Here is a 111044-nt window from a genome sequence, read left to right on the forward strand (position 1 = left end):
GGTCGGCCTCGATGCGCGTCCGGGCGGCGGCGAGCGCAGCCTCCACGCCCCCGTCTGCGGCCTGGGCGCCGGCGGCCAGGGCCCGCGACAGCGTCACGGCGGCGACACGGTCGTCGGCGGAGAGGTACTGGTTGCGGCTGGAGAGGGCCAAGCCGTCGTCCTCGCGCACCGTGTCGACGACGGCGAGGCTCAGCGGCAGATTCAGGTCGTCGATCATCCGGCCGACGAGGTGCACCTGCTGCGCATCCTTCTGGCCGAAGACCGCGACGTCGGGCTGGACGATGCCGAACAGCTTGGCGACGACGGTGAGCATCCCGTCGAAGTGGCCGGGGCGCGAGGCACCCTCGAAGAGCGAGCCGACCTCCCCCGCGGTGACGCGCGTCGAGGACTCCCCCTGCGGGTACATCTCTGCGGCGCTCGGGGCGAACACGATGTCGGCGAGGCCCTCCAGCGCGGCGACGTCGGCGTCGAGGGTGCGCGGGTACCGGTCGAGGTCCTCCCCCGGTCCGAACTGCAGCGGGTTCACGAAGATCGACACGACGACGACGCCGGCGAGCTCGCGGGCCTGGCTCACGAGGCGCAGGTGGCCGTCGTGGAGGGCGCCCATCGTCGGCACGAGCGCGACGAGCCCCGCGGGGTCGCCGGCCGGGTCGGCGAGCAGGGCCTCGCGGCGGGCGCTCGCGATGAGCGCACGCAGTTCGGCGATGGTGGTCACGACGTGCGGCATTCTCTCCCCTTCGGCCGCGGCGCCCGTACGGGTGGCGACGAGCGCCGGCCGCAGACCAGGCTACTCGCCGCGGAGGTACCAGCCGCGCCCGTCGTCTCCGGGATCGCCGTCACCGGGGCCGGGGAGGTCGTCGTCGCGGAGCGCCTGGAGCACGTCCTCCACGTCGATCGCGGGGCCGGCACCCGCCTGGGTCAGCGCGTTGTCGACGGCCGAGCGCACGAGCGAGCTGAGGAACGAACCCGGGTTCTCGACGCCGATGCCGCGCAGGATGCCGGTGGACTGCTCCACGATCGAGCGCGAGAACGCCGTGGCCGTGGCGATGGCCTCCGCGTAGGCGGGGCGGTCCTGCTCGGCGACGACGACGGGCTCGCCGCCCATCTCGACGACGAGCGCCTGCGCGATCGGAAGCACGGGGGCGGCCGCGGTGACCGCGAACCACGACTCCGCCAGCCGGGCGAGGTCGAGGCTGGTGCCGGTGAAGTCGAGCGCGGGATGCACGGCGAGCGGGATGGCGCCGGCCGCGGCTGCCGGGCGCAGCACGTCGACCCCGTAGCCCGGCGCGGTGTGGAGCACGATCTGTCCCGGCTGCCAGGTGCCGGTCGCGGCGAGCCCGGCGACCAGTCCGGGCAGCTCGCTGTCGGGGACGGCCAGGATGACGAGTTCGCTCCGCTCGACCAGCACGGGGACCTCCAGCACCGGCGCCTGGGGCAGCATCGCCTCGGCACGTTCGCGGCTCGCCGCCGACACCGCGGAGATGCCGACGACGGCGTGACCGGCGCCGGCGAGAGCGGCACCGAACACCGGGCCGACGCGTCCTGCGCCCACGATGCCGAGACCGAGCCGGCCCGAGCGTTCCACGGGACTCATGCGGACTCCCCCCAGCGGTGGCTGCGGTCGGAGCGGCCGGCGACGATCGCGTCCGCCGACGCCCGCTCGAAGAGCCGGATGCCCTCGGCCGCGTCCATCGCCGCGAGCCGCGGGCTGACCGGCCCGCTCACGGTGTGGAAGTCCACCTCGGCGAGGCCGAGCATCCTGTCGATCGGCCCCTGCTCGAGCTTGATGCTCTGGAGGCGGGCGAGCGGGACGATCACCAGCTGCCGCCAGACGAACCCGTGCCGGAGGAGCACGGCGCCGTCGACGCTCGTGTACCCGGTGCGCTGCCACGAGAACGGCCGCAGCCAGGCGGCGCGCCGCGGGCTTCCGGTCCAGTCGTCGCGGCCGCGGGAGGTCATCCCGGCGCGGATGAGGTCGCGGTGCTCCTCGGTCGCGAGGCCCGGCAGGATGAGCGCGAGCACCCGCTCGACATCGGTCGCGTCGCCCACCGGGAGCGTCGTGGTGTTCGCCTGCCCGGCGGCCCCCTTCTCGCGCGAGTGGCCCGCCGTGTTGATGCGGATCTGCCACCAGCCGAACGGCCGCCACAGCAGCGGCTGGAGCACCTGCACCGCGTGGATGCGCCCGGGTGGCAGCGTCTCGTTGCTCGTGCTGAGCAGACCGAACCCGACGCGCACGCCGTCCGGCGTGCCGGCGATGGAGTAGCGCAGCGACTTGGTGAAGCGGTTGATGTAGAAGCTGGCCGAGCCGATCAGGCCGGGCAGCACGATCAGGGCGAGCCAGAGCCATCCCGTCGCCGCGCCGACCGCCGTCAGGATGACGACGACGATCACGAACACGGTGAAGCCGCTCATCAGCAGCGAGCCGAGCAGCCGCATCGGCGGGATCTTCACGACCGACTCCGGCGGGGCGGCGTTCGGGTCGAGCTCGGGGGCGAGGAACTCGTTCACGCGGCGGTTCACGAGGTCGCCGACCGCGGCGGTGCGGGAGGCGGGAACGCCCGCAGCGCCATCGGGCGCACCGTCCGTTGCGGTGGCGGCGGCCTCCTCCGCCCGCGCCTGCGCCTCCGCGGCGCGCACGCCCGAGGCGAGCCGCAGCACGTCGGAGCGCAGTCCGTCGGCGAGCGACGAGCCGAGGTAGGCGAGCTGGAGGTTGGCGTCGTGCCCCGCGGCGGTGATGTCGAGCTTCGCCGCGCCGAAGAGGCGGGCGATCAGGGGCCGCACCACGTTGATGCCCTGGATGCGGTCGAGGCGCGCTTTGCGCTGCGTGCGGAACAGGATCCCGCTGCGCACCTCCACGGTGTCGCCCGTAATGCGGAACGTGTGCATCCGCCACGACAGGTAGAACGCACCGAGGCAGACCAGGATCACGACGGCGACGCCGAGGAGTGCCCAGCCCTCCCAGCCGCGGTTGTAGATCTCGTCGAGCGGGTCGCCGCCGTAGTCGGGGGCGCCGACGAAGAGGCCGACCAGTCGCTCCCGCAGGTTCGACAGCACGAACCCGAGCACGGCGATGAACACGATCCCGCCGCGCAGCAGGGGCGTCGCCGGGTGCAGACGGTGCCACTCCCCGTCCGTGAACCGCTCGGCCGCGCGCTCCACGGTGGAGAGCGGTCCTCCGGGCAGCGGCTCGGTCACAGTCCGGCCCGTCTGCTCTCGGCCAGATCGACCAGGCGGTCGCGCAGCGCGGCGGCGTCCGCGTCAGGCAGGCCCGGGATCACGACGCCGGTCGAGGCGGCCGCGGTCACGAACTTCAGGTCGGCGAGGCCGAGCATCCGTCCGACCGGCCCGCGGTTGATGTCGATGAGCTGCATGCGCCCGTACGGCACCGAGACGAAGCGCTGGTACATGATCCCGCGACGGAAGAGCAGGTCGTCCTGCCGCTCCAGGTAGCCGATCGACCGGGCGCGGCGCGGCGCGATGATCAGCGCGACGAGCGTGATGACGACGATCGCGATCAGCGCGATCCACGCGAGCGTCCAGCCGGCGACGAGCCAGAGGAAGGTCGCGACGGCGGACGCGACCACGCCGCTGATCAGGGTGCCGACGATCACGACGACCACGTACTTCGGCGAGACGCGGCGCCAGTCGCCGACGTTCAGGTCGATGCGGGCGCGCGCCGGCTCAGCGGGGGTCGACATGGGCGGTCTCCGGGTCGTCGTCATCGTCGTGGTCGGGCGGGAGGCTGCAGAAGCTCTCGGCGACCAGTCCGGCGACCATGAGCACGACGGCCCCGACGGTCGCGAGCACGGTGAGCAGGATCGCGCTGCCGCCCGGGAGCACGTCCCGGCTCAGCAGGTACGCGAGGAGGCCGATGCCCGCTCCGGTCAGGAGCGCGCCGCTCAGCCCGCAGGCCTTCGCGAGGACCACGATGCGGGTGGCCTGGAACGGGTCGATCCGGCGCGCGCTCCGACCGCGGACGGCACGGCGGATCGGCACGGCGAACGCCACGATGATCACGGCGACCGCCACGAGCGTGATGGGCAGCGTCAACGGAGGGATGAACACGGCCATGCCCGTCGCGGACGCGCCGAGCTCGCCGAGGAACCCGACGACCAGTCCGACGACGCCGAGACCGAGCAGAGAGGTGGGGCGGGTGCGGTTCACCGGTCGCCTCCGTCCGCGTCGAGCGACTCGGCGGAGTACGGCGTCACCGGGTCCGTCGCCTGCGCGGCGAGCTCGGCGACGCGGCCGTACCCGGTCAGGACCGCCTCCGGGTCGACGTCGAGCCACGGCACCAGCACGAACGCGCGCTCGTGCGCCCGGGGATGCGGGAGGGTGACCCGCTCGTCGTCCGAGACGATGCCGTCGTAGTCGACGATGTCGATGTCGATGGTGCGGTCGCCCCAGCGCTCCGTGCGCAGCCGCCCGAGGGCGTCCTCCACGCGGTTCACCAGGGCGAGCAGCGCGAGCGGGTCGAGCACCGTGTCGATGCGGGCGACGGCGTTGAGGTAGGCGGGCGCCTCCTCGTCGATGCCGTCGAGCTTTAGGGCCGGTGTCTCGTAAAGGCGCGACACGGCCTCCACCCGCAGGCCGGGCTCGGCACGGAGGGAGTCGAGAGCCGTGCGGATGGTCGCGGCGCGGTCGCCGAGGTTGCTGCCGAACGCCAGCACCGCCGGTGCGCCGACGCGCATCCGCTGCGGCCGGGCCATACCGGGGGTCACGAGCGCCTCCGCACGACGCGCACGGCGACGTCGCCGAACGGCACGGTGATCGGGGCGTCGGGCTTGTGCACGGTGACCTCGACCGTCTCGACCGGTTGATGCGCGAGCACGACGCCCGCCACCCGCTCGGCGACGGTCTCGATCAGGTCGACGGGATCGCGCTCCACGGCGGCGACGATCTCCTCCGCGAGCACGCCGTAGTGGACCGTCTGCTCCAGATCGTCCGACGCGGCCGAGCGCGCCAGGTCGATACGCGCGGTCACGTCGACCACGAAGTCCTGGCCGTTCTCGCGCTCGAAGTCGAACACCCCGTGGTGGGCGCGCACGCGCAGCCCCGTCAGGATGATCGCGTCGGCCGCCTCGGTGCTAGTCATCGCGTCCAGCTTGCCATGCCCGCACGACATCGAGGGCGACTCGCGTGGAAACGACGTCGTGCACCCGCACGGCCCAGGCTCCGGCCTGCGCGGCGAGGGCCGAGATCACGGCCGTCGGTGCATCCCGATCCGCCACCGGCGCGCCCTCGGGCAGCAGGGCGCCCAGGAAGCGCTTGCGGGAGGCGCCGATGAGAACGGGGTAGCCGAGGGTCTCGATCTCGTGCAGCCCGGCGAGCACCTGCCAGTTGTGCTCCCCGGTCTTCGAGAAGCCGAGGCCGGGGTCGAGGATGAGCTTCGCGGGGTCGATGCCGCGGTCGAGCAGCGAGGTGATGCGGGCCGAGAGTTCGCTGCGCACCTCCTGCACCGTGTGCGTGTAGACGGCGAGCGAGTCGGCGGAGTCGAGGCGGCCGCGCCAGTGCATGAGCACGTACTGCAGCCCGGTGTCGAGCACGGCGTCCGGCATCCCCGGATCGGCGAGGCCGCCGGAGACGTCGTTGATGATCGCCGCACCCGCGTCGGCGGCGGCACGGGCGGTGGACGCGTTGAGGGTGTCGACGCTCACGGTCACGCCGCGGGACGCGAGCGCGCTGATCACCGGTACGACGCGGGCGCGCTCCTCCTCCGGCTCGACCCGCAGGGCTCCCGGACGGGTGGACTCGCCGCCGACATCGATGATGTCGGCACCCTGCTCGACCAGCTCGAGCGCGTGCTCGACGGCCGCGGCGGGCTCGAGCCAGAGGCCGCCGTCGCTGAACGAGTCCGGAGTCACGTTGAGGACGCCCATGATGAGCGTCACGCCGCACCGCTTCCGATGAGGGCCATCAGCTCGGCGCGCGCCACCGGGTCGGTGTACGCGCCGCGGGTGGCGACGGTGACCGTGGTGGCGGCGGTCTGCCGCGGGCCGCGAGTGGTGACGCAGGCGTGGGAGGCGTCGAGCACGACGAGCACGCCGCGCGCACCGGCCCCGCTCTCGACCGCATCGGCGATCTGCTCGGTCAGCCGCTCCTGGAGCTGCGGGCGGGCCGCCAGCGCGTCGATCACGCGCGGGATGCGGCCCAGGCCGACCACCGACTCCCCCGGCAGGTACGCCACGTGGGCGACGCCGACGAAGGGCAGCAGGTGATGCTCGCAGACGGAGCGGAACGCGATGTCGCGCAGGATGACGGTGTCGGCGTGGTCCGACTCCAGGGGCACGGGCTCGCCCAGCAGCGCCGACGCGTCGACGCCCACGCCCGAGAAGAACTCGGCGTAGGCGTCGGCGACGCGGGACGGCGTGGAGGCGAGGCCCGGACGCGACGGATCCTCGCCGATGGCGGCGAGGATCTCGGCGACGGCCGCCTCGATGCGTGCGCGATCGAAACCGGTCATGCGGTGACGCGACCTATGCGGTCGCGGGCCGCGGCTTGATCGCGGGTGCGCGCTTCGGCTTCGACGACGGCGGCTCGGAGTCCACTCCGCCATCCACGGCCCCGGCGTCGATCGGCGCCTTGGCCTTCGGGAAGTCGATCGGCGGCACGTCCGAGATCGGGCGCTTGTCGCTCGACAGCCACTGCGGACGCTCCGGGAGCTTCACCACATCGGTGAAGATCTCGGCGATCTCGTTGTGGTCGAGGGTCTCCTGCTCGAGCAGCGACGCGGCCAGGCGGTCGAGGATGGCCCGGTTGTTGTTGAGCACCTCCCACGCCTCGTCGTGCGCCTTCTCGATGAGCTCGCGCACCTCGGCGTCCACCCGCTCGGCGATGCGCTCGGAGTAGTCGCGCTGGTGGCCCATGTCGCGGCCGAGGAACATCTCGCCGTTCGCCTGGCCCAGCTTGACCGAGCCGATGTCGGCGCTCATGCCGTACTCCGTGACCATCTTGCGAGCGATGGAGGTCGCCTTCTCGATGTCGTTCGAGGCGCCGGTGGTCGGGTCGTGGAAGACGATCTCCTCCGCGACGCGGCCGCCCATGGCGTACGTGAGCTGGTCGAGCAGCTCGTTGCGGGTGACGGAGTACTTGTCCTCCAGCGGCATCACCATCGTGTAACCGAGGGCGCGACCGCGCGGGAGGATCGTGATCTTCGTCACGGGGTCGGTGTGACGCATCGCCGCGGCGGCGAGAGCGTGGCCGCCCTCGTGGTACGCGGTGATGAGCTTCTCCTGGTCCTTCATGACGCGGGTGCGCTTCTGCGGTCCGGCGATCACGCGGTCCACGGCCTCGTCGAGGGCGCGGTTGTCGATCAGCTGCGCGTTCGACCGGGCGGTGAGCAGGGCGGCCTCGTTGAGGACGTTCGCCAGGTCGGCGCCGGTGAAGCCCGGCGTCTTGCGGGCGAGCACTTCGAGGTCGACCGATGCCGCGAGCGGCTTGCCGCGGCCGTGGACCTCGAGGATCTTCTTGCGGCCGAGCATGTCGGGCGCGTCCACGCCGATCTGACGGTCGAAGCGGCCCGGGCGCAGCAGGGCGGGGTCGAGGATGTCGGGACGGTTGGTCGCCGCGATCAGGATGACGTTGGTCTTCGGGTCGAAGCCGTCCATCTCGACGAGCAGCTGGTTGAGGGTCTGCTCGCGCTCGTCGTGCCCGCCGCCGAGTCCGGCGCCGCGGTGACGGCCGACCGCGTCGATCTCGTCGATGAAGATGATGGCCGGCGAGTTCTCCTTCGCCTGCTGGAACAGGTCGCGCACGCGGCTCGCGCCGACGCCCACGAACATCTCGACGAAGTCCGAACCCGAGATCGAGTAGAACGGCACGCCCGCCTCACCCGCGACGGCGCGGGCCAGCAGGGTCTTGCCGGTTCCGGGAGGGCCATACAGGAGCACGCCCTTCGGAATGCGGGCGCCGACGGCCTGGAACTTGGCCGGCTCCTTGAGGAAGTCCTTGATCTCCTCGAGCTCCTCGATTGCTTCGTCCGACCCGGCGACGTCGTCGAAGGTGACCTTCGGCGTCTCCTTGGTGACCATCTTCGCCCGGGACTTGCCGAACTGCATGACCTTGTTGCCGCCGCCCTGCATGCCCGAGATCATGATCCAGAAGAACACGCCGATCAGCAGCGCCGGGATCAGGAAGCCGAGGATGTTGACCAGCCAGTTCGGCTGGGGCACCTCGTCGTCGTAGCCCTTGGGCAGGTTCGCGTCGTCGACCGCCTTCACCACATCGGCGCCGCGGGGCGTGACGTAGTAGAACTGCACCTGCGTGCCGAGCGACCCGTCGGCCTCCTTGAGCGTCAGGTCGACACGGTTCTCACCGTCCACGATCTTCGCGCTGGACACCTTGTCGTCCGAGAGCAGCTTCAGACCCTCCTGGGTCGAGACGCCCTTGAAACCCGACATCGTGATCAGGCTCGAGCCGATCCACACTGCGATGATCGCAAGCACGACGTAGAGAATCGGGCCGCGGAAGATCTTCTTGACGTTCATGGTGCGACCACAGTACCGCTTCGGCTCTGTGGGTCGGCTGCGTGTTCGCTCTGGGCGCGCAGTACGCGGCCCGCTGCGACACGCCCGGGACTGCAGGTACTCCACGCAGCGGAACGCCGAGTGGGCGAATAGTCCGCCCACTCGGCGTTCTCACGTGCACATCCCGCCCACTCGGCGGCCGCCGGGCGAGCCGGGGTCGCTCAGCTGTAGACGGAGGGGGCGAGGATGCCCACGCCGCGCAGCGTGCGGTAGCGCTCGGCGTAGTCGAGGCCGTAGCCCACGACGAACTTGTTCGGGATGTCGAAGCCGACGTACTTCACGTCGATGTCGACGCGCGCCGCCTCCGGCTTGCGGAGGAGCGTGAAGATCTCGATCGACTCCGGGCCGCGGCTGCGCAGGTTCGCGATCAGCCAGGAGAGCGTGAGGCCGGAGTCGATGATGTCCTCGACGATGAGCACGGTCTTGCCGCTCAGGTCGGTGTCGAGGTCTTTCAGGATGCGGACGACGCCGCTCGACTGGGTGCCGCTGCCGTACGAGCTCACGGCCATCCAGTCCATGGTGACCGAGAGCTTCAGCTCGCGCGAGAGGTCGGCCATGACCATGACCGCGCCCTTGAGGACGCCGACCAGCAGGACGTCCTTGCCCGCGTAATCGCGTTCGACCTCCCGTGCCAGCTCGGCGAGGCGGGAGCGGATCTGCTCCTCGGTGATCAGAATCTCGGTCAGGTCGTTCGCGACGTCCGTGAGTTCCATGGGGGAGGTGCTGTCCTTAGCTGTTGGGGTGAAACGTGAGCAGCCCGTTCTGCCTCTCAACTCTAATGCCTGGCAGGCTGAGCGGACCCTGGCCGTGCCAGTCGGTGATGAGCTCGGCGACGGCGAGCGTGTGGGTGCGCGTGAGCGAGACGCCGAACTCGGCCGAGACGACGAGCCGGATGATGCGCTGGCGCAGCGCAGGCGGGTCGGCGGCCAGCCCGCGCACGTCGAGCGCGACGGCGCCGTCGTCGGTCTGGCTGACGAGCTCCAGCGCCCATTCGAGCGCGAGACCGTCGAGCGCCTCGTCGTCCTCGCGCAACTGCTCGGCGGTTCGGGCGAGCGCCTCGGCGACGCCCGGTCCGAGTTCACGCTCGAGCACCGGGAGCACCTCGTGACGCACGCGCACGCGGGTGAAGGACGGGTCGTCGTTGTGCGGGTCGTCCCATGGCTCCAGCCCGGAGTCGGCGCAGAAGGCCCGCGTCGCCTCCCGCCGCAGGGCGAGGAACGGGCGCAGCAGGGTCCCCGTGTCCGTCAGCATCCCCTGCAGGCTTCCGGGGCCGGAGCCGCGGGCGAGGCCGAGCAGCACCGTCTCGGCCTGGTCGTCGAGGGTGTGGGCGACCAGGATGCGCTCCGCCCCCGTCGCGGCGCGTGCCCGGTCGAAGGCGGCGTGGCGGGCGGCGCGCGCGGCGCCCTCCGGGCCGCCGGCTCTGTCGACGGTCACGCGCTCGATCAGCACCGGGTCGAGGCCGAGCTCGCGCGCCTGCGCAGCGGCCCGCTCGGCGACGGCCGCGCTGCCCTCCTGGAGGCCGTGGTCGACGATGAGGGCGCCCGCCCGGTAGCCGGCACGCGGCGCCTCGAAGGCCGTCGCCGCCGCAAGGGCCAGGGAGTCCGCTCCCCCGCTCAGTCCGACGAGCACGAGCGCGCCCGGAGCGAGGGGATGCGGACGGCGCGGGCCGTGGTCGTCGTGCGGGTCCGGTGCGGGCAGGGCGGCGGCCGCGGAGAGCGCGTCACGGACCGCGCGGCGGGCGTCCGCGATCGGGGGCGTGAGGCGGGGGCGACGCTCAGGGGAACCGTTGACGTGCATCCAGTAACGTTATTGCAGTCTTTCCGAGAGCTAAGGAGAACGGCACATGGCCGCATACGACGTCGTCATCGAGATCCCCAAGGGGAGCCGCAACAAGTACGAGGTGGACCACGAGACGGGACGCGTCTACCTGGACCGCGTGCTCTTCACGAGCTTCGTCTACCCGACCGACTACGGCTACTTCGAGAACACCCTGGGTCTGGACGGCGACCCCGTGGACGCCCTCGTGCTCCTCGAGTACCCGGCGTTCCCCGGCGTGGGCGTCAAGGTCCGCCCGGTCGGCGTGCTCAACATGAGCGACGAGGCGGGCAGCGACGCGAAGGTCGTCGTCGTGCCGGCGAAGGACCCGCGCTGGACGCACATCCAGGACATCACCGACGTCCCGGAGCAGACCCGCAAGGAGATCGAGCACTTCTTCGCCCGCTACAAGGACCTCGAGCCGAACAAGTTCGTCAACATCGAGGGCTGGGGCGACGCCGCCGAGGCCGAGAAGATCGTCGAGGCCGGCTTCGAGAAGCTGAAGGCCGAAGGCCACTGAGCCCGGCGGGCCCGTCGCCCGCGAGCACAGCGAAAACGCTCCCGATCGAGTCGATCGGGAGCGTTATTCCTGTGCTCGGTCAGGCCGACGGGCGCGCCACCTGGGACCAGGGGGAGCCCCACACGGACTGGACCTTGACGACGTCGCCCTCGGTGGGAGCGGCGATCATCTGGCCGTTCCCGATGTAGATGCCGACGTGGTAGAAATCGCCCGGGCCGCTGCCCCAGAAGATCAGGTCGCCGGCCTGCTTCGCCCCGTAGGAGACGAGCTGGCCCTTGTTGCGGGCGGTGTAGTACTGGTCGTTGACCGAGTGGGCGCCGATGTAGACGCCCGCGTAGGCGTAGGCCTTCATGGTGAGGCCGGAGCAGTCCCAGGTGTTCGGGCCCGCGCCGCCGAGCACGTATGGCTTGCCGAGCTGCGAGCGCGCGAAGGCGATCGCGGTCTGCACGACGTTGCCGTTCGGCGGGGCGACCACTCCGCCACCGCCACCGGAGGACGAACCGCCGCCGGAGGACGAACCGCCACCGCCGCCTCCCGAGCTCGCCGGGGGGTTGGCGGCCGCAGCAGCAGCCGCCTCCGCCGCCTTGCGCTGCGCCTCCTGCGCCGCCTTGACCTGCTCGCCCTGGAGGTACGCGGCCTCCACCTGGGCCGATGTGTTCTTCAGGGTCGCCAGCTGGGCGACCAGCTCCGTCGACTTGCTCTGCTGCTGCGAGAGGGCCGATTCGGCGGCGCTCTGAGCAGACTGTGCCGCCGCCAGCGCGGTGTCGGCCTGGGTCGCGAGGTCCTGTCGCGCGGTCTTCGCCGACGTGGCCTGCGCCTTCAGCGACTCGGCGGCGTTCTTGTCCTTCGTGGCCTGGTCGTAGACAGCCTTGGACTGCTCGGTGAGCTTGCTCATCGTGCCGAGCTGGAACAGGAGCTTGTCGGCCTCGGAGCCGGAGCCTCCGCCGTTCAGCATGAGCTGACTCGTCACGTCGCCGCCACCTCCGGACTTCGCCAGGTGGGATGCGAGGAGCCCGGCGCGCATCTGAGAGGTCTTCGCCTTGTCGGCCGCGGCGGTCGCCTGCTTCTGCAGGTCGGCCTCCTTCTCGGTGGCGCGGTCCAGGGCGAGCTTGGCCTGCAGGTAGGTCTCGGCCGCCTTGGCGGAGGCGATGTTCGCGGCGTCGACGCTCGACTGCAGCGTGCCGATCAGTGCCGTGATGTTCGCCACCATCGCCTGCTGGTTCGCGACGCTCGACTTGGCCTGCTGCACGTCGTTCCACGACGGGTAGTCGACCGCCTGCGCGGGTGTGACGATGCCGATCGACGCGGTGACGGCGCCCATGACTCCGGCGCCGATCGCCAGTCCGGTGCGGGTGCGCGACGACCGGTCGGGGGTCGCGGTCTTGTCGTTCTCAGCCAAGAGGTGCCTGCCTGTCTCTCATGAACGGGATGCCGTCGATCTTGTTGCCGTTGACCCGCACCTCGTAGTGCAGGTGGCATCCGGTGGATGCGCCGGTGGTCCCGACGCGGGCGATCGGCTGGCCGGCGCTGACGGACTGGCCGATGCCGACCAGGATGCCGCCGTCGCGGATGTGGGCGTACCCGGTGTTGATACCGCCGCCGTTGTCGATCAGGACGAAGTTGCCGTAGGAGCCGTTGGGTCCCGCGTAGATCACGGTGCCGCCGTACGCCGCGTAGATGGGCGAGTTGCAGGAGGCGCCGATGTCGATGCCCATGTGGTACGTGCTGCCGACGCCGCCGGGCGACGGGCGGGAGCCGAAGCCGTCCGTGATGGGGCCGGCGGCGGGGACCGCCCAGCCCTGCGGGCCGACGTAGCCGCCCGGGAGGCCGCCCGAGCCGCGGGCCGCTGCCGCCGCCGCTGCCGCCGCGACGCCGGCCTCGTAGCCGGCGACGGTCTTGGCGGTGGCGTCGGTCAGCGCAGCGAGCTGCGCCTGCATCACGACGATCTGCTTCTGCTGCTCCGCGAGCTTGTCCTGCGCGGCCTTGGCCGCCTCGATCGCCGCCTGCATCGCGGCCTGGGCGGCGACCTGCAGTTTGGAGCGCTCGGCCTTGGCCACGTCGGCCTGGTCGGAGAGGGCGTTGGCCGTGTTCTGCGCGGCCTTCGCGTCGGTGTAGACGCGGTTGGACTGCTCGGCCAGCTTCGACATGCTGCCGAGGTCGGAGAGGAGCTTGTCGGGGTTCGTGCCGGAGGCGCCGTTGCCGCTCAGGAAGAGGTTGGCGGTGAGGTTGCGCCCGCCGGTGCGGTAGAGCTGCGCGGCGACCTTTCCGGCCTGCGTGCTGGCGTCGTCCGCCTTCTTCTGGCTGGCGGCGGCCTGCTTCTCGAGCTCCTGGGCCTTCATGTTCGCTTCGTCGAACTTGGCCTCGGCGACCTGGAGCTCGGCGCCGCGCTTCACGGCCTCGGCCTGCGTGGAGGCGACCTCGCTCTTCAGCTGCGAGATGAGGCCGTTGATCTTGTCGACCTGGGCGGACGCGGTGGCCTGGTTGGCCTTCGCGTTCTGCACGTCCTGCCAGCTGGGGTAGTTGTCCGCGTAGGCGGGGGCGACGGATCCGACCGCGGCCAGCACCGCGATGGCGACGGCGGCGATCCCGGCGCGCACAGACATCCGGCGCTTCCTGGGGACCTTCTCCCCGAATCCACTCGTCTCGCGTCTCATCGCCACCTCGAACCCGCTTCGCTCACGTATCGTTTTCATCTCGTTTGTCACACCAGTCGCACGGGTATCGCTAGTCAACTCGTGCAACTTTACCAACATGCGCGCGCGAAGCCCAGGGTCGGTGGGTGGCGGCAGGGGTCGGCGGCGCGTGACTCACGCGGACGGCGGGGGGAGCCGTCGGTCGCAATCTACCCACGGAGACCCGCCGAACCGGGGCATTTCCGTGGGGCGTCGCCCGATCGGCCCGCCCTCCCGGAGCGCGCGTATAGGCCTGACCCGCCCGGGATGCAACCCCGATTGGCGTTCGGCCACCATCTTCCGTATGCTTATGCGTCGGTGGTCGTCGAGAAACGAAAGTGGATCGAGACAACCCGGCCCCATCGTTTAGCGGCCTAGGACACCGCCCTTTCACGGCGGCAGCACGGGTTCGAATCCCGTTGGGGTCACCCGTCCTCGCGAGCGGTGGACGTCACGTAGTATGGAACACGAAAAATCGAATAACAGTTTGGCCCTGTAGCGCAGTTGGTTAGCGTGCCGCCCTGTCACGGCGGAGGTCGCGGGTTCAAGTCCCGTCAGGGTCGCCATGGCGACAAGCCCTTCCCTCGGAAGGGCTTTCGTCTATCACCGCCTCGGCGGTGAGGCTCTGTAGCTCAGTTGGTAGAGCGTTCGACTGAAAATCGAAAGGTCACCGGATCGATGCCGGTCGGAGCCACAGCAGAATAGAGAACCCCCGGATCCTTTGCGGATGCCGGGGGTCTTTCGTTGGCCCGTCAAAGCAGTCGGATCGCCGTTTGACTCCATCTTGACTACACCTGACTTCGCCGCTTGGGCATCGAGAGCGTTCGCAACCTCGTCAAGGTCATCGTCGAAGAGATCGGCGTCGAGAGTTCCCCCACCCGCGATCGGACGTCGCCGTGCCGAACGTCCACTAGCCGGATGTTGCCCCAACGAGGAAGCACGTATTTGTCGAGGTGAAGCGGTAACCCGAGCGAGTCGTCGACTTCACATGCACCTGCGCTCGAAACCACTCCTTAGCCACGTGAGAGACCGGGTTCTCGCCTTCGTTGGGTCGACCCGCTCGTCCTTGGCTTGCGAGACGTTGACCGACGAGAGGAAGAGTTCCGCCGCGTGCTTCGTGGTGAACCCGCGCTTCATCGTGTTGCGATGGTCGGGCGTCCGGTACTGGACCCGATATCGCTTGCCCGCTGCGGTCTCGTAGGACGCCCTTCACACCGCTGCCGAAATCGCGCATGATCAACACAACGACCGTGTCCGGGAAAGCGGGTCAGGCTCCTTCAGCCCGTTCCACAGCAGCTAATCACCACGCTCAAGCAACACCGCCGATGCGAGCTCGCGCAGTTTGGTCCACTCGTCAGAACGCGCAATCGCCTCGGCAGTCCACAGCGACGGATCACTCCTATTACGCAGGGACGCCAACCAGTCATCCAGATCGGCAAGCCTGAGCATGTAAGCCCTGTCACGAGGTGAACTGGAGAGAAGTGCAACCGCAGGCCGAAATAGCCGGTCGAACTCGATTGTGAGTTCGTCTCCGCCCGCACCAGGTCCCATCGATGCCAGACTTTCAAGCTGAACTGTCGGGTTCGCAGCGAGTGCCCGGACAGATGCCATGAGCCTGACCAAGAGCTCGTCTGCGGGTTCAACATCCTCCGGCCTCACCGAAAGAAGCGCCCGAGTCACCCCACTCGCGGGGTCGGAAACCTCAACTTCAAGCCCACCATCCAGATACACCTCAAGCACATAACCAATCGTGTCTATTGGCGCACCGCTCGACCGATATCGATCGGTAATCAAACGCACTCGGTCGTAGGGGTTGACCGGCGTCATTTGGCGAACCCGCTGAACGGAGTGTTCAAGGTGATCGAACCGTCTCCCCGAATCATCCATCCCGAAACGAGTTCAGTAGATCGCCCAGCGGCAGCCCCTTGACCTCTGAGCGTGATGTTGATGTTGATCCGCTGACCATACTGATCCGACCTTCCGAGTGTGTAATCCCCAGCGGCGAACTTGGTCACGGCTAGCTGCACGGCTCCCCCATTTTCTCGCTTCGCGAGTGGTGCCCCCGAATAGTGTCCCAGCTGCGCAGCAATCGAAACTCAAGCGGTAACCAAACCGGGCAACAAGCATGTGCCGCTGAGAGGCTTTACAGAATGCGACTATTTGACTACCCCAAAATGGGCCTCAACACGACACTCCGACCTCAGGGCCAGCCGCCGCATCCGCTGGCCTGAGCGCCAGACATGAGCAACCCGTCGCCGAACATCACCAGAACAGTGATCGCCGGCTGCGGTGATGCTCTTCCAGCCCATCCACGCGCCCGCAGTACCACGGCGGCGGCACCGTCCATGCCCTCGTCGGTGTTCGTCATCTGTCTAGGGATCGTGACACATTTGGGACCGGCCGGCGACGACACTCGCATTCGCGCCGGTGGCATAGCTGCTCCGAGGGACAACGGTCCCCATCGGGGCAATTGCGAGGACCTTGCGCAAACCCCTCGTGACTACATTTGACTACAAACGCCTGAGATCTATCGCAATCTCAGATGATCTCAAAGCATCTACTTCCGCGGGAAATTGACGATCTGTCACCATACGAGAGCCTATGTCACGTCCTAACTTCGACTGAAAATCGAAAGGTCACCGGATCGATGCCGGTCGGAGCCACAGCGGAATAGAGAACCCCCGGATCCCTTGCGGATGCCGGGGGTTTTTCGTTCGCTTTCGGGGCTCGATGGAAGCCTGCTTCAGGCGTCGAACCCGTGTTCCCGGTAGAGGTCGATGCTCTCCTTCAGGGCCTTGAGCACGTACGGGGGAAACTGCATGCCGCTCTGCTCCGCCCAGAGCAGCTGCGCTTCGATCCGGCCGACCTCGCGTGCGTACTTCTCGAGATCGTCGGCGAAGCCGAGCACGCTCGCCACACCGCCCATCTGGGCGCGATAGCGGTCCTGGCCGTTCGTGCCGACGAGGTTGTACGTCTTCTCTCGCAGGATGCGCGCCAGGTAGAGCTGCCACGGTTTGAGCTCGCCGCTCTGCACGAGCTGGGTCGCGCTCATCCGGTAGAACGCGAAGTGACCCGGCTCCTGCCTGCGGATCGGGCTGATGATCGTCTCGGCGATCGCGGCCTCGCCGAGGTCCAGCATCCCGTCGTAGAGGACGTTGTACGCCAGCACCGCCTGCCGTTCGGTGCTCGCGCCGGTCAGGTAGTAGAGCAGCCGCGCGATGTCCTGGATCGACGAGAAGTGCGCGAGGGCGCCCATGATCTTGATCTTGAACGAGACGGCGAGCTCGGGTTGAGCGGCCGGCCGGCCGAGATCCTGCTGCAGACGGTCGAGGATCAGTCCGTGCTGGATCTCCTGCGGCTGCCACACGTCGGCGTAGAACAGGCGGTCGACTTCGTGCACGTCCGGCAGAAGCACGAGCAGTTCGAGCACGTTCCGGTCGACTTCGAGCTCCACCCGCGCGAGGTAGTCGATGACGTGACCGTAACGATCGGCGACAGCCCCCGGTGCGCGGACGTCACGGTCGACCGCGTCGAGAGCGATCGGCGGATGCTGCTCGCCGAGCCGCTGGACGTGCTCGAGGATCCTCTGTGGAGAGACGCGATCTGCCATCACGTCCATCATGGACCGTGTCTGCCGCGAGGTGAACCCGTCACCGCTCTGGCGCCGTCCGGCCCGTATGCCTCACCATGGCTGTCATGGCAGAGGTGATGCTCGCGGTCATGCCGTTCGCCGGCCACGTCGCGCCCATGCGCGCAGTCGTGCGCGCCTTCGTTGCGGCAGGGCATCGGGTGCGCGTGTACACGGGCTCGGCCCACGCCGACGTCTTCCGCACAGACGGGGCGGAACCGGTGCTGTGGGAGAGGGCGCCGGACTTCGATGAGAACGATCTGCCGGCGACATTCCCGCGGCTGCGTGGCCGGAAGGGCCCGCTGCAGATGATCGTCAACGTCGAGGACTTGTTCGTCCGAACGGGAGCAGCGCAGTGCGCCGACCTGACGGCGTCGTTCGACGCGCGGCCCTGGGATGTCCTCGTCGCCGACGGCCTCTCCCTCGGCGCGCACCTGGCCGCCGAAAAGACCGGCACACCGCGGGTCACGGTCGCGCTCGTCCCTCTCGCGACGCCGTCCCCGGGTGCGCCGCCGCCCGGCTTGGGCCTGCAACCGGCGACCTCGGCACTCGGCCGCCTGCGGGACCGCCCGCCCGATTCAGAGCGCGTTCCACGAGCAGCGCGCCCTCGCCGGCCTTCCGCCCACCGCACTCACCTTCCAGGAGGCGCTGTACTCGCGCGAGCTGGTGTGCGCCAGCGGCGTCGAGCAGCTGGAGTACCCCCGCCCGCAGTGGCCCGGTCGGATCGTCTGGGTCGGCGAACTCGCGGACCATACCGGCAGCGGAATCCCGGAGCCCGCGTGGTGGCCGGAATCGCTCGCGGACCCGCGTCCTGTGGTGCACGTGACCCAAGGCACGCAGAATGTTGATCCCGCCGACCTCATCCGGCCGACATTCGCAGCCCTCGGACGTCAGCGGGTGCAGCTCGCCGTCGCGACGGGAGTGCGCGGGAACAGCGCGTTGCCGTTCCCTGCGCCGCCGAACGCCCGCGTCGCCGACCTGCTTCCGTACGATCGACTGCTGCCCCGCGTCGACGTGATGGTGACCAACGGCGGGTGGGGCGGCGTGCTGGCGGCGCTGCACAACGGCGTGCCCCTGGTGGTCGCCGGCGGAGACCTGGACAAGCCGGAAGTCGCAGCCCGCGTCGCCTGGGCCGGCGCCGGGGTGAATCTGCACACGGGAACACCGTCTCCCCGCGCGATCCTGCGCGCATGGCGGCGGGTCTCCGGCGCCTCCGCGTACCGGACGGCCGCCGAACGCATCGGCGAGGCGCTCCGCCGGCATGACGGCCCCCGAGAGGTCGTCGAGCACACGGAAGCCCTCCTCGCGTCACTCCCCTAGGAGACCCCGCTCACCCCTCCGCACTCCTCTCCTCGATGTAGACGAGCCCGTTGCCGAACGGGTCGTCGAAGAAGAACATCGGGGTGCCGTCGCCGATGGTGATGGGCTCGTGGTTGTGGAGGGCGACGCCTGTCTCCTGGACGCGCGCGAACGCGGCGTGGGCGTCGGGCGTCTCGAGCCGCAGCGCCACGGGGATCTCGCTGTCGGCCGGGAGGAGCACGATGCCGACCGAGGATCCGGGCGGGACGACCTCGATCATCCGGGCGCCCGGCCAGGGCTCGCCGTCGTACCGCACCTCGCAGCCCAGCACGTCGCGGTAGAACGCCAGTGCCGCATCCTGATCCGGGACGGGGACCGTCACGCTCAGCACCCGCGTCGTGAGCGTCATCGCGCACCCTCGCTGAGGAACGCGTCGAGGGCCTCGAGCTGCAGCGCGATGCCCTGCCTGCGATACTCGGGCTGGTCCAGGCCGTCGAGGTAGACGCCGTGCTCGGTGAGGACCAGTCGCGTCCCGGCGGGGTCGGGCAGGAACTCGACCGAGGTCAGGGAGACGGAGATGCGGTCGGCGTTCCGCAGCATGTGGTTCGTGTAGACGAGACGCCGGCCGGGGACGATGTCCTGGTAGACGGCGTCGTAGGTGTAGACGTCTCCTCCGCCCTCCAGGGCGGCGCGGGAGAGCTCGCGACCGCCTACGCGGAAGTCGAGGGAGTACTCGCCGCCGCCATCCCCTCCCGAGAACCAGACGCGCTTGGCGTCGGGATGGGACCACGCGGCGAAGACGCGCGTGACGTCCGCGGCGTAGACGCGCTCGAGGACCATCGTGTCGTGCACGGTGCTGCTGCTGTTCACTGCTGATCTCCTATTCGTCGTCGGAGGAGTCGAGGAACTCCCCCAGCCGGTCCAGTCGCGCCTCCCAGTGCCGACGCTGCGCGCCGAACCAGGAAGCGGCGTCGTCGAACACGTCGCGGTCGAGGCGGCACGTCCGCACGCGTCCGGTCTTGCTGCTGCGGACGAGGCCGCTGTCCTGCAGGATCCGGAGGTGCCGGACGACCGCCGGCAGCGACATCGGCAGCGGGCGCGCGAGTTCACTGACGGTCGCCGGCCCCTCGGCCAGGCGCTCTACCATCAGCCGCCTGGTCGGATCGGCGAGCGCGTGGAAGACGGCGTCCGCATACTTAACCATGTGCTTAAGTATCCGCTATGGAAGTGTCGTGTCAAGACTGTTTGCACCGTGGACGGGGTTGCTAATGTCGAGCCATGATGAGGTGGGGGGCCGGCCGCGTCGCCGCGGCCGTTGTCGTAGCGTGCGTTGCGGGACTGATGACCGGATGCGCGCTGATCGATCCTCCCGTCCACTCGACGCCGACCCCGACGCGGGAAGCGAAGGAGTCGGACACCGAGCCGGTCGCGGCGCAGCTCCCCAACCTCCTGGTCGCCGGTCAGACGATCGGCACGGGCGAGCTCCGCGTCGTCGACCACGAGCCGATCTCTGCTCCCGTCGCCGAGCATCCGGTGACGGGCAGCCTGCGTGTCGTGGTCCGTCCCGACCGCGGCATCGAGGTTCGCATCCGCCCGGACGACCCCGCCAGCGCCGACCTGACCGGGATCGACCTCCTGTTGACCGGACAGCGATACGACGGCAAGCCGGAGAACATCCAATATGAAGCCTTCTTCGGCCTGATCGCAGAGCCGAAGCCCACCGACGCCGACGGTGAGCTGGTGCTGAGGCTGGCCTTGGACTCACCGGCCGCCGGCGATCCGACCTTCTTGCACTCGCTGGTGGAACGCCCCGCGGGCGACGGACGCGTGATGGCCGCGGCAACGATCACCTGGAACCTCCCGTCCTCGTTCCCGAGCCTGCGCGCCGTCGACGGCGGCTCAGAGACGTATGCGCGCGGTCGTACTGTCGTCGACGGTGGCACCCTCGCCTACTACGTCCCGAGCTCGAATGACACGGTGTACCAGGTCTCGCGCCGCTTCGGCCTGACCGAGGCCGAACTGGTCTGGCTGAACCCGGAACTGCTGATGGACTCCTTCGAACCGCAGCTGACGACCGGCATCGGCGTCAACCTCGACCCGGCTCGTCGCTGACCAACGAGCAGTTTTGGAGAAGCGCGCTCCGTTGCCCCGGTCGTAGATTGATCGTCAGATCGACCGACGAAGGAGACACCATGGCGACGACGTTCACTGCAGAGGAGAAGGCCGCGATGAAGGCGGCCGTCGCGGAGAAGAAGGCTGCGCAAGCGGGCGCGGATGCTGCTGCCGCGTGCGAGGCCGCGATCGCGGCGCTCACCGGGAACGACAAGGAACTCGCCGAGACCTTCCACCAGCTCGTCGCCGAGAACACGTCCCTGGCGCCGAAGACCTGGTACGGGATGCCGGCGTACGCCGACGCCGACGGCAAGACCGTCGTCGCCTTCAAGCCGGGCTCGAAGTTCAAGATGCGCTACGCCACGATCGAGTTCCAGCCCGCCGCGCAGCTCGATGACGGCGACCTGTGGCCGGTCGGCTATGCGGTCGCGAAGCTGGGCGACGCCGACAAGAAGCGGATCGCCGCCGTGCTGCGGAGCGCGGTCGGCCGCTGAGACGCCGCGCGCCGCTCATCCCTTCTTCTGCAGCACCTGCCGGAAGCCGTAGTGCGCGTTCGCGAACACGGCGTAGAGGAGGAGGCCGGGGGCGAGCATCCCGAGCACGGGCTGCGCGAGCAGCGCCGCGACGCTCAGGCCGACCAGCACCAGGGCGAGCGCGCTGAAGTACCAGCGGCGCACCGCGACGTAGAGGGCGGCCTTCGCGATCGCCCGCACGGACGCCCGCTCGAAGACGGTGAGGCCGGCGATGGCCGTCAGCGTCGTGGCCACCGCCACGAGGGCGACAACGAGCAGCGTCGGCCCGAGGAGGACGGCCCAGACGGTGCCCGCGATGATGGCGCCGTCGTAGAGCACGAACCCGACGACGGCGGCCGCGGCCAGACCGAGCACCGCGGCGGCCGCACCGCGCCGCCGATACCCGCGCCAGAACGCCGCGAACGGACGCGGACTCCCGTCGCCGAGGGACCGGTAGACCTCGAACGCCCCCGCGAGCGACGGCGAGACGGTCAGCGACAGCACGAGGACGACCGGCCACGCCTGCAGCGCGTCGCGGGCGACGAGCAGCATCCCCACGAGGGGGAGGTTCGCGACGACGAGCAGCAGGTCCACCATGAGGATGGCGTAGACGTACCCGAAGATCGTGTCCAGGGTCTCGTGGCGCAAGCGGGCGAGGCCGCGCGGTGCGCGCGCCGTCGTGCCGCTCATCCCTTCATCCCGCTCGTCGCGATGCCGGCGATGAAGTAGCGCTGGCCGGCCAGGAAGATCGCCAGGATGGGGACGATCGAGATCACCGAGCCGGTCATGATCATCGCGTACTGCGCCGAGTACTGGCCGATGAACGACCGCAACCCGATCTGCACGGTCCAGAGCTCGTTGCTCGACAGATAGATGAACGGCCCCATGTAGTCGTTCCACGTGTTCACGAACGTGAGCAGCGCGAGGGAAGCGAGCGCCGGCTTCGACAGGGGCAGGATGATCCGCGCCCAGATGCCGTAGTCGCTCAGGCCGTCGATGCGCGCGGCCTCGTTGAGCTCGTCCGGAATGGTCATGTAGTACTGGCGCATCAGGAAGACGCCGAACGCGCTGAAGGCCTGGAGCAGGATCAGAGCGGTGAACGTGTTCGTGAGCCCCGCCTTCTGCATCATGATGTACTGCGGGATCATGTACGCCTGCCAGGGCACCGCGATCGTCGCGATGTAGGCCAGGAAGAGCGCGTCGCGCCCCGGGAAGCGGACCTTCGAGAAGCCGTACGCGGCGAAGCTGCCGGTGAGCACCTGCAGCACCGTGATGACGACCGCGAGCAGCGCCGAGTTCGCGAGGTACCCGGCCATCGGGATGGCCGACCAGATATCCGCGTAGTTGCTCCACACGAACTCCTTCGGGATCCACTGGATGGGCACCGTGAGCACGTCGGCGTCGTTCTTGAGCGACGACGAGAGCATCCAGATGAAGGGCAGCAGCACGACGCCGAGGAGCACGACCAGCACGACGTACATGGCGGCCTGCCCCAGCCGGGTCTTGACCCGGCGCCGGCGCGGCTTCGGGAGCGGGGCGTCCGGCTGGAACCGGCCCGTCTCGAGCTCCTGGGCGAGGTCGGAGGTGAGGGTGGACATCAGCGCTCCCGTCTCTGCTGGATGCGGAACTGGAAGACCGTCACGACGAGGACGATCACGAAGAGGACGAGCGAGATGGCCGAGGAGTAGCCGAACTCGCCATTCAGGATGCCGTCCTGGTAGATGAGCTGCGAGAGCACGAGGGTCGCCCGGCCCGGGCCTCCCTGGGTCATCACGAAGACGAGGTCGAACACCTTGAAGCTCGAGACGCTGAGCAGCACGAGCACGAGGAAGGTCGTGGGCCGCAGCGAGGGCAGCGTGACGTTCCAGAACGAGCGCCAGCGGCCCGCCCCGTCCATCTGCGCCGCCTCGTAGTACTCGCGCGGGATCGCCTGGAGCCCGGCGAGGAACAGGACCATGTAGTAGCCCATGTCGCGCCAGACGCTGGTGATGATCACCGCGGGAAGCGCCCACGCCGTACTCGCCGTCCAGCCCGGGGCGTTCGCGATGCCGATGGCGTGGAGGAACTGGTTGATCGGCCCGCTGGTGGGGTCGAAGAGCATGTTCCAGACGATCGCGATCGCCACGAGCGAGGTGATGTAGGGGAAGAAGATCGCGACGCGGAAGAACGCGATCCCGCGCAGCTTCTGGTTCAGCAGGAGGGCGAGGCCGAGCGAGAGCGCCAGGGTGAGCGGCACGTGGCCGAGCGCGTAGAGCACCGTGTTCGTCAGCGCGACACGGAAGTCGTCGTCGCGGAACAGCCGCACGAAGTTGTCGATCCCGGCCCAGGTCGGCGGGTTGTACGAGTCCCAGTTCATGAACGCGAGCACGAAGGCCGCGATCACGGGCACGAGGGTGAACAGCGCGAAGCCGAGGAAGTTCGGGAGGATGAAGCTCCAGCCGATGAGGGTGCTGCGGCGCAGACCCCGCCGGTCCCGCCGGTCCCGCCGGGGAGTCTCCTCCCCGGCGGGTGCGCGTCGTTGCGTGATGGTGGTCATGGCGTCACTGGTGGAGCACGTCGGACTTCACGCGCGAGGCCATCTCGGCCGTCGCGTCGGCGACGGAGGAGCTGCCGGTCATGATGAGCTGGTGCTCCTGGTTCAGGATGGTCCCGATCGCCGCGGCGTTCGTGCCCGTGGGGCCGTCGGGGCGGATCACGTCGGGGTCGAACGCCGTCTTCGAGAGCGCGTCCGACGGCATCCCGTCGAGCCCGAAGTACTGCTTGGTGATCTCGTCGCTGTGGTACGCGGGCACGATGCCGACGGCGGCGACCGCCTTGGCGCCCTCCGGCCCCGCCGCGAATGCCAGGAACTTCTCGGCGGCGGCGGTGTTCTTCGAGTTCTTGTTGATGCCGAAGCCGGTCGGGCCGCCCATGGTGGTGATCTTCGTGCCGGACTTCAGCTGCGGGATCGGCGCGATGCCCCAGTCCACATCCGTCGTGCCGGCCTTGGTGTCGGCCAGCAGCGGGGCGATGAGCCAGGTGCCCATCGGGACCATCGCGGCCTTGCCCTTCTCGAACATGTCCTTGTACTGCACCTGCTGGCTGTTGGCGGTCGCCCAGTCCATGATGGTGCCGGCCTTCTGCATGCCGAGCGTCAGCTTGTACTGGTCGGCCATCCAGGAGTAGTCGGGCTTGTCGTAGCTCTCGTCCTGCTGCGCCGCGGCGTAGCCCTGCACCATCGAGTTCCAGGTGTGGATGTAGGCGCCGTACACCTTGTCGGCGCCGTCGCCCGTGGTGAGCTTCGCGGCATCGGCGGCGAACTCGTCCCAGGTGAGGTTCTCGGGATCCGCGACGCCGGCGTCGGCGAACATCTTCTTGTTGTAGTAGAGCACCGAGAAGTCCTGGCGGTAGGGCACCGCGTAGTAGGCGCTGCCCGTCTTGTAGCTCTCGGTCGCCGGGATGTCCGCCGTCGGGAGGCCCTTGACGACGTCCGCCACGTCGACCAGCTGCTTCTTCTGCGCGTAGCCGGCGTAGTCGGTCAGGTTCTTGACCGTGATGATGTCGGTGGTGTCGCCGCCGGCCAGCATCGTCGTGATCTTGTCCTCGTAGTTGGCGGCGAGGATGTCGACGGGCTGGATGGTGATCGACGGGTTGGCCTTCTCGAAGGCGCTGAACAGCGCGCCGAACTCCGGCGTCTGCTGCAGGTTCCAGACGGCGACGCGTAGGGTCGTCGACCCGGCCGTGCCCGAACCCGAGCTCGACGAGCCGGTGCCCGCGCAGCCGGCGAGGCCGAGCGCGAGCGCGGCGGCCGCGGCGCCGGCCGCGATCAGTGATCTCTTCATACGGAATAACTCCTTTGTCATCGGTGGAAGGGGAGGGTCGAGTCAGGCACTCAGCCGGAGCGCCTCGCTCGTGACCTCGTCGAGCAGGGGCTCGCCGGCGGCGTAGCGCTCCAGTTCGTCGAGGGCGGCATCGGTCATCCGATGCAGCTCCGAACCGAGCGACCCGGCCAGATGCGGGGTCACCATCACGTTCGGGAGGCGATAGAGCACCGAGTCCACGGGCAGGGGCTCGGGATCGGTGACGTCGAGGATGGCGTTGAGCCGCCCCGACGCGCACTCGCGCTCGAGGGCGGCGGTGTCGACCAGGCTGCCGCGCGCGGTGTTGACCAGGGTGGCGTGGTCCGGCAAGGCCGCCAACTGCGGCGCTGCGATCATGTGCCGGGTGGAGGGGAGCGCCGGCGCGTGCAGCGAGAGCACGTCCACCCGGGGCAGGAGGTCGTCGAGCGCGGTCGGGATGCCGCCCGCCCGCACGATCTCGGCCGGGTCCGCGTACGGGTCCGCCACCAGGCAGACGACGCCCTCGAGCTGCTGGACGAGGTCGACCACACGGCGCCCGACCCGGCTGAAGCCGACGACGCCGATGGTGCGTCCCAGGTTGGAGAGCTCGCCGAATCGGCTGATCTGGAGGCCGTGATCGCGCCGCACCTGAGGGTCGGCCGCGATGAACGGGGCCTTCTTGCCCGCGAAGATGATGGCGGCCAGCGTGTACTCGGCGACCGGGACGGCATTGGCCTCCGCGACGGACGACGCCCGGATGCCGCGCTCCCAGAAGTCGGGCGTCACCTGCGGCCGGACGGTGCCCGCGCAGTGGAGCATCGCCCGCAGCCGCGGCATGCGGTCGAGGCGTCCGGCGTCGAGCTGAGGCGCGCCCCATCCGGTGAGGAGCACCTCGACGGTCGCCAGCCGTGCGTCCAGCGCCGGGTCGTCCAGGTCGTCGGTGAAAAGCGGCTCGGGCAGTCGGACGAGCCGCCGCAGCCGCGCCAGCCGCGGCGCGTCGAACTGGCGCTCGAACACGTCGCGGTCCATCACCACGAGCGCTTCGGGGGAGTTGATGTCGGTCATCGCCGCGAGGTCCAGCCTTTCCGTCGGGCGACGATCGCTGGTCATTGCGTCGTCGCGAGACTCAGTACATACTCAGACCCGTCACAAACAAACCAATCATTCACGATCGAACACAAACAGACACAATCGCAGCTCAGGAGGCAACGGTGCCGCACCTCTCGCAACCGCAGACGTCGGAGGACGATCACGCCGAAGACGCCGCGTTCTCGCGGGTGAGCGCCCACACCGCACCCCCCGCCGGCACGCAGGCGAGCGCCCGGCCGTTCGAGGGGCCGCTGTTCTCGCACTGGGGCGAACGGATGCGCTCCCGGTCGCTCGAGGAGCTGTTCGCGACCGCCGGCACGGCCGAGCTGCGTCGCCGGAGCGGCATCCCGAGCGCCGAGGACCGCGACGTGTGGGACCGCATCGACGCACCGACGCTCGCCGGGTTGCGCGCCGACGCCGAGGCGGAGCTCGCACTCCCCTGGCCCGGTGTCCCCGCGTCGCTGTTCGCGCGGTACTCCCGCGACGGCGACCGGCGCGGCTACGAGGCGGCCGTCGACGCCCGGCAGCTCCGGCTGAGCCGCGCGGTCGTGCTGGCGGCCGCGACGCGCTCGCCCGAGTGGGTCGACGAGGCCGCTGACGGCGCCATCGTGCTCTGCGAGCAGAGCACGTGGTCGCTCTCCGCCCACGACGACGCCGGCACCCGACGCGGCTTCGTCGTGCCGGACGCCGCCTCGCCCTACCTCGACCTGGTCGCCGGGGAGATCGTCGCACAGCTGGCCGTCGCCGACCGGGTGCTCGGCACCGAGTGGGATGCCACCTGGCCCGGTGTGCGCGAGCGCATCCGGCACGAGGCGGAGACGCGGGTGTTCACGCCGTTCGAGACGCGCGACGACCTGTGGTGGCTCGGCTACTGGCGCGACGTCAACAACTGGAACCCGTGGATCCTGGGCAACGTGCTCCTCGCGGGCGTGCTGCTGCTGGACGACCCCGCGCGCGTCGCCGCGATGACCGCCCGCGCGCTGGACAGCCTGGACCGCTACGTCGCCACCCTCCCGGCGGACGGCGCGATCGACGAGGGCGTCGCCTACTGGTGGAACGGCGCCGGCCGGATGCTGGAGCTGCTGGAGCTCGTCTCACAGCTGACCGAGGGAGCCCTCGACGCGGGCTCGATGCCGCTCATCGCGGAGGTCCTGCGCTTCCCGATGCGCATGCAACTCGGCGCGGACTGGTACGTCAACGTCGCGGACGGCTGGGCTCGGAGCCACCACGACGAGCCGTGGCACGTGCCGTTCCGGTGGGGCCTGCGCCTTGGCGACGACCGGGTCGTGGACTGGGCGCGCGGCGCACGGCAGCCGGGTCGGCCGGTCGCGCCGGTCTCGGGCGGACTGCCGCGATTCGTCCGGGCGGCGACGGATGCGCGCTGGCGGGACGCCGCTCCCGCGCCCGCACCTCTCCCCGGGTCCGTCTGGCTGCCCTCGGTCCAGGTGCTCGTGTGCCGGGGCCGCGCGGGCGATCCGACGGGCCTCGCGCTCGCCGCGAAGGGCGGCACGAACGACGAGAACCACAACCACAAGGACCTCGGATCGTTCATCGTCACCGCGGGCGGGCGCCCCCTGCTGATCGACATCGGCAAGCCGACCTACACGCGGGCGACCTTCAGCGCCGAGCGGTACCGCATCCGCGCGATGCAGAGCGGCTGGCACAACGCGCCCGCGCCACGGGGGCTCGAGCAGGGCGAAGGGCCGGCCTTCGTCGCCCAGGTGCTCGATGCCCCGCACGGGGAACCGGGCGACGCGTCGACGCCGCCCGGTGCGCCGGACCTCCCGAACAGCCTGGAGCTCGACCTCAGCCGCGCATACCCGTTGGACGCGGACGAGCACTGGCGGCGGCGCGTGAGCCTGGTCTCCCCCACCCGGGACGAGGTCCACGACGACTGGCACGTGGCCGGAGGCGCGGTCGTCCACCTGATCGCCGCGGGCGACGTGCGGCGCGACGGAGCTCGCGTGATCGTCGCCGCCGACGGCCACGCGATCGCCATCGACGCCGGCGGCATCGCACCGGAGGTCGAGGAGTGGCCGCTCGACGATCCCGAGCTCACACGCGTGTGGGGAGCGAGCCTCACCCGGCTGAGCTACCCGCTCGGCAGCGCCGCCGGGACGTTGACCACGACCATCGAGGAGATCCGATGACCAACCGCGAGCCCCTCTACTCGGTGCAGCGCCGAGAGCGCATCATGGACCAGCTCCGCGAGCGCGGCGCGGTCAGCGTGAGCGTGCTCGCGAGTGAGCTGGGCGTCAGCGAGCTGACGGTCCGCCGCGACATCAACACCCTCGCGCAGCAGGGGCTGGTGACCCGCGTCCACGGCGGGGCCACGCTCCGCAGCTCGCTCGATACCGGCACCCGGTCGTCCGCCGCCCCGATGGCGACGAAGTACACGATCGGCATGGTCGTGCCGTCGCTGGAGTACTACTGGCCGCCGATCGTGCACGGCGCGCGGGCGCAGGCCGCCCAGCTCCGCGCGTCGCTGCTGCTGCGCGCCTCCACCTACGACTCGCGGGACAACCGGCGGCAGGTGGAGGCACTGCTCAAGGTGCCGGGCCTGCACGGACTCATCGTGGCGCCGGACACTCTCGGCGACGATGCGATCGAGACGCTGCGCTGGCTGGACTCCCTTCCCGTCCCGGTCGTGCTGGCCGAACGGCGCGTGCGCACCGCGGCGGCCGCCCGCCGCCTGGATTCGGTCGTCTCCGACCACACGGCGGGAGCCTCCCTCGCCGTCCACCACCTGCACGAGGTGGGCCACACGCGCATCGGCCTCTTCATCGAGAGCGAGAGCCCGACGGGCCGGTACGTGCGGCGCGGCTGGCAGTCCGCTCTCGCCTCCCTCGACCTGCCGACGGACGTGGCCATGCTGCAGGGCATCCGCTTCGACTCCCCCGGCCGCGAGGAGGCGATGGACGAGGCCCTCGACCTCTGCCGCCGCACCGGCACCACGGCGGTCATCGTCCTCCCTGACCCGCACGCCATCGCGCTCGAGCAGCACGCGCTGGACCGCGGGGTCCGGGTGCCGCACGACCTCGCCATCGTCGCGTACGACGACGACGTCGCCCGGTTCGGGGATCCCGCCATCACCGCCGTCCGGCCGCCGAAGGAGTTCGTGGGCCGGGAGGCCGTCAACCTGCTGATCGCGCGGCTGGAGGGCGGCAGCGGGCGTCCCGCGTACCGCGTGAAGCTCAGCCCCGAACTGCACGTCCGCCAGTCGACGCTGCCCGTGTCCATCGCCGACGCCACCGTCCTCGACACCACCCTCGACACCGCCCTCGACGAAGGAGACGAGACCGCATGACCGCGTTCGACCCCGCCCGCATCGACCTGCCGCCCGAGGACCGCACGCTCTCACCGATCACCGGCTGGACGAGGAACCACTGGGCCGCCGTCGCGGATCACCTGCTGCTCTCGCTGCGCCCGTACTTCTCGTCCAGCCGCAGCCGCGTGCAGCTGCCCGGGATCGTCAGCTCGCACGGCACGGCGAGCGACGGTCTCGAGGGGTTCGCACGCTCCTTCATGCTTTATGCCTTCCGCCTGCACGGAGATGGAGGCGACGACCCGTACGACTTCACCGAGTGGTACCGGAGCGGTCTCGCCGCGGGATGCGACCCGGCGAACCCCGAGCGCTGGCCGCGGCCGAGCGATGTCGGCCAGGCCAAGGTGGAGGCGGCCTCCATCGCGCTCGGCCTGCAGCTCACCCGGCCCTGGCTGTGGGACCGCCTGGGCGAGTCGGAGCAGCGGAACGTGATCGCGTGGCTGGCCGATGCGCCCGACGGCTGGTACCCCGACAACAACTGGCTGTGGTTCCGCATCACCGTCGAGACGTTCCTCGCCTCGGTCGGCGGCCCGCACGACCCCGAGCGGATCCGGCAGGACCTCGCGACCATCGAGTCGTACTACCGCACCGACGGCTGGTACGCGGACGGACCCCTCCGCGCCTTCGACTACTACTGCGGCTGGGCGATGCACCTGTATCCCCTGCTCTGGACGGACTCCGCCGGTGCCGACGCCTTCGGGGCCCGGGCCCTGGAGCCGGTCTTCCGCTCCCGCCTCACCGACTTCCTCGACGACCATGCCGCACTGATCGGCGCCGACGGCATGCCCGTGCTGCAGGGGCGGAGCCTCATCTACCGGTTCGCGGCGGCGGCCCCACTGTGGATGGGTGCCGTCACCGGCGCGACGCGGCTCCCGGCCGGCACGCTGCGGCGGGGCGCGTCGGGCATGCTGCGGGCCTTCCTGGAGCGCGGCGCCGTCGATGAGCACGGCCTCCTGTCGGTCGGGCTCTTCGGCGAATGGCCCGCGATGGCCCAGTCCTATTCGGGCGCCGGGTCGCCCTACTGGGCGGCGAAGGGATTCCTGGGGCTCGCCCTGCCGGCCGACCACGAGGTCTGGACCGCGGTGGAGGAGCCGCTTCCCGTCGAGCGCGCGGACGTGCGCCGCGTGATCCGGGCCGCCGGGTGGATCGTCAGCGGGACGGTCGCCGACGGCGTGGTCCGCGTCGTCAACCACGGTACCGACCACGGGCTGTCGGGCGACCGCACCGCGGACTCCCCGCTGTACGCACGCCTCGGGTACTCGTCGGCCACCCTCCCGCCGCTGGTCGGCCCGACCGTGGAGGCGCCCGTCGACAACACGGTCGGCGCCGTGGACGATGCGGGGCGTTCGACGAACCGGTCGGGATTCGCGCGCGGAGTCATCGGCGACGACGGCACGGCGGCCTTCGCGACGTCGTCCGGCCGCACGCAGTGGGTCGAGCAGGATGAAGACGCTGGTCCCGACCACGGGTCGGGACGGCAGGGTCGGATCACGGACGGGCCCCGACTCCTGGTCGGCTCGCTCGTCCGCGGCCCGTGGGAGGTGCGGGTCGTCCGGCGACTCGCGGACGAGGGCGCCGCTGCTCCGGTCCGCCTCCGGGTGAGCGGCTGGCCGGTCGCCGCGGGGCAGGAGGCGGTCGCCGCGCTCGTGCCGCTGCTCGGGGACGCGACGGTCTCGACGCACTCGGAGGACGGGACGTCGCCGCTCGGCACCACGGCCGTGGAGTGGGCGGAGTTCGACGGCGTCGCCGTCGACGACGTGATCGGCGTCGCGCTCTCGCTGAGCCGCGCGGCTGACACCCTGCCGGCGCCGGGCCTGCAGCTGCTCCGACCGCCGGCCGGTCCCGTGACGGCCGAGGTGACCTGGCCGGACGGGGCCGTCAGCGTCCTCCCCCTCGCCGACTGAGCGGTCGGCGGCCGCCGATCAGCCGGCGCGCAGCGAGGTGACGATGCTCTGCAGGAGGTGGAAGGCGCCGGCCTGCTCGTCGGGCGTCAGGCCGCCGAGCATCCTGACCTCGACCGAGCGGACGGCGACGGTCGCCTTCTCGAGGCTGCGTCGGCCGCGCGGCGTGAGCCGTGCAGGAAGCGCCTTGCCGACCGGAGCCTCGGCCGGCCGGGTGACGTAGCCGTCCCGTTCGAGCGCCTGCAGCAGCACGTTCATCGACTGCCGCGTGACGAACGCCCCTCGCGCGAGCTCGGAGTTCGACAGGCCGGGACGCTGCGCGAGCAGTTCGAGGCAGGAGTAGTGGGTCACCGTCATGCCGAGCGGGCGGAGCACATCCTCCATGGCGGCCCGGAGCGCGCTCGACGCCTCCTTCAGCAGGTAACCGAGGGACGTGTCCAGATCAATGCCGTCTTGACTCATGTCAGTATTCTGACATAGAGTGGCGCGTGTCAGAAAACTGACACACGACGAAGGAGCACATCATGCCCGCCACCGGCCCCGACTTCCTCTCCCTGCAGGTCCGCGATCTGGACGCGTCGCAGGCGTTCTACGAGCAGTACCTCGGCCTCGTCCGCTCGCAGGCCGGCCCGCCGCACGCCGTCGTCTTCGAGACGACCCCGATCGCGTTCGCACTGCGCGACCTCATCCCGGGCACCGACCTGGATGCCGTCACCCAGCCGGGCATCGGCGCAGCGATCTGGCTGCACGCCACCGATGTCCAGGAGATCCACGACCGCCTGGTGGCCGACGGCCGAACGATCGTCGCGGCCCCGATCGACGGCCCCTTCGGCCGCACCTTCACCTTCGCCGACCCGGACGGCTACCAGATCACACTGCACGACCGCGCCTGAGGAGGCCGCCTCGTCAGCGTGGCGACCCTTCGCCACCCGCTCCGCCTACAGTGAGGGGGAGCAGAAGGAGGGCGCGATGTCTCAGGGTCGCAACGAACGGTCGTTCACGCGCCGAGCGGATTTCCTGCGCCGGAGGTCCGCGACCGTGACCGTGCCCGTTGCGGATGAGGCGCAGCGCCTGACCCGGTACGTGACCGATGGCGATCCCGTCGCGGCGCCGGCCGATGCCTCGGTGGCCGACGGCCTCCGATTCGCCGAGGACGGCCCCGGCCGGATGGCGATGTTCCTCTACCCCGCGCCGACCGCCAACCAGATCGACGAACTCGCGGACGCGTGGGACCTGCATCCCCTGCTGGTCGAGGATCTGCTCCACGCGCACCAGCGTCCCAAGCTGGACCGCTACGGGGACGTCCTCTTCCTGGTCGTGCGGTCCGCGCGCTACATCGACGAGAGCGAAGAGGTCGACTTCTCAGAGTTCCACATGCTGGTGCGCCCCGGCGCAGTCGCGGTGCTGTGCCAGGACAAGCGATGGATCGACGGGACGGACGGCACGGAGTTCGACGAGGAGGAGCTCCTGCGGTCCGACCGCCGCGAGCGCACCCTCCTCGCCGACGAGCACCTCCTGGCCCTCGGCCCGGAGGCCGTCGTCTACCGGCTGCTGGACGCGATCGTCGACGGGTACACCCCGGTGCTGCAGGGGGTGGCGATCGACAAGGAGCAGATCGAGCGCCAGGTCTTCAGCGGCGACGCCGCGGCGGCGGAACGGATCTACCGCTTGAGCCAGGAGATCATCGACCTGCAGCACGCGACCGCCCCGCTGGGCGAGGTGCTCGGCGCGTTGATCGCCGGCTTCGGCAAGTACGACATCCCGGACGAGCTCCAGGCGTACCTCAACGACGTCTCGGACCACCTCACCCGGGTGAACACCCGCGTGACCGAGTATCGGGACGCGCTCTCGCAGATCCTCGAGGTCAACTCGACCCTCGTCGGCCAGCGGCAGAACGAGCAGATGAAGAAGATCTCGGGCTGGGCGGCCATCCTCTTCGCCCCGACCCTGATCGCCGCCGTCTATGGCATGAACTTCGACCACATGCCGGAACTGCACTGGGCGCTCGGCTACCCCATGTCCATCCTGCTGATGGTCGCGTTCGCGGCGATCCTCTACTGGATCTTTAAGCGCAGCAAGTGGATGTAGTCCGAGCTCGGTAGTCCGGGCTCGCGGCTAGCGCTCGGCCGCTGCTCGGCGGATCCAGGTGCGGAACTCGACGGCGAAGTGCTCGAGGTGCTGGTCGACGACCTCGGGTGCGCACGTGGCCGGCAACGTGACGGAGAGCCGCGCGGTGAAGCCGTCCGGCTCCTCGTCGAACGCGTTGGCGATCGAGCCGACCACCGTCCCGTCGGCGAGCAGCATGTGCGACCGGCGGACGGCCGTACCCCGCGATGCGACCGGGAGCTCCTGGGCGACGATGACACTGTCGTCCCACGGGCGCATGAAGAAGGAGCAGACGTACTCGTCCAGGGTCTCGACGATGTTGACGTTCTGCCCCGGCTCGGCGTGGATCGAGTAGTGCTCCGGGTGCCCGGCGAGCATCACGTCGTCGCGGGCGAACGCCGCGCCGAGCCACGCCCCGAACTCGGCGGCGGGGATGCCACGCGCGCGCAGCCTCGTCGTCCCGGTCGCCTCCTCACCGTCCGAGCGGTCCAGGTGGTCGCGGAGGAACGCATCGCCGGCGGCGATCTCCTCCTCGAGCAGCTCCAGGAGCCGCTCACGGCCGAGCTTTCGCTTCAGCAGTTCGAGGGCCCGGCGTGCGGAGAACAGTTCGAAGCCGTCGATCGTCGAGTCGCTGTCGTCACCGCTCAGCCGCACGGTGGCGGTGGTCTCGGGTGTCGTCGTCATGTCACGCCTCACTTCGCCTGGACGGGGAGCTGCAGGTAGGAGGCGTGCTCGCCTCCCGTGTGGACGACGTGGGTTCCGCTGTTCGCGCCGATGTACTCGCGGATGCCCGGCATCAGGGTCCCGAGCAGGTTGCGGGAGCTCACGATGAACCGCAGCTGCTCGCCGGGGTGGAACGCGAGACCGATCGGGAACAGGTCGATCTCGATCTCGGCGACTTGTCCGGGCGAGAGCTTCTCGACGCGATCGAAGCTGTGCGCCGGGACGTCGTCGGTCGTGAGCGTCTCGTCGAGGTGGCGGAGGGACACCCGAAGACGTCCGTCGGACCCCTTGTAGCGGAGGATCGTCGCTCCGTGATCGGTGAGGTCGTGCGCCATCGCGGACTGGTTGGGGACCGTGAACGCCTGCAGCGGAGTGCCGAAGCGGTCGAGCTTCTGCACGAGGACGAACAGGTCGAGGTCGTCGGCATCCCGGGCCTCGACGAACAGGTGCGCCTTCGGGTAGCCGACGAGGACCGTCTCCTCCTCGAACCGGGTGAGGAACGACACGGCGTTCGGATTCGCCTCGACCGCGTACGATGCCTCCGCCGCGGCCTCCGGTGCAGCTGCCGAGAGCGTGCGGGTGCGCGCGTCGAGGTAGAACCTCGTCGACGTCACGTCCTCCGGCGGGAACGACTCCGCCGGGACGTTCACCTCGTCACCGCCCTCGAGATCCAGGATCGAGTAGCGCACCCGCGGGGTGGTCTCCCATCCGTTCTCGACGCCGAGCAGGTAGTGGTCGAAGAAGCGGCGCAGGTCCTCGACGTTGGCCGGGTCGTAGTAGTCGGGCCATTCCTGGCCGTTGTGGATGCGCAGCCACTTATCCTGCGAGGCCATCCGGCGCCAGGCGCGGAACGTGCCCGCCGTGTGCAGGGTGTTCGAGTAGCTGGCGACGACGTAGGCCGGGACCGCGATCTTCTCGAACGCGGGGATCTTGTTCTCCCAGAGCTCGTTCATCAGCGGGTACCTCTCCACCTCGGAGAGGATGTCCTCCTTGCGGTACCTGCCGAAGAAGCTGCCGTACTGCAACTGCTGGGCGAACCCGGTGTCGGGCATCCCGCCGCGCATCACGAGGTCGCGGTACACGTCGCTGACGCCCTCCCACGGGTTGATCGCCACCAGGTGCGGCGGCTGCTCCGCCGCCGTGAACCACTGCGACACGGCCAGGTAGGAGGTGCCGCTCATGCCGACCTTGCCCGAGCACCACTCCTGCTCGGCGAGCCACTCGATCACGTCGTAGCAGTCCCGGCCCTCCTGCCAGTCCCAGAGCACGCTGTCGCCCTCGGAGTCGACGACGCCACGGATGTCGACGTTGCAGATCGCGTACCCGTTGGCGCACCAGTAGGCCGGGTCGGGCGCCTCGAACTTCTCGAGGCCCGACACGGTTGCGTTGGACAGGCCGACCAGCCCGAAGACACCCATCACACTGAGCGAGGTGCCCTGAGCCTTTCCGTACGGGCTCCAGGCCACGATGACCGGCACCGGCTCCGTGCCGACCGGGCGGAACACATCCACGTGGATTGTCGTCCCGTCCCGCAGCTGCACCGCGGTGTCCTTCTCGAACACGATGTCCACCGGCAACGGCGCGAACGGCGGAGCGACCTGGAATCCGGCCTCGAGCGTGCGGGTACCGGGGTCGAAGGGGGTCAGGATGCCGGTCCGCGCTGCGGGCAGCGGCGTCGACGGGACGTAGATCTTCTGGGCGGTGGCCATCGTGCTCTCCTTCGGATCGGAGTCCTTCCGGGCTCGTCCCGAGGAGCATACGTTCATCGTCGAATTAACTCAACACTTGTTGAGAAAATGGGGAGACCCGATAGATTGGGCTCATGACAGCGGACGCCCCGACCGGCCGGACAGCACGCGTCGGCCGCCGGCCGGGCAACGCCAGCACCCGCGCGGCCGTCCTCGCCGCCGCCAGCTCGCGGTTCGCGAGCGACGGCTTCGCCGCGACGACCATCCGCCGGGTAGCGGCCGACGCCGGAGTGGACCCGTCCCAGGTGATGCAGTTCTTCGGCTCGAAGGACGACCTCTTCGCGGCGGCGATGTCCGTTCCCTCGTCTGCGCTCCGGCGATTCGACACGGCGTTCGAGGGCCCCGACGAGCACCTCGGGGAACGCGTCGTGCGCGCGTTCCTCGAAGCGTGGGAAGGACCGGCCGACGAGTCGGAACCGCTGATGGCCATGCTCCGCGGGGCGATCGTCAACGAGCAGGCGAGCACGCAGCTCCGCGACTTCATCCAGGCCCGACTCGTCCACGGCGCCCGGCACGGTCGCGACGGCGTGGCCCTGCGGGCGGGCCTCGCGGCAGCCATGCTCGTCGGCATCATCACCAGCCGGCGCATCATCGGTGTCCCCACGGTGGCCGACGCCGATCACGAGCAGCTGGTCGCGACCGTCGGGCCGGCCATCCAGCTGATCCTCATGCCCGGACCGTCGGCGGGCCCGGCTCACCCACCGGCTTAGGCGGATCGCCGACCTTCGTCGAGGCGCTCGTTCAGGATCATCGCGGCGTCGATGAGCGCCAGGTGGGTGAAGGCCTGCGGGAAGTTGCCGAGCTGTTCGCCGGTGGGGGCGATCTCCTCGGCGAAGAGCCCCAGGTGGTTGGCGTAGGTGAGCATCTGCTCGAACGTCAGCCGGGCCTCGTCGAGCCGCCCCTCGCGCGCGAGCGCATCCACGTACAAGAAGGTGCAGAGGGAGAAGGTGCCCTCCGAGCCGCGCAGGCCATCCGGAGAGGCGGCAGGGTCGTAGCGGTAGACGAGGCTGTCGGAGACGAGCTCGGCGCCCATCGCCGCCATGGTGTCGTGCCACATCGGGTCGTGGGCGGAGATGAATCCCACCTGCACCATCTTGAGCAGGGAGGCGTCGAGGGTCGGCTCTCCGTACTGCTGGACGAACGCCCGCCGCTCGGCGTTCCAGCCGTGCTCCATGATCTGGTCGTAGATCGCATCCCGCTCGGTGCGCCAGCGGTCGACCGGAGCCGGACGCCCCCAGCGCGCGGCCAGCCGGATCGCCCGGTCGAACGCGACCCAGCACATCAGACGACCGTAGGTGAACGCCTTGCGGCCGCCCCGGGTCTCCCAGATGCCCTCCTCGGGCTGGTCCCAGTTGTCGACGAGCCAGTCCAGGATGCGGCAGATCGCGAGCCAGCCCTGCTGACCGACCTCGATTCCCGCGAGATCGGCGTGGTACAGCGCATCCAGGGCCTCGCCGTAGATGTCGAGCTGCAGCTGGCCGGCCGCACCGTTCCCGATCCGGACGGGATACGAGCCGCGGTACCCCTCCCACCCCTCGACGATCTCTTCCGACAGGTTCGGGTCGCCGTCGATGCGGTACATGATGTTGAGCGGCCCGGTGGGCCCGCCGTCGGCCTCCATCACCCGGTCGCGAAGCCAGCGGCCGAACGCGACGGCCTCGTCGCGGAAGCCCAGCTTCACCAGGGTGTTGACGGAGAAGGAGGAATCCCGCACCCAGGTGTAGCGGTAGTCCCAGTTGCGCTCGCCACCGACCTGCTCGGGCAGGCCTGCGGTCGGCGCCGCGACGAGACCTCCGGTCGGGGCGTAGGTCATCAGCTTCAGGGTGATCGCCGACCGCTCCACCTCTTCGCGCCAGCGGCCGCTGTAGGCGGACTGCGAGATCCACTCCTGCCAGAATCGCGCGGTGCCGTCGAACAGCGCGCGGGCCTCCGCGACCCCGACCGCGCGCGGCGGCTCGCGCGTGCCCGTCTCCAGCACGACACCGCGCTCCTGCCCCTGGGTCAGGACGACGGATGCTCTCACGTCGCCGTCCCCCGTCTGCTCGGCGCGTGCCAGACGCTCGTCGCCGGGGTCGCGGATGAGGCTCATCGTGAGCGTCGTGTCTCCCGCGTCGAACGTCGCGCCGTCGTCCGTCACCGTCAGGATGTGTGGCGTGCGCCCGTAGTCGAACCGAGGCGCCACCTCGATGTCGAACTCGATCCGGCCCCGCACGCACCGGATCAGCCGGACCAGGCGGTGCGTCTCGTGGGCTTCGCCGTGGGCCACCGGCATGAAGTCGACGAGCTCGCCGACGCCCTCCTCCGTCAGGAACCGGGTGACGAGGATCGCCGTGTCGGGGAAGTAGAGCTGCTTCGCGTCGAACGCGTCGGCTCGGGGCCGCGCGCTGAAATGGCCTCCGCGCTCCTCGTCGAGCAGGGAGCCGAAGATGCTCGGCGAGTCGAACCGCGGGCTGCAGAACCAGTCGATCGTGCCATCGGTCGAAACCAGGGCCGAGGTCTGCAGATCGCCGATCAGACCGTGATCCGCGATCAACGGGTATTCGCTCATGATGACCCCTCACGTCGACGGCCTCTGCTGAGCGGATCGTAAGCCCCGGGAAGGCGCCGCGGGGAGGGGCGGATACTGGGCGCATGACGTCCATCCGCATCCGGCGCTGGTCCGAGCCCGACGCGCCGCTCCTGGTCGCGGCGAACACCCCGAACATGACGGCCCACATCGCAGGACCCGAGACGGACGAGCAGGTCGCCCAGCGGCACCGCAACTACCTGCGGTTCTGGGAGGAGGATACGGCGCACATGTTCGCCGTGCTCGACGGCGACGAACCGGTCGGCGGCATCGGCTGGTGGCGCATCGACCGGGGCGGCGTCGCCGCGGCCGAGACGGGATGGTTCGTGCTGCCGCGCGCGCAGGGGCGGGGTGTCGCTCATGCGGCTGTGCTGCTGACGATCGAGGACGCAGCCGCTTCACTGGCGCGCGGGACCGATCTGTTCGCGTTCCCCTCGGTCAGCAACGGGCCGTCGAACGCGCTGTGCGCGGGAGCCGGATTCGAGCTGCGGGGCGAGGAGGACTTCCCGTTCCGCGGGCAGGTGCTCCACGTGAACGTGTGGGCGAGGCCCCTCGGTCGGTGAGAGGTGCCGGGCGGCTACGAGGTGCCGCGCCCCTCCTCCTGATCGCCGAAGGTCGGGAGGGCGAAGTCCGGGAGGGCGGTGAGGCCCGCCGTCAGGTCGTCGAGGTGCGCGACCGTCTCGGGGCTGAGGATCTCGGGCCACTCGATGTCGACGTCTTCGGAGACCATCTGACTGGCGGGTCCGAGCAGGAGCCTCAGCTCGCGCAGCTCCCCGCTCGCGTCGCGGCCGGGGAAGTCGATGACGTCGGCCTGGCTCGCGCCGGCCAATGCGGCGCCGTAGTCGAGGATGGCGTCGGCGATCCGGTCGCCCGTGAAGATCGAGGTCCCGCCGTAGATGATCTTGCGCATGGCACGAATGTCCCCCGGTGCGGCCCCACATTCAAGGGGGTCGCGGGTCTCAGTGCGCGGCCCTGCGGTCTAGCGTCGTCGCAGGTCGCCGGCGGCCGGGCAGTCGAACGGGTCGCGGGCGGCGAGGCCGACCCGGTTCAGGTACTCGATGACGATGGCGTACGAACGCACCAGGCTCGTCTCGGTGTACGGGATGCCGTGGGTCGCGCAGTGCACGCGGGTCAGCTCCCGGGCCCGTGCCAGGGACGGGCGCGGCATGGACGGGAACAGGTGGTGCTCGACCTGGTGGTTGAGGCCGCCCATCAGCGCGTTCATCCACCAGCCGCCCTTGATGTTGCGGGAGGTCAGGACCTGCTTGCTGAGGAAGTCGACGCGGGACCCGGTCGGCAGCAGCGGCATGCCCTTGTGGTTCGGGGCGAACGACGCACCCATGTAGACGCCGAAGACGGCGAGCTGCACGCCGAGGAAGGCGAACGCCATCCCGAGCGGGAGGAAGAGGAAGACCAGGCCGAGGTACACGGTGAGGCGGACGGCGATGGCGGTGAGCTCCTGCGAGCGGCCGACGGTGGGCCGGCGCTCCATCAGCGAGCGGACCGAGGTGACGTGGAGGTTGACGCCCTCGAGCATCAGCAGCGGGAAGAAGAAGTACCCCTGGCGGCGCGTCATGGCGGCCATCAGGCCCTTCTGCTTGGCCGCGTCCTCCTCGGTGAAGGAGATCGTGTCGAACTCGATGTCGGGGTCTTTGCCGACGGTGTTCGGGTTGGCATGGTGACGGGTGTGCTTCGTCATCCACCATTGGTAGCTCATCCCGACCATCCAGGTGGCGAGGAAGCGGCCCACGCGGTCGTTGACCGGGCCGGACGCGAAGATCTGGCGGTGCGAGGCCTCGTGGGCGAGGAACGCGAACTGCGTGAAGATGATGCCCAGCGCGCCGGCGATCAGGAGCTGGAACCAGGAGTCGCCCAGCAGGACGAAACCGGCGATCGCTCCGCCGAGGCCCGCGGTGAGGAGGGCGAAGATCAGAATGTAGAAGCCGCGGCGGCGCTCGAGGAGCCCCTGCGAACGGATCTGCCCGAGCAGTTCGTTGTACGTGCTCGTGACGGGCTGCCGGCCCTCGGGTCGGACCTTGGTGCGTTGCACCGGTCCGAGAGTGGATACGGTCATCGTCTGCCTCCGCTGGTGTCGATGCGACTTCTCAGCCGAGGTATGGACGGAACGCCCTAGATATTCATAACGCTACGCGGCGTAGCTGGAGATTGGCGGCGAAGACGCCCCGTGTTCCACGGGGCGTCTTCGACCGATCAAGCGGGTCGGATGTTCGACGCCTGCGGGCCCTTGGCGCCCTGCTCGACGTCGTACTCGACCTTCTGGTTCTCGTCGAGGTTGCGGTATCCGCCGGTCGCGGCGATCGCGCTGTAGTGGGCGAAGACGTCGGCGCTCCCGTCATCCGGGGCGATGAAGCCGAAGCCCTTTTCCGAGTTGAACCATTTGACGGTGCCTGTAGCCATCGTCTCTCTCTTTCGTGATGGTGAACCGTGTGAACGATTCCGTGCCCCGCGCCGAATGTGGAGCGGGCGAATGTGGGTGCTCGGGATCGAGCACGCGTCGGTGGGGATGAAGTGCAATGTGGTGGGGAGGAACAGGAGCTCCTGCGCGGCCTCGACCGTGGCGGCGACGCCGACGGCCCGGGACTGCTCGTCGAGGACGGCGAACCCGTCGAGGACGCGGTGGGCCATTCCGGCGTATTCGCCGGATCGAGTGGCCACCCAGACGTCGTCGTCGGCTTGTCGCCAGGAGGTCGCGGCGGGTGCCGCGTGTTCGAGAATGCTTGTGATGGTGTTCCTTCGGCGCCTGGTCGGCGCACTGTGTGCGGATGGTGACGGCCGGCTCAGCAGAGGGGCTGCGTCACGTCGGGGATGAGTAGAGGGGCTGCTTCGGAGAGAGTCAGCGCGAGGAGGGCGGGTTTCGGCGCGATTCGCCGGCACCGCTGGTCGAGCGGCCGGAATGTCCCGGCTCGAGGTACTACCAGTGGGAGCACATCGCTGTGCGGACATGAGTCAGCATACACGGATGGGCTGGGAGCTCCGCTCAGAGCCGTCGGATGGTGAGGGATTGCTCCGCGAAACCGACCGCGCCGTCGCGGTCGTGGAGCACGGAGCGGGTGACGCCGAGACCGGTCGAGCCGAAGACGACCTCCGTGTCCAGCCCGAGCCAGCCGCCGGCCGGTTCGCGGTGCAGGTGGACGGTGAGGTCGACGTTGGGGAACATCCACTCGGTCGGATGCCGCCGGACCGCGACCCCGTTCGCCGTGTCGACGAGCGCGAGCCAGGAGGCGACCGGTTCGACCGGGACGCCGGCGACGAGCTCGCGCGTCGTCGACAGCCAGACGGTCGCACGCCCGGGCTCCGGTGGACGGATGGCGCGGGCATCGAGCGAGGCGACATAACCGCCGCGCCACACATCGGTCATCGGCCAGCTCGGCGCCGACTCGGGTGCCGGGAGGCTCTCCGGTGCACCGCCCGCCACCTCGGAGGTGTCGAACGCCGAGAGCAGCCAGGCCCGGGCCTTGACGGCGGCCCGCCCGCGGATGACGGCGGTCGCCTCCACCAGCTCGATCGTGCGGCCCGGCCGGATCGTCTCAACGTGCACCTCCACCGGCTCCAGGGCGAGGAAGCCGAGGATGTCATAGCTGATCCGCCCGAGCTGCAGCGCCGACCCTGACCGCTCGGGGGCATGCCGCAGGATCTCGTGAGCGATCAGGCCACCCAGCGGGCTGAAGTGGATCTCGTCGTCGGCCCACGCGCCGCCCGCCTCGGAGGTCGGGGTGAAGGTGTGCTCGCCCGCCTGGTGGAAGTATGCCGTCGTCGCCATGTCCCCAGACTATGTCGAGAGCACGGAAGCCCGGCACGAGGCCGGGCTTCCGCTGCTAGGTGGCGTTTTCACACCGGGGCGAGGGTACGACACCGGGGTGCGGGTGCGCACGGGGTTGACAGTGCGCTCACGACGGTGTCGTCGGGAGAGGCTGCCGGCATCCCTCCCGCGCTCAGAGCACGTCGTACATCAGGTGGGTCGCGGTCGACGAGACGGTCACGGACCGCTGGACGAGGGCTCGCGTCGGGCCGGGGGTGAAGAGCGGCGTGCCCGCCCCCAGGATCAACGGCGAGAGATGCAGCGAGAGGATGTCGACCAGCCCCGCGGCGAGCGCCGACCCGATGAGGGCGCCGCCGCCCATCAGGACCACGTCGAGGTCCGCGTCGCGGGAGGCGGAGGCCGCCTCGGCCCGTTCGCGGGCGGCGGCGATCGCGTCGACGAGGCCGGTCGTGACGAACGTCCAGTCCAGCCCGGTCAGCCGCACCGACGCGGGGCGCTCGGAGGTGACGACGACGAATGGAGGTTTGCCGACCTCCCCCGCGCCGTAGCCCACCTCGTCGTTCCAGCCGCCGGGGCCGTCGACGACGTCGAAGAGGTTGCGCCCCATCACGACCGCGCCCGAGCGCACCATCCCCTCCTGGAGCTGGCGCTGATCGTCGGGGTCGTCGGAGAACGCCCAGTTGTGCAGAGGCTTTCCGCCGGTGCCGAGGCCGTTCTCCGGGCCGGCGTCCGGTCCGGTCACGAAGCCGTCCAGGGAGATGGTGATGTCTGCGACGACGCGGGTCATGACGCCGCCCCCCGGGCCAGCAGTTCGTCGAGCTTCTCGTAGCCCTCGGTCACGCCGTACTCCATGCCCTCGGCGATCATCCCCTCCAGCGCCTCCTTCGAGGTGAAGACGGACCGGCTGACGAGGCGGGAACCGCCTCCCGGGAGGGATTCGAAGCGCATGCGGTCGAGGCTCACCTCAGCGGGTGCGCCCAGGTACTCGAACGTCTGGATGATCAGCTCGTTCTCGACCACGGTGTGGATGACGCCGCGGAACCCGTAGGTGTTGCCGTCCGGGTCGGTCTGCTCGAACCCGTAGGCGCCGCCCGTGCGGAAGTCCCAGTCGGTGATGACGCTGTCGAGCGCGCGCGGGCCGACCCACTGCACGTACAGCTCGGGGTCCGCGTGGGCGCGGAAGAGGGCTTCGACGGGTGCGTCGAACTCGCGGGTGAGATCGGCGTACGACGTGCCCGGGACGACGTCGATGACGACGGGGTTGCTCATGACTCCTTCTCCTTCGTTCGGTGTTGCAGTGCGTTCGAGTGCTCGGCCGGTTGCGGCGCGAGCACGGCGTCGAGGCGGCGGTAGCGGGCCTCGGCTTCGAGCCGGTAGCGGTCGATCCACGAGGTGAGGCGCTCCAGCGCTGCGGCGTCGAGGTGGACCGGGCGGCGCTGCGCGTCACGCGTGCGCCACACCAGCCCGGCCGACTCCAGCACGCCGATGTGCTTCGACACCGCCTGCAGGGTGATGTCGAACGGCTCGGCCAGCTCGCCGACCGTGGCGGGTCCGCGGCTCAGGCGCGCGATCATCGCGCGCCGCACCGGATCCGCGAGTGCGGCGAAGGCCGCGTCGAGCGCAGCGTCTTCATTGTGATCAACCATTTGCTTTATCAACCTTTCGGTTGAGTAAAGAGTACGGCTCGACCGAGGCCGCGTCAAGAGTCACGCCGCGAGTGCCCCGTCAGACCCGCCCGAGCCATTCCAGCAGCCCGCGGTTGAAGGCCTTCGGCTGCTCGATGTTGGCGGCGTGGCCGTCCTTGCGGATGACTGCAGAGCTGCCGCGCGGCGTGAGGGCCGCGGCCGCGGCAGCGTGCGCGCTCGGCCAGAATTCGCTCTCGGCGCCGGCGACGAAGAGCACGGGGACGGTCGTCGCCGCGATGGCCGGCCGCCAGTCGGCCGTCGCATGGTCGTGCAGCAGGGTCAGCTCGCCGGGTGTGAGCGTGCGGTCGCCGCCGCCCTTCATCGCGCTGAGGAGGCGGACCAGCCGCATCCCGCGCCGGGCCAACGGAGTGCCACGCCCGGTGTCCGGGATGCGCTCGGCGAAGTACGTGTCGCGGTTGGTGTCGTCGTAGCCGTAGAAGCCGTACGGCCAGTCGGCGGAGTTGAGCATCTTCGCCGTCTGGTCCACGATCGCGACCGCGCGCACGCGCCCCTCCCCGTGCTGCGACAGATACGACCAGATGGTGTTGCCGCCCATCGACCCGCCGACGAGCGCGACGTCGTGAAGGTCGAGTGCGTCGAGGACGTTCGCCACGTCCTGTCCGCGCCGCGCCATGTCCACCCCGGCGGCCGGGCGCTCGGCGAGGCCGTGCCCGCGCAGGTCGACTGTGAAGACGCGGTAGCCGGCCCCGGCGAGCGCCGGCACCTGGTAGAGCCAGCTGACGGCGGACGCCTTGAAGCCGGCGAGGAGGAGGACGGGGCGCCCGGCCGGGTCGCCGTGCTCGGTGTAGTCGAGGCGGACGCCGTCGTCGGCGGTCAGGGACGTCATGGGGTCACCTCTCGGCAGTGGCGGGCTCGGTGGCGGACTCGGTGGCGGGCACGGTGGCGGGGAACGCCTTGCCCGGGTTCAGGATGCCGTGCGGATCGAGCGCGTCCTTGACGGCGCGGTGCATCCGCAGCACGGTCGGGCTCAACTCGGCCGCGGCGCCGGGGAGCTTGAGCAGGCCGACGCCGTGCTCGCCGGTGACGGTGCCGCCGAGCTCACGGCACGCGTCGACGATGCGGGTGAAGGCGGCCTCGGCACGGTCCTTGGCGGCCGCATCCCCCTCCGGCGCGATGATCAGGGGGTGGAGGTTGCCGTCGCCGGCGTGGGCGATGTTCGCGATCACGACGTCGGCCTCGGCGGCGATCCGCTCGATGCGGGCGAGCATCTCCGGGACGGCGGAGCGCGGGACGCAGACGTCCTCCGTGAGAACCGGCCCGAGGCGTTCGAGCGAGGGATACGCGAGCCGACGGGCGAGGAACAGGCGCGCCACGTCGTCCGGATCGGTGGCGCGCTCCACTCCGGTGCCGCCGGCGTCGGCGAAGAGCCCGGCGATGCGGCCGGCCAGCTCCTCCCCCGCCGCGCCGACCTCGTCGACGGCGGCGAGCAGGAGGACGTCCGCCTGCTCGGGCAGCGTCCACCCCTGCCACTCGGCGACCGTGTGCAGGCACATCCGGTCGATGAGCTCCAAGGCGGACGGGACGATGCCTGCCGCCGAGACCGCGGCGACCGCCCGTCCGGCGTCGGTCAGCGACGGGAAGTAGCCGATGATGGCGCGCTCTTCGCGGCCGCCGAGAGGCCGCAGCTTCACCGTGACGTCGACCACGATGCTGAGCGTGCCCTCCGACCCGACCATCAGGGCCGTGAGGTCGTAGCCGGTGACGCCCTTGGCCGTCGTGCGGCCGAGCTTCGCGACGCTGCCGTCGGCCAGCACGACCGTGAGCCCGAGCACGTAGTCGCGGGTGACGCCGTACTTGACGCAGCAGAGGCCGCCCGCGTTGGTGGCGACGTTGCCGCCGATCGTACTGATCGACATGCTGGCCGGATCCGGCGGGTACCAGAGCCCGTGCCCGGCGACGTGCTGCCGCAGGTCGTCGTTGATCACACCGGCCTCCACGACGGCGTAGCGCTCGTCGGCGTTCACCTCCAGGATGGCGGTCATCCGCTCCAGGGAGAGCACGATGCAGCCCGCGGTCGCGTTCGCGCCTCCCGAGAGCCCGCTGCCCGCGCCCCGCGGCACGACCGGCACGCCCAGCCGCGCGGCGACCCGCACGGCCGCGACCACGTCGTCCACCGAACCCGCCAGCACGACCGCGGCCGGCTCGCCGAACGCGGCCCACTCGGCGTCATCGTGGCTGTACCGGCGCAGCGCCTCCGCGTCGGTGAACAGGGCTTCGGGAGGGAGGACCTCGCGGAGGGCGGAGACGACGTCGTTCATATGTCCGCATGGTATCCCGCGCACCTTCACGCCATACTGACCCCATGAGTCAGACCGGGTCCCGCACGGGAGAGAACTCCTTCGTCACCTTCCTGAAGCGCCGATGGCTCGCCATCGTGCTCGTCGTGCTGCTCGTCGTCGTCGCGATCCAGAACGCGGTCGGCGCCGACACCGCGACGATCTTCCTGCTCTGGGGTCAGCTGAAGATGCCCACCTGGGCCCTCGTCCTCATCGTCTTCGTCGTCGGGGCGATCGCGGGCTGGATCATGGCGCGCAACCGCGCGGCGCGCAAGCGGCGCTGACGCACTAGCCCGCGCCGGTTGACGCGCACCCGGGCGGGGGGTTCGGTGGGGGCATGGTCGCACTCATCATCATCCTGCTCGTCATCTGGGCCGTGCTCGCGGTGCTCGGCTTCGCCATCAAGGGTCTGCTCTGGCTCGCCATCCTGGGTCTGGTGCTCTTCGTGATCACCGCGATCATCGGCTGGCTGCGGCGGACCGCCAACCGCTCCTGACGAACCGGCACCGCCACGCGCCGCCGGATTGAGATCCGGCGGTGCTGAATCGCATCGCGCTGCGCTGTTGGACATCCCTCCGCCGACCCACGAATCTGGAACCATGGCCTACGAACCCGCCCCGAACCGTTACGACAGCATGCTCTACCGCCGCACCGGCCGCAGTGGACTCGACCTGCCCGCCCTGTCGCTGGGGCTCTGGCAGAACTTCGGCGACGACCGGCCGATCGAGACGCAGCGCGCGATCGTGCGCCGTGCGTTCGACCTCGGCATCACGCACTTCGACCTGGCGAACAACTACGGGCCGCCCTATGGCGCCGCCGAGATCAACTTCGGCCGCATCCTGCGCGAAGACCTGGCGCCCTTCCGAGACGAGCTGATCGTCTCGTCGAAGGCCGGCTGGGACATGTGGCCCGGCCCGTACGGTCAGGGCGGCGGGAGCCGCAAGTACGTGCTCGCGAGCCTCGACCAGTCGCTGACCCGGCTCGGGCTGGACTACGTCGACATCTTCTACTCGCACCGGCCCGACCCCTCCACGCCGCTCGAGGAGACGATGCAGGCCCTCGACACCGCGGTGCGCAGCGGCAAGGCGCTGTACGTCGGCATCTCGTCGTACGGCGCCGAGGAGACCCGTCGTGCCGCCGAGATCCTGCGCGAGCTCGGCACGCCGCTGCTCATCCACCAGCCGTCGTACTCGATGCTCAACCGCTGGATCGAGACGGAGGGACTGCTCGACGCGACCGCCGATCTCGGCGTCGGCGTCATCGGCTTCACCGCTCTCGCCCAGGGGATGCTGACCGACAAGTACCTGAACGGCGTGCCGGAGGGCTCCCGCGCCGCGGCGGGCGGCTCGTTCGACGAGAGCTGGCTCACCGATGAGGCCGTCGGCCACCTCCGCGCCCTGAACGACATCGCCGGCGCCCGCGGCCAGACGCTCGCCCAGCTCGCCCTCGCCTGGGCACTGCGCGACGAGCGCGTCACCTCCCTCGTGACCGGCGCGAGCAGCGTCCACCAGCTGGAGCAGAACGTCGCCGCTCTCGACCGTCTCGACTTCAGCGCCGAGGAGCTCGCCGCGATCGACGAGCACGCGGTCGACGCGGGCGTCGACCTCTGGGCGGGAGCCCGGCGCGGGGAGGCCTGAGCCACCACCCCATATCGCACGCCGGAGCGGCTCCGTACCGGAACCACTCAGGCGGCCATGTGCAGAATGTCACGTGTGAGTACGCGCATCCTGTTCCCGGCCGATACTCGACGTTCTCTGCTTGTCTGCCTGCAGTTCTCTTACGAGCGTTAGAGTCCGGGGGCTGTGGACATGACCGCGATCATCGAGACCGAACGGCGCACGGGCGCCGCGCCACTGGCCGCGGTGCGCCCGTGGACCATCGCGATCGCGTTCGGCCTGGTCGCCACCGCGGTGAGCGCCACCGGAAGCTGGATCCCGTCCCTCTGGGGCGACGAGGCGGCCAGCGTGATGTCGGCCCAGCGACCGGTCGGCAGCCTCCTGAACATGCTCCTCCACGTGGATGCGGTGCACGGGTTCTACTACCTCGGCCTGCACGGCTGGATCCGGCTGGTCGGCGAGAGCGCCTTCGCCATCCGCTTCCCGAGCGCCGTCGCGATCGGCTTCGCCGTGGCGGCGATCACCCTGCTGGCCGGCCGCCGCGGCGGCCCGACCGCGGCGATCGCGGCCGGGATCGTCGGGAGCGTGCTCCCGCGCATGACCTACGCGGGCGAGGAGGCGCGATCATTCGCGTTCAGCGCCGCCGCGGCCGCGTGGCTCACCCTCCTCTTCGTCTGGCTGGTGGACGGGCGCGGTCGCACGGTCCCGGCGAACGTGCGCCGCACCTGCTGGCTGCTGTACGGGGCGGGGATGGCCGTCGCGTCGTACATGTTCCTCTACATGATCGCGCTGGCGCTCGGCCACCTGGCCGTCCTCCTGCTGACCCGCGCGTCGCGGCGGACCCTCGTCTCGTGGGCGCTCGCGATGGCGGGAACCGCGCTGGCGATCACACCGATCGCGCTGCTGGCCTTCTTCGAGCGCCGCCAGATCGGCTACCTCGGCGCGCAGACCCTCGACCCGAGCACGCTCCTCTACGCCCCGTGGTTCAGCACGCCGTGGGTGGCGGCCGTCGCGTGGGCGCTCATCCTCCTCGCCGTCGGGGGCAGCATCGCCGCCTGGCGCCGGGCAGGCCTCCACCTGCGCACCGGCGTCCCGATGACGGCGACGACCGTCGCGTTCTGCTGGCTGATCGTGCCGACCGGCGCGCTGCTGCTCGCGAACCTGGTCTTCCCGCTCTACACCGCGCGCTATTCCACCTTCGCGGCGCCCGCCGCGGCGCTGCTCGTCGCCGAGGGGATCCTCGTGCTCGGGCGCTGGATCGGGCGCGGGGACGCCCGACGCACCGTCATCGTGAGCGGCGTCGGCCTCCTCGGCTTCGTCGCCGTGTGCGCCCCGGTCTACCAGCTGCAGCGCGGGCCGTACGCGAAGAACAACAGCGACTGGTCCGAGGTGAGCGCGGCGATGGGAGCCGTCGCGAAGCCGGGCGACGCGGTCGTCTTCGACGAGTCGACGCGCCCCTCCCAACGGCCCCGCCTCGCCATGCACACCTACCCCGCCGGTTTCGTGAACGTCCGCGACGTGACGCTCGAGACGCCCTACTCCGAGAACGTCGGCTGGGCCGACCGCGCCTACGGGGTGAGGGATGCCGCCGAGCACGGTCGCTTCGACGACGTCGATCGGGTGTGGCTGATCGAGAACGACGTCGACGGCAACCTCCGCGACTACGGCCGGGAGGCTCTGACCGAGCTGGGCTTCGAGCCCACCGGGCGCATCGTGACCACCCACCGCACCGCCATCATCGAACTCACGCGCTGACGCCCCTTCGGGGCGATGCCCGCCAGCCCTATGCTCGGTGACATGCGGGCATCCGAGGCGGACGAGGACACCACTTCCACGGCGGGCATCGCGACAGGGCGGGGCACGCTCCTACGCGCCTCCTCCGTCGAATCCGTCGCCCTCGGCGTCGGCACGCTGGCCTTCGTCGCCGTCGGCGTCGTCGCCCTGTTCGTGTTCCTCGGCCGCCACCTGACGATCTCCGGGCCCGGTTCGATCGGCGAGTTCGCGGCCGTCGCCGGCGGGGTCGTCGCCCTCCTGGCCTACGGCGGCGGGCGCTGGGCGTCGTGGCGGGTCGCCTGGTTCGGCGCCGCCCGCACTGGCCGGAGCTCGCGCATGGGCGTCGCCGTCGAGGTGTTCGACACGGTCGCGATCGCCGTCGCCCACGCCATCGTGGTCCTCCTGCTCTGGGCCGTGCTCGGTTTCGTCCTCGCCCGCAGCTTCCAGGACGCCTTCGTCTTCTCCTTCCCCGGCGCACTGCTGGTCGCCACGGCCGCGGCCGTCAGCGCCTACTACGTGTTCCTCTCCGCCGCGAAGATGAATCCCCTGCTCCTCTCCACCGTGCTCGCGGTCTTCCTCGTGCTGGGCGCGCTGACGAGCATGATCACCGCGTCCGACCCGCACTGGTGGAAGGAGAACCTGAGCGCGCTCGGGATGACGGACGACCTCTCCGGGATGACGTTCAACCTCACGGTCATCGTGGCGGGGGTGCTCGTGACCGCCATCGCCCGCTACGCCACCGGCTCCTCCGGGCCGGACGATCGCACGCCGTCCCGTGGCGCCCTGCGCGTGCGCACGGCCCTGATCGTGATCGGCGTCCTGCTCACCTGCGTCGGGCTGTTCCCGGTGAATCAGTTCCTCCTCGTCCACAACACCGTCGCCACCGGAATGGCCCTGGTGTTCTGCGCCCTCGTGATCGGGCTGCGCTGGCTGCTGCCCGAGCTGCCCCGCGCCTTCATCGCGCTCGGCTGGGCGTTCCTCGCGGTGATCGCGCTCGTCGCCGTACTGTTCGCGATCGGGGACTACAACCTGACCGCCGTGGAGCTGGTGGCGGCGGTGCTGATCTTCAGCTGGATCATCGTCTTCCTGCGCATCACGACGGCCACGACCGCGGACGCCGCGGCGTGGAGCCTCGCGAACTGATCGTCGCACCGCGTTCGTCGGCGGTCGCGGGTACGCTTGCCCGCATGTGCGGCAGGTTCGCGATGGACGACAGGGTCAACGCCGAGATCACCGAGTTCGTGGAGCGCACCGGGAGGCGGCCGGAGGACTGGCGCGCCGACTGGGAGGAGGCGTACAACATCGCGCCCACCGAAGACGTCCCGGTGCTGATCGACTCCGCGAAAGACCGGGAGCTGCGGTTCGAGCGGGCCCACTGGTCTCTCGTGCCGGGCTGGTCGAAGGAGCTCAAGCTGAAGTTCCCGACCTTCAACGCCCGCGCCGAGGGGATCGTGGAGAAGTCGACCTGGCGCAAGCCGGTGCAGTCGCACCGTGCGATCGTGCTCGCGCGCGGTTACTACGAGTGGCAGGGCGAGAAGGGGCACAAGACCCCCTACTTCATCCGCTACCCCGACGACCAGCTGATGGGCTTCGCCGGCCTCTACTCCTGGTGGCGCGACCACACCAAGGCCGACGACGACCCCGACCGCTGGGTGCTCACCGCCACGATCCTGACCTCCGACGCCGTGCAGACGCTGGCCGACATCCATGACCGCAACCCGGTGATCCTGCCCGAGGACATGTGGCTGCACTGGATCGACCCGTCGATCGTCGGCGACCAGGCGCTCGTCGACGATGCCGTCGCCGCGGGGGTCGCGGAGGCGCAGACGCTGCGTTTCGACCGGATCGCGTCGTTCTCGACGAAGGACGACGGGCCGCAGCTGATCGAGCCGCTAGCGGATCAGCAGAGCTGACACGGGGCCGGCCACGGCCCCCGAACGAGGGCGTCTACCCTTCTGAGAATTGATGTATTCTCAGTTTATTCATGGTGACAGATTCTCATTTTGGTTCCGTCCTCCATGTACGAGAGACACCCGAAATGCAGTACCCGACAACGCATCAGCTCTCGTGACAGCTTCCCGGCCGTCCGTCGCCCTGGACCACCCCCCTGGACGGACGGCCGGGAGCACAACGACCCGGAGGGGGACCCGAATGAAGAAGCGGGCATTGATCACCGGAATCACCGGACAGGATGGTTCCTACCTCGCCGAGCTCCTGCTCGACAAGGGGTACGAGGTCCACGGCATCAAGCGCCGCGCCTCCTCGTTCAACACGAGCCGGATCGACCACATCTACCAGGATCCGCACCACGACCGCCCGAACCTCTTCCTCCACTACGGCGACCTGACCGACTCCTCCAACCTCACCCGGATCATGCACGACGTGCAGCCCGACGAGGTCTACAACCTCGGCGCCCAGTCGCACGTGGCGGTCAGCTTCGAAGAGCCGGAGTACACCACCGACGTCGACGCGCTCGGGCCGCTGCGCCTGCTGGAGTCGATCCGGCTGCTCGGGATGACCGACACCGTGCGCTTCTACCAGGCCTCCAGCTCCGAGATGTTCGGGCTGGTGCAGGAGGTGCCGCAGCGCGAGCGCACGCCCTTCTATCCGCGGTCGCCGTATGCGGCCGCCAAGCTCTACGCGTACTGGATCACGGTCAACTACCGCGAGTCGTACGGGATGTACGCGTGCAATGGCATCCTGTTCAACCACGAGTCCCCGCGCCGCGGCGAGACCTTCGTGACGCGCAAGATCACCCGCGCCGTCGCCAACATCGCCCACGGCATCGAGCCGTGCCTCTACATCGGCAACCTGAACTCGCTTCGCGACTGGGGGCACGCCCGGGACTACGTGCGGGCGCAGTGGATGATGCTGCAGCAGGACGCGCCGGCGGACTACGTCATCGCGACGGGACAGCAGTTCTCCGTCCGCGACTTCATCACCATGGCCGCCGCGGAGGCGGGCATCACCCTCGCCTTCGAGGGCGACGGCGTCGACGAGGTCGCCCGGGCGCTCTCGGTCGACGCCGAACGCGCACCGGCGGTCCGGGAGGGCGATGTGATCGCGCGCGTCGACCCGCGCTACTTCCGCCCCGCCGAGGTCGACACCCTGCTCGGCGACGCCGAGCTCGCCCACCAGCAGCTGGGCTGGCTGCCCGAGATCGGCATCCAGCGGCTCTGCGCCGAGATGGTCGCGGAGGACCTGTTCGCGGCGAAGCAGACCTCGCTCCTCCGCTCGCACGGCTACCCCGTGCTCGTCCCGGCCGAGTGACATGCGCGACACCACACGAACGGTCTACGTCGCGGGCCATCGCGGGATGGTCGGCTCCGCCCTGGTCCGCCGCCTCCAGGCGCTCGGCTACCGGGACATCCTGACCGCGACGCACGACGAACTCGATCTGACCGATCCCGCCGCCGTCCGCCGGTTCTTCGACGCGCACACGATCGACGAGGTCTACCTGGCCGCGGCCAAGGTCGGCGGCATCGTCGCGAACGACACCCGCCCGGCCGAGTTCATCCACGAGAACCTGATGATCCAGGCGAACGTCGTCGACGCCGCGCACCGGGCCGGGATCGAGAAGCTGCTCCTACTCGGCTCCTCCTGCATCTACCCCAGGGACGCCGCCCAGCCGATGTCGGAGGAGGCGCTGCTCACCGGCACGCTCGAAGCGACCAACGAGCCGTACGCCATCGCCAAGATCGCCGGCATCAAGCTCTGCGAGAGCTACAACCGGCAGTACGGGCGCGACTACCGCAGCGTCATGCCGACCAACCTGTACGGGCCGGGCGACAACTTCGACCCGGTCGGGAGCCATGTCATCCCCGGCCTCCTCCGCCGCTTCCACGAGGCCGCGCAGGGTGGGGCCGAGGAGGTCGTCGTGTGGGGGTCCGGCGAGCCGTTGCGGGAGTTCCTGCACGTCGACGACATGGCGGCGGCCAGCGTGCACGTCATGGAGCTCGACCCCGGGACCCTGCATGCGCACACCCGCCCGATGCTGTCGCACATCAACGTGGGCACGGGCGTGGACTGCTCGATCCGCGAGCTCGCGGAGAGCGTCGCGGCCGTGACCGGGTACCGGGGCTCGATCCGGTTCGACCGGACGAAGCCCGACGGCACCCCGCGCAAGCTGCTGGACGTGTCGCTGCTCTCCTCCCTCGGCTGGTCGGCGGGCATCCCGCTCCAGGAGGGGCTCCGCACGACCTACGAGTGGTTCATCGAGCAGCACGACGGGTACCGGGGCCGCATGGGGGCCGCCGCGTGAAGATCACGTTCGTCGGCCTCAACTACGCGCCGGAGACGACCGGGATCGCCGTGTACACGACCGATGCCGCCGAGCGGCTGGCCGGCCGCGGCCATGTCGTCTCGGCGATCGTGGGCTACCCGCACTACCCCGCCTGGACCATCACACCGGGTTACACGGGGTCCACCCGCTTCGAGGGGATCAACGGCGTGCGGGTGACCAGGAAGCGGCATCCCGTCCCGCGCCGCCCCGCTCTGATCAACCGTGCCGTGATGGAGGTCGTGTTCGGCGTGCGCGCCGCATTCAGCGACTGGAACCACCCGGACGTCGTCGTGCTGGTCACCCCGGCCTTGTTCTCCTCCGTCGTCGCCCGCTTCCGGGCGCGCCTCAGCGGCGTGCCGGTCGTGACGTGGGTGCAGGACATCTACAGTCTGGGCGTCGCCGAGAGCGGTGTCGGGGGAGGCCGGGCCGGCCGGATCGCCCGCGCCGTCGAGGGCCGCCTCGTGCGCTCGAGCGACGGCGTGATCGCCATCCACGACCGGTTCAAGCGGTACCTGGTGGACACGCTGGGCGCCGCCGCGAGCCGCGTGTCCGTCGTGCGCAACTGGACGCACGTGCGCGCCGCCGACGGCGCCGGTCGGGAGGCCACCCGCGCCGCGCTGGGCTGGGCGCCGGAGGACGTCGTGGTGCTCCACGCCGGCAACATGGGCGCCAAGCAGGCGCTCGAGTCGGTGGTCGAGGCATCCCGGCTCGCAGCCGACCGACGGTCGCGCGTGCGCTTCGTGCTGCTCGGCGACGGCAACAGACGCGAGGAGCTGGAGGTGCTCGACCCGAACGACCACCTCCAGTTCCTGCGGCCACTGCCCGACGGCGCTTTCGAGGCGGCGCTGGCGGCGGCGGACATCCTGCTGGTCAACGAGCGCGCCGGCCTCACCGAGATGTCGGTGCCGAGCAAGCTCACGTCGTACTTCAGCACCGGCCGCCCCGTCCTGGCGGCGACCGATGGGACGAGCATCACGGGCGAAGAGATCGAGGGCACCGGTACCGGGCTCCGCGTGGACGCGCAGGACTCGGAGGCCCTCCTCGCCGGCGCCGAGCGGCTCGCCGACTCCCCGGCGCTGGCGGCGCAGTTCGCGGCCGCCGGCGAGCGGTTCATGACGGAGGAACTCGGCGCCGACCCCTGCGTCGACGCGATCGAGGCGACCCTCGCCGCTCACGCCCGCGTCAGCCGCCGGTACGCCACCGAGCCGGCTCCGCGCTCCTTGCAGAGCCAGAAGTAGGGGCCGCTGTAGTCGGTGTCGGCGGCGGCCGCCGTCCACTGCTTCTTGCGGTCCCGCGTCACGGCGACTCCTGTCGCGCTCACGACGACGCGGAGCGCGACCCACTCGCCGACGCTCGGGGGCGTCGTCGCGACCGAGGCGATGGCCGTCCCGTCCGATTCCCCCACCGCCCGCTTGACGATCTCGAGCCGTCCGTCGGCGTGCAGCAGGGCGTGGTAGCCGCCCGTCGGTCCCGGGACGCCGAGGCGGTACACGTCGTCGTCCTTCTGTCCGAAGGCGATGCCGGCACCGCCCTCCGTCCCTGCACCCCACTGCAGCTCGGCCTCGATCGTGGCGGGCCCGGCCTTCTCCCCCGCCATCGACCCCATCAGATAGCTCTGGGCGGCGTCGTCGGCGAGGGTCACGGTCGCGCCGCGCTCGGAGATCGCGGGCTGCGCCCCCCAGCCCTCGTCGACCGTCCAGGGCAGGTCGCCGGCGGCCCGCAGACCGGTGCCGAAGGCATCGCTCTTCGCGGGGGCGGCGAGATGGGTCACATAGGGGATGTTCGACGTCATCATGCCGACGACGCCGAGACGCTTCAACCGGTCGACCGTGGAACGGTAGTGCACCTCCCACACGATCACCGGCTTGCCGGCCGCGACGATGGCCGCGATCTCGTCGTCGCTGAACGTGTGCATCGCTCCGAGGTAGTCGAAGTCCGCCGCGATGTCCGCGGCGTTCGGGATGAGCTCCGGACTGAAGTATCCCCACGTCGCGTATCCGCGCTCGCGCGCCGCCTTCACCTGCGCCGCGCCGGCCCACTGCTTCCACACGAAGTGCGCCTTCGACTCGGGATACGTGTCCATCAGGTCCAGCATCGCGGCGGTGTTGGTCCCCTGCTTGTCCTCGATGAAGATCACGTGGGTGCGCGCGAAGCGGTCGAGCACGTCCTTCAGTTCCGGGATCGGCTGCGGACGGGCGGCGGGGCCCAGCCAGCGGCTCGCGTCGATGTGGAGGGCCTGCAGCTGCGCCCAGGTCGCGTCGGCGATCTTCACGTTGGCGCCGCTCGTGTGCGCCATGTCGGTGTCGTGGTGGCAGATCAGGACGCCGTCCTTGGTCGCGTTGACCGACACCTCGATCGCCTGCACGCCGGCCGCGATCGACCCGGCGTAGGCCTCCATCGTGTGCTCCGGCCAGTTGTCGCCCGAGCCGCGGTGCGCGATGTAGAAGGGCGTCGTCGCGGTGAGCGTGGCGACCGTGTGCACCGCGTCGGTGCTCGGGGTCGGGGTGAAGGACGGCGCGGCCGTCGTCGCGCGTCCGGGAGGGGCCGAGGTGCACCCGGCCAGGAGCAGCACCGAGCCGCCGAGGACGAGGAAGTCCCGGCGGCTCAGTGCTCTCGGAGTCGTGGCGGCCGGCGGCCGCCCACCCGTCTTCATCCGACGATCTTAATCAGGACTTGGTGAACGTCAACTGCAGGACGGGCCGGAGCGAGGCCGAATTGTCGTACGAGTAGATCCGGAGATTGTCGGTGTCGGCCGCCGCCATCGTCATCGCGATCGATGTCGAGGTGCCGAGCAGAGGTGCGAGCTGCGACGCGTCCAGAGTCGCCGTGTACGGCGTGTTGACCGCTGTCGCGCCGGTCAGCGTGCCGAGCGCCGCTCCGATCCCGGTGGGCCGCGTGTTCCAGTTCACGGTCGACTGGTCCCACGCTCCGGAGAGGAGGTTGAACAGCACCGCGTTCGTCGTCCCCGCCGTCGCGTCGCCCGAGGTCCGCACCTGGAGCGTCGCGCCGGTGAGCGTGTACCCGGCCGGTGCGGCCGGGAGGGCGAACGTGAGGAACGACTGGATGGGCGAGGCGCCGGATCCGCCGCGGGCCGACAACTGGTTGTAGGTCCCGTAGTTGGTCGTCGGCACGGAGGCGGCGACCATCGCGTCCTGCGTCGAGTTCACCGACGAGGTCACCGTCACCGCGGTCACGGCGACGGTCGCGGAGGCCTGGGCGGACGGGCCGCTGGTGTTCGTCCCGTCCGTCGCGGTCACGACGTAGTAGTACGTACCGTTGGCCACTCCGCTGTCCGTGTAGGAGGCGCCCGCCGTCGTCCCGATCTGCGTGGCGGCGCTCGGGGCGAACCCGGACGTCGTGCTGCGGTAGACGGTGTAGCCGGTCACCCCGACGTTGTCGGTGGAGGCCGTCCACGAGAGCGCCACGGTCGACCCGCTCGCCGTGGCGCTCAGGCCGGAGGGCACGCTGGGCGGCGTGGTGTCGCCCAGCGTCGCCGTCGCCTGGTCGGACGGGGCGCCGGAGTTGCCCGCCGCGTCGACCGCGACGATCCGGTAGTAGTACGTCCCCATGCCCGGGAGGGTGTCGGTCGCCGAGGTGCTCGACACGGTCCCGATCAGCGTGGACCCGTCAGGGGTGAACCCGGAGGTCGTGCTGCGGTGCACCTGGTAGGCGGTGACGCCCACGTTGTCCGTCGCCGCGGTCCAGCTCAGGGAGACGGTGCTCCCGCTGAGGGAGGCTGCGACTCCGGTGGGCGCCGTCGGCGGCGTCGTGTCGCTGAGCGTGATCGACGCCGCGGACGACGGTGCGCTCGCGTTGCCGGCTCCGTCGAGCGCGACGACCTTGTAGTAGTAGGTGCCGACGAGGCCGGCGGCGTCCGTGTACGAGGTCGTGGTCACGCCGGTGGCGACCTGGTTGCCCGCGCCGGGCGTGAACCCGGCGGTGGTGCCGCGGTAGACGGAGTAGCTCGCCACTCCCACGTTGTCCGTGCTGGCGGTCCAGGAGACCTGGGGCGCTCCGCCGGCGTTCGCCACGGCGACGCCGGAGGGCACGGTGGGCGGCGTCGTGTCGGACGTCCCGAGACCGTAGTGGGCGCTCACCTGCGCGGCGCTCAGCTGCGTCGGGTAGATGGCCGCTTCGTCGATCGACCCCGTGAAGTAGAAGTTCGACGGTGACGACGGCCAGCCTCCGATGTTTCCTCCGCCCAGGCGCCAGTAGCCGGTGAAGCTCTGGTTCGACGTCTCGCCGTTGGACCCGACGAGGGCCCCATCGACGTAGAGCGCCATGCCCGCGGCTCCCTGGGTGGCGACCAGCTGGTGCCAGTTGCCGTCGTTGTATGACGCCGGCGAGGTGACCGAGGCCACGTAGCCGACCCAGACGCCGAACAGCAGCTGGCCGGAGTCGGTCATGTAGACCTGCTTGTCGTAGTTCGAACCGTTGCCGGTCTGCGTGTCCTCGAAGCCCACCAGCTTGCCGCCGGTGGTCGACGTGGTGCGGAACCAGAGCTCGGAGCTGAACGCGCCGGTCGAGCCCTGCGGCTGCGCCTCGGAGATCGTGCCGTTCGAGGTCCCGGGGAGCGTCACCGCCGTGTGGCCCGCGAGTACTCCGGGCTGCCCGAGCTGGACGTCCGGGCTGTAGGTCGCCGGGTGCTGGGCGTACAGGGACGAGTCCGCCGCGGTGGTGCCGGACGATTCGTCCAGCCGCCAGTACATGTCCGGGTTGTCGTTGTAGACGGCCTTCCCGTAGTTGTCGGCGGGCGCGGCCTGCACGTTGGGCGTGTAGCCGGCCGTCGTGTAGTGGTTGATCACCTGGGTGGGGCTGAGGACCGACGGGTAGACGGCCGTGTCATCGATCGAACCCGTGAAGTAGTTCGCCGAGGGCTGCGACGGCCAGCCGTTCAGGCTGTCGTAGCCGACCCGCCAGGTGCCGACGTAGTCCTGGTTGCCCGAGACCGTGTTCTGGCCGACCTTGACACCGTCGACGTAGAACGTCATGCCGCCCGGTCCCTGCGTCCCGACCGCCTGGTGCCACTGGCCGTCGTTGTACGCGCTGCTGGACTGGATGGTGGCGGTGCCTCCGTTGTAGGCGCCGAACACCAGCTGGCCGCCGTTGGTCATGTAGATCTGACGGTCGTAGTTGCTGCTGAGGTTGGGCGCATCGCTGTTGGTCTCCGGGCGGCCGTTGCCGAATCCGACGATCTTGCCGCCGGTCGTCGTGGTCGTCTTGAACCAGGTCTCGACGCTGTAGACCTTCGGGCCCTGGATCATCTCGTCGCTCCAGGCGTACTGGGAGGACGATCCGTTGAAGGTGGCCGCGGTGCTCGGGTCGTTCTTGATCGCGCCGGCGGCTCCGCCGATGGCGCCGTTCTCGTACGTCCCGTTGAGGCCGGCGGTCGTGTTGCCGGACTTGTCCTGCAACCACGTGCCCGAGGTCTCGTCGTAGCGCCAGAACAGGTTCGGGCTGTCACCCAGCACGGCCGCCGCGTACGCGGATCCCGTGCCGGTGGCCTTCGCCGAGGCGGCCGCCGAGAGCGGGCTCGTGTTGGTTCCGTCGTTCGCGGTCACCCGATAGGTGTAGGTGGTTCCCGGCGTCACATTGGTGTCGGTCCAGGTGACCTGCGGGCGGGTCCACCACAGGGAGCTCGCCTGACCGGTCCAGACCGGGGTCGTGCCGCCGTTGCGGTAGATGCTGTAGGTCAGGAGGCTGTCGTCCGGATCGACGACCGTGCGGAGCCGCACCTGGATGGCGTTGGGCGTCAACGCTTCGGCGCTGGCCGATGGCGTCGGCGGCGTGGTCGTGTCGTCCGGCCCGAAGCGGGTCAGGCCCTGCTGGGCGTGCCCGTTGATCTGAGTGAACTCGCCGCCGTACCAGAGGTAGTCCTTGCCGGTCGTCGCACCGGTGGCGACGACGTTGGCACGCGGGCCGATGCCCTCGTTGATGCCGTCGTTGCCGCGCGGGTTCCAGCCGAGGAGGTACGGGGTGTCGGTGGACGAGGCGTTGAAGTACATGCGCGTGCCGTCCTGCTGCTGGTTCATGCTGCTGCAGTCGTGGTGGTGCGTGGCCTCGTAGAGGGTGCTCTTGTAGACGAGCAGGGCCTGGGTGGCGCCGAGGCATGTGTCCCGCCAGCGTTGCTGCAGCGTGTTCCAGTCGACGGCGAACACGCCGTCGAAGACGCCGCCGCCGGTGCCTTCGTTGCCGCCGTAGAAGGAGGTCCCGTCGCTCGTGAGCGCCTTGGTGACCGATGTCTGCGCGATGAACGGCATCGGGTAGTTCGCGAGGTTCGCGCCCGTGGTGGCGTCCACGACCCCGATGGAGTGCGAGTCGGCGCCGTTGACCGTGAAGAAGTCACCGCCGATGGCCACCTTGGTGCCGTCGGGCGAGACCGTGATCGCACGGCCCGTGAGGTCTGTGTCCGCGACCCAGGGGAGCAGGGCGCCCGTCGTCGCATTCAGCGCGGCGAAGTGCTGGCGGGTCGAGGTCCCGACCGCGGTCATCGCGCCGCCGATGTAGACCGTGTTCGCCTTGACCGCGATCGCGTAGACCGCTCCGTTGATCGCTCCGCCGAGGGGGTGGAACGGGAGCACCTTGCAGGTGCTCAGGTCGAGCTGGGCGATGCGGTTGACGTTCACGCCGCCGATCGTCGAGAACGAGCCGCCGACGAAGAGTGTGTTGCCGTCCGCGGCGGGGGTGATCGCGCGGATGGTCGGCGTGCCGCCCGAGAGGGTCACGGGGAACTGGCAGCTGTCGGGGTTGCCCGTCTCGGCGTTGAGAACGCCCAGCCCGGTCACCGTCAGCGGTGTCCCGCTGGCGCCCGTGGGGGGCGAGAGCCTCGTGAAGCTGCCGCCGACGAGCACCTTGCCCTTCGATTGCCCGAGGGCGTACACCTCGTTGTTCACCTGCCACGTGGGGAGGTCCGCCGCGCTGAACGAGACGCCCGGCGACAGTGCCGAGGCGGCTTGGGTGAACGGTGCGGCGACCACCAATGCCAGTGTGACTGCGGCAGCTGCCGCGATGCCGATAGATTTGCGCATAGCCCTCGTCCCCTCGGGTCGGATCGACGGTGATGGGGCTGTCATCGTCGGGACTGGAGCGAGGTTCCCGCAAGTTGGGAAATCCTCACCTTTATAGAACACTGAGACTGTTTCATCTTTTTGCTGGGAAAGCACGCCCCCCGATCGGGGGCGGGGACGGATGGTGACCATGAAGGCGGAGCTCAGCTTCGGAGAGGCCGTCGCCCGTCTGAGCCAGGCGCAGAAGAGCAAGCGCGGTGTCTCGCTGTACTCCCGGTTCGTCAACCGTCCGCTGGGCCGCGTGCTGGCCGCCGCCGCCTACCGCCTCGGAGCGACCCCGAATCAGGTGACCGCCGCCTCCGCGATCGTGACGGCGATCGGCCTGGCGGTCGTCATCGTGGCCGGTCCCGGCCCCCTCGCGGGCATCCTGGGAGCCGCATTTCTCGTCCTCGGATTCGCCCTGGACTCCGCAGACGGGCAGGTCGCGCGCCTCACCGGCCGCAGCTCCCCCGCCGGCGAATGGCTGGATCACGTGGTCGACGCCGGCAAGATCGTCGCCGTCCACGCCACCGTGCTCGTCGTCGCCTTCCGGTTCGGCGTCGCCGGTGCGGGATGGCTCTGGGTGCCCCTCGCCTTCCAGGTCGTCGCCATCGTGACCTTCGCCGGGGGCGTGCTCATCGACCTCCTGAAGCGGGCGTCGTCGACCGTGGATGCGCCCCGGGCTCCGTCCACTCTGCGCGCGCTGGCTCTGCTACCGGCCGACTACGGGATCCTGGCGCTCTCGTTCCTGCTGTGGTGGTGGGCGCCGCTGTTCCTGACCGTGTACACCCTGCTCTTCGCCGCGAACACGGTGATCGCCGTGCTGCTCGTCGTCAAATGGTTCCGGGAGCTGAGTCGTCCGGCAGCCCTCTGACCGGACTGTCGGCCTCCGAGAGCTCGACCTCCTCCTGCGCCGCCTCGGCCGCCGCGGGCCCGAGCTCGGACAGCTCGCCGCGCCGGTGCCGCCGGTAGAGCACGGTCGCGGGCACGATGAAGGCGATGGGCGCGACGACGGCGGCCGTCAGGAAGCCGGCGGCGAGGCTCGCATCCACTCCGCCCAGCAGATAGCCGATGGTGAACGCGCTCAGGCTCGCGAAGACGAGGCAGGCGCGGCCGACGGTCACGATCGCCTGATGGCCGAGCAGGCGCATGACGATCGCGTGGATGCCCGCCCATCCCGAGCTCAGCGTCGCGGCCCCGACGATCGTGAGGCCGATCACGAGCGGTCCGTTCGCGACGCCGCGCAGCTCGAAACCGCTCGCCGCCACCACGCCGACGAGCACACCGACGCCCCCGACGGCGACGAGACCGAGAGTCCGGGCCAGCCGTGTCCCCTGGTGGATGAGACTCTCGGTGCTCGCGTACGTTCCGCGCGTCGCGCCGTCCGCGATCAGGTTGGTCGTGCTCGCGGCGAAGACGAGGTTCAGCGGGCCGAGGAGGGTCTGCGCGAAGCGCACGCCGCCGATCAGTGCGGACGATCCGAGGGCGCCGAGCACCAGCAGGGGCAGCGTCGAGTTGAACTGGCCGATGGCGAAGTCGGCGAGCTGAAGGGACGCCGGCCCGATGTACTCGCGCAGCGGCGTCACCTTCCGCGGGCGCGGAAGGCGGATGAGCATGAGCACGACCGGGACGGCGAGCGCCAGACCGAGGTACGACTGGTAGATCACCGCGTCCGGGCGGGTGATCAGGATGAGCGGGGAGAGAGCGACCGACACGAGACGGATCCCGTCGCTGAGCGCGACGTCCCAGCGCCGGTCGAACGACATCGCCCGGTAGCGCAGCCAGTCCTGGAGGATCGGGAAGAGCGCGCCGACGAAGAGCACGGCGCTCTCCCACCACGGACCGACCCCGAGGATGACCGCTCCACCCGCGACCACCGCGCCCGCGAGGACCGCGCCCACGATCGCCGTCGAGAACGGAGCGTGCGCGGCCTTGTCGTGCCGGAACCGGATCAGCGCCGGCTGGAAGAGGAACGACCGGACGAGCCCGACGGTGGTGACCGAGAGCAGGTTGACGAGCGCGAACCGGGTGAACTCCTGGGAGTCCATGAAGGCGGCGGCGAAGATCGTCGCGAGCGCACCCGCGGCGCTCGTGAGCACCTGGGAGAGGACGAGCGGCTTGCCGGCGATCGCCACCGCCGCCCGGAGCACGCGCCTCATGCGCGGCTCAAGGCGATCGACACCGCGCGTTCGAGGTTCTCGCCCACCCGATCCACGGTGAAGTCCTCGGGCACGGCGGCCGCCCGCCTCTTGGCCGCGGCGAGCGCCTCCGGCTCGAGCGTCTCGGCGAGCGCACGGGTGAGGCTCGCGACGTCGCGCGGGTCGATGACGCGCACCGCGGGTGCTGCGGCGAGGATCTCGGCATGGGCGCCGTCGTAGGTCGAGATGAGCACGGGCTTGCCCGCGTTGACGGCCTCGAACCCGTTCAGGGAGCGGTAGTCCGCCAGGGTCGGGCACACCACGACGTCGGCCGCCGCGTAGTGGGGTCCCGTCGCGGAGTAGGGCACGCGCCCGTGGAAGGCGACCTGCTCCGCGATCCCCAGCTCGTCGACCCGCTGCCGCACGGCCTCCAGCTCGGCGCCGCTTCCCACCACATCGAGCACCCACCGGCCGCGTGCGCCGTCGCCCAGCCCGGCGAGCGCCTCCACCAACTGGAGGATGCCCTTGCGGCGGGTCACGGAGTTGAGGAACAGGAGCCGGGCAGGATCCGCCGGTTCGACCTCCCATCCCGCGTCGCCCGGTGCCGCGGGCGCGGAGGTCAGGTACGGGCCGACGACCACCCGGTCGTGCCGCACGCCGAGCGTCTCGCGCACGAAGCGCTCTCCGGCCGCGTTGCTGACGACGACCGCGTCGGCCCGCCGCGCGACGAACCGCTTCACGGCCAGCGCCGCCCGGCTGCCCGGGGCTCCGCGGAACGCCGGATCGGACTCGATCAGGAGCACGACGCGGCGCCGGGTCAGCCGCGCCGCGACGAAACCCGTGAGCGAGGTCGGGCTGAACTCGATCAGGATGTGCGCGGCCGCGCGCTCGCGCAGCAGGCGCACGAAGGTGCCGGGCGTGGGGATGCGGTAGACCCCCAGGTACTCGACGTCGCCGACGCGGCGGCGCGACCGCCCCAGCCGGATGAACCGCAGCAGGGGGCGCAGGGGCAGTTCGGGGTAGCGCTCCACCGGGAAGTCGCGCCGGACCGGGATCTCGCCGCCCGGGAACCGGCGGACGAACTCGGCGAACACGTCGCGGAAGTAGATGAGGTCGCCGTCGTACCCGTACGCGCCGGAGACCCAGACGATGCGAGGAGGCTCGCCCGCCTCCGTTCGGTCCTTCCGCGCCATCGGGCATCCTTTCGGGTTGTGTGGGAGTCTAACCACGTCAGCCCTACACTGAGAAAATGTCACAGTTTTCGACGCGTCGCCTCGCCGGCTTCACCGGCGCCGGATACGACAAGGGGCGGGGGCCCGCCGTCCAAGTGCTCTGGCTGCTCGTCTCCGGGCTCGTGGTCGTGCGATGGTGGTGCCCGGTCCCGGTGCGCAACGCCATCCTGCGCGCCTTCGGAGCCCGCATCGGGCACGGCGTGCTGATCCGGCACGGCGTGAAGATCCACTGGCCCTGGAAGCTCACCGTGGGCGACGACTGCTGGATCGGCGAGGGGGCCTGGATCCTGAACCTCGAGCCCGTCACACTCGGCCACGACGTGTGCATCTCGCAGGGGGTGCTGCTGTGCACCGGCAGCCACGACCGGCGCTCTCCGACCTTCGAGTTCGACAACGCGCCGATCACGGTCGACGACGGCGCGTGGATCGCGGCGCGCGCGACGGTGCTGCGCGGCAGCCGGATCGGACGCAACGCCGTCGTCGGCGCGACCGCCCTGGTCGCCGGCGACGTGCCCGAGGACGCTCTCATCACCGCGCCGCTCGGCGCTCCGGCCAACGGCCGCCGACCCCGAACTCCGGTCACGGGAGACTGACCATGCGGATCCTCTCGGTGGTCACTCTCGTCAGCCCGACCGGCGAGTACGGCGGCCCGGTGCGGGTCGCGGTCAACCAGGCCCGCGCGTTGCGCGAGCAGGGGCACGAGGTGACGATCGCCGGGGCGGCACGCGGCTTCGACGGCCCGTTGCCGACCGAGCTCGACGGAGTCCCGGCGGCCCTCTTCCCGGCACGGACGGTGCTCCCGGGCGTCGGCTTCGCCGGACTCGCCGCGCCGCGGCTGCGGTCGTGGATCGCCACCGCCGCGCGCGAGGCCGACGTGGTGCACGTGCACCTGGCCCGCGACCTCGTCACGCTGCCCGCGGCCCGGGCGGTCCAGGCGGCCGGCGTCCCGCTCGTCGTGCAGACCCACGGGATGATCGACCCCTCCGGCAACCCGCTCGCGCGTCCGCTCGACGCCCTCTGGACGAAGCCGGTGCTGCGGAAGGCGGCGGCCGTGCTGTTCCTGACGCCCGTGGAGAACGAGGGGCTCCGCGCCGTGGCCGGCGACTCCCTGCGGCTCGTCCCGCTCGGCAACGGGGTGCCGGCCTCCCGAGCCCGGAAGGACGATGACGGCCTCGAGGTGCTGTACCTGGCCCGGCTCGCTCCGCGCAAACGCCCGGAGGTCTTCGTCGCCGCGGCCGAGCGCGTGGCGGAGCGATTCCCGGACGTGCGCTTCCGGCTCGTCGGCCCGGACGAGGGACGCGGCGACGAGGTGAACCGTCTCATCGGCTCGGCGACCGCCGACATCCGCTGGGAGGGGCCGATCGACCCCGCCTCCACCGACGAACGGATGGCGCGCGCCTCGGTCTACGTCCTGCCCGCGGTGGACGAGCCCTACCCGATGAGCGTGCTCGAGGCGATGGCTGCGGGAGTGCCGGTGATCGTGACCGACACCTGCGGGCTCGCGCCGGCGGTCTCCGAGAGCGGCTCCGGGATCGTGGTCGACGCCCGCCTCGACACGCTGACCGACGCGATCACGACCCTCCTGGACGACCCCGAGCGTCGTCGCCGGATGGGTGAGACGGCGCGCCGGACGGCGGAAGAGCGCTTCTCGATGTCGGCGATCGCGAGGGATCTCCTCGCGGTCTATCGGCGAGCCGCGGGCGGGGAGCCGGCAGGCGCAGCGCCAGCCGACGTCCCGCGTCCGCTGCCGTAGCATCGCGACCGGCCCGCGCGCTCTGGGCGACGAAGAGGATGCAGGCGACCGCGATCGTGACGGTGCCGGACGCCTGGAGCAGCGAGCCGCGGAGCAGGATCAGCATGTAGACGGGGAAGATCGCGCCCACGATCGCCCACAGCCCGTTGTCGGCGAAAGCCGGCACCAGCCGCGTGTCGAAGCGGCGCAGCAGGTAGCCGAGGGCGAGGAACGCCACGGCCACGACGATCACGCCGCCGTTGACGAGCGCCTCGGCCCAGAGCGGCGCCGACAGGTTGGTGAACGGGTAGCCCCGGTAGTTGGCGAGCAGGATGCCGGTGTCGACCGGCTTGTCCGCCCAGATCGCGCGCGGCACCCAGAAGAACAGCATCCCGAGCGCCTGCTGCCCGGGGACGACGAGTCCGTCGTGGACGAACGAGTAGGCGTTGGCGATCTGCCAGAAGGCGTCGTAGTCGGGGCTGCCTTTGTACTCGCCGAAGAAGCCGTCCCAGGTCACGTCCACGGTCACCCGCCGGAACGCGTCCGCGATCGGGAAGACGAAGATCAGCCCGGCGATGGCGGCGCCCATGACGATGCGCCGCCTGCGCGCGGTCAGCATCGCACCCGCGTAGACGATCAGCGCGAACCACACGGTCCCCAGGCTGTACCGGGCGCTGCTCACCGGGTTGACCACGACCAGCAGCAGCACGGTCGCGGCGAGCAGGATCACGAGGTAGAGCGCGCGATGCCGGTCGGCACGGCGCCGCACGGCGGCCAGGGCTCCCACGCCGACGAGCAACGGGTAGATCGCGAGCGCGTACATGACCGAACGCGTCGCGGGGTCGGGCCACGCGGCCTGCCGTGCGGCGAACGCCGTGTCGCGGCTGCTCAGCAGGGTGCCGACGCCGATCTTGAGGACGAAGTAGGCCGAGAACACGACGCCGAGGGCGAGCAGGATCAGGGTGCGCGCGCGACTCACCCCCGTGACCCGGTGGCCGGCGCGCTCCGCCCTGAGCGTCCCGCCCTGGTGGGCGCGCAGGGTGCGCTCGCGCAGCATCGCCGCCAGCCGGCCGAGCTCGTAGCAGAGCAGGCCGATCCAGACGATCACGGCCGTCGGCACGTCGAGGTCGGGATTCATCCCGGGTGTCGTCGTCGAGAGCAGGCCGCTCCGCATCTGCACGGTGGGGGCGAGCCCCATGAAGATGTACACGAAGAGCCAGAAGAAGAAGTCGAACAGGCGCGCCTCCCCCGCGACGATGAGCAGCGAGAGCCGTACGCCCGCCCACACGGCGACCCCGATGGTGAGCGTCCACGCCCAGCTGCGGCCGACGTCCGGCACGTCGACCACGAGCAGCAGCGGGATCACGCCCGCGAAGAACGCGACGAGCACGACACCGCCGATGGCGGCGGCGTGCGCCCGCCCGGAGTGGCCGTTCCGCTCGGCCATCCGGCCGTCGCGCAGCGGGAACCCGGTGCTCACGCGCGCGTCACCTGACCGCTGCGGCCACCCGGGCGGCGATCGCGGCCTGCCCGGCGTCGTTGAGCCGGCCGTCGGAGAACATGCTCGCGTTCAGTGCAGGGGGGTCGAGGAGGCTGACGTAGCTCAGTCCGAGAGTGGTCGCGGCGGTCTTCACCGCGTTATCCGTGTTGAGAACACTCGCAGACGGGGTGGCGTCGGCGGTGGCGGGGCCGACGGCGATGATCGTCGCGTCCGGGAGCCCCTGATGCAGGGCCTGGAACGTGTTCGCCACCTGCACGCTCACGTCCGTGTCGCTCGCGGTCTCGTTCCACCCTCCCGAGACCACGACGATCGAGGGCGCCAGCGCGACGACCTCGGGCACGGCCTCCAGGAAATTCGGGCACGGTGCTGCTCCGCAGGTCCCGGCCGTGAGATACCCGGTGTCCGGGTGGGACAGGTTGACCTGCTGCCAGCCGCGCGCCTGCGACACGAGCGAGGGCCACGACGCGTGGCCGGCCTCGGCCACCGACTCGGACCCACCCAGGAAGACCGCGATCGGCTGATGGTCGACCGCCTGCAGCACCGGCCACGTGGTGCCCTCCTCGTGCACGGTGTGCGACGAGCGGATGGCGAAACCCGACAGGACGACGGTCACGACGGTGAGCACGCACAGCCCCACGACCCCGAGCACGCGGGCGACCGAGAGGCGTGGCAGTGAGCGCATGCCTCGATGATCGCACACTATAATACGGAGACGCACCCGACCCGTGCCTGCCTCGAACCACCGCCGAACAGCGACCCGGGAGCGGATCAGATCGGATCCTGCGCTGGTTCTGCGTTGATTCTGAGGAGGGCAGATGGACGGTCGTCGGCTGTTCCGGCTGCTTCTCACACGGTGGATGATCATCGTCGCCGTCGTCGAGCTCGGTGCGCTGGGCGGAGCCGCGTTCACCCTCCTCGCCACCCCGAAGTACACCGCGGAGTCCGAGCTGCTCGTGTCGGCGCTCGGCGGGGAGAGCACCACCGACCTCGCTCAGGGCAACAGCTACTCGCAGTCGCAGGCGCGCAACTTCAGCCTGATCGCGACCCGGAACTCGGTGCTCGACCCCGTCATCTCGACCCTCGGCCTGCACACCACCACGGGGGCGCTCTCCCAGCAGATCTCGGTCTCCGTACCGCTCAACACCTCGCTGATCAGCGTGTCCGTGGAGGACACGTCGCCGTCGCGTGCCGCGGCGATCGCCAACGCCGTGGGCGCGAGCCTGAGCAACGTCGTGTCGAACGTGACGCCGCGCCGTAGCGACGGGACCCTCCCGGTGAGCCTGCAGACCGTGCAGCAGGCGACGGTGCCGCGCGCGCAGTCCTCGCCCAACGCCTCCGTCTCGATCCTCCTCGGCGCGCTCCTCGGCTTCGTCGTCGCCGTCGCGGTGCTCGTCGGACGCGAACTGGTCGGCGCGAAGGTCCGCAGCACGGACCAGCTGCGTCAGCTCGGCGACCTCACCATCCTCGGCTCCGTCGCCCAGGACCGGTCGATCACCGGCAACTTCGTCGCACTGGGGAGCAGCGCGTACTCGCGGCGGGCGGAGGAGTTCCGTCAGCTGCGCACGAGCCTGCGGTTCCTGCAGACCGGCAAGGACCGCAAGGTGTTCGTGGTGACCTCGTCCGTGCCCGGCGAGGGCAAGAGCGTGACCGCCGCCAACCTGGCCGCGGTACTGGCGGCCTCCGGTTCGTCGGTGTGCCTCGTCGAGGCGGACCTGCGGAGGCCGTCGCTCGGCGCCTACCTCGACCTCGAGGACAGCGTGGGGCTGACCAGTGTGCTCGCGGGCGACGTCGGCGTCGACGACGCGATGCAGACCTGGGGGTCCGACGGGCTGCGCGTGCTGCTCGCCGGCCAGATCCCGCCGAACCCGAGCGAGCTCCTCAGCTCGCTCGCGGCCGAAGAGCTCTTCGTCGTGCTGAGCGACCGCTTCGACACCGTGATCGTCGACTGCCCGCCACTGCTGCCCGTGACCGACGCCGCGATCATCGCCCGATACTTCGACGGCGCCATCATGGTCGTCGGGTGCGGGACGGTCCAGGTGCGGGAGTTCCGCCGCTCGCTGGAGATGCTGGATGCGGCGGGCGTGCCGCTGCTCGGGGTCATCGCCAACCGCACGCCGGCGGACGCCGAGTCGAAGTACCAGCGCGCCTACACCAGCACCGAGCGCTCGACGACTCCGGAGAGCGCACCGGAGCCCACCGGCGAGCCGGAGAGCCGCCTCCGCCGGGAGCCCAGCGACGCCGATGCCCGACGCTGACAGCGCGACGATCCTCGTCGTCTGCACCGGCAACATCTGCCGCTCCCCGTACCTGGAGTTCGTGCTGCGCGAGGCGCTGGCGGAGGTCGGAGCAGACGACGTCGCCGTGCATTCGGCCGGGACCCGCGCCGTCGTCGGCAGCCCCATCGCCGACGAGATGGGCGAGCTGCTCGCCGGGGACGGCATCGATGCGGGCTCCTTCCGGGCCCGCCAGCTGACCCGCGACCTGATCGAGGGCGCCGACCTCGTCCTGACGGCCGACCGTGGTCACCGCAAGGACGTGCTGCAGCTCGATCCCCGTGCGCTGAACCGCACGTTCACCATCCGTCAGTTCGCCCGGCTCGTCCCGATCGCCGCCGGCCTCCCCGATCCGCGGCACCGAGCCGACGGCTCCGCCCGCGACCGTCTCGATCGCCTGATCGAGCGATGCAGCGCAGCCCGAGCGCACACCCCGCCGGTCGGGCAGGACGACGATGTGGCGGACCCGTGGGGTCTGACACAGGACGACTACGAGCGCGCCGCCGGGCAGCTCGGGCCGGCCGCCCGCGTGGTCGCCGACGCACTGAGGGCGCGCGCCGCCCGGCCTCAGCCGTAGCGACGCGCGCCCTCAGGTTCGCAGCGGGACTACTTCTTCGTGAGCGTCACTCCGAAGTACTCCATGTCGTTCACGAGCGGCTTCGCCGTGACCGTGTAGGGCGAGGTACCGGCGAGCACCGTCTGGCCTCCCCGCACGATCGTCGCCGACACGGTCCCGGTGGTCAGCGGCACCGTGGTGGCGGTGACGCCGGCCGGCACGTCGACCGTCTTGACGGTGCTGCCGACGGTGATCTTGACCGTCGCCGGAGCGGTGAGCATCGTCAGCACCTCGACCGTGTTGCGCGGCGCGGTGCCCGTCCCGTCCAGGTTGGGCGTCTGCACCCGGCCGATCTGCGGCACCGCGGTGGTGAGCTGATCGCGATGCGTGATGTACGCCGAGTCGGAGGTGATCTTCGGCGCGGACCCGGTCTTGAACTGCGCGAGGTAGTAGGCCGAGACATCCAGGAAGGTCACACCCTGGTTGTCCGACGGCGCCACGTCCGTGTTCTCGCTGTAGTCGTTCCACGTGGCGATCTGGACGAAGTCCGCGCCGTCCGAGATGGCCTTGTTCCAGGAGGCCCGGAGGGTCTCGGTGTTGCCCGCTTCGGCGTACTTGCCACCGTTCGGGCGCGAGTCCTGGACCGCGACCGGCTGCATCCACTTGTCACCGAGCGCGTGCGCCCGGGCGGCGAGGTCCGGCGTGGCCTGGATGGTCGCCGCCGTTCGGGCGCCCCACTGGCTGAGGCCGTAGCTGATCGGCGAGAAGGCCGCCAGGTTGGCGTCGCTGGCGTTCTGCAGCACGGCGATGAACGCGACCGAGATGCCGTAGGTGTTCTTGAGATCACCGATGACGCTCGACCACCAGGCCGGCGACTTGTCCTCGGCGGCGAAGGAGCTCAGCACGTAGCGGCCGTCGCTCAGCTTGTAGGCCGACGAGTACGAGTACAGCTTGGCGAGGGAGGCGGCGATCGCCGCCGGCGACGCGTTGACCGCGCCGGAGCTGGCGTCGACGTTCGGGACGACCGTGAAGCCGCGCTTCGCGTCGGCCGCGGCCTGCATGAGCCGGACGGTGGTGTCCCAGTTCTGGCCGGACCAGCTCATCACGTCGACCGTGAAGCCGTCGATGCCCGCGTCCGCGGCCTGGTCGACCTCGGTCCCGAGGTCGGTCGTGCGCCAGTCGCCCGAGAGCGGGGCGCGGCCGATGGGACGGTCGCGGAGCAGTCCGCCGTAGGCGGCGTGCTTGCCGCCCTCACCCTCGGGGTCGATGTAGTTGCGGGCGTAGTAGTCCGAGGCCGGCGATGCGTTGTCGATCGAGACCGGGTAGGGCGGGAAGTAGTGCGCGAAGACCTTCTTGGCGGAGCTGCCGGGAGCCGGGATGGCGAACGAGCCGCCGATGCCGGTGGCCGTGGGCGGGGTCACGACCGGGTCCTCGGTGGGGCTGGGCGCCGGGGTGGGCGTCGCGGTCGGCTTCGGCGCGCTGGTGGGCGTCTCGGTCGGCGTCGGCGTCGCGGTCGGCGTCGCCGTCGGAGTGGGGGCCGGTGTGGCCGCGTCCGCGTAGCGGATCGACAGCGTCGGCGAAGTGAAGGTCGTCCCGACGTAGCGCTGCGCGTAGCCGATCTCGAACGACGTCTCCGCCGCTCCGGCGACGATCGCCGACGGGTTCAGCGGGATGCTGACCGTCGTCCCGCGCACGGCCTTCGTGAGCGCCGTGTTCACGGGTGTGCTCCCGGAGGCCGGACGGTTCGCAGCCGTCAGCGTCGCCGCCTTCCAGGACGACGAGGTCGGGTAGACCTGGAATCCGGCGGCGGTCGCGGCCGTCGACTGGACGCGCACGGTGAGGGTGGCGGAGCCGATCTTCTTCTTCGCGTCGAGGGTTCCGGTCGGGAAGGCCACGAACGCCCGGTCCGCGCTCGCGGTCGCGCTGAGGTACGGGTACTGGTTGTGCGGGGACGTCGGCTGCCGGGAGGTGATCCATGTCGACCGCGACGCGTTGAGCGACACGGACGGCGCGTCGGCGGCGGCGGTCGCCGCGCCGATCGGGATGGCCGCCGTGACCGCGAGGGCGGCGGCGGAGACCGCCACCACGGCGGTCATCAGCCGTCGCCGAAGGGTGGAAGAGGTCTGATGGCGGTTCTCGGAGAGGCGGTGCTTTCCGGGGAGGGTCATGTTCGGGTTCCAATGTGGGGTCGATTGGCCGGTGCCCGCGCGGGGGACGCAGGCTCCGGGACCGGGTGCCTGGAGCATGGCAGGGGTGCTCACTGCTCGGCGACACCCAAAGGGGGGGTCTCGAATTGCAGACCAAGCTATGTCGGGAATCCGCCTGCGTCAAATCCCTGATCACGCCCCGATCCCCCGAACAGGGGTCGTGGCCAATGGCCCAGAGCTATCTACACTCATTACATGAGATTTCTTCGACTTGCTTTCGCGGCGGCGCTGATCGCCGCGCTCGCGGGATGCACGTCGCAGCCCACGCCGAACGCGCAGGCGTGCCAAGGCTGGGAGAAGGCGAACAATGCCTGGGTCGCCGCCGAGGGATCCGACGCCACCTCCGCCGCCTCGATCGCCGCGCACCGCGCGTCCCTCCGCGACAATCTCGCGAGCGCCGCGAGCACCGCATCGGGGGGCATCGCCACCGCGATGAAGCGGACACTGCAGGCCATGCCCGAGAACGCCCTCCACATCATCGAACCCGGCTCGACCGCGCGACCCGAGTACACCGCCAACAGCACGCGCGTGGCAGAGGCCTGCGCGAAGGGCGGCGACCAGGTCGAGCTCCAGGCGCCTCCCGCCACTCCGTGACGCAGGATGCCCCCCGAACGGGGTTCGCTCCGTTCTAAGAACTGATGTAACCTCATCTTTATGAACGGTTGAGGAACTCTCAGTTTATTCTCGGCCGTTCCGCACTCACTGCAACCCGAATGCACCCGTGCGAACGACGCGATCCTGTGCTGGCCGCATCGCGGTGCTCCCGCACGTTCGGGAACAGAAACGACTGCACCGAGCGGCCCACGCACACGACACCGTCCGGGGGAGGACAAACCCATGACCGTCATCAAGCCCAGGATCGCGTTCGCCGATGCTCGACGGGCCCAGGTCCCGACAGCGTCGTCGGAGCGCACCTGGGCCCGCCGATACCGCCAGCACCTGATGCTCACCGACACGGCCATCGTCCTGGCCTCGACGATCGGTGCGATGTTCCTGCGCTTCGGCTTCGACGACACCGCGACCCCGGTGGCCGGCTTCCCCACCGACTACCTCACGCTCTCGCTCTTCATCGCCCTGACGTGGCTCGGGATGCTCTCCCTGTTCCACACCCGGGACCCGCGCGTCATCGGGGTCGGCCTCGGCGAGTACAAGCGGGTCGTCAACGCCACCGCACTCACGTTCGGGCTGCTCGCCATCCTGTTCCTCATCGCCAAGATCGACATCGCGCGCGGCTACTTCGTCGTGGCCCTCCCGGCCGGCATGGTGTGCGTGCTCACGTCGCGCTGGCTGTGGCGGCAATGGCTCACCCGCCAGCGGCTCCACGACCACTACCTGTCGCGCGCGCTCGTCGTCGGCGGCATCCGGGATGTCGACTACGTCGTGAAGCAGATCGACCAGGCGTCGGGCGCGGCCTACAAGGTCGTCGGCGTCTCCCTCGACACGGGCAAGCGCACCGGGGCCAAGAAAGAGGCGGCGCTCAGCGGCAGCATCGCCACCACGACGCGCGAGGTCCCCATCGTCTCGGACCTCGACGGCGTGGCCCAGGCGGCCTCCCGGCTCGGCGCGGACACGGTCATCGTCGCCGGGAGCGCCCTGGGCGGCGCCGAGTACGTACGCCGGCTCTCCTGGAAGCTGGAGGGCACCGCGACCGATCTCGTGCTCGCCTCGCCGCTCACCGACGTTGCCGGTCCGCGCATCCGGTTCCGCCCCGTCGAGGGGCTGCCGCTCATCCAGGTGGAGATCCCGCAGTTCGAGGGCGGCAAGCACCTGATGAAGCGTGCGTTCGACATCTGCTCGTCGGCATTCGGCCTCCTGCTGATCTCGCCCCTCCTTCTCATCATCGCCGCGCTCATCAAGCTGGACGACGGCGGCCCGGTCTTCTTCAGCCAGGAGCGCGTGGGGCGCCGCGGCGAGACGTTCCGGATGTACAAGTTCCGGTCGATGGTGGTGGATGCGGAGGCACGGCGGGCGGAGCTCGCCTCCCTCGACGAGGGCAACGGCGTGCTGTTCAAGATGAAGAACGACCCCCGCATCACCCGGCTCGGCGCGGTGCTGCGCAAGTTCTCGCTCGACGAGCTCCCGCAGCTGTTCAACGTGCTCCTCGGCGACATGAGCCTGGTCGGGCCTCGTCCGCCCCTGGAGTCGGAGGTCAAGGGGTACGCCAACCACGTGCACCGCCGCCTCTTCATCAAGCCCGGCCTGACCGGCATGTGGCAGGTCAACGGCCGCTCCGATCTCTCGTGGGACGAGAGCGTGCGCCTGGACCTCTACTACGTCGAGAACTGGTCGCTGCTCGGCGACCTCGTCATCATCTGGCGGACCATCCGCGTGATCGCCCACCCGGCGGGAGCGTACTGACCGTGGCCGCCGCAGCAGACCGGATGAACGGAGAGACCATGCCACGACGAGTCGGGTACGCAGCGGGCGCCTTCGACCTGTTCCACATCGGGCACCTCAACATCCTGAAGCACGCCAAGAGCCAGTGCGATCATCTGATCGCGGGCGTGGTGTCCGACGAGATGCTGCGGCTGACGAAGGGCATCGACCCGGTCGTCCCGCTGGCGGAGCGGCTCGAGATCGTGCGGCACATCTCGTTCGTGGACGAGGTGCACGCCGAGACCGTCCCCGACAAGCTGGACACCTGGCGCGAACTCCACTTTGACGTGTTCTTCAAGGGCGACGACTGGCGCGGGACCGCCAAGGGGCTCCGCCTCGAGCGCGAGTTCGCCGAGGTGGGGGTGGAGGTCGTCTACTTCCCGTATACCGTGTCGACGTCCTCGACCCAGCTGCGCGCCGCGCTCGCGGCCCTCACGGGCTGAGTCGCTCAGACCCGAACGCTCGGACCCGGACGCTCAGACCACCCGCACCCCGCCCGCCAGCACCAGCTCGCGGGTCGGGGCCAGCACCAGGGCCTCCGGCACGTTCTGCGCGTCCACCAGCACGACGTCGGCGGGGGCTCCCGCGACCAGGTCGTGCACCGGGCGCCCGACGAAGCCCGCGGCGTCGCTCGTCGCGAGGCGGACGACGTCGGTCAGCTCCTCGTCGCGCCGCGCGCCGGAGAGCTGGGCCAGGCGGGTCGCGAGGCGCAGCAGGTCGCCGTCTCCGTACGGGCCCCAGAGGTCGCGGATGCCGTCGGTGCCGAGCCCGACCGGCACGCCGGCGGCGCGCAGATCGGCGAGCGGGAGCCGGGACGCGTTGATCGGCGCGACGGTCGTGATCGAGACGCCGGCCTCCCGCAGCTCCTCGACGAGGGCGCGCTGGCGGGCGGGCGGCAGGTCGGCGATGGCGAAGCCGTGCGCCACGTTGACCCGGCCGGCGAGGCCGAGGGCACGCGTGCGCTCCAGGATGAGGTCGTACTCGAAGGCGCCGAGCTCGCCGCCCTCGTGCAGGTGGATGTCGAGGCCGACGCCGCGCCGGTCGGCGATCTCAAACAGCGCGTCCAGCTGGCCCACCGGGTCGCGGTCGATCAGCGCGGGGTCGAGCCCGCCGACGTGATCGGCGCCCTCGGCCGCGGCGCGGTCGAGCAGCTCCAGCACGCCGGGCCGGCGCAGCACGCCGTCCTGCGGGAAGGCCACGATCTCCAGGACCACCGGTACGCCGAGGGCCGCCACGGCCTCCCGCACCACCGCGATGCCGCGGAGCCCGACGCCCAGGTCGACGTCGACGTGCGACCGGAACGCGGTGGTCCCCTGCGCGACGAGCGCCCGCAGCAGCTGCAGCGTGCTGTCCGGGCTCGGGATGCCGAGCTCGTCGCGGTGCGCGCGCTCGTGCGCGATGCGCCCCTGCGTCGTCGCCTCGCCGCCGTATGGCACCCACTCGCGACCCCACCAGCTCTTGTCGAGGTGCGCGTGCGCGTTCACGAGTCCGGGGAGGGCGAGCAGCCCGCGGCCGTCGATCGTCTCGCCGCCGGCCGGCTCCGGGCGTGCGGGGTCGTGGGGTTCGACCGCAGCGATCGCGCCTTGCTCGATCAGGATGTCGGAGGCCGCACCGCCCCACGGCCGGACGTTCGTCAGCAGCACGGTCGCCTCCTGCGCGTCGCTCATCGGTCCGCGAACCGATCGGTCGCCTCGATCAGGGCGTCGAGGATGCCGGGCTCGTCGAACGCGTGCCCCGCGTCCGGGATCATGCGCAGCTCGGCCTCCGGCCACGCCCGGTGCAGGTCCCACGCCGTCATCGGCGGGGTGCAGGTGTCGTAGCGGCCCTGCACGATCACGCCGGGGATGTCGGCGAGCGTGTGCGCATCCCGGATCAGCTGCCCGTCCTCGAACCAGCCGCCGTGGGTGAAGTAGTGGTTCTCGATGCGGGCGAACGCGACCGCGTACTCCGGCTCGGTGAAGGTCGCGACCAGCTCGGGCCGCGGCAGCAGTGTGATGGTCGACGACTCCCAGCGCGACCACGCGACCGCGGCCGGACCGTGCACGGCGGGGTCGGGATCGGCGAGCAGTCGACTGTAGGCGCGGATGAGGTGGCCGCGCTCCTCGACGGGCACCGGCTCCAGGAATCCCTCCCACAGGTCGGGGAACAGCGCCGCCGCCCCGCCCTCGTAGAACCAGTCGAGCTCCTGGGCGCGCAGCGTGAAGATGCCGCGCAGCACCAGCTCGGTCACGCGGTCGGGATGCGTCTGCGCGTAGGCGAGGGCGAGGGTGCTCCCCCACGACCCGCCGAAGACCTGCCACCTCTCGACGCCGAGGTGCTCGCGCAGCCGCTCGATGTCGGCGACGAGGTGCCACGTCGTGTTGAGCGACAGATCGGCCTCGGGCTCGCTCGCGTGCGGGAGGCTCTTGCCGCAGCCGCGCTGGTCGAACAGCACGATGCGGTACTTCGCCGGGTCGAAGAGGCGCCGGTGCGTCGGCGTCGTGCCGCCTCCCGGGCCGCCGTGCAGGAACACGACCGGCTTGCCCTCGGGGTTGCCGCTCGCCTCCCAGTACAGCTGCTGGCCGTCGCCGACGTCCAGCATTCCGGTCTCGTACGGCTCGATCTCGGGGTACAGGCTGCGCATGCTGTCGAGGCTACCGGTCGGTCAGAGGCGCGACGCGGTCACCGCGAACGTGTCGCACGCCTGCGCGCCCTGCTGGTAGCCGGTGGTGAACCAGCGCTGCCGCTGCTCGGCCGAGCCGTGCGTCCAGCCCTCCGGGTCGACCCGGCCCGTGGAGGCCTCCTGGATGCGGTCGTCGCCGACCGCGGCCGCCGCGCTCAGCGCATCCTGGATCTGCGCCGTCGTGATCGGCTGCAGGAACGCGACGCCGTTCTCGTCGGTGGTCGTCGACGCGGCGGCCGCCCAGGATCCCGCGAAGCAGTCGGCCTGTAGCTCGAGCCGGACACTGTCGGACGCCGCACCCGTCTGCCGGCTGGTGTGCTGCGCCATGATCCCGCCGATGTTCTGGATGTGGTGCCCCCACTCGTGCGCCACGACGTACATCTCGGCGAGCGGTCCGCCGCTCGACCCGAACCGCGAGCGCAGCTCGTCGTAGAAGCCGGTGTCGACGTAGATGGTCCGGTCGGAGGGGCAGTAGAACGGTCCCGTCGCGCTCGAGGCCGAACCGCATCCCGTGCTCGTCCCTCCGGTGAAGAGGATGAACTCGGGAGACGTGTACCGCCCGCCGAGCGCCGGCAGCTCCGTTGCCCAGTACGCCTCGAGCGACGCGGCCGCACCCTTCATCCGGCAGTCGACGCTGGCGTTGGCGTCCGCGCCGGTGGTGCACTCCTGCAAATCGGTGCCGGTGCCGATCTGCTCGGTGCCTGTGGTCCCGCCGCCCAGGAGGCCGCTGACATCCACCCCGAGCAGCTGCGCGATCAGGAAGATCGCGACCGCGCCGATCCCCACACCGCCCGCAGCGATCCCCGCGGTCCGCCCCCGGCGCTTGACCTTGCCCCCACTGATGTCCGCATCCGGATTGAACGTCATGCCGCACACGGTACCGCGGAGGGAGGCGGGCGGGTATCGGTCGATCCTTCGTCGCGCCGACCGCCTGCTCCTCCGCTCCGGGTGCAGACTGTGCGCGTGCAGTCGATCCGCGCCACCATCCGGCTCCTCCCCGGAGGCCGCCGCTCGCCCGTCAGCCTCGATCGCGGGTACCGCCCGCATCTGGTGGTCGCGGACGGCGACCCTCTCGGTGTGGTGATTCGCGGCGTCAGCAGAGCTCGCCTGGAACCCGGCGGCGTCGAGGTCGAGGTTCTGGTCGAGCTCCCGTACGACATCGACTACGGCACGCTCGTGGCGGGCGCGACCTTCAGCCTCCTCGAGGGACCGAACGTGGTCGGGACGGGGATCGTCCTCTGACGTCGACCGTCGGAACGCTGACGATGCCCTCCCGTCAGGGCCCCTCGGATCCGGCATCCCCGCCGCACACCCCGCGGGCTAGGCTCGCAGCATGAGCACCTCCCCCGTCACTGTGACCATCACCGGGGCCGGCGGGCAGATCGGGTACGCCCTGCTGTTCCGCATCGCCTCCGGCCAGCTCCTCGGGCCGGACGTGCCCGTGCGTGTGCGCCTCCTCGAGATCCCGGCCGGGCGCTCGGCCGCGGAGGGCACGGCACTGGAGCTGCAGGACGGCGCCTTCCCGCTGCTGCACTCGGTCGACGTGACCGAGGACGCGAACGCTGCCTTCGACGGCGCCAACGTCGCCCTGCTGGTCGGCGCCCGCCCGCGCGGCGCCGGGATGGAGCGGGCCGATCTGCTGGAGGCCAACGGTGCGATCTTCGGGCCGCAGGGAGCGGCGATCAACGCGGGCGCGGCGGACGACATCCGCGTGCTCGTCGTCGGCAACCCGGCCAACACCAACGCGCTCATCGCGAGCGCGCACGCACCGGATGTGCCGGCCGAGCGCTTCACGGCGATGACCCGCCTCGACCACAACCGGGCGGTGGCCCAGCTGGCCGCGAAGCTCGACGTGCCGGTCACCTCCATCGAGCGCGTGATCGTCTGGGGAAACCACTCCGCCAGCCAATACCCGGACCTCAGCCATGCGACCGTCGACGGCCGTCCCGCCACCGAGCTGGTGGACGAGCGCTGGCTCGCCGACGAGTACATCCCGCGGGTGGCGAAGCGCGGCGCCGAGATCATCCAAGTGCGCGGCTCCTCCAGCGCGGCCTCCGCGGCGAGCGCCGCCATCGACCACGTGCACGACTGGGTGAACGGGACCGGCGACCGCTGGACCTCCGCCGCCATCGTCTCCGACGGCAGCTACGGCGTGCCCGCCGGGCTGATCTCGTCCTTCCCGGTGCGCGCCGTCGACGGCGAGTGGCGCATCGTGGATGGCCTCACGATCGACGACTTCTCCCGGCAGCGCATCGACGCCTCCGTCGCCGAGCTCGTGGAGGAGCGCGACGCCGTGCGGGCGCTGGGGCTGCTCTAGCCGGCAGGCTGATCCCTCCGCACCCACGGAGCCCAGACGCCGCCCGCGGGCAGCGCCTCCTTCGCGGCCGCCAGGCGCTCCGGCGGCAGGTCGTCGCGCAAGACCCCGCCCGTGCCCGATCGGTCACCCCACCGGAGCCCGCTCGTCACCCATCCCGGAGAGGGCACGTCCACGCTCTCGGTGAACTCGCCGTGCACGATCGCGGCGACGACCCATTCGAGCTCTTCCGTCACACTCACGACGTCCTCGTCGCACGCGTCGCATCCGCACCGCGGGAAGACATGGTCCTGCAGAGCACCGGCATGCACGAAGACACCGGGATAGTCGGTGAGGACGACGGTGAGAGGTGCGGCGCCCGGAGCCACTGGCGTCAGACGAACCGCGCGCACCGCGGGAGGCGTGAACGACACATCGCTCTCGACGGCCGGGTCGTCGACGACGGTCACGTCGTACTCCTCCGTCAGCCAGCGGATGAGCGCCTCCGCCACGGCGTGCAGCGGCGCGTACCGCTCGGGATGGCTCACGCGCGAGTACGCCTCCTCCGGCACCTCGCCCATGCCCCAGCGGTGACCGTACGGGATCGGCTCGCCGCTCTCATCGAGGAACTCGACGACCGGCCACTCGGGCCGCACATACTTGCTCATCCGTTCACGGTATCCACGGGAGGCGGCGCGCGCACGGACCGACCCATCCAGATGACGCAACACGCCGCCTCTCCTGGTGGAGAGACGGCGCGTTGTGACGGCTCGTCGGCGCGGGGGCTGGGTCAGCGCTTCTTCTGGCTCTTCTCCTGCGCCGGGAGCGTGCCCGCGGCGCGGTGCTCGGCGAAGTAGGCGCGGGCCTCGGCCTGGCGCTCGCCCTCGGCGCCGGTCGCGATCTTCGCGCGTACCAGCTCCGGTCCGTAGCCGAACGCGTCGACCAGGTCGACGGCGTGCGGGCGGATGCGCGTGAGCAGCCGGTCGATGTAAGCGGTGACGGCCTGTGCGCGCTGGGGCGAGAGGCGGCCGTGGATGAGGTACCAGGCGAGGTGCTTCTCGATCAGCCCGAAGCCGAAGAGGTCGCGCAGCCACGTGAGCACCTGCTTTGTCCCGGCGTCGGGAGCCTGCTCCAGCGCCTCGGTGAACGCCTCCCACTGCAGCAGCTCGCCGTGGGCGCGGGCGGCCTCGATGAGCTCGTTCTGCTGCGCGTTGAACAGCTCGGCGGCGGCCTTCTTGTTCAGCTTGGAGGCGGGGCGCAGCCGGCCGGCGATCTCGCCGACCATCGTCTCGACCCGGTCGGTGAGCAGCTCGCGCTGCGTCTGCGACTCCTGCAGCCAGTTGACCGAGCGCGCGGTCGAGCCGAAGTCGCGCACGGTCTGGGCGACGGTCCGCAGGCCGCTGCCGTGGTACGCGCGGCCGGCGGCGTGGGTCACGACGTAGCGGGCGAGGGCGCCGGCGTCCGCCTTGGCGAACTTGCGGCTGTAATCGGTCAGCAGACGCTTCGCGACCAGCTGCAGCAGCACGTTGTTGTCGCCCTCGAAGGTGACCCAGATGTCGAGGTCCTGGCGGAGGGAGGTGACGCGGTTCTCGGTGAGGAAGCCGGAGCCGCCGCACGCCTCCCGCGCCTCCTGCAGCGTGTCGAGCGCGTGCCAGGTGCTGAGCGGCTTGAGCGCCGCGGCGATGGTCTCGAGGTCCTGCCGGTCGTCGTCGGAGTCGGCCTTTCCGCTGAAGACGTCGTCGAACTTGTGCAGGAACACCTCGTGGGCGAAGCTCGCCGCGTACGTGGTCGCGAGCAGCGGGAGCAGCCGGCGCTGGTGCCGCTGGTAGTCGAGCAGCACCTCCTCGTCGGTGTCGCTGCCGGCCGTGAACTGACGGCGCTCGGCCGCGTAGGTCAGCGCGATCTTCAGGCCGATCTTCGACGCGATGGTCGCGGAGCCGTCGAGCGAGACCCGGCCCTGCACGAGCGTACCGAGCATCGTGAAGAAGCGGCGGCCGGGGCTCTGGATGGGGGAGGTGTAGGTGCCGTCCTCGGCGACGTCGCCGTAGCGGTTGAGCAGATCGGTGCGCGGGATGCGGACGCCGGTGAAGTGCAGACGGCCGTTGTCGATGCCGTTGAGGCCGCCCTTCTGGCCGTCGTCCTCGCCGCCGACGCCGGGCAGGAACGCACCGTCCGCATCCCGGATCGGGACGTAGAAGGCGTGCACGCCGTGGTTGACGTTCTTCGTGACGAGCTGCGCGAACACGACGGCCGCGGTCGCGTCGACCGCCGCGTTGCCGAGGTAGTCCTTCCATGCGCCGCGGAACGGGGTGTCGAGCACGAACTCCTGCGACTCGGGGTCGTAGGTCGCCGTGGTCGCGATGCTCGCGACATCGGAGCCGTGCCCGGTCTCGGTCATCGCGAAGGCACCGGGCACGTCGAGCGACATGATCGCCGGCAGGTACTTCTCGTGGTGCGGCGCGGTGCCGAGGTGCAGCACCGCCGCGCCGAAGAGGCCCCACTGCACGCCCGACTTGATCTGCAGCGACGGGTCGGCCGTCACCAGCTCCTCGAACGCGGCGATGTTGCCGCCGTGGTCGTCCTCGCCGCCGACCGACTTCGGGAAGGCGCGGTGCACCTGGCCGTTCTCGACCAGCAGGCCGAGCTGCTCGAAGACACGCTTGCGGTGATCGGCGACCGAGAGGCCCTCGATCTTCTGCATCTCGGGCCGGCTGGACAGCTCCCGCGACGCCAGTCGCGCCTCGGCCCAGTCGCCGAGCAGCTGACGGCCCAGCGCCTCGACGTCGACGCGCGGCGAAGCGCCCGCGGCGGAAGCCGGAGTGGGGCGGGATGCGGCGGCAGGGGTGGCGGGGACGCGCTCGGCGGTATCAACCATGAGTTCCTCTTCGATTCTCTCGGGGTCTCTGCCACGGTACGACCGCATCTCACAGAGCGGAAACGCGCGGTGCGCCGCCTACAAAACGCGGCGGCGACGTCCGCGACGCGATTGGTGGGATCCTCCAAAACAGACTGCGCCGGCTTGGAGGATCCGCAACCTCAGGCCGCTCGGCGAGCCTGCCGCGGGGCTGCGCGCAGAGCGTCGCGGGCGGGGGCGGCATCCCGGCCGGTGACCACGCTGCCGGGGTTCAGCTGGGCGTCGCGCTCGATGCGCGCGCCGTTGCCGATCATCGCGTCGGCCCCGATCTTGGCGTTGCTGCCGATCTTCACGTTGCTGCCGACCACACTGCCCGCCCCGATGTGGACGTTCGCACCCACGAAGGTGCGGTCGCCGATCGTGGTGCCGCGGTCGATCCAGCTGCCGGCGCCGACGTAGGCGTCGAGCCCGACGCGTGCGTCAGCCTCCACATACGCTGTCGGCTCGATGTACGCCGACTCGGCCACCCGCGCGGTGGGAGCGACCAGCCCCCGGCCGTTGGCGTGCCGCCGATACCTGATCACTGCGCCGGTCTCGTCCTCGAGCTCTTCGATCATCCGTGCCATCGTTCTCCTCCTTCGAGATCGTCGCGTATCCGAACATCTGTACAACACCGGAGGACGCACGAAGATTCCCTGATCGCCCCGGAGAACGGCCACCGTACGCCCGGGAGCGCTCGGAGACCAGGGGTTCGGATGGGAGAGGGCTGAGGAGTCGGTGGAAGTCGGCCGAGGAGCGGCCCGCGAGGTTAGCCCTGCGCCGCCACCACGTCGATGAGCGCCTGGCCGTAGGCCTCGCGCTTCTTGGCGCCGATCCCGCTGATGCCGTCGAGGTCGCCCAGGCTCGCCGGGCGGGCGGAGGCGACGGCGCGCAGGGTGGCGTCGCCGAACACGATGTAGGCGGGGACCCCCTGCGATTTCGCCTCGCCGGCCCGCCACGACCGCAGCGCTTCGAACAGGGGGAGGTCGGTCGGCGCGACGTCGGACGGGGCGGCACTGCGGGAGGACCGGCTGGCGCGCTCCGGGCGTTCGGGCTCGCGGCGCAGGATGACCTGTCGCTTCCCGGCGAGCACCTCGGCGCTCCCGGGCGTGAGCACGAGCACCCCGTATTCGCCTTCGGGCTTGAGCAGCTCCTGCGCGATGAGCTGCCGCACGACTCCGCGCCACTGGCTCTCGGAGAGGTCGGCGCCGATGCCCCAGGTGGAGAGGGCGTCGTGGCCGTGCTGGTCTACGCGGGGCGTGCGCTTGCCGCGCACGATGTCGACGAGGTGGCCGGCGCCGAAGCGCTGGTTGCGCTCGCGGGCCAGCCGCACGACGGTCGAGAGGAGCTTCTGGGCCGGCACCGTGCCGTCCCAGCTCTCGGGCGGTGTGAGGCAGGTGTCGCAGTTGCCGCAGGGCTCGGAGCGCTGGCCGAAGTAGCCGAGCAGGTTCACCCGGCGGCACTGCACCGTCTCGCAGAGGGCGAGCATGGCGTCCAGGTGCTGGGTCAGCCGCCGGCGGTGCGCGAGGTCGCCCGGGGAGTCGTCGATCATGCGGCGCTGCTGCACGACATCCTGCAGCCCGTAGGCGAGCCACGCGGTCGACGGGAGGCCGTCGCGCCCGGCGCGCCCCGTCTCCTGGTAGTAGCCCTCGACGGACTTGGGGAGGTCGATGTGGGCGACGAACCGCACGTCCGGCTTGTCGATGCCCATGCCGAAGGCGATGGTCGCGACGACGATCACGCCCTCCTCGCGGAGGAACCGAGCCTGCGTCCGCGCGCGCAGCCCGGCGTCGAGGCCGGCGTGGTAGGGCAGGGCGGTGAGGCCGCGGGCGGAGAGGAACTCCGCCGTGCGCTCGACCGAGTTGCGCGACAGGGCGTAGACGATGCCGGCCTCGCCGGGGTGCTCGACCGTGATGAAGTCGAGCAGCTGCTTGCGCACCTCCACCTTCGGCACGATGCGGTACTGGATGTTCGGCCGGTCGAAGTCGGCGACGAAGTGCTCGGCACCCTCCAGTCGCAGGCGCGACGTGATCTCGCGGTGCGTCGCGTCGGTCGCGGTCGCCGTGAGGGCGATGCGAGGGACGTCGGGCCAGCGGTCCGCGAGCTCGGAGAGCGCCAGGTAGTCCGGCCGGAAGTCGTGGCCCCACTGCGACACGCAGTGCGCCTCGTCGATCGCGAAGAGGGCGATGCGTCCGCGCTCCAGGAACCGCTTGGTCGCCTCCGACGACAGGCGCTCGGGCGCGACATAGAGGATGTCGAGCTCGCCGGAGAGGTACGCGCTCTCGACGGCGGCCCGCTGCTGCGGATCCTGAGTGGAGTTGAGGAACGCCGCCCGGACGCCGACGGCGGTGAGGGCGTCCACCTGGTCCTGCATGAGGGCGATGAGCGGCGACACGACGACGCCCGTTCCCTCCCGCACCAGCGACGGGATCTGGTAGCAGAGGCTCTTGCCGCCTCCGGTGGGCATGAGCACGACCGCGTCGCCGCCGGAGACCACCTGGTCGATGATCTGCGCCTGCTCGCCGCGGAAGCTGTCGTACCCGAAGACCGTCTTGAGCGCTTCCGCGGGGGTCGCGAAGCGAGGAGCGGTGATCGCGGGGGCGCGGGTCGCGGCGGCCACGGCGGGCGCGGATCCGCCGGCGAGCGGGGCACCGGCGGGCGGCACGTCGTCGAACGGCACGCCCGCGTACGGGTCGTCGCCGAAGTCGGGCATCGGCGGCTCGTCCTCCAGCGGCGGCGCGTCGCGATCGTCCGGCACCCAGGCGTTCCAACTCATCCCTCGATCGTAACGAGGACGGCTGACCGTCGGCCCCGCCCTCCGCGGATCTGTGGATGCTCGCCGCACTCCACAGCCCTCCGATACGATCACGGCATGCGTCGGCTCATCGTCACCGAGTTCATGTCGCTCGACGGCGTCGTCGAGGCACCCGGCGGCGAGCGCAGCCACCGTCACGGGGGCTGGACCTTCCCCTATGCGACGGATGCGCTGCAGGCCGCGAAGCTGCAGGAGATCCAGGAGGCCGGCTCCCTTCTGCTGGGTCGTCACACGTACGAGCAGTTCGCCGAGGCCTGGCCGCCGCGCGAGGGCGAGTTCGCCGACCGGATGAACGACCTCCCGAAGACCGTGGTCGCCTCCGGTCACGAGCCGCTCGACTGGAACGCGTCCCGGCTGGACACGGCGGCCTCCGGCACCGTGCGCGCTGCCGTCGCCGCACTCAAGGAGGGCGAGGGCGGCCCGATCCTCGTCGCGGGCAGCGCGACCCTGGTCCGTTCCCTCGTCGTCTGGGGTCTCGTCGACGAGCTCCGGCTCCTCGTCTACCCCGTGCTGCTCGGCGGCGGTCGGCGGATCTTCCCCGACGACCGGGAGAAGTGGACCTTCGAGCTCGCCGAGCTCGAGCGCTACGACAGCGGCGCCGTGCTCCACGTCTACCGCTTGGCCGGGAGCTGATGCCGGCCGTCGCGCTCGGCCTCCTCAGCGCCATCGTCTACGGTTCCGCCGATTTCGTCGGCGGCGTGGCGGCGAGGCGCATCGGGGCCCTCCGGGTGACCGCGGTCGGGGCGGTCAGCGGGCTGGTTCTGCTGTTCCTCTCCCTCCCCCTGGTCGGCGGAGCGTGGACGCCCGCCGCCATCGGCTGGGGTGCGCTCTCCGGCGTGATCGGCTCCGTCGCGGTGTTCCTCCTCTATGCCTGCCTCGCGATCGGGCCGATGAGCATCCTCTCGCCGCTCACCGCGGTGATCTCGGCGATCGTCCCGCTGACCTGGGGACTGATCGGCGGCGACCGCTTCGCCCCGATCGGCTACGTCGCCCTCGGCGTCGCGCTGATCGCGGTCGTGCTCGTGGGCTTCGTGCCGGAGCGCGGCGCCGTGCGTCCCAGCGGCCGCGCGCTGCTCATGGCCGTCGGGGCGGGCGTCTTCATCGGCGCCTTCCTCATCCTGCTCGACCAGACCCCGGCCGACTCCGGTGTCGTGCCGTTGATCGCGAACCGCGCCGTCAACGGGGCGATCATGTGGACGGTTGTCGGCCTCGTGCTGCTGCGTGCGCGCACCCGGGCGCCGGGCGGAGACCGGTTCACCGCTCCCGGCGCCGGGCTCGCCGCCGCGAGCGGGGTGCTCGACGCCTCGGCCAACGTCCTCATCCTGATCGGGCTGCGCGCCGGCGACCTGTCGACGATGTCGGTGCTGGTCGCGCTGTACCCGGCCGGCACCATCCTGCTCGCGGCGATCGTGCTGCGGGAGCGCATCGCCCCTGTCCAGTGGATCGGGCTGGCGCTCGCGATCGGCGCCGCGGGGATGCTCGCCGCGGCCTGAGGCGCGCACGCATTCGGCACGAATGCGCACTTTGGCGGCGCCAAAGCCGCGATTCGTGCCGAATGTGCGTCGCCGCAGCCGCGGGACCCGCCCGCGGGTATCGTGGGTCGCCGAGCAGCCGCGGAGCCGACTAGCCGCGCAGCCGAGCAGGGAGGGCCCCGATGAGCACACCGCACGATCCGGCGGACGAGCTGGAGAACGGCCGCGAGCACCTCGGCGACGTCAGCCAGGCGGTCCAGGACTTCGCGAGCGAGCAGGAGGGCTACCACAAGGGCCTCTCGGCACGGCAGCTGCAGATGATCGCCATCGGCGGCGCGATCGGCACCGGCCTCTTCCTCGGCGCCGGCGGACGGCTCGAGCAGGGCGGCCCGCTCCTGGTGTTCGTGTACGCGATCTGCGGCTTCTTCGCGTTCTTGGTGCTGCGGGCACTCGGCGAGCTGGTGCTGCACCGGCCGTCGTCGGGCTCGTTCGTGTCGTACGCGCGCGAGTTCTACGGCGAGAAGATGGCGTACGTCGCCGGATGGATGTACTTCCTCAACTGGGCCATGACCGCGATCGTCGACTCCACGGCGATCGCCCTCTACGTGAAGTACTGGACGCTCTTCACCTCCGTGCCGCAGTGGCTGCTCGCCCTGATCGCGCTCGTGGTGGTCGTCAGCCTGAACCTGATCTCGGTGAAGGTCTTCGGCGAGATGGAGTTCTGGTTCGCGCTGATCAAGGTCGGCGCGCTCGTGGCGTTCCTGGTCGTGGGCATCGTGGTGCTGGCGGCGGGATGGCCGACCGACCTGGGCCCGACGGGCGTCGCGATGCTCGCCGAGAACGGCGGGTTCCTGCCGCACGGCGTCGCCACTATCGCGATGGCGATCGTGCTCGTGCAGGGCGTGGTGTTCGCCTACGCCGGGGTGGAGCTGGTCGGCATCGCAGCGGGCGAGACGGCGAACCCCGAGAAGATCATGCCGCGCGCGATCAACAGCGTAGTGTTCCGGATCGCGGTGTTCTACTGCGGCTCGGTGCTGCTGCTGGCGCTACTCCTCCCGTCCAGCGCGTACAGCGCGAGCGAGAGCCCGTTCGTGACGTTCTTCAGCCACCTCGGCGGCCCGCAGCTCAGCGCCATCGTGGGCTCGGTGATGAACTTCGTCGTGCTGACCGCCGCCCTCTCCAGCCTGAACGCGGGGATGTACTCCACCGGCCGCATCCTGCACTCGATGGCGCAGACCGGCGCCGCCCCCGCCTTCACCGGCCGCATGAACACCCGCGGCGTGCCGTACGGCGGCATCCTGCTCACGGCTGCGATCGGCGTGCTCGGCGTGTTCCTCAACCTGGTGGTGCCCAAGCAGGCGTTCGACATCGTCCTGAATGTCGCGGCGCTGGGCATCATCACGAGCTGGGCGATGATCATCCTCTGCCAGATGCAGCTGCGGCGCTGGTCGTTGCAGGGGCGGATGGCGCGCCCGTCGTTCCGCCTCTTCGGAGCGCCGTTCACCGCGTATCTGACGCTCGCGTTCCTCGTGCTCGTGCTGGTGCTGATGGCGTTCGACTATCCGACGGGGACGTGGACGGTCGCCTCGCTCGTGGTCATCATCCCGCTGCTGATCATCGGCTGGTACGCGCAGCGCGGCCGCATCCTCGAGATCGCGCAGAAGCGCGAGGGGTACACGGGCGCCCACCCGGTCGTCGCGTCGCGGCGGCGCCCGCGCCCGCCGCGCCGTCCCTGAGCCGAGGGCCGGGAGACGCTCCCGCCAGGTTGTAAGGCTAGCCTTGCCTCTCTAGGCTGAGGGCGACATGAAGAACATCAGCACGCGACTGCTCCTGACCTGCGCCGCCATCGGCGTGGCCGGCGGCATCGTCTTCTCGATCTCCGCCTACATCTCGGGCACCGTCGCCGCGGCGGCCCCGATGTTCTACGGCGCGGTGATCGGCGTGTATTTCCTGCCGGGCGTGATCGCCCAGGCGCTCCTGCGCCGCGGCGGGGTCGCCCTGATCACGTCGGTGATCGCGGGGCTGGTCTCCGTGCCGTTCCAGCCGATCGGGTTCGCGGCCGTCATGGCGGCCGGCTCGATCGGGCTGCTGCAGGAGGTGCCGTTCGCGATCACGCTGTACCGCTACTGGAGGGCGTGGCTGTTCTACGTGGCCGTCACCATCGCGGGGCTGATCTTCGGGTTCGGCGTCTTCATCGCGCAGGGCGCCGACCTGGCGGAGCCGTGGGTGCAGGTCGTCCACATCGGGCTGTTCGTGGTCAGCCCCATCCTCTTCACCTGGCTCGGGCGCGTCGTCGCCGCCGGGCTCGACCGCACCGGAGCCGGTCGCGGGCTGCAGCTGCCGATCGTGCGCCCGCGCCGCCGCGACTCCGAGCCGCTGCCGATGATGGCCGCCTGACCGCCGTGGCGGCGGGACCCGCTCCCCTGCGGGTGCAGGGCGTGCGCATCCGGCACGAGGGCGCCGCGTCGTGGACGCCGGACGGGGTGGAGGTCGCGGTCGCGCCGAGCGAGGTGCTGCTGGTCCTCGGGCCGAGCGGCTGCGGCAAGTCGACGCTCGCGCTCGCCCTGAACGGGCTCGTGCCGCACGCGGTCCCGGCGACGATGGAGGGCACGGTCGTCGTCGGCGGTGTGGACACGGCGGCCGCCCGCGTCGCCGATCTCAGCGAGCACGTAGGGATGGTGTTCCAGGATCCGGACGCGCAGCTGGTGACCGCGACCGTGCTGGACGAGGTGTGCTTCGGCCCCGAGAACCGGCTGGTGCCCGCCGCCGAGGTGCTCGCGCGCGCTGAAGGTGCATTGCGCGCGGTCGGGCTCTGGGAGCGCCGGGCCGACGACCCGGACACCCTCTCGGGCGGCGGCAAGCAGCGGCTGGCGATCGCGTGCGCCCTGGCGCTGGACGCCCCGCTCCTAGTGCTGGACGAGCCGACCGCCAACCTCGATCCCGCGGGTGCGGAGGAGGTGTACCGGCTGCTCGGCGACCTGGTCGCGGACGGCTCCGGGCGCGCGGTCGTATTGGTCGAGCACAATCTCGACGCCGCGATGGGCATCGTGGACACGGTGCTGGTGCTGGATGCCGACGGTCGGCCGGTCGTGCATGGCCCGGCATCGACGGTCCTCCGTGAGCGCGCGGAGGAGCTGGCCGCCCTGGGCGTCTGGCTGCCGACCGCGACGCTCGCCGGGCTGCGGCTGCGCCGGGCGGGGCTCGCGATCGACCCGCTGCCGCTGACACCCCAGGAGCTCACGGCCGGTCTGGCGCTGCTGCCCGAACCGCTCGACGCGGCGGTCTCCGGCCGGCCCGACGACGCATCCGCCACCGGCCCGACGCCCGCGCCCGCTGCCACCTCCGCGCCCGCTGCCATCGCCGTCTCCCACCTCACCCTCCGCCGCGGACGCCGGGAGGTGCTGCACGACGTCTCCCTCCGGGTCGCGCAGGGCGACTTCGTCGCGGTGGTCGGTCCCAACGGCGCAGGCAAGAGCACGCTCGTCCAGGCGATCGCGGGCGTGCTGCGGCCTCCCCGCGGCACGGTCGCGCTCGGCCGTCCCGATGGCTCAGGCGACCCCGCCGCCCTCGATCCCGCCCTCGATCCCGCGCGCGCTTCCGCGGCCGACCTCGCCGCCACCGTCGGCTTCGTCTTCCAGAACCCCGAGCATCAGTTCGTGGTGCACACCGTCGTCGACGAGCTCGCCTACGGCTTCCGCCAGCAGCACCTCCCCGCCGCGGAGGTCGACGAGCGCGTCGAGCGGATGCTCGCGACCCTCGGCCTCGGCGCCCAGCGCGACGCGCATCCCTTCCTCCTCTCCGGCGGCCAGAAGCGGCGGCTCTCGGTCGGCACGGCGCTGATCGCGGGCGCCCCGCTGCTCGTGCTCGACGAACCGACGTTCGGGCAGGACCGGGCGCGCGCCGCCGAACTGCTGGAGCTGCTGGCCGCTCTCAACGCCGCGGGCACGACGGTCGTCATCGTGACGCATGACCTGGGGCTCGCGGCCGAATACGCCTCGCACGTCGCCGTGGTCGATGGCGGTCGCGTCGCCGCCTTCGGTGCCACGGCGGACATCCTGCGCGACACCGAGCTGCTGGAGGGCGCGGGCCTGCGCCGGCCTCCCCTGGTGCGCGCCCTGGCCGATCCGCGGGTGCCGGCACCGTTGCGCGGGCTCACCCGACTGCGCGATCTGCCGGGAGGCGCACCGTGAGCTTCCTCTCCGCCGACCCCTACGGCACCGGCACCCCGGTCACCGGCCGGTTCCTGCACCACCTCAACCCGCTCGCCAAGGTCGCCGCCGTCGTGCCGGCCTGGGTCGCGCTGCTGTTCACGCGGGACGTGCTCACGCCGCTCGTGCTCCTGCTGCTCGGGATGCTGCTCCTGCTCGTCGGCGCGCGACTGCGGCCGACACTGCTGGTCGCACTGCTCGTCGGGGTGCCGGTCGTGGTGCTCGTGATGGCGGTGAGCTTCGGCTTCTGGACGGACGCGTCGCGCGTCGCCGACCGCACGGTGCTCTTCTCCATCGGCGCGTTCGGCTACACGGCCGGCGCCCTCGCCGTCGGCTTCGCGACCTCCCTGCGCCTGACCGCTCTGGTCGTGCTCGCCCTGGTCGGCGGCCTCACGACGACGGGACCGGATCTCGCGCGCGCCCTCGTGGCGCAGCTGCGCATCCCGTACCGGATCGGCTACACGGCCGTCGCCGCGTACCGGTTCGTGCCGCGCTTCGGTGCCGAGCTGACGCTGATCCGACAGGCGCAGCGGGTGCGCGGCGTGGCTCCCGGGCGCGGGCCGATCGCCGCGTTCCGCCGCGCGTTCGCGGCCGTCGTGCCGCTGCTGGCGTCGAGCATCCGGCACGCCGACCGGATGGCGCTGGCGATGGAGTCGCGCGCGTTCGGCGCGCACGCCACCCGCACCGAGCGGACGCCGTCGCGCTGGCGGGTGCGCGACACGGTGTTCACGCTCGCCGGCTGGGCTGCGACCGCAGCGGTCTACGTGCTCGTCCCCCGCTGACGCCCGATCAGCGGCATCGGCTCGCGGCGGCGGTCAGGAGCCGGAGGGGCCCTCGTTGCCGGCCGACTCGTCCGTGATGACGAGCCCGGAGGCGCGGCCGGCCGCGACGATCATCGACTCGATCCAGTCGCGGTTGATGCTGATGGCGCGGGAGCCGCTGTAGTAGATGTGGATCGGCACGCCGTTGTCCACCCAGATGGCGTGGCGTCCGCTGCCGCGCTCGACCGGGAGCGGCCAGGAGAGGAAGAAGTTCTCCCCGCGCCGGAGCTTCGTGCTGATCACGATCTGCAGGTGCGTCAGCACCCGGTCGTCGATCTCGAAGCTCTCACCGTTGTACGCGAGTGTTCCCACAGCCAAGCCTTTCAGCGGCGCCGGGACGGGTGAGGCGCCTCCTGGCAGGATACCTGCACCGGGCGACGCTCGGCACGAGGCGCGGTACAGTCGGAGGTGCTAACCGTACTCAGGCCCCGGAGGTTCTCCCGCACATGATCGTCAACCGGCTCACCGTGGATGGAAAAGACTACTTCCTGCCGGAGCCGGTGACGGAGTTGCGCACGAAGATCCTCGAGGCGGTCAAGGCCGGCGGCGGCTACGTCAACATCCCGCCGCTGCGCGGGGGCCCGGGCGTCGACATCCTCTTCTCCCCGGGCATGCCGGTGGTGTGGACCCAGATCGACGTGGGCGGCGACGGGTCGGTCGACTCCGGCATCGTCGAGCCCGACGCGGACCTCGACAGCCTCTAGTCGGGCCGAGCCCCGTGAAAGCGTGGGCCTAGGCCCGGGCGTACTCGCGCAGCCACTCGCCGAACTGCTGCTCGCCGGCGGGCTTGGCGATGAGGTAGCCCTGCGCGCGGTCGCAGCCGAGGACGCGCAGACGTTCGAGCTGGGCCCGCGTCTCCACGCCTTCGCCGACCGTGCGGATACCGCGCTCGTGCGCGAAGTCGATGACGGTGGCGATGGAGCGCTCGGCGTCGTCCGGCGCGACCAGGCGGCGGTCCAGCTTCAACTCGGAGGCACGCAGGTCGATCACCCGGCTCTGCGACGAGTGTCCGGCGCCGAAGTCGTCGATGGAGACGACCACCCCGATGTCGCGCAGCCGGTCGAGTCGTTCTGCGACGAGCGCGGGATCGGCGATCACCGTCTCCTCCGTCACCTCCAGGGTGAGGCGGGTCGGGTCGATCCCCGAGCTGTCGAGCTCCTCGCGGACGCTCACATAGAACTCCTCGGTCGCCAGCTGCGACGGCGCCACGTTCACGGCGACGTCGAGCGGGCGCCCCTTGCGCTGCCACGACACGGCGGCACGGCAGCCGGCTCGGAGCATCTGACGGCCGAGCTGGTGGATGGCGCGGGTGCTCTCGGCGATCGGGATGAAGACGGCGGGGGGAACGAAGCCCAACTCGGGATGCCGCCAGCGGCCGAGCAGCTCGGCCGCGACGACGCGTCCGGTGGGCACCGAGATCTGGGGCTGGAAGAACGGGACGATCTGCTCGTCCTCCACCGCGGCGGGCAGCTCGGCGACGAGGCGCTCGATGCTGCTCGACTCACGGATCAACGACATATATGCGATCGTTCCTGATCTGCATCCGAGAGTCAACGGGGGTTGCAATCGGCTTAAAGGGGTGTATACACCGATCCTGCTTTCGTCTCTATCCCTCCCGCCCGCGGATTCCCCACCGGATAATAGAGATCGTCCGACCCGAATCGCCCCGTAGTGCCGGGCCGCCCACCGAGGAGCTGCATGACCTTCGTCGCCTCCGACGAGATCGACGCCACACCCGTTCTGCGTCGCAACAACGTCCGCGTGAGCGGTGCCGCGACCGGCCGGCCGCTGATGTTCGCGCACGGCTTCGGCTGCAGCCAAGAGATGTGGCGCCTCGTCGCGCCCGCCTTCGAGGCCGACCACCCGGTCGTGCTGTTCGACCTCGTCGGCTCGGGCGGATCGGACCTCGCCGCCTACGACGCGGGCAAATACGACTCCCTCCACGGCTATGCCGACGACGCGATCGAGATCGCGGAGGAGCTCGGCCTGACCGACGTCGTCTTCGTCGGGCACTCGGTCAGCTCGATGATCGGCGTGCTGGCAGCCATCCGCCGTCCGGACCTCTTCGGCGCACTCGCGCTGGTCTCCCCGTCGCCGCGCTACGTCGATGACGAGGGCTATCGTGGCGGCTTCAGCCAGGAGGACATCGACGGACTGCTCGACGCCCTGGACCGCAACTACCTCAACTGGTCGGCGACGCTCGCGCCGCAGATCATGGGCAACCCCGGCTTCCCGGAGCTCGGCGACGAGCTCACCGAGAGCTTCTGCCGCACCGACCCGGAGATCGCCCGGCAGTTCGCCCAGGTGACCTTCCTGTCGGACAACCGGCGCGACCTCCCGAAGGTGACCGTGCCGACGCTGGTCCTCCAGTGCGCCGAGGACATCATCGCGCCTGTCGCGGTGGGGCGGCACGTGCACGAGAACATCGCGGGCAGCACCTTCGTGCAGCTCGACGCCACGGGACATTGCCCGCACCTGTCCGCGCCGCAGGAGGTCGTCTCCGCCCTCCGGGAGTTCGTCGAGGACACCGCGACACGATGACGACCGACGACCTGGCCGCGCTCTACGACGCGGCGCCCTGCGGCCTGCTCACCACCGACCCCGAGGGGCGCATCACCCGCGCGAACGCGGCGTTCGCCGCCTGGACGGGGTACGCGCGCGACGCCCTCGCGGGCCGCACCTTCGCCGACCTCCTGGACCCGGGGAGCCGCATCTTCTACGAGACGCGGCAGCTGCCGGTGCTCCTGCTCGACGGCGAGGTGCACGAGGTCTCGGTGAACGTGATCGCCGCCGACGGCACGCGGCTGCCTGCGCTGATGAACTCCACGACCGTGACGGATGCCGACGGCGCCCTCGAGCGGATCGACGTCGCCGTCTTCGACGCCAGCCGGCGGGAGGACTGGGAGCGGCAGCTGCTCGCCGCCCGCCGCGCCGCCGAGGAGTCGGAGGCACGCACGCGCGCGCTGCAGGAGGCGTCGGCCGCCTTCGCCGGCTGCGACACCGAGGACGAGCTCGCCGTGATGCTCGCGGCGGGTGCCCGGCACGCGTTCTCGGCGGCGGACTCCGCGGTCCATTTCGCGACCGCGGGCGGCTTCGTCCTGGCGGGAGGCACGGAGCCCGTCGACCTGCACGCCCTGCTCGGCGACCGCGAGCTCGACGAGCACATCCTCGTGCTGCGCACGCACGAGGAGGAGGACGAGCAGCTCGTCGCGACCCTCGAAGACGCGCGCGTGGCCGAGATCACCGTGACGCCGCTGCTCGACGGTGAACAGGTGATCGGCGCGATCACCTGCTTCTTCGGCCGGGCGCGGGGCATCGACGACCTGCAGACCGATCTGCACTACGCGCTCGCGCGTCAGGCGGCGCAGGTGCTCCGCCGCATCCGGCTCCAAGCGCAGCTCGAGGCGTACGCCCTGCACGACCCGCTGACCGGTCTGGCGAACCGCACCGCGCTGCGCAGCAGCCTCAGCGACGCGCTCGCGACGGCCACCGAGGCCCGGACTCCCATCGCCCTGATCTTCGTGGACCTCGACGGCTTCAAGGAGATCAACGACGTCTTCGATCACGGTGTCGGCGACACGGTGCTCCGGGAGGTGGCGAGCCGGCTCAACGGCAACATCCGGCAGGGCGACCTGGTCGGCCGGTTCGGCGGCGACGAGTTCCTGATCGTGTGCGAGGGCGCGGACGAGCCGGCGGCCGAGGCCATCGCCGAACGCATCCGCGTGGCGATCCGCGCTCCCCTGCTCGGCATCGCCGACGAGCGCGCGATCAGCGCGAGCATCGGTGTGGCCGTCTACCGTCCGGCCGGGCGCGATCCGCTCTCGACGGCCGACATCTTCCGCTTCGCCGATAAGGCGATGTACGCGTCGAAGGACGCCGGCAAGGACCGCGTCAGCGTCACGACGATCTGAGCCACTCGTCCCGGCGACGCAGGAGGTCTGCGGCATCGTCGAAGACGAGCGACGCGCCCGCCGCGGTCAGCTCCTCGGCCCCGCTCCCGCCGGAGCGCACTCCGATCGAGCGCACGCCCGCCCGCTGGGCCGCGCGCGCATCCCACACCGCATCCCCGATCATCAGCGCCTCGTCGGCGGTCGCGCCGACCCGGTCGAGGGCGACCTGCAGGATCCCCGGGTCGGGCTTGGCGTCGTCCACGTCGTCGGACGAGGTCGTGGCGGTCACCGCGTCGCCGGCGTCGAGCGCCTCCAGCAGCAGGTCGAGCTCGTCCTCGGGGGCCGAGGTGGCCAGCACCGTCCGGACGCCGGCATCACGCAGCGCCCGCAGCAGATCGGCGGCTCCTTCGAATGCGGCGAGACGGGAGGCCATGTCGCGGTAGTTGCGGGAGTGCAGCTCCTTCGCGCGGTCGACCCAGTCGTCATCCCGCTCGCCCACCAGCGAGTGGAGCAGCCGAGCGGAGTCCTGGCCGATCGCACGGTGGATGCGCCAGGCGTTCACGTGCACGCCGCATTCGTCGAAGGCGCGCTGCCAGGCGTCCACGTGCAGGTAGTTGGAGTCGACCAGCGTGCCGTCGACGTCGAAGAGAACCGCGGAAACCGTCATACCCCTGCTTACACCCCTTGACAGATCTGTCCACTCCCGTACGTTGGTTAGCGCACTAACCGGATGGCAGGCCGGACCGGATGAGCCGGGCGGCAGTACTGCATCCCCGGTTACGGCGGCGGCCCGAAGACGGGGGTCTCAGCGGGCCGCCGCCGCGCCTCCCCGGTGTGGTCGCGGGCGTTCGACGCCCCTCTCGTCGCGGATGAGCGCGTGGGACGAGGTGCTGCCGACGGGCGCGCCGCGCTCGGGACGCGAGGCGCGCATCCCGAGCAGCCGGAGGAGGTCGTGCTCGACTCCGCGGGGCACCGGCACGAAGCACAGGCGCTCCGCATCGAGGCCGGTGAGCGCGACGACGGTGAGCCGCCAGTCCGAACCGCCGCCCCGGCCCGGTCGGGCCAGGGGCGCGTCCGTGATCCGCACGGCGACGAATCCCCCCGGTCGACGGCCGAGAGCGAGGAGCTCCGTCGCCGTCGTGAGAGATGACGGCGTCTCCACCGGCCGGTGCAGCACGGCGCGGAGCCGGTCGAGCTGCGCGCGGAGGCGCGCGTCGTCAGGCAGGTCGGTACCCATGGCGTCTCCTGGGGTCGGCGGCGAGACGCTGCGCGGGACGGGGATGCGGCGCCTCACTCCAGAGACGGGGGAACCGTCGCAGCGTGACGGGAAAAGGGCCGGATCGGTCGGGTCAGCGCGCCGACGGGGCGTCCGGGCGCGCGATGCTCGCCGCCTCCTCCAGGGCGGGAAGAGCGGCGCGCAGAGCGGCCACCTGAGCCGGGTCGAGCCCGTCCAGGATCCGCGTGACGGCGCGCGCCCGGTCGGAGCGCGCCTCCAGCAGCAGCTCGATGCCGGCGTCGGTGCCCGAGACGAAGAAGGAGCGGCCGTCGTCGGGATCGGGCGTGCGCTCGACCAGCCCGCGCGCCTCCAACTCGGTGACCAGCCGGGTGACGGTGGGCGCGGCGACCTGCTCGATGGCAGCGACCTCGCTGGGGCGCAGCGGTCCCGTGCGGACGATCGTCGAGAGGGCGGAGAGCTGGCCATGGCTCAGCCCGCCGGTCCCCGAGCGGATGCGGCGGTTCAGCCGCCCCACGGCGAGCGCGAGCCGTCCGGCCACGTCGTCGCGGTCGGGGCCGTTCGTCTCGTCATGCTCGGGCTGCACCCACGTCCTCACCTTCGTCGCTGGTGGACCGCTCGGGTGCGGCCCCCTCACCATGAACATACTTGGCTCCGCCCGCGAAGGAGGCGATGGCGCCGATGATGCTCATGATCGCCGCGGCGAGGAAGACGATCACGAGGCCGTCGTGGAACGGCCCGGAGATCAGCTGGGGGAAGAACTCCTTGCCCGTCAGCGTGGCCGCATCCACCTTGGCGCTGGAGAGCAGACCGGTCGGCGCGAGCAGGCTCTGGATGGGGTTGTAGCCGAGGAAGGCGGCGAACAGGCTGCCGACCGGTGGGGTGTTGCCGATCTGCGAGGCCACCGTCTGTGGCACGCCGTGAGACGTGAGCCCCTGCGTGAGGGCGGTCGGCAGCGCGACCGACAGGCCCGCGATCATCAGCGAGAAGAAGATGCCGATGGAGAGCGAGCTGCCCGCGTTGAGGGCGACGCCCGCCATGCCCGACGCGGCACCGCGCTCGTTCGGCGGCACGCTGTTCATGATCGCCGTGCGGTTGGGCGACGAGAAGAGGCCGGAGCCGATGCCGTTGAGGCCGGTGAGGAGGGCGAACTGCCAGTACTCGAAGTTCACCGGGATGAGCAGGAGGCCGATAAAGGTGGCGGCGACCAGCACGAGCCCGACCGTGGCGAAGCCGCGCGAGCCGAAGCGGTCGGAGAGCGCTCCGGAGATCGGGCCGGCGATGAGGAAGCCGATCGTGATCGGGAGCATGTAGATGCCGGCCCACAGCGGGGTCGACTCGTAGCTGTAGCCGTGCAGCGGCAGCCAGATGCCCTGCAGCCAGATGATCAGCATGAACTGGAGGCCGCCTCGCCCGATCGCGGCGAGGAACCCGGCGAAGATGCCGGCCGAGAACGGTCTGATCCGGAACAGCCGCATGTCGAACATCGGCGACGGCACCTTCAGCTCGACGAACACGAAGGCCACGAGCAGCAGGATGCCGCCGATGATCGAGCCGAGCACCCACGGGTTGCCCCAGCCCTGACTGCTGTCGCCGTAGGGCTGGATGCCGTAGGTGATGCCCGTCAGCAGGGCGACCAGCCCGATCCCGAACGTCAGGTTGCCGAGCCAGTCGATGCGGCCCGGGTTCTTCTGGCCGACCTCGTGCAGCGACTTGATCGACCAGATCGTGCCGATCACGCCGAACGGCACCGACACGAAGAACACCATGCGCCAGTCGATCTCGGCCAGCACGCCGCCGAGGATGAGGCCGATGAACGATCCCGCGATCGCCGCCACCTGGTTGAGGCCCAGCGCGAAGCCGCGCTTGTTGGCCGGGAAGGCGTCCGTCAGGATCGCCGTCGAGTTCGCGAACAGCATCGCGCCGCCCACGCCCTGCACGAATCGCCAGCCGATCAGCCACATCGCCGCCGGTCCGCCGGTGAACGGGTCGAGGCAGAGCAGGATGGCCGCGATCGTGAAGATCACGAAGCCCAGGTTGTAGATGCGCACGCGCCCGTACTGGTCACCCATCCGCCCGAACATCACGACGAGGACCGCGGTGACGAGCATGTAGCCCATCAGCATCCAGAGCAGGTACGAGACGTTGCCCGGCTCCAGCGGGTTCAGCTTGATGCCGGTGAAGATCGCGGGCAGCGAGATGATGACGATCGACGAGTTGATCGTCGCCATGAGCATGCCGAGCGTGGTGTTCGAGAGCGCCACCCAGCGGTAGTGCGGGTGGTCTTTGGTGAAGATGCCGGTGCGGGCCACGGGAGTTTCCTGACTTGGGACGTGCGGGTACGTGGAGTCGTTGATTTATATGCATTAACTATATAGCCGGGAAATACGATCGGGCATCGTCCGGTTGTCTTCGGGGTGAACATCTTCAGCCCCGCCGACCTCGGCTCCCTCAGCCTCCGCAACCGTCTCGTCATGGCGCCGCTCACGCGCATCCGGGCGGGCGAGGACGGCACCCCGGGCGATCTGCTCGTCACCTATTACGAGCAGCGCGCCTCCTTCGGCCTGATCCTCACCGAGGGGACCTGGCCGGTGCAGGAGGGCCGCACGTGGATCGGGCAGCCCGGGCTGGAGACCGAGGAGCATGTCGCCGGGTGGAAGCGCGTGACTGACGCGGTGCACGCGGCCGGCGGGACGATCGTGACGCAGCTCATGCACGGCGGCCGCATCTCACACGCGGCGATCACCGGGACGGGTCGCGTCGTCTCGGCGAGCGCCCTCGCGGCCCCCGGGACCATCCGCATCCCCGACGGGAAGACCCACCTCCCGGTCGCGCACGCGCTCACGGAGGCGGAGGTGCAGGAGGCCGTCGCCGGCTTCGTCGCCGCCGCCCGCAACGCGATCCGCGCGGGCTTCGACGGCATCGAGGTGCACGGGGCCAACGGCTACCTCGTCCACCAGTTCCTGTCGCCGGCGAGCAACCAGCGCACGGACGGCTACGGCGGCACCGCCGAGAACCGCGCCCGGTTCGCGATCGAGGTCGTGTCGGCGGTGGCCGACGCGATCGGGGCCGACCGGGTCGGCATCCGCCTCTCCCCCGAGCACAACATCCAGGGCGCCCTCGAGGAGGACGCCGTCGAGACGGCCGCGACCTACGCCGCCGTCGCCCGCGGTCTCGCGCCGCTCGGCATCGCGTTCGTCGACATCCTGCACGCCGACCCGGCCGGCGGGCTCGTCCAGGGCATCCGCCGCGAGCTCGGCGCCCCCCTGATCGCCAACACCGGCTTCGGCACGGTCACGACCCGCGAGGAGGCCGTCCACCTGGTGGAGTCGGGCGTCGCGGATGCGGTCGCCGTCGGCCGCGCGGCCATCGCCAACCCCGACCTCGCCGAGCGGTGGGCCGCGAGCCACGACCTCAACGACCACGACGCCTCCACGTTCTACGTCGGCGGGCCGCGCGGCTACATCGACTACCCGACCGTCGCGGAGGCGGCCGGCGCGCGGTAGCCCCGCCGAGGTTCACGTTGTGGTCCCCATTCCGCCCGGAATGAGCGCAACGTCGTGAACCTCGGCAGAGGGGCGGCCGCTCCTCAGCTCGGGAGGAGTGCGCTGCCCCGGCGCCAGACCTGACGGATGCCGAGGGTGTCCGAGATCCGCGTCGTGGGGTCGCCGTCGACGAGCACGAGATCGGCCCGGAGCGACTCGCGGATCCGCCCCCGATCGTCGAGACCGAACCGGCGTGAAGGGGTCGCGGTCGCGGCACGCAGCGCCTCGGTGGGCGTCAGACCGGCGCGGACGAGGAGCTGCAGCTCGTGGTGGACGCTCGCCCCGTGCGCCATGCCGCCCAGCGCCGGCAGCGGGAACGACACGTCGGTGCCGACGAGGATGTCGACCCCGGCCGCGTGAAGGGCGCGGACCGATGCGAGCACGTCATCCAGATCGCCCTGCGGGTACCGGTCGTAGCTGCTCTCCAGGGTCGCGATCCAGGCGTCGTCGAGCTTGGAGCGGACACGCGGATCAGCGGCGAACGCGGTGGCGGGGATCCCCATCATCGAGGCGTTCAGCACGACGCAGGGCACGACGAACGCGCCGGACGCGGCGACGGCCTCGATGATCTGCGGGGTGTGGGGCCGGTCCATGAAGAGGTGCACGAGCCCGTCGATGCCTCCGGCGATCGCCGAGGCCGTCGCGTCGACGGTGAGCGTGTGCGCGACGGTCAGAAGTCCGCGGCGATGCGCCTCCGCGACGCCCGCCGCGATCGTCGCGTCGTCGAGGAGAGGGAGGCCGGGCGCTCCCTCCACGGTCCCGTCGTCGATCATGAACTTGATGTAGTCCGACCCGGTCGCCTCGAGCCGGGGGATGAACGCGACCGCCTCCTCCGGGGTGGTCGCGAACGGCATCACGATGTCGGCCCACTGGTCGGCGGCCGCGCCCTCCGCTTTCCAGGGGGCCTCGTCGCCGTCGTCGTGCCCGCCATCGCCCATCAACTCGCTCGGGTGGCCGCCGGGCGGCGTGATCCCGAAACCCGCGGAGCGGACGTCGGCGACACGATCGTTCTCGGTCACCTGGGTGCGTGCGACGCGCGTGAACATCCCCTGCATCTCCAGCTCGGTGGTCACTCCGAACGTGAGCGCCAATTCGAGCCCCTCGAGGGACGTGTGGACGTGCGCGTCGATCAGCCCGGGCATCAGCGTCCCGCCACGACCGTCCACGACGACCGCTCCGTCGGGGACCTCACCCCCGATCGACACGATCCGGGTTCCCTCGATCACCACCGACGTCTCGGGGATGACCTCCTCGCCGTCGAAAATCCGTGCGCCGACGATCGCCGTCCTGGTCATCCGCTTCTCCTTGCGTCCGTGTCGAAATCTAATTCTGTAGCGACTACAGAAAACTAGTAATACCATAATTGCATCCACTTGCAATGATCTTCTAGGATGGCTGAATGGCAGCAGGTACCGGACTCCGCGAGCGCAAGAGGGTGCAGACCCGCCGCGCGCTCCACCAGGCCGCCGTCCGGATGTTCCTGGAGCGCGGGTTCGACGAGGTGACGGTCGCCGAGATCGCCGACGAGGCCAATGTCGCGCTGACCACGCTCTTCACGTACTACCCCGCCGGGAAGGTCGGGCTGGTCTTCGAGCAGGAGGAGGACCGCGCGACGGCACTCGTCCACGCGATCCGCGAGCGCGCGCCCGGGACCGACCCCCTGAGCGCCATCGAGAGCTTCATGGGCAGCCGGCTCCCGTTCGACGGTGACGACCGACGCTCGCGGGAGCTCCTCGACCTCATCTTCTCCACGCCGCAACTGCGCGCCTACGTGCGGACGAAATGGACCGACTGCGAAGACGCACTGGTCTCGGCGCTCGCCGACGAGTGGCAGACGGGTGACGGCGTCGGCCTCCGCTCACTCGCTCGGTTCATCCTCGAAACGCCCGACCTCGCGGCGCGCGAACCCTCCCCTGCCGATGCACTGCGGATCGTGTTCGAGAACGTGCGGCGGGGCTGGAGGCTCGATCGCGCGTGAACGCACGCCGAGGTTCACCTTGTGGCCCCCATCCCGCCCGGAATGAGCGCCACGTCGTGAACTTCGGCGGCGGAGGGCTCAGGAGTCGCGGCCGACCGCGGGCTCTCCGACGAACTGGTGCGCCTCGGAGGCGAGCTCCGGCCAGTCGTCCTCCGCGGTGATCGCGGTCCAGGCGCCGGTCGCGGCGGTGCTGCCGGTGGCCGGCTGTGCGACGCCGCGCTCGATCAGATCCGCCGACCGCGGTGCCGGGAGGTCGACGACCAGCGCCGATCCGTCGAGGTAGGCGAACAGCCTCCCCTTGACCAGGAGCCGGTCGCCGTCGAGCGTCACGTCGTCGTCCGGGTCGCTCTGGAGTGCGAACGCCACGTCGGCGAACGCCTGGTTGAATCCCTCTGCCATGGGCACAGCCTAGGGGCGGGGGCCCCGGGCGCGACAGGGCTTGACGCCGTGACACGTCGTGACGGAGCGACCGGGGCGGCGTCGCGTTCGGCGACGCAGCCCCGGCCTCCCTCATCACGCGGCGCGGAACCCGCCGCGCGCGCAGCCTCCGCCGTGACCGCCAGCGGGCGTGCCGTGGCCGGGATGCGCGCCGACCGGCGTCCCGCCATGGCCGCCCGCACCGCCGTGCCCGTGCCCGGCCGACGTGCTCCCGCTCACGACGGTGGTCGTGCCGAGCGTGAGCCAGCCGGACTTCGTCGTGTCCTGCGCGGCGTTGGCGAACCGGATCGGGAGGCCGCCCGCGAGCGGGTTGGTGACCTGCGCGACGAGCGTGTACGTCCCGGGCGCGACGCCGGTCAGGTCGATGCTGCCCGTGAACTGTGTGCTCGCTCCGCTGGCGATGTCGCTGACGTGCCAGGAGGTCGTGACCGTCTTGACGGCCGCTCCGGAGGGGTTCACGTAGCTCAGCGTGATCGGCCAGTCGTAATAGAAGGGAGCACGACCGACGTTCGCGACGGACAGCCCGACGGAGACGGTGGTCGGCGCCGTCGACGACGGCACGAGCGCCTGGGTGGCGCGGAACGAATAGCCGAGCGACTTCGACGCGGCGAGAGCGGCCGGCTTGTCCGCGGCCGAGTAGCCGGTCTCGAAGGCGTAGTGGTCCATGAGCCAGCTGGCGTGGGTCTGGTCGGCGCTGCCCGCGAAGTCGTTGTCGCCTCCGTCCTCCAGCACCGGGCATCCGGCCGCCGAGAAGAGGCACGGCTGCAGCTCGGGGCGCAGCTCGCCGGCGATCGGCTCGGTCTTCCACTTGTCGGTGGCGCCGGCCGCGACCATGTTGTCCATGAAGTGCCAGCCGAGCGAGCTCGTCTTGGTCTCGAGGGCGAACGAGTCGTCGTGATAGCCGATCGGCAGGCCCGCGTTCATGGTGGAGGGGTTGCGCACCATGAGCTTCGTGGTGTGGAAGGCGTCGGTGAAGTCGGTCAGCACCTCCAGCTGGGTGGCGTCGGAGGGCATCCAGTTCGGCTGACCGCCGTCGCCGTTGTACGGGTAGGTGTGCCATTCGCCCCAGAAGCCGATCAGCCCGGCCTGCACGAACCCGACGCGGGCGTCGCCGTCGTAGCGCTGCCCGAGCGCGGCGACGAAGTGGTCGATCGCGGTGCGCAGGTTCGGGTCGTCGTAATCCGGCGAGACGCTGACGCCGTTGTTGCCGTAGTCGCTGTAGGAGTGGGTGGCCAAGCCGCCGTCGAGCAGATACTGCGGCACGCCGCTGGGCTGACCGGGATAGTCGAGGTAGAAGCGGAAGGCGGTCTGGTGGCCGCGCGCCGCGATCGTGTCCAGGGCGGTGTCGAGCGTCGACCAGTCGAAGGTGTCGGGCCCGGTCATCACGGCATTCACCGGGAAGTACGCCCACTCCATCGAGTAGGGGAACGCGGTGTACGAGCCGGCGAAGGGGATGAAGCCCTTCAGCGGATTGACGTCCGGTTCGCCGGCGGCGGCGAGGGAGGTCCAGGAGGCCTGCCCGGACGTGCCGGTCGGGTGGTTCGTGCCCGCCGTGGCCGGGGCCGCGAACAGGGCGGGTATCGCGAGTGCGGCCGCGGCGGCCACCCCCACGATCGTGTTCCGTACGGTTCTGCGCATTCTGGTGCACCTTTCTGACGGCGTCGTCGCCGTCTGGTCGTCGAGCGGTGAATGTGCGTACTGCGGTCGGATTCGGGTTCCGGGAGCGTGGGGCGCGACCTCGGGCGGACGCCGCGCCCCACGCGTCTAGCCGACGACGGAGGCAGCCTCGACGGCGGCCTCCCCCGTCACGATGGGGGTGAAGTCGACCTCGCGCCCGCTGATGCGGAAGGCGTAGCGGCCGGTCTGCTCGATCAGCGCGGTCTCCTCCATGTAGTCCCGCAGCTCCCCCCGCTCCGCCGGCGTGAGCCAGGCGAGCGGGTCGGAGGTGGAGCGGAACTCGAGCACGGCGGCGGTGTCGCGCAGCGCCTGCCGCTCGCCGTCGGAGAGCAGGCTGCGGGCGCTGCGGAAGTAGATCGCATCGGGGTCGACCTCGTAGAGCCGCTTCATCCAGGCGCGGTTGATGGAGGAGACGATGGAGTTGCGCGCGCCGACTCCCGACGGGTCGCCGACGCGCTCCGCGTTGTCCCAGAAGGCCGCGACGTCCGGTCCGACCCGCGCGCCGTCGAACACGCCGACGGACGGGATCATCGGGACGCCGCACCCGAGCAGGTACACGTCGTCGCCGACGACCGAGCGGATGTGCTCCACGGCCTCCCGGTACGCGGTCTCCCGGTGCACGCCCGTGCTGCGGTTGCCGGTGATGGCGCCCGCGTACATGAAGTCGAGCTTGAGGTAGCGGTATCCCCAGCCGGTCACACGCTCGAAGACCTCGCGCAGGTGGTCCTTCACCTCGGCCTGCGTCGTGTCGAGCGAGTAGTAGTGGGAGTCCCAGTTGTACCCGCTGACCAGGGGCCGGCCGTCGTCGTCCTGCACGAGCAGGTCGGGGCGGGTGCGGGCGATGTCGGAGTCGGGCAGGGCGATCATCGGCGCGAGCCACAGCCCGGGCCGGAACCCGGCGTCGGCGATCGTGCGCGCCGTCGCGGCCATGCCTGAGGGGAACTTCGCGTTGGCCGTCCAGTCGCCGACGATCGGCTCCCAGCCGTCGTCGAGCTGGAAGACGTCGAACGGGTAGCCGGCGAGATCGCGCACCGTCCGCGCGATGGTGTCCTCGTCGATGTCCTCGAAGAAGGAGTACCAGCTGCTCCACACCGCGCCCGCCCGCAGCGAGCGCCTCCCGAGCCGCGCGGCGACGAGGTCGGCGTAGGCGGCGAACACCTCGACCTCGGGGCCGTAGCCGACGAACCACTCGGCCGAGGCCTCCTCCGCACGGCCCCAGAGCACGTTGCCGTCGGCGCCCACCCGGGGCGTCCCGAGGCCGAGGGCGCCGAGCAGGAGGACGTTGCCGTCCTCCCCGACGACGGCACCGACCGCGCTGCCCGAGTGGAGGTGCGGCGTCTCGTTCGCGGCATCGTCGGCGGTGAGGAGGCGCCGGGGGCTGTCCTTGATGCCGATGGTCTCACCGTCGGTGCGCGCCCAGCCGGACGGGCTCCACGAGTTCCAGCCGTGCCGGTAGAACTCGGTGTCGCCGAAGGGGTGCAGGAGGGCGACGGGCCCGGCGGGCACGATGTGGCCTCCCGGCACCGCGATCGGCGCTCCGGTGACGTTGGCGGGGATCCGCACGGATCCGAAGTCGAAGGTGTGCAGCATGGTGGGCTTTCTGTGTGGTGCGCGGGGGCGGCCGGTCGCCGCCCCCGCGGTTGTCGCTACTTGAAGAGGGCGTTGACCTGTTTGTTCGCCTCGGTCAGCGACGCCTTCGCGTCCTTCTGGCCGAGCGCGACGCTCTGGATGGCGTCCTGCACGATCTGGCTGATCTCGGTGCCGTGGTAGCTGATCGGGAGGATGAACGTGCCGTCCTTCGCCTGCTGCTCGTCGAGGAACACCTGGGCGTTCAGGCCCTCCTGCTCCCGCACCTGGGCGGACTTCTCCGAGGCCTCCTTGATGGCCGGGAAGACGATGCCGGTCGCGGCCACGGTGTTCTGGCAGTCGGCGGAGGCCAGGTACTTGACCCACTCCCATGCCTGGTCCTTGTGCTTGGAGCCGGCGTAGATCGCGTCCGACAGGCCGTTGATCGCGGTCTTGCGTCCCTCGGGTCCGATGGGCAGCGGGGCGAATCCGAACTGGTCGGTCTTGCCCTTGTAGGAGGCGAGGTTGAACGAGCCGAGCGTGGTCAGCGCTCCGCCGCCGTTGTCGAGCACCTCGGAGCGGGCGAGCGTCGACTGCACGTCGAGCTTGGGCGCGTAGCCCTTCTGCGAGAGGTCGGCGAGCCACTGGACGGTGTCGGTGAGCTTCGACTGGTCGTAGTTGAATTTCGTGCCGAACGGGTTCTTGTCGGCGTAGTACCAGCCGTTGGAGACGGCGAGGTTGCCCCAACCGTTCTGACCCTGCGAGCCGTCGGCCCACTCCGGGAGGAAGCCGTAGGTCTTCACGTTGTTCTTGTCGAACGCGGGGTCGAGGCCGTTGTGGCCGTTCTTGTCGACCGTCAGCTTCGCGATCAGCTGCTCGAACGTCCCGCCGTCCTTCGCGTTCCAGGTCAGGTCCGAGAGCGACTTCTCGTCGACGCCGGCGGCGGCGAGGTCGGCCTTGTTGTAGACCAGGCCCATGGTGTCCCAGTCCTTCGGGAGGCCGTAGCGCGCGTCGTCGACCTTCCACAGGTCGGCGAGGCCGTCGACGTACTGCGAGAGGTCGACCTTGTCCTTCTTCACGTACGGCTCGATGTCGACGATCTGCTTGTCCTGCACGAACTGCGGGTAGTACGACACCTGGTCGACCCAGACGTCGGGCGCGCTGCCCGCGGCGATCTGCGTGGAGAGGTTGGTCCAGTACTGGCCCCAGGCGCTCTGGCTGATCTTGATCGTGATGTTCGGGTTGGCCTTCTCGAAGTCGGCGGCGCACTGCTGGTAGGCGGGCACCTGGGTGTCGTCCCACATCCAGTAGTTCAGGGTCACCTTCTCGTCGGATCCCGATCCCGAGCCCGAGGACGAGCAGGCCGAGACGCCGACCAGGAGTGCGGCGGCGGCGGCGATGGCGGCGACGCGACGTACCTTTGTCATTGTTTTCTCTCTCTGTGTTGGGTGGTGCATTGGGGGAGGTGCCTGGTCACTTGATGCCGGTGAAGTTGAGGGACTCCACGATCCGGCGGCCCAGGAAGATCAGCAGGATGAGCACGGGGATGACCGACAGGGTCGATCCGGCCATCAGGCCGGTCCAGTCGGGCTGGGTGTTCGGCGACTGCTGGAGGTAGACGCCGAGGGCGACGGTCATGGTGCGGACGCTCTCGTCGCGGCCGATGAGCAGCGGCCAGAGGTAGTCCTTCCACGCCCAGACCACCGTGATGAGGCCGATCGTGATCAGCGGCCCACGGCTCATCGGCAGGGCGATCCGCCAGAACACGCGAGCCTTGCCCGCCCCGTCGAGCATCGCGGCCTCCTCCACGTCCACCGGGATGTTGAGGAAGAACTGGCGCAGGAAGAACAGCGCGAACGGGGTCATCAGCAGGCTCGGCGCGACCATGCCCCACACCGTGTTCAGGAGGCCGAGGTCGCGGACGAGCACGAAGTTGGGCAGCAGCGTGAAGATGCCGGGGACCATCAGGGCGGCGATCAGGATCGAGAAGAGCACGTTGCGCCCCGGGAAGCGCAGACGGGCGAACGCATAGCCCGCCATCGCGCAGAACACGGTCTGGAAGAAGCCGATCAGAGCGCAGTACACGATCGAGTTCCACAGGTAGAGCAGGAAGTTGATCGAGGCGCCGGACCCGCCGGCGGCCTGGTCCTCGGCGGGGCTGAGGAAGCCGAGCACCCGGGCGAAGTTGATCAGGGTCGGGCTGCCCGGGAAGAGCGAGCCGGAGTCCTTGATCACGTCCGCGGCGGGCGTCAGCGCGGTCTTCAGCATCCAGTAGAAGGGGAAGAGCGTCAGGATCAGGGAGACGATCAGGACGATCCAGCCCAGGGTGCGCCCGATCGAGAACGGGCGGCGTTCGCGGCGGGCGGCGATGGCGCGGGCGGGTGCGGGAGGCTCGGCCGCCGGGTTCACGGTCGGCACGGTCGGCTGCGTTGTCGTCATGGCGGTGTCCTAGGCGAGCTGGGATTCGGAGGCGCGGAGGAGGCGGAGCTGCACGGCCGTCAGCACGCCGAGGATGATCACGAGGACGATGGCCATCGTGGCCGCGTAGCCCATGTGGAAGAAGGTGAACGCCTGTTGGTAGATGTAGTAGTAGATGACCCTCGTTGCGTTGACCGGACCTCCCTTGGTCGTCACCGCGACCGTGTCGAAGATCTGGAACGAGCCGATCAGCGACACCACGAGCACCAGCGCCATCACCGGCTTCAGCAGCGGGAGGGTGATGCGGGTGAACAGCCTCCACTCCCCCGCCCCGTCGAGCGACGCGCTCTCGTAGAGGTCGCCCGGGATCTGCAGCATCCCCGCATAGAAGAGGAGCGCCGTGTATCCGGTGAAGGCCCAGGTGTTGACGACCGAGATGGTCGGGATCGCGAGGGCCGGGCTGGTGAAGAAGCCGACCGCGGGGAGTCCCATCGCCGTGATGAGGTGGTTCACGAAGCCGAGGTTGGTGTCGAGCAGCCACAGCCAGATCAGCCCGACCGTCACGTTCGGGACGAGCCAGGGCAGCAGGAGCGTCGTCCGCAGCACGACCGACCGGGTGAGGCGGTGCATCAGCGCGGCGAGGAGGAGCGCCAGCGCCGTCTGCGTGGTGACGTTGACGACCACGTAGTAGAGCGTGACGCCCATGGAGTTCCAGAACTCCTTGTCCTGCAGCACGGCCACGTAGTTGTCGACACCGACGAACGACGGGTCGCCCAGGAGGCTGTAGTCGGTGAACGACCACCAGAACCCGCGGATCGTCGGGTACAGGTAGAAGACTGCGAAGCCGATGAGCACGGGGGCGATGAAGAGCCAGGCGACGCGGCGGTCGTCCCGCAGCCGGCGCCGCGGGGGTCGCGGGGCGCGGCCGCGGGTCGCGGCTCTCGGGAGGAGGGCTGTCATAGGTACCTCTCCGCGACCGGGACGAGCTGCTCGCCGTCGGCGCAGGGTCGAATTCGTCGGATCCACGAGCGATTCGCCGATCCGGAGGGCGCTCATCCGCGGTAAAGTCGGGTGAGCGAGTTAATTATGCAACTTGGCGTTAATAATGGCAAGGGCAAGGAGCGAGATGGCACGAGAGGCCGTGGTGCAGAGCGTCGAAGGGTCCGTCGGGAGCCGGTCGTTGCTGCGCCGGATGAACTCCTGGGGCATCCTGCGCGCCGTCATGGAGCGCCCGCAGACCATGCGCGACCTCGCCGCCGAGTCGGGCCTCTCGCGCACCGCCGTCGACGCGATCGTCACCGACCTGGTCGACCTCGGCTGGCTCGTGCCGTGGGACGGCTCCCCCGCCGGGCGGCTCGGCCGGCCCGCCGCCTCCTACCGCCTGGCGCCGGGGCTCGGCACGTTCCTCTCCCTCGACATCGGCGCCAACCACATCTACGCCGTCGTCACGGACCTCACCGGGCAGGTGCGCGGGCATCTCACCGTCCCGACCGAGGAGGAGGTGCCCGCAGAAGAGCGCGTCATCGCCGCCCTCGCCGTCGCCGACGACCTGCTCGGGAGCCTCGGCCTCGACCGCAGCGCGGCCTGGGCCATCGCCATCGGCTCGCCCGGTGCGATCAGCACCGCCGGCGAGGTCCTCCACTTCGGCGGCACCGGCATGCCCGGCTGGATCGGCCTCGACCTGCGCGAGCGTTTCCGCCGCGAGTTCGAGGCGGCGGTGCTGGTGGAGGGCGACGTCGCCCTCGGCGCGCACGCCGAGCTCGCGATCGGTGCGGCCCGCGACCGCAGCGACGTCGTCTACATCCTCTGCGGCGCCCGCACGAGCGGCGCCTCCATCGTCGGCGGCAAGGTGCACCGCGGCGTGCACGGCGCCGCGGGCATCGTCGGCGAGATGCGCGAGCTGCGCTGGCAGGAGCTCAACGAGCAGTACGGCAGCTCGGTGCTCGCCACTCCGCGCCCCAGCCGCCAGGAGATCTTCGAGGCCGCCCGCACCGGCGATCCCGCGGCCGTCGCCGCCGTCGACGAGTTCGCCGACGACCTCGCCACCGGCGCCGCCGCGCTCACGCTCGCCATCGATCCCGAGCTGCTCGTCATCGGCGGCGGCAGCTCCCCCAGCGCCGACGTCTTCCTCCCCCGCTTCGAGGAGACGCTGCGCGGGATCGTTCCGCTGCCGCCCGCGGTCATCGCCTCCACGCTCGGCTCGGAGGCCGTCGCCATGGGCGGCATCAGCCTCGCCGGCAACCACCTCCACTCGGTGCTCGAGGGAGCCGTCGTGGCGCG

General features: G+C 70.5%; 105 protein-coding genes and 3 tRNA genes (2 of these 108 running past the window's edge). 45 read left to right on the forward strand and 63 right to left on the reverse strand.

Annotated features, from left to right (window positions below; all coding sequences use genetic code 11):
- The 12 genes from panC to tilS all read right to left on the reverse strand — a co-directional run.
- A protein-coding gene (panC, locus tag FHX33_RS16285) for a pantoate--beta-alanine ligase (protein ID WP_183428730.1) crosses the window boundary here: on the reverse strand, positions 1 to 727 show its 5' portion. It extends 149 nt beyond the left edge of the window; the window shows 727 of its 876 coding nt (coding positions 1-727); the start codon lies at positions 725 to 727; its stop codon lies beyond the left edge, outside the window.
- Between the two features lie 60 nt (positions 728 to 787).
- On the reverse strand, positions 788 to 1594 hold the full coding sequence (locus FHX33_RS16290) for a Rossmann-like and DUF2520 domain-containing protein (protein WP_021756275.1): 807 nt from the start codon (positions 1592 to 1594) through the stop codon (positions 788 to 790).
- The gene (locus tag FHX33_RS16295; protein ID WP_183428731.1) at positions 1591 to 3195 is read right to left on the reverse strand and encodes a PH domain-containing protein; all 1605 of its coding nucleotides are present in this window, start codon (positions 3193 to 3195) and stop codon (positions 1591 to 1593) included. The genes FHX33_RS16290 and FHX33_RS16295 overlap by 4 nt, the downstream gene beginning before the upstream one ends.
- Positions 3192 to 3698 (reverse strand): PH domain-containing protein, encoded by a 507-nt coding sequence (locus FHX33_RS16300; RefSeq protein ID WP_021762474.1) that lies wholly within the window; start codon positions 3696 to 3698, stop codon positions 3192 to 3194. Before FHX33_RS16300 ends, FHX33_RS16295 begins: the two co-directional genes overlap by 4 nt.
- Positions 3682 to 4164, reverse strand: coding sequence for a DUF3180 domain-containing protein (locus FHX33_RS16305; protein WP_021762475.1), 483 nt, complete (start codon positions 4162 to 4164; stop codon positions 3682 to 3684). Before FHX33_RS16305 ends, FHX33_RS16300 begins: the two co-directional genes overlap by 17 nt.
- The gene (gene folK, locus FHX33_RS16310; protein ID WP_248616243.1) at positions 4161 to 4721 is read right to left on the reverse strand and encodes a 2-amino-4-hydroxy-6-hydroxymethyldihydropteridine diphosphokinase; all 561 of its coding nucleotides are present in this window, start codon (positions 4719 to 4721) and stop codon (positions 4161 to 4163) included. Before folK ends, FHX33_RS16305 begins: the two co-directional genes overlap by 4 nt.
- Positions 4718 to 5095 (reverse strand): dihydroneopterin aldolase, encoded by a 378-nt coding sequence (gene folB / locus FHX33_RS16315; protein WP_021762477.1) that lies wholly within the window; start codon positions 5093 to 5095, stop codon positions 4718 to 4720. The genes folK and folB overlap by 4 nt, the downstream gene beginning before the upstream one ends.
- Positions 5088 to 5891: a dihydropteroate synthase gene (gene folP / locus FHX33_RS16320; protein ID WP_021762478.1), complete on the reverse strand. Its 804-nt coding sequence runs from the start codon at positions 5889 to 5891 to the stop codon at positions 5088 to 5090. Before folP ends, folB begins: the two co-directional genes overlap by 8 nt.
- Positions 5888 to 6463, reverse strand: a complete 576-nt coding sequence (folE, locus tag FHX33_RS16325) for a GTP cyclohydrolase I (protein ID WP_021762479.1) — start codon at positions 6461 to 6463, stop codon at positions 5888 to 5890. The genes folP and folE overlap by 4 nt, the downstream gene beginning before the upstream one ends.
- A 13-nt stretch (positions 6464 to 6476) precedes the next feature.
- The gene (ftsH, locus tag FHX33_RS16330) at positions 6477 to 8486 is read right to left on the reverse strand and encodes an ATP-dependent zinc metalloprotease FtsH (protein ID WP_021762480.1); all 2010 of its coding nucleotides are present in this window, start codon (positions 8484 to 8486) and stop codon (positions 6477 to 6479) included.
- A gap of 200 nt (positions 8487 to 8686) precedes the next feature.
- On the reverse strand, positions 8687 to 9238 hold the full coding sequence (hpt, locus tag FHX33_RS16335) for a hypoxanthine phosphoribosyltransferase (protein WP_021762481.1): 552 nt from the start codon (positions 9236 to 9238) through the stop codon (positions 8687 to 8689).
- A gap of 16 nt (positions 9239 to 9254) precedes the next feature.
- Positions 9255 to 10322, reverse strand: a complete 1068-nt coding sequence (gene tilS / locus FHX33_RS16340; RefSeq protein WP_183428732.1) for a tRNA lysidine(34) synthetase TilS — start codon at positions 10320 to 10322, stop codon at positions 9255 to 9257.
- A gap of 46 nt (positions 10323 to 10368) precedes the next feature.
- Between tilS and FHX33_RS16345 the strand changes: the two genes are divergently transcribed.
- Positions 10369 to 10860: an inorganic diphosphatase gene (locus FHX33_RS16345; RefSeq protein ID WP_021764363.1), complete on the forward strand. Its 492-nt coding sequence runs from the start codon at positions 10369 to 10371 to the stop codon at positions 10858 to 10860.
- 79 nt (positions 10861 to 10939) lie between these two features.
- Here FHX33_RS16345 and FHX33_RS16350 read toward each other — a convergent pair whose 3' ends face one another.
- Entirely contained in the window at positions 10940 to 12181 is a 1242-nt protein-coding gene (locus tag FHX33_RS16350) for a C40 family peptidase (RefSeq protein ID WP_183428824.1), read from the reverse strand.
- A gap of 70 nt (positions 12182 to 12251) precedes the next feature.
- Positions 12252 to 13463, reverse strand: coding sequence for a M23 family metallopeptidase (locus FHX33_RS16355; protein WP_246397478.1), 1212 nt, complete (start codon positions 13461 to 13463; stop codon positions 12252 to 12254).
- 424 nt (positions 13464 to 13887) lie between these two features.
- Here FHX33_RS16355 and FHX33_RS16360 point away from each other — a divergent pair.
- From FHX33_RS16360 to FHX33_RS16370, 3 genes are all read left to right on the forward strand, one after another.
- Positions 13888 to 13960, forward strand: a tRNA-Glu gene (locus FHX33_RS16360).
- Positions 13961 to 14021: 61 nt separating this feature from the next.
- Positions 14022 to 14098 (forward strand) — tRNA-Asp (locus tag FHX33_RS16365).
- 55 nt (positions 14099 to 14153) lie between these two features.
- Positions 14154 to 14226, forward strand: a tRNA-Phe gene (locus FHX33_RS16370).
- Between the two features lie 602 nt (positions 14227 to 14828).
- Here FHX33_RS16370 and FHX33_RS16375 read toward each other — a convergent pair.
- Together FHX33_RS16375 and FHX33_RS16380 are read right to left on the reverse strand one after the other, a co-directional pair.
- Positions 14829 to 15359 (reverse strand): hypothetical protein, encoded by a 531-nt coding sequence (locus FHX33_RS16375; protein ID WP_155828933.1) that lies wholly within the window; start codon positions 15357 to 15359, stop codon positions 14829 to 14831.
- Positions 15360 to 16275: 916 nt separating this feature from the next.
- Positions 16276 to 17142: a hypothetical protein gene (locus FHX33_RS16380; RefSeq protein WP_039923224.1), complete on the reverse strand. Its 867-nt coding sequence runs from the start codon at positions 17140 to 17142 to the stop codon at positions 16276 to 16278.
- Between the two features lie 522 nt (positions 17143 to 17664).
- On the opposite strand from FHX33_RS16380, the gene FHX33_RS21995 reads away from it, so the two are divergent.
- Positions 17665 to 18480 (forward strand): glycosyltransferase, encoded by an 816-nt coding sequence (locus tag FHX33_RS21995; protein WP_338092041.1) that lies wholly within the window; start codon positions 17665 to 17667, stop codon positions 18478 to 18480.
- A 10-nt stretch (positions 18481 to 18490) separates the two neighbouring features.
- On the opposite strand, the gene FHX33_RS16390 is transcribed toward FHX33_RS21995, so the two are convergent.
- Genes FHX33_RS16390 through FHX33_RS16400 form a run of 3 tightly spaced genes read right to left on the reverse strand, consistent with a single transcriptional unit; the run spans position 18491 to position 19663 of the window.
- Entirely contained in the window at positions 18491 to 18868 is a 378-nt protein-coding gene (locus FHX33_RS16390) for a VOC family protein (RefSeq protein WP_021765310.1), read from the reverse strand.
- Positions 18865 to 19329, reverse strand: a complete 465-nt coding sequence (locus FHX33_RS16395; protein WP_021765309.1) for an SRPBCC family protein — start codon at positions 19327 to 19329, stop codon at positions 18865 to 18867. Before FHX33_RS16395 ends, FHX33_RS16390 begins: the two co-directional genes overlap by 4 nt.
- A gap of 10 nt (positions 19330 to 19339) precedes the next feature.
- Entirely contained in the window at positions 19340 to 19663 is a 324-nt protein-coding gene (locus FHX33_RS16400; RefSeq protein WP_021765308.1) for an ArsR/SmtB family transcription factor, read from the reverse strand.
- A gap of 74 nt (positions 19664 to 19737) precedes the next feature.
- On the opposite strand from FHX33_RS16400, the gene FHX33_RS16405 reads away from it, so the two are divergent.
- Both FHX33_RS16405 and FHX33_RS16410 read left to right on the forward strand, forming a co-directional pair.
- Complete coding sequence (locus FHX33_RS16405; protein WP_021765307.1) at positions 19738 to 20571, forward strand: LysM peptidoglycan-binding domain-containing protein; 834 nt, start codon at positions 19738 to 19740, stop codon at positions 20569 to 20571.
- Between the two features lie 80 nt (positions 20572 to 20651).
- Entirely contained in the window at positions 20652 to 21065 is a 414-nt protein-coding gene (locus FHX33_RS16410) for a hypothetical protein (RefSeq protein WP_021765306.1), read from the forward strand.
- 15 nt (positions 21066 to 21080) lie between these two features.
- On the opposite strand, the gene FHX33_RS16415 is transcribed toward FHX33_RS16410, so the two are convergent.
- Genes FHX33_RS16415 through FHX33_RS16435 form a run of 5 tightly spaced genes read right to left on the reverse strand, consistent with a single transcriptional unit; the run spans position 21081 to position 25966 of the window.
- Positions 21081 to 21773 carry a hypothetical protein gene (locus tag FHX33_RS16415; protein WP_021765305.1) on the reverse strand — a complete coding sequence of 231 codons (693 nt, stop codon included), beginning with the start codon at positions 21771 to 21773 and terminating at the stop codon, positions 21081 to 21083.
- Positions 21770 to 22681 carry a carbohydrate ABC transporter permease gene (locus FHX33_RS16420; protein ID WP_021765304.1) on the reverse strand — a complete coding sequence of 304 codons (912 nt, stop codon included), beginning with the start codon at positions 22679 to 22681 and terminating at the stop codon, positions 21770 to 21772. Before FHX33_RS16420 ends, FHX33_RS16415 begins: the two co-directional genes overlap by 4 nt.
- Positions 22681 to 23619, reverse strand: coding sequence for a carbohydrate ABC transporter permease (locus tag FHX33_RS16425; protein WP_021765303.1), 939 nt, complete (start codon positions 23617 to 23619; stop codon positions 22681 to 22683). The genes FHX33_RS16420 and FHX33_RS16425 overlap by 1 nt, the downstream gene beginning before the upstream one ends.
- A 4-nt stretch (positions 23620 to 23623) precedes the next feature.
- Positions 23624 to 24904, reverse strand: coding sequence for an ABC transporter substrate-binding protein (locus tag FHX33_RS16430; RefSeq protein WP_183428735.1), 1281 nt, complete (start codon positions 24902 to 24904; stop codon positions 23624 to 23626).
- A 42-nt stretch (positions 24905 to 24946) separates the two neighbouring features.
- Complete coding sequence (locus FHX33_RS16435) at positions 24947 to 25966, reverse strand: hydroxyacid dehydrogenase (protein WP_039923648.1); 1020 nt, start codon at positions 25964 to 25966, stop codon at positions 24947 to 24949.
- A gap of 146 nt (positions 25967 to 26112) precedes the next feature.
- Between FHX33_RS16435 and FHX33_RS22210 the strand changes: the two genes are divergently transcribed.
- The 3 genes from FHX33_RS22210 to FHX33_RS16450 are packed head-to-tail and all read left to right on the forward strand — an operon-like array spanning position 26113 to position 31219.
- Positions 26113 to 28140, forward strand: a complete 2028-nt coding sequence (locus tag FHX33_RS22210) for a heparinase II/III family protein (RefSeq protein WP_183428736.1) — start codon at positions 26113 to 26115, stop codon at positions 28138 to 28140.
- Positions 28137 to 29297 (forward strand): substrate-binding domain-containing protein, encoded by a 1161-nt coding sequence (locus FHX33_RS16445; RefSeq protein WP_021764907.1) that lies wholly within the window; start codon positions 28137 to 28139, stop codon positions 29295 to 29297. The genes FHX33_RS22210 and FHX33_RS16445 overlap by 4 nt, the downstream gene beginning before the upstream one ends.
- A complete protein-coding gene (locus tag FHX33_RS16450) occupies positions 29294 to 31219 on the forward strand; it encodes a DUF2264 domain-containing protein (protein ID WP_183428737.1) in 1926 nt (641 codons plus the stop codon). The genes FHX33_RS16445 and FHX33_RS16450 overlap by 4 nt, the downstream gene beginning before the upstream one ends.
- Before the next feature lie 18 nt (positions 31220 to 31237).
- Here the strand turns inward: FHX33_RS16450 and FHX33_RS16455 are convergent, their stop codons facing one another.
- A complete protein-coding gene (locus FHX33_RS16455) occupies positions 31238 to 31678 on the reverse strand; it encodes a MarR family winged helix-turn-helix transcriptional regulator (protein WP_021763166.1) in 441 nt (146 codons plus the stop codon).
- Between the two features lie 62 nt (positions 31679 to 31740).
- On the opposite strand from FHX33_RS16455, the gene FHX33_RS16460 reads away from it, so the two are divergent.
- Both FHX33_RS16460 and FHX33_RS16465 read left to right on the forward strand, forming a co-directional pair.
- Positions 31741 to 32109, forward strand: coding sequence for a VOC family protein (locus tag FHX33_RS16460; RefSeq protein ID WP_021763167.1), 369 nt, complete (start codon positions 31741 to 31743; stop codon positions 32107 to 32109).
- A 145-nt stretch (positions 32110 to 32254) separates the two neighbouring features.
- A complete protein-coding gene (locus FHX33_RS16465; protein WP_248616256.1) occupies positions 32255 to 33304 on the forward strand; it encodes a magnesium and cobalt transport protein CorA in 1050 nt (349 codons plus the stop codon).
- Positions 33305 to 33331: 27 nt separating this feature from the next.
- Here FHX33_RS16465 and FHX33_RS16470 read toward each other — a convergent pair whose 3' ends face one another.
- Complete coding sequence (locus FHX33_RS16470) at positions 33332 to 34006, reverse strand: hypothetical protein (RefSeq protein ID WP_021763169.1); 675 nt, start codon at positions 34004 to 34006, stop codon at positions 33332 to 33334.
- 8 nt (positions 34007 to 34014) lie between these two features.
- A complete protein-coding gene (locus FHX33_RS16475) occupies positions 34015 to 35754 on the reverse strand; it encodes a CocE/NonD family hydrolase (protein ID WP_021763170.1) in 1740 nt (579 codons plus the stop codon).
- A gap of 113 nt (positions 35755 to 35867) precedes the next feature.
- On the opposite strand from FHX33_RS16475, the gene FHX33_RS16480 reads away from it, so the two are divergent.
- A complete protein-coding gene (locus tag FHX33_RS16480) occupies positions 35868 to 36503 on the forward strand; it encodes a TetR/AcrR family transcriptional regulator (protein WP_183428738.1) in 636 nt (211 codons plus the stop codon).
- Here FHX33_RS16480 and FHX33_RS16485 read toward each other — a convergent pair.
- On the reverse strand, positions 36500 to 38341 hold the full coding sequence (locus FHX33_RS16485; RefSeq protein WP_021764539.1) for a glycoside hydrolase family 15 protein: 1842 nt from the start codon (positions 38339 to 38341) through the stop codon (positions 36500 to 36502). The two genes, FHX33_RS16480 and FHX33_RS16485, sit on opposite strands and share 4 nt — an antisense overlap.
- An 83-nt stretch (positions 38342 to 38424) precedes the next feature.
- Between FHX33_RS16485 and FHX33_RS16490 the strand changes: the two genes are divergently transcribed.
- Positions 38425 to 38922, forward strand: a complete 498-nt coding sequence (locus FHX33_RS16490; protein WP_021764540.1) for a GNAT family N-acetyltransferase — start codon at positions 38425 to 38427, stop codon at positions 38920 to 38922.
- Positions 38923 to 38936: 14 nt separating this feature from the next.
- Here the strand turns inward: FHX33_RS16490 and FHX33_RS16495 are convergent, their stop codons facing one another.
- From FHX33_RS16495 to FHX33_RS16535, 9 genes are all read right to left on the reverse strand, one after another.
- Positions 38937 to 39269 carry a hypothetical protein gene (locus FHX33_RS16495; protein WP_021764541.1) on the reverse strand — a complete coding sequence of 111 codons (333 nt, stop codon included), beginning with the start codon at positions 39267 to 39269 and terminating at the stop codon, positions 38937 to 38939.
- A 69-nt stretch (positions 39270 to 39338) separates the two neighbouring features.
- Positions 39339 to 40433 carry a fatty acid desaturase family protein gene (locus FHX33_RS16500; RefSeq protein WP_021764542.1) on the reverse strand — a complete coding sequence of 365 codons (1095 nt, stop codon included), beginning with the start codon at positions 40431 to 40433 and terminating at the stop codon, positions 39339 to 39341.
- A 137-nt stretch (positions 40434 to 40570) separates the two neighbouring features.
- A complete protein-coding gene (locus tag FHX33_RS16505) occupies positions 40571 to 40777 on the reverse strand; it encodes a cold-shock protein (RefSeq protein WP_039923385.1) in 207 nt (68 codons plus the stop codon).
- Between the two features lie 580 nt (positions 40778 to 41357).
- On the reverse strand, positions 41358 to 42140 hold the full coding sequence (locus FHX33_RS16510) for a thioesterase family protein (RefSeq protein ID WP_021764545.1): 783 nt from the start codon (positions 42138 to 42140) through the stop codon (positions 41358 to 41360).
- 172 nt (positions 42141 to 42312) lie between these two features.
- Positions 42313 to 42927: a dihydrofolate reductase family protein gene (locus FHX33_RS16515; RefSeq protein ID WP_021764546.1), complete on the reverse strand. Its 615-nt coding sequence runs from the start codon at positions 42925 to 42927 to the stop codon at positions 42313 to 42315.
- Complete coding sequence (locus FHX33_RS16520) at positions 42924 to 43409, reverse strand: SRPBCC family protein (protein ID WP_021764547.1); 486 nt, start codon at positions 43407 to 43409, stop codon at positions 42924 to 42926. The genes FHX33_RS16515 and FHX33_RS16520 overlap by 4 nt, the downstream gene beginning before the upstream one ends.
- Positions 43406 to 43786 carry an ArsR/SmtB family transcription factor gene (locus FHX33_RS16525; protein ID WP_021764548.1) on the reverse strand — a complete coding sequence of 127 codons (381 nt, stop codon included), beginning with the start codon at positions 43784 to 43786 and terminating at the stop codon, positions 43406 to 43408. Before FHX33_RS16525 ends, FHX33_RS16520 begins: the two co-directional genes overlap by 4 nt.
- Positions 43787 to 43865: 79 nt before the next feature.
- Positions 43866 to 44672: an alpha/beta fold hydrolase gene (locus tag FHX33_RS16530; RefSeq protein ID WP_021764549.1), complete on the reverse strand. Its 807-nt coding sequence runs from the start codon at positions 44670 to 44672 to the stop codon at positions 43866 to 43868.
- A gap of 4 nt (positions 44673 to 44676) precedes the next feature.
- Positions 44677 to 46104: an FAD-binding oxidoreductase gene (locus FHX33_RS16535; RefSeq protein WP_183428739.1), complete on the reverse strand. Its 1428-nt coding sequence runs from the start codon at positions 46102 to 46104 to the stop codon at positions 44677 to 44679.
- Between the two features lie 44 nt (positions 46105 to 46148).
- Between FHX33_RS16535 and FHX33_RS16540 the strand changes: the two genes are divergently transcribed.
- The 9 genes from FHX33_RS16540 to FHX33_RS16580 all read left to right on the forward strand — a co-directional run bounded on the left by FHX33_RS16540 (position 46149) and on the right by FHX33_RS16580 (position 55031).
- On the forward strand, positions 46149 to 46406 hold the full coding sequence (locus FHX33_RS16540; RefSeq protein WP_021762670.1) for a LapA family protein: 258 nt from the start codon (positions 46149 to 46151) through the stop codon (positions 46404 to 46406).
- Between the two features lie 53 nt (positions 46407 to 46459).
- Positions 46460 to 46618: a hypothetical protein gene (locus FHX33_RS16545; RefSeq protein WP_021762671.1), complete on the forward strand. Its 159-nt coding sequence runs from the start codon at positions 46460 to 46462 to the stop codon at positions 46616 to 46618.
- A 103-nt stretch (positions 46619 to 46721) separates the two neighbouring features.
- Positions 46722 to 47759 carry an L-glyceraldehyde 3-phosphate reductase gene (gene mgrA, locus FHX33_RS16550; RefSeq protein WP_021762672.1) on the forward strand — a complete coding sequence of 346 codons (1038 nt, stop codon included), beginning with the start codon at positions 46722 to 46724 and terminating at the stop codon, positions 47757 to 47759.
- A gap of 171 nt (positions 47760 to 47930) precedes the next feature.
- Positions 47931 to 49493, forward strand: coding sequence for a glycosyltransferase family 39 protein (locus FHX33_RS16555; RefSeq protein WP_183428740.1), 1563 nt, complete (start codon positions 47931 to 47933; stop codon positions 49491 to 49493).
- A 42-nt stretch (positions 49494 to 49535) separates the two neighbouring features.
- Positions 49536 to 50654 carry a hypothetical protein gene (locus tag FHX33_RS16560; RefSeq protein ID WP_221209677.1) on the forward strand — a complete coding sequence of 373 codons (1119 nt, stop codon included), beginning with the start codon at positions 49536 to 49538 and terminating at the stop codon, positions 50652 to 50654.
- A gap of 44 nt (positions 50655 to 50698) precedes the next feature.
- Positions 50699 to 51424, forward strand: coding sequence for an SOS response-associated peptidase (locus tag FHX33_RS16565; protein WP_021758134.1), 726 nt, complete (start codon positions 50699 to 50701; stop codon positions 51422 to 51424).
- 238 nt (positions 51425 to 51662) lie between these two features.
- Positions 51663 to 52781, forward strand: a complete 1119-nt coding sequence (gmd, locus tag FHX33_RS16570; protein ID WP_021758135.1) for a GDP-mannose 4,6-dehydratase — start codon at positions 51663 to 51665, stop codon at positions 52779 to 52781.
- A gap of 1 nt (position 52782) precedes the next feature.
- On the forward strand, positions 52783 to 53772 hold the full coding sequence (gene fcl / locus FHX33_RS16575; protein WP_039921090.1) for a GDP-L-fucose synthase: 990 nt from the start codon (positions 52783 to 52785) through the stop codon (positions 53770 to 53772).
- Positions 53769 to 55031 carry a glycosyltransferase gene (locus FHX33_RS16580; RefSeq protein WP_183428741.1) on the forward strand — a complete coding sequence of 421 codons (1263 nt, stop codon included), beginning with the start codon at positions 53769 to 53771 and terminating at the stop codon, positions 55029 to 55031. The genes fcl and FHX33_RS16580 overlap by 4 nt, the downstream gene beginning before the upstream one ends.
- On the opposite strand, the gene FHX33_RS16585 is transcribed toward FHX33_RS16580, so the two are convergent.
- Together FHX33_RS16585 and FHX33_RS16590 are read right to left on the reverse strand one after the other, a co-directional pair.
- A complete protein-coding gene (locus FHX33_RS16585) occupies positions 54965 to 56446 on the reverse strand; it encodes a glycerophosphodiester phosphodiesterase (RefSeq protein WP_021764879.1) in 1482 nt (493 codons plus the stop codon). The two genes, FHX33_RS16580 and FHX33_RS16585, sit on opposite strands and share 67 nt — an antisense overlap.
- Before the next feature lie 13 nt (positions 56447 to 56459).
- Positions 56460 to 60821, reverse strand: coding sequence for a LamG-like jellyroll fold domain-containing protein (locus FHX33_RS16590; protein WP_051337049.1), 4362 nt, complete (start codon positions 60819 to 60821; stop codon positions 56460 to 56462).
- A gap of 169 nt (positions 60822 to 60990) precedes the next feature.
- Here FHX33_RS16590 and FHX33_RS16595 point away from each other — a divergent pair, with 169 nt between their 5' ends.
- A complete protein-coding gene (locus FHX33_RS16595; RefSeq protein ID WP_039923618.1) occupies positions 60991 to 61713 on the forward strand; it encodes a CDP-alcohol phosphatidyltransferase family protein in 723 nt (240 codons plus the stop codon).
- Here FHX33_RS16595 and FHX33_RS16600 read toward each other — a convergent pair.
- On the reverse strand, positions 61673 to 62998 hold the full coding sequence (locus FHX33_RS16600) for an MATE family efflux transporter (protein WP_021764882.1): 1326 nt from the start codon (positions 62996 to 62998) through the stop codon (positions 61673 to 61675). The two genes, FHX33_RS16595 and FHX33_RS16600, sit on opposite strands and share 41 nt — an antisense overlap.
- Complete coding sequence (locus FHX33_RS16605) at positions 62995 to 64170, reverse strand: glycosyltransferase family 4 protein (RefSeq protein WP_183428742.1); 1176 nt, start codon at positions 64168 to 64170, stop codon at positions 62995 to 62997. The genes FHX33_RS16600 and FHX33_RS16605 overlap by 4 nt, the downstream gene beginning before the upstream one ends.
- A 56-nt stretch (positions 64171 to 64226) precedes the next feature.
- On the opposite strand from FHX33_RS16605, the gene FHX33_RS16610 reads away from it, so the two are divergent.
- Positions 64227 to 64802 (forward strand): LbetaH domain-containing protein, encoded by a 576-nt coding sequence (locus FHX33_RS16610; protein ID WP_021764097.1) that lies wholly within the window; start codon positions 64227 to 64229, stop codon positions 64800 to 64802.
- A 2-nt stretch (positions 64803 to 64804) separates the two neighbouring features.
- Positions 64805 to 65962: a glycosyltransferase gene (locus tag FHX33_RS16615; protein WP_179701207.1), complete on the forward strand. Its 1158-nt coding sequence runs from the start codon at positions 64805 to 64807 to the stop codon at positions 65960 to 65962.
- A gap of 1466 nt (positions 65963 to 67428) precedes the next feature.
- On the opposite strand, the gene FHX33_RS16620 is transcribed toward FHX33_RS16615, so the two are convergent.
- Positions 67429 to 68124, reverse strand: coding sequence for an SGNH/GDSL hydrolase family protein (locus tag FHX33_RS16620; RefSeq protein ID WP_021764713.1), 696 nt, complete (start codon positions 68122 to 68124; stop codon positions 67429 to 67431).
- A gap of 133 nt (positions 68125 to 68257) precedes the next feature.
- Here FHX33_RS16620 and FHX33_RS16625 point away from each other — a divergent pair, with 133 nt between their 5' ends.
- Together FHX33_RS16625 and FHX33_RS16630 are read left to right on the forward strand one after the other, a co-directional pair.
- The gene (locus FHX33_RS16625) at positions 68258 to 69697 is read left to right on the forward strand and encodes a tyrosine-protein kinase domain-containing protein (RefSeq protein ID WP_021764714.1); all 1440 of its coding nucleotides are present in this window, start codon (positions 68258 to 68260) and stop codon (positions 69695 to 69697) included.
- On the forward strand, positions 69684 to 70292 hold the full coding sequence (locus tag FHX33_RS16630) for an arsenate reductase/protein-tyrosine-phosphatase family protein (protein ID WP_183428743.1): 609 nt from the start codon (positions 69684 to 69686) through the stop codon (positions 70290 to 70292). Before FHX33_RS16625 ends, FHX33_RS16630 begins: the two co-directional genes overlap by 14 nt.
- A 29-nt stretch (positions 70293 to 70321) precedes the next feature.
- Here FHX33_RS16630 and FHX33_RS16635 read toward each other — a convergent pair whose 3' ends face one another.
- On the reverse strand, positions 70322 to 72439 hold the full coding sequence (locus FHX33_RS16635; RefSeq protein ID WP_183428744.1) for a glycoside hydrolase family 71 protein: 2118 nt from the start codon (positions 72437 to 72439) through the stop codon (positions 70322 to 70324).
- A gap of 234 nt (positions 72440 to 72673) precedes the next feature.
- Between FHX33_RS16635 and FHX33_RS16640 the strand changes: the two genes are divergently transcribed.
- From FHX33_RS16640 to FHX33_RS16650, 3 genes are all read left to right on the forward strand, one after another.
- Positions 72674 to 73072 (forward strand): hypothetical protein, encoded by a 399-nt coding sequence (locus FHX33_RS16640; protein WP_021758840.1) that lies wholly within the window; start codon positions 72674 to 72676, stop codon positions 73070 to 73072.
- A 243-nt stretch (positions 73073 to 73315) separates the two neighbouring features.
- A complete protein-coding gene (locus FHX33_RS16645; protein WP_021758835.1) occupies positions 73316 to 74836 on the forward strand; it encodes a sugar transferase in 1521 nt (506 codons plus the stop codon).
- 38 nt (positions 74837 to 74874) lie between these two features.
- Positions 74875 to 75297, forward strand: coding sequence for an FAD synthase family protein (locus tag FHX33_RS16650; RefSeq protein ID WP_039921311.1), 423 nt, complete (start codon positions 74875 to 74877; stop codon positions 75295 to 75297).
- A 33-nt stretch (positions 75298 to 75330) separates the two neighbouring features.
- Here the strand turns inward: FHX33_RS16650 and FHX33_RS16655 are convergent, their stop codons facing one another.
- From FHX33_RS16655 to ypfJ, 3 genes are read right to left on the reverse strand one after another with little or no spacing between them, the layout of a single operon-like run.
- Entirely contained in the window at positions 75331 to 76521 is a 1191-nt protein-coding gene (locus FHX33_RS16655; RefSeq protein ID WP_183428745.1) for an amidohydrolase, read from the reverse strand.
- Positions 76518 to 77477, reverse strand: coding sequence for a prolyl aminopeptidase (gene pip / locus FHX33_RS16660; protein WP_021758043.1), 960 nt, complete (start codon positions 77475 to 77477; stop codon positions 76518 to 76520). Before pip ends, FHX33_RS16655 begins: the two co-directional genes overlap by 4 nt.
- Positions 77478 to 77498: 21 nt before the next feature.
- Entirely contained in the window at positions 77499 to 78383 is an 885-nt protein-coding gene (ypfJ, locus tag FHX33_RS16665) for a KPN_02809 family neutral zinc metallopeptidase (RefSeq protein WP_021758041.1), read from the reverse strand.
- A gap of 96 nt (positions 78384 to 78479) precedes the next feature.
- On the opposite strand from ypfJ, the gene FHX33_RS16670 reads away from it, so the two are divergent.
- Together FHX33_RS16670 and FHX33_RS16675 are read left to right on the forward strand one after the other, a co-directional pair.
- Entirely contained in the window at positions 78480 to 78758 is a 279-nt protein-coding gene (locus FHX33_RS16670; protein WP_155828957.1) for a hypothetical protein, read from the forward strand.
- Positions 78759 to 78849: 91 nt separating this feature from the next.
- Complete coding sequence (locus FHX33_RS16675; RefSeq protein WP_021758038.1) at positions 78850 to 79833, forward strand: malate dehydrogenase; 984 nt, start codon at positions 78850 to 78852, stop codon at positions 79831 to 79833.
- Here FHX33_RS16675 and FHX33_RS16680 read toward each other — a convergent pair.
- From FHX33_RS16680 to recQ, 4 genes are all read right to left on the reverse strand, one after another.
- Positions 79830 to 80477, reverse strand: coding sequence for a DUF6226 family protein (locus FHX33_RS16680; protein WP_021758037.1), 648 nt, complete (start codon positions 80475 to 80477; stop codon positions 79830 to 79832). The two genes, FHX33_RS16675 and FHX33_RS16680, sit on opposite strands and share 4 nt — an antisense overlap.
- A gap of 122 nt (positions 80478 to 80599) precedes the next feature.
- Positions 80600 to 82684, reverse strand: coding sequence for an acyl-CoA dehydrogenase family protein (locus tag FHX33_RS16685; protein WP_039921041.1), 2085 nt, complete (start codon positions 82682 to 82684; stop codon positions 80600 to 80602).
- Positions 82685 to 82845: 161 nt separating this feature from the next.
- On the reverse strand, positions 82846 to 83289 hold the full coding sequence (locus FHX33_RS16690) for a DapH/DapD/GlmU-related protein (RefSeq protein WP_039921039.1): 444 nt from the start codon (positions 83287 to 83289) through the stop codon (positions 82846 to 82848).
- A gap of 182 nt (positions 83290 to 83471) precedes the next feature.
- Positions 83472 to 85478: a DNA helicase RecQ gene (recQ, locus tag FHX33_RS16695; RefSeq protein ID WP_183428746.1), complete on the reverse strand. Its 2007-nt coding sequence runs from the start codon at positions 85476 to 85478 to the stop codon at positions 83472 to 83474.
- A gap of 96 nt (positions 85479 to 85574) precedes the next feature.
- Between recQ and FHX33_RS16700 the strand changes: the two genes are divergently transcribed.
- The 6 genes from FHX33_RS16700 (at position 85575) to FHX33_RS16725 (ending at position 91979) form a co-directional block, all read left to right on the forward strand.
- Positions 85575 to 86150 carry a dihydrofolate reductase family protein gene (locus tag FHX33_RS16700; protein WP_021764287.1) on the forward strand — a complete coding sequence of 192 codons (576 nt, stop codon included), beginning with the start codon at positions 85575 to 85577 and terminating at the stop codon, positions 86148 to 86150.
- Positions 86150 to 87010, forward strand: a complete 861-nt coding sequence (locus tag FHX33_RS16705) for a DMT family transporter (RefSeq protein WP_021764288.1) — start codon at positions 86150 to 86152, stop codon at positions 87008 to 87010. Before FHX33_RS16700 ends, FHX33_RS16705 begins: the two co-directional genes overlap by 1 nt.
- A 161-nt stretch (positions 87011 to 87171) precedes the next feature.
- Entirely contained in the window at positions 87172 to 88725 is a 1554-nt protein-coding gene (locus FHX33_RS16710; protein WP_021764289.1) for an amino acid permease, read from the forward strand.
- Positions 88726 to 88792: 67 nt separating this feature from the next.
- Positions 88793 to 89386: an ECF transporter S component gene (locus tag FHX33_RS16715; protein WP_183428747.1), complete on the forward strand. Its 594-nt coding sequence runs from the start codon at positions 88793 to 88795 to the stop codon at positions 89384 to 89386.
- 5 nt (positions 89387 to 89391) lie between these two features.
- Positions 89392 to 91179, forward strand: coding sequence for an ATP-binding cassette domain-containing protein (locus FHX33_RS16720; RefSeq protein WP_183428748.1), 1788 nt, complete (start codon positions 89392 to 89394; stop codon positions 91177 to 91179).
- Complete coding sequence (locus FHX33_RS16725; RefSeq protein WP_183428749.1) at positions 91176 to 91979, forward strand: CbiQ family ECF transporter T component; 804 nt, start codon at positions 91176 to 91178, stop codon at positions 91977 to 91979. The genes FHX33_RS16720 and FHX33_RS16725 overlap by 4 nt, the downstream gene beginning before the upstream one ends.
- Positions 91980 to 92012: 33 nt before the next feature.
- Here the strand turns inward: FHX33_RS16725 and FHX33_RS16730 are convergent, their stop codons facing one another.
- Entirely contained in the window at positions 92013 to 92330 is a 318-nt protein-coding gene (locus FHX33_RS16730; RefSeq protein WP_039922040.1) for a DUF7882 family protein, read from the reverse strand.
- 134 nt (positions 92331 to 92464) lie between these two features.
- On the opposite strand from FHX33_RS16730, the gene FHX33_RS16735 reads away from it, so the two are divergent.
- The gene (locus FHX33_RS16735) at positions 92465 to 92722 is read left to right on the forward strand and encodes a hypothetical protein (protein ID WP_021762799.1); all 258 of its coding nucleotides are present in this window, start codon (positions 92465 to 92467) and stop codon (positions 92720 to 92722) included.
- Positions 92723 to 92750: 28 nt separating this feature from the next.
- On the opposite strand, the gene FHX33_RS16740 is transcribed toward FHX33_RS16735, so the two are convergent.
- Positions 92751 to 93536, reverse strand: a complete 786-nt coding sequence (locus FHX33_RS16740) for an EAL domain-containing protein (protein ID WP_021762800.1) — start codon at positions 93534 to 93536, stop codon at positions 92751 to 92753.
- Positions 93537 to 93716: 180 nt separating this feature from the next.
- Here FHX33_RS16740 and FHX33_RS16745 point away from each other — a divergent pair, with 180 nt between their 5' ends.
- Positions 93717 to 94559: an alpha/beta fold hydrolase gene (locus FHX33_RS16745; protein WP_021762801.1), complete on the forward strand. Its 843-nt coding sequence runs from the start codon at positions 93717 to 93719 to the stop codon at positions 94557 to 94559.
- Positions 94556 to 95929, forward strand: a complete 1374-nt coding sequence (locus tag FHX33_RS16750) for a sensor domain-containing diguanylate cyclase (RefSeq protein WP_021762802.1) — start codon at positions 94556 to 94558, stop codon at positions 95927 to 95929. The genes FHX33_RS16745 and FHX33_RS16750 overlap by 4 nt, the downstream gene beginning before the upstream one ends.
- Here the strand turns inward: FHX33_RS16750 and FHX33_RS16755 are convergent.
- The 4 genes from FHX33_RS16755 to FHX33_RS16770 form a co-directional block, all read right to left on the reverse strand.
- Positions 95916 to 96575, reverse strand: a complete 660-nt coding sequence (locus tag FHX33_RS16755) for an HAD family hydrolase (RefSeq protein WP_021762803.1) — start codon at positions 96573 to 96575, stop codon at positions 95916 to 95918. The two genes, FHX33_RS16750 and FHX33_RS16755, sit on opposite strands and share 14 nt — an antisense overlap.
- Before the next feature lie 138 nt (positions 96576 to 96713).
- Positions 96714 to 97145: a hypothetical protein gene (locus tag FHX33_RS16760; RefSeq protein WP_021762804.1), complete on the reverse strand. Its 432-nt coding sequence runs from the start codon at positions 97143 to 97145 to the stop codon at positions 96714 to 96716.
- 112 nt (positions 97146 to 97257) lie between these two features.
- The gene (locus tag FHX33_RS16765) at positions 97258 to 97728 is read right to left on the reverse strand and encodes a MarR family winged helix-turn-helix transcriptional regulator (protein ID WP_021762805.1); all 471 of its coding nucleotides are present in this window, start codon (positions 97726 to 97728) and stop codon (positions 97258 to 97260) included.
- Positions 97712 to 99454: an MFS transporter gene (locus tag FHX33_RS16770; protein WP_021762806.1), complete on the reverse strand. Its 1743-nt coding sequence runs from the start codon at positions 99452 to 99454 to the stop codon at positions 97712 to 97714. The genes FHX33_RS16765 and FHX33_RS16770 overlap by 17 nt, the downstream gene beginning before the upstream one ends.
- A gap of 105 nt (positions 99455 to 99559) precedes the next feature.
- Here FHX33_RS16770 and FHX33_RS16775 point away from each other — a divergent pair, with 105 nt between their 5' ends.
- Positions 99560 to 100648: an alkene reductase gene (locus FHX33_RS16775; RefSeq protein WP_021762807.1), complete on the forward strand. Its 1089-nt coding sequence runs from the start codon at positions 99560 to 99562 to the stop codon at positions 100646 to 100648.
- 83 nt (positions 100649 to 100731) lie between these two features.
- Here FHX33_RS16775 and FHX33_RS16780 read toward each other — a convergent pair whose 3' ends face one another.
- A complete protein-coding gene (locus tag FHX33_RS16780; protein WP_021762808.1) occupies positions 100732 to 101982 on the reverse strand; it encodes an amidohydrolase family protein in 1251 nt (416 codons plus the stop codon).
- 104 nt (positions 101983 to 102086) lie between these two features.
- Between FHX33_RS16780 and FHX33_RS16785 the strand changes: the two genes are divergently transcribed.
- Positions 102087 to 102665 (forward strand): TetR/AcrR family transcriptional regulator, encoded by a 579-nt coding sequence (locus tag FHX33_RS16785; protein WP_021762809.1) that lies wholly within the window; start codon positions 102087 to 102089, stop codon positions 102663 to 102665.
- A gap of 78 nt (positions 102666 to 102743) precedes the next feature.
- Here FHX33_RS16785 and FHX33_RS16790 read toward each other — a convergent pair whose 3' ends face one another.
- The 6 genes from FHX33_RS16790 to FHX33_RS16815 form a co-directional block, all read right to left on the reverse strand.
- On the reverse strand, positions 102744 to 103064 hold the full coding sequence (locus FHX33_RS16790) for a hypothetical protein (protein ID WP_021762810.1): 321 nt from the start codon (positions 103062 to 103064) through the stop codon (positions 102744 to 102746).
- Between the two features lie 114 nt (positions 103065 to 103178).
- Complete coding sequence (locus FHX33_RS16795; RefSeq protein ID WP_183428750.1) at positions 103179 to 104741, reverse strand: DUF4832 domain-containing protein; 1563 nt, start codon at positions 104739 to 104741, stop codon at positions 103179 to 103181.
- Positions 104742 to 104867: 126 nt separating this feature from the next.
- Positions 104868 to 106370 (reverse strand): glycoside hydrolase family 36 protein, encoded by a 1503-nt coding sequence (locus FHX33_RS16800; RefSeq protein WP_021764411.1) that lies wholly within the window; start codon positions 106368 to 106370, stop codon positions 104868 to 104870.
- 56 nt (positions 106371 to 106426) lie between these two features.
- Positions 106427 to 107773, reverse strand: a complete 1347-nt coding sequence (locus FHX33_RS16805) for an ABC transporter substrate-binding protein (RefSeq protein ID WP_021764410.1) — start codon at positions 107771 to 107773, stop codon at positions 106427 to 106429.
- A gap of 46 nt (positions 107774 to 107819) precedes the next feature.
- Positions 107820 to 108785: a carbohydrate ABC transporter permease gene (locus tag FHX33_RS16810; protein WP_021764409.1), complete on the reverse strand. Its 966-nt coding sequence runs from the start codon at positions 108783 to 108785 to the stop codon at positions 107820 to 107822.
- A 9-nt stretch (positions 108786 to 108794) separates the two neighbouring features.
- A complete protein-coding gene (locus FHX33_RS16815; RefSeq protein ID WP_021764408.1) occupies positions 108795 to 109724 on the reverse strand; it encodes a carbohydrate ABC transporter permease in 930 nt (309 codons plus the stop codon).
- Positions 109725 to 109890: 166 nt separating this feature from the next.
- Here FHX33_RS16815 and FHX33_RS16820 point away from each other — a divergent pair, with 166 nt between their 5' ends.
- Positions 109891 to 111044, forward strand: partial view of an ROK family transcriptional regulator gene (locus tag FHX33_RS16820; RefSeq protein WP_183428751.1) — the 5' portion only. Its footprint extends 55 nt past the window's final position; only the first 1154 of its 1209 coding nucleotides appear in the window; its start codon is at positions 109891 to 109893; its stop codon lies off the right edge, out of view.

The sequence above is a fragment of the Leifsonia aquatica genome (assembly GCF_014190775.1).
In the GTDB taxonomy this organism is placed as follows: domain Bacteria; phylum Actinomycetota; class Actinomycetes; order Actinomycetales; family Microbacteriaceae; genus Leifsonia; species Leifsonia aquatica.

Excerpts from the sequence above, each read along its gene's own strand:
- FHX33_RS16290 (WP_021756275.1), bottom strand. The coding sequence starts at position 1,594 with ATGAGTCCCGTGGAACGCTCGGGCCGGCTCGGTCTCGGCATCGTGGGC.
- FHX33_RS16300 (WP_021762474.1), bottom strand. The coding sequence starts at position 3,698 with ATGTCGACCCCCGCTGAGCCGGCGCGCGCCCGCATCGACCTGAACGTC.
- folB (WP_021762477.1), bottom strand. The coding sequence starts at position 5,095 with ATGACTAGCACCGAGGCGGCCGACGCGATCATCCTGACGGGGCTGCGC.
- folE (WP_021762479.1), bottom strand. The coding sequence starts at position 6,463 with ATGACCGGTTTCGATCGCGCACGCATCGAGGCGGCCGTCGCCGAGATC.
- ftsH (WP_021762480.1), bottom strand. The coding sequence starts at position 8,486 with ATGAACGTCAAGAAGATCTTCCGCGGCCCGATTCTCTACGTCGTGCTT.
- hpt (WP_021762481.1), bottom strand. The coding sequence starts at position 9,238 with ATGGAACTCACGGACGTCGCGAACGACCTGACCGAGATTCTGATCACC.
- tilS (WP_183428732.1), bottom strand. The coding sequence starts at position 10,322 with ATGCACGTCAACGGTTCCCCTGAGCGTCGCCCCCGCCTCACGCCCCCG.
- FHX33_RS16345 (WP_021764363.1), top strand. The coding sequence starts at position 10,369 with ATGGCCGCATACGACGTCGTCATCGAGATCCCCAAGGGGAGCCGCAAC.
- FHX33_RS16350 (WP_183428824.1), bottom strand. The coding sequence starts at position 12,181 with ATGGGCGCCGTCACCGCGTCGATCGGCATCGTCACACCCGCGCAGGCG.
- FHX33_RS16355 (WP_246397478.1), bottom strand. The coding sequence starts at position 13,463 with ATGTCTGTGCGCGCCGGGATCGCCGCCGTCGCCATCGCGGTGCTGGCC.
- FHX33_RS16375 (WP_155828933.1), bottom strand. The coding sequence starts at position 15,359 with ATGACGCCGGTCAACCCCTACGACCGAGTGCGTTTGATTACCGATCGA.
- FHX33_RS16380 (WP_039923224.1), bottom strand. The coding sequence starts at position 17,142 with ATGGCAGATCGCGTCTCTCCACAGAGGATCCTCGAGCACGTCCAGCGG.
- FHX33_RS16390 (WP_021765310.1), bottom strand. The coding sequence starts at position 18,868 with ATGACGCTCACGACGCGGGTGCTGAGCGTGACGGTCCCCGTCCCGGAT.
- FHX33_RS16400 (WP_021765308.1), bottom strand. The coding sequence starts at position 19,663 with ATGGTTAAGTATGCGGACGCCGTCTTCCACGCGCTCGCCGATCCGACC.
- FHX33_RS16405 (WP_021765307.1), top strand. The coding sequence starts at position 19,738 with ATGATGAGGTGGGGGGCCGGCCGCGTCGCCGCGGCCGTTGTCGTAGCG.
- FHX33_RS16410 (WP_021765306.1), top strand. The coding sequence starts at position 20,652 with ATGGCGACGACGTTCACTGCAGAGGAGAAGGCCGCGATGAAGGCGGCC.
- FHX33_RS16415 (WP_021765305.1), bottom strand. The coding sequence starts at position 21,773 with ATGAGCGGCACGACGGCGCGCGCACCGCGCGGCCTCGCCCGCTTGCGC.
- FHX33_RS16420 (WP_021765304.1), bottom strand. The coding sequence starts at position 22,681 with ATGTCCACCCTCACCTCCGACCTCGCCCAGGAGCTCGAGACGGGCCGG.
- FHX33_RS16425 (WP_021765303.1), bottom strand. The coding sequence starts at position 23,619 with ATGACCACCATCACGCAACGACGCGCACCCGCCGGGGAGGAGACTCCC.
- FHX33_RS16430 (WP_183428735.1), bottom strand. The coding sequence starts at position 24,904 with ATGAAGAGATCACTGATCGCGGCCGGCGCCGCGGCCGCCGCGCTCGCG.
- FHX33_RS16435 (WP_039923648.1), bottom strand. The coding sequence starts at position 25,966 with ATGACCGACATCAACTCCCCCGAAGCGCTCGTGGTGATGGACCGCGAC.
- FHX33_RS16445 (WP_021764907.1), top strand. The coding sequence starts at position 28,137 with ATGACCAACCGCGAGCCCCTCTACTCGGTGCAGCGCCGAGAGCGCATC.
- FHX33_RS16450 (WP_183428737.1), top strand. The coding sequence starts at position 29,294 with ATGACCGCGTTCGACCCCGCCCGCATCGACCTGCCGCCCGAGGACCGC.
- FHX33_RS16455 (WP_021763166.1), bottom strand. The coding sequence starts at position 31,678 with ATGAGTCAAGACGGCATTGATCTGGACACGTCCCTCGGTTACCTGCTG.
- FHX33_RS16460 (WP_021763167.1), top strand. The coding sequence starts at position 31,741 with ATGCCCGCCACCGGCCCCGACTTCCTCTCCCTGCAGGTCCGCGATCTG.
- FHX33_RS16470 (WP_021763169.1), bottom strand. The coding sequence starts at position 34,006 with ATGACGACGACACCCGAGACCACCGCCACCGTGCGGCTGAGCGGTGAC.
- FHX33_RS16475 (WP_021763170.1), bottom strand. The coding sequence starts at position 35,754 with ATGGCCACCGCCCAGAAGATCTACGTCCCGTCGACGCCGCTGCCCGCA.
- FHX33_RS16480 (WP_183428738.1), top strand. The coding sequence starts at position 35,868 with ATGACAGCGGACGCCCCGACCGGCCGGACAGCACGCGTCGGCCGCCGG.
- FHX33_RS16485 (WP_021764539.1), bottom strand. The coding sequence starts at position 38,341 with ATGAGCGAATACCCGTTGATCGCGGATCACGGTCTGATCGGCGATCTG.
- FHX33_RS16490 (WP_021764540.1), top strand. The coding sequence starts at position 38,425 with ATGACGTCCATCCGCATCCGGCGCTGGTCCGAGCCCGACGCGCCGCTC.
- FHX33_RS16495 (WP_021764541.1), bottom strand. The coding sequence starts at position 39,269 with ATGCGCAAGATCATCTACGGCGGGACCTCGATCTTCACGGGCGACCGG.
- FHX33_RS16500 (WP_021764542.1), bottom strand. The coding sequence starts at position 40,433 with ATGACCGTATCCACTCTCGGACCGGTGCAACGCACCAAGGTCCGACCC.
- FHX33_RS16505 (WP_039923385.1), bottom strand. The coding sequence starts at position 40,777 with ATGGCTACAGGCACCGTCAAATGGTTCAACTCGGAAAAGGGCTTCGGC.
- FHX33_RS16510 (WP_021764545.1), bottom strand. The coding sequence starts at position 42,140 with ATGGCGACGACGGCATACTTCCACCAGGCGGGCGAGCACACCTTCACC.
- FHX33_RS16515 (WP_021764546.1), bottom strand. The coding sequence starts at position 42,927 with ATGACCCGCGTCGTCGCAGACATCACCATCTCCCTGGACGGCTTCGTG.
- FHX33_RS16520 (WP_021764547.1), bottom strand. The coding sequence starts at position 43,409 with ATGAGCAACCCCGTCGTCATCGACGTCGTCCCGGGCACGTCGTACGCC.
- FHX33_RS16525 (WP_021764548.1), bottom strand. The coding sequence starts at position 43,786 with ATGGTTGATCACAATGAAGACGCTGCGCTCGACGCGGCCTTCGCCGCA.
- FHX33_RS16530 (WP_021764549.1), bottom strand. The coding sequence starts at position 44,672 with ATGACGTCCCTGACCGCCGACGACGGCGTCCGCCTCGACTACACCGAG.
- FHX33_RS16535 (WP_183428739.1), bottom strand. The coding sequence starts at position 46,104 with ATGAACGACGTCGTCTCCGCCCTCCGCGAGGTCCTCCCTCCCGAAGCC.
- FHX33_RS16540 (WP_021762670.1), top strand. The coding sequence starts at position 46,149 with ATGAGTCAGACCGGGTCCCGCACGGGAGAGAACTCCTTCGTCACCTTC.
- FHX33_RS16545 (WP_021762671.1), top strand. The coding sequence starts at position 46,460 with ATGGTCGCACTCATCATCATCCTGCTCGTCATCTGGGCCGTGCTCGCG.
- mgrA (WP_021762672.1), top strand. The coding sequence starts at position 46,722 with ATGGCCTACGAACCCGCCCCGAACCGTTACGACAGCATGCTCTACCGC.
- FHX33_RS16555 (WP_183428740.1), top strand. The coding sequence starts at position 47,931 with ATGACCGCGATCATCGAGACCGAACGGCGCACGGGCGCCGCGCCACTG.
- FHX33_RS16560 (WP_221209677.1), top strand. The coding sequence starts at position 49,536 with ATGCGGGCATCCGAGGCGGACGAGGACACCACTTCCACGGCGGGCATC.
- FHX33_RS16565 (WP_021758134.1), top strand. The coding sequence starts at position 50,699 with ATGTGCGGCAGGTTCGCGATGGACGACAGGGTCAACGCCGAGATCACC.
- gmd (WP_021758135.1), top strand. The coding sequence starts at position 51,663 with ATGAAGAAGCGGGCATTGATCACCGGAATCACCGGACAGGATGGTTCC.
- fcl (WP_039921090.1), top strand. The coding sequence starts at position 52,783 with ATGCGCGACACCACACGAACGGTCTACGTCGCGGGCCATCGCGGGATG.
- FHX33_RS16585 (WP_021764879.1), bottom strand. The coding sequence starts at position 56,446 with ATGAAGACGGGTGGGCGGCCGCCGGCCGCCACGACTCCGAGAGCACTG.
- FHX33_RS16590 (WP_051337049.1), bottom strand. The coding sequence starts at position 60,821 with ATGCGCAAATCTATCGGCATCGCGGCAGCTGCCGCAGTCACACTGGCA.
- FHX33_RS16595 (WP_039923618.1), top strand. The coding sequence starts at position 60,991 with ATGAAGGCGGAGCTCAGCTTCGGAGAGGCCGTCGCCCGTCTGAGCCAG.
- FHX33_RS16600 (WP_021764882.1), bottom strand. The coding sequence starts at position 62,998 with ATGAGGCGCGTGCTCCGGGCGGCGGTGGCGATCGCCGGCAAGCCGCTC.
- FHX33_RS16605 (WP_183428742.1), bottom strand. The coding sequence starts at position 64,170 with ATGGCGCGGAAGGACCGAACGGAGGCGGGCGAGCCTCCTCGCATCGTC.
- FHX33_RS16610 (WP_021764097.1), top strand. The coding sequence starts at position 64,227 with ATGTCACAGTTTTCGACGCGTCGCCTCGCCGGCTTCACCGGCGCCGGA.
- FHX33_RS16615 (WP_179701207.1), top strand. The coding sequence starts at position 64,805 with ATGCGGATCCTCTCGGTGGTCACTCTCGTCAGCCCGACCGGCGAGTAC.
- FHX33_RS16620 (WP_021764713.1), bottom strand. The coding sequence starts at position 68,124 with ATGCGCTCACTGCCACGCCTCTCGGTCGCCCGCGTGCTCGGGGTCGTG.
- FHX33_RS16625 (WP_021764714.1), top strand. The coding sequence starts at position 68,258 with ATGGACGGTCGTCGGCTGTTCCGGCTGCTTCTCACACGGTGGATGATC.
- FHX33_RS16630 (WP_183428743.1), top strand. The coding sequence starts at position 69,684 with ATGCCCGACGCTGACAGCGCGACGATCCTCGTCGTCTGCACCGGCAAC.
- FHX33_RS16635 (WP_183428744.1), bottom strand. The coding sequence starts at position 72,439 with ATGACCCTCCCCGGAAAGCACCGCCTCTCCGAGAACCGCCATCAGACC.
- FHX33_RS16640 (WP_021758840.1), top strand. The coding sequence starts at position 72,674 with ATGAGATTTCTTCGACTTGCTTTCGCGGCGGCGCTGATCGCCGCGCTC.
- FHX33_RS16645 (WP_021758835.1), top strand. The coding sequence starts at position 73,316 with ATGACCGTCATCAAGCCCAGGATCGCGTTCGCCGATGCTCGACGGGCC.
- FHX33_RS16650 (WP_039921311.1), top strand. The coding sequence starts at position 74,875 with ATGCCACGACGAGTCGGGTACGCAGCGGGCGCCTTCGACCTGTTCCAC.
- FHX33_RS16655 (WP_183428745.1), bottom strand. The coding sequence starts at position 76,521 with ATGAGCGACGCGCAGGAGGCGACCGTGCTGCTGACGAACGTCCGGCCG.
- pip (WP_021758043.1), bottom strand. The coding sequence starts at position 77,477 with ATGCGCAGCCTGTACCCCGAGATCGAGCCGTACGAGACCGGAATGCTG.
- ypfJ (WP_021758041.1), bottom strand. The coding sequence starts at position 78,383 with ATGACGTTCAATCCGGATGCGGACATCAGTGGGGGCAAGGTCAAGCGC.
- FHX33_RS16675 (WP_021758038.1), top strand. The coding sequence starts at position 78,850 with ATGAGCACCTCCCCCGTCACTGTGACCATCACCGGGGCCGGCGGGCAG.
- FHX33_RS16680 (WP_021758037.1), bottom strand. The coding sequence starts at position 80,477 with ATGAGCAAGTATGTGCGGCCCGAGTGGCCGGTCGTCGAGTTCCTCGAT.
- FHX33_RS16685 (WP_039921041.1), bottom strand. The coding sequence starts at position 82,684 with ATGGTTGATACCGCCGAGCGCGTCCCCGCCACCCCTGCCGCCGCATCC.
- FHX33_RS16690 (WP_039921039.1), bottom strand. The coding sequence starts at position 83,289 with ATGGCACGGATGATCGAAGAGCTCGAGGACGAGACCGGCGCAGTGATC.
- recQ (WP_183428746.1), bottom strand. The coding sequence starts at position 85,478 with ATGAGTTGGAACGCCTGGGTGCCGGACGATCGCGACGCGCCGCCGCTG.
- FHX33_RS16700 (WP_021764287.1), top strand. The coding sequence starts at position 85,575 with ATGCGTCGGCTCATCGTCACCGAGTTCATGTCGCTCGACGGCGTCGTC.
- FHX33_RS16705 (WP_021764288.1), top strand. The coding sequence starts at position 86,150 with ATGCCGGCCGTCGCGCTCGGCCTCCTCAGCGCCATCGTCTACGGTTCC.
- FHX33_RS16710 (WP_021764289.1), top strand. The coding sequence starts at position 87,172 with ATGAGCACACCGCACGATCCGGCGGACGAGCTGGAGAACGGCCGCGAG.
- FHX33_RS16715 (WP_183428747.1), top strand. The coding sequence starts at position 88,793 with ATGAAGAACATCAGCACGCGACTGCTCCTGACCTGCGCCGCCATCGGC.
- FHX33_RS16735 (WP_021762799.1), top strand. The coding sequence starts at position 92,465 with ATGATCGTCAACCGGCTCACCGTGGATGGAAAAGACTACTTCCTGCCG.
- FHX33_RS16740 (WP_021762800.1), bottom strand. The coding sequence starts at position 93,536 with ATGTCGTTGATCCGTGAGTCGAGCAGCATCGAGCGCCTCGTCGCCGAG.
- FHX33_RS16745 (WP_021762801.1), top strand. The coding sequence starts at position 93,717 with ATGACCTTCGTCGCCTCCGACGAGATCGACGCCACACCCGTTCTGCGT.
- FHX33_RS16750 (WP_021762802.1), top strand. The coding sequence starts at position 94,556 with ATGACGACCGACGACCTGGCCGCGCTCTACGACGCGGCGCCCTGCGGC.
- FHX33_RS16755 (WP_021762803.1), bottom strand. The coding sequence starts at position 96,575 with ATGACGGTTTCCGCGGTTCTCTTCGACGTCGACGGCACGCTGGTCGAC.
- FHX33_RS16760 (WP_021762804.1), bottom strand. The coding sequence starts at position 97,145 with ATGGGTACCGACCTGCCTGACGACGCGCGCCTCCGCGCGCAGCTCGAC.
- FHX33_RS16780 (WP_021762808.1), bottom strand. The coding sequence starts at position 101,982 with ATGACCAGGACGGCGATCGTCGGCGCACGGATTTTCGACGGCGAGGAG.
- FHX33_RS16785 (WP_021762809.1), top strand. The coding sequence starts at position 102,087 with ATGGCAGCAGGTACCGGACTCCGCGAGCGCAAGAGGGTGCAGACCCGC.
- FHX33_RS16790 (WP_021762810.1), bottom strand. The coding sequence starts at position 103,064 with ATGGCAGAGGGATTCAACCAGGCGTTCGCCGACGTGGCGTTCGCACTC.
- FHX33_RS16795 (WP_183428750.1), bottom strand. The coding sequence starts at position 104,741 with ATGCGCAGAACCGTACGGAACACGATCGTGGGGGTGGCCGCCGCGGCC.
- FHX33_RS16800 (WP_021764411.1), bottom strand. The coding sequence starts at position 106,370 with ATGCTGCACACCTTCGACTTCGGATCCGTGCGGATCCCCGCCAACGTC.
- FHX33_RS16805 (WP_021764410.1), bottom strand. The coding sequence starts at position 107,773 with ATGACAAAGGTACGTCGCGTCGCCGCCATCGCCGCCGCCGCCGCACTC.
- FHX33_RS16810 (WP_021764409.1), bottom strand. The coding sequence starts at position 108,785 with ATGACGACAACGCAGCCGACCGTGCCGACCGTGAACCCGGCGGCCGAG.
- FHX33_RS16815 (WP_021764408.1), bottom strand. The coding sequence starts at position 109,724 with ATGACAGCCCTCCTCCCGAGAGCCGCGACCCGCGGCCGCGCCCCGCGA.